This is a genomic window from Leptolyngbya sp. AS-A5 (genome assembly GCF_039962495.1).
In the GTDB taxonomy this organism is placed as follows: Bacteria; Cyanobacteriota; Cyanobacteriia; order Leptolyngbyales; family Leptolyngbyaceae; genus Leptolyngbya.
This window is the reverse complement of the sequence record NZ_JAMPLL010000002.1, coordinates 1-113,864: the sequence shown is the minus strand read 5'-3', so window position 1 is coordinate 113,864 and position 113,864 is coordinate 1. Positions and strand designations below refer to the sequence as shown.

At 48.3% G+C, this 113,864-nt stretch carries 111 protein-coding genes, 1 tRNA gene and 2 pseudogenes (1 of these 114 running past the window's edge); 50 read left to right on the top strand and 64 right to left on the bottom strand.

Annotated features, from left to right (window positions below):
- Together NC980_RS03020 and NC980_RS03015 are read left to right on the top strand one after the other, a co-directional pair.
- Positions 1-72 carry the final stretch of a response regulator gene (locus NC980_RS03020; protein ID WP_190379650.1) on the top strand. Its footprint begins 372 nt before the window's first position, so 72 of the gene's 444 nt are visible here — the last part of the coding sequence; its start codon lies beyond the left edge, outside the window; the stop codon is at positions 70-72.
- Between the two features lie 2 nt (positions 73-74).
- Entirely contained in the window at positions 75-1,970 is a 1,896-nt protein-coding gene (locus NC980_RS03015; RefSeq protein WP_190379649.1) for a response regulator, read from the top strand.
- Between the two features lie 116 nt (positions 1,971-2,086).
- Here NC980_RS03015 and hpnH read toward each other — a convergent pair whose 3' ends face one another.
- On the bottom strand, positions 2,087-3,100 hold the full coding sequence (gene hpnH / locus NC980_RS03010) for an adenosyl-hopene transferase HpnH (RefSeq protein WP_190379648.1): 1,014 nt from the start codon (positions 3,098-3,100) through the stop codon (positions 2,087-2,089).
- Between the two features lie 10 nt (positions 3,101-3,110).
- The gene (gene hpnA / locus NC980_RS03005; protein WP_190379647.1) at positions 3,111-4,094 is read right to left on the bottom strand and encodes a hopanoid-associated sugar epimerase; all 984 of its coding nucleotides are present in this window, start codon (positions 4,092-4,094) and stop codon (positions 3,111-3,113) included.
- A gap of 133 nt (positions 4,095-4,227) precedes the next feature.
- Here hpnA and NC980_RS03000 point away from each other — a divergent pair, with 133 nt between their 5' ends.
- Positions 4,228-4,719: a hypothetical protein gene (locus tag NC980_RS03000; protein WP_190379646.1), complete on the top strand. Its 492-nt coding sequence runs from the start codon at positions 4,228-4,230 to the stop codon at positions 4,717-4,719.
- Positions 4,720-4,739: 20 nt separating this feature from the next.
- Here NC980_RS03000 and NC980_RS02995 read toward each other — a convergent pair whose 3' ends face one another.
- The gene (locus NC980_RS02995) at positions 4,740-7,202 is read right to left on the bottom strand and encodes a CHASE2 domain-containing protein (protein ID WP_190379645.1); all 2,463 of its coding nucleotides are present in this window, start codon (positions 7,200-7,202) and stop codon (positions 4,740-4,742) included.
- A 560-nt stretch (positions 7,203-7,762) separates the two neighbouring features.
- Here NC980_RS02995 and NC980_RS02990 point away from each other — a divergent pair.
- A complete protein-coding gene (locus NC980_RS02990; RefSeq protein WP_190379644.1) occupies positions 7,763-8,281 on the top strand; it encodes an NYN domain-containing protein in 519 nt (172 codons plus the stop codon).
- A 148-nt stretch (positions 8,282-8,429) separates the two neighbouring features.
- Positions 8,430-10,040 (top strand): 2-isopropylmalate synthase, encoded by a 1,611-nt coding sequence (locus NC980_RS02985; RefSeq protein WP_190379643.1) that lies wholly within the window; start codon positions 8,430-8,432, stop codon positions 10,038-10,040.
- A 288-nt stretch (positions 10,041-10,328) separates the two neighbouring features.
- Here the strand turns inward: NC980_RS02985 and NC980_RS02980 are convergent, their stop codons facing one another.
- Complete coding sequence (locus NC980_RS02980; protein WP_190379642.1) at positions 10,329-10,883, bottom strand: hypothetical protein; 555 nt, start codon at positions 10,881-10,883, stop codon at positions 10,329-10,331.
- Positions 10,884-11,231: 348 nt separating this feature from the next.
- On the bottom strand, positions 11,232-11,762 hold the full coding sequence (scpB, locus tag NC980_RS02975) for an SMC-Scp complex subunit ScpB (protein WP_190379641.1): 531 nt from the start codon (positions 11,760-11,762) through the stop codon (positions 11,232-11,234).
- 97 nt (positions 11,763-11,859) lie between these two features.
- Here scpB and NC980_RS02970 point away from each other — a divergent pair, with 97 nt between their 5' ends.
- The 5 genes from NC980_RS02970 to NC980_RS02950 all read left to right on the top strand — a co-directional run bounded on the left by NC980_RS02970 (position 11,860) and on the right by NC980_RS02950 (position 14,556).
- A complete protein-coding gene (locus NC980_RS02970) occupies positions 11,860-12,036 on the top strand; it encodes a DUF3285 domain-containing protein (protein ID WP_190379640.1) in 177 nt (58 codons plus the stop codon).
- The gene (gene ybeY, locus NC980_RS02965) at positions 12,036-12,530 is read left to right on the top strand and encodes an rRNA maturation RNase YbeY (protein WP_190379639.1); all 495 of its coding nucleotides are present in this window, start codon (positions 12,036-12,038) and stop codon (positions 12,528-12,530) included. The genes NC980_RS02970 and ybeY overlap by 1 nt, the downstream gene beginning before the upstream one ends.
- 167 nt (positions 12,531-12,697) lie before the next feature.
- Complete coding sequence (locus tag NC980_RS02960) at positions 12,698-13,156, top strand: diacylglycerol kinase family protein (RefSeq protein WP_190379638.1); 459 nt, start codon at positions 12,698-12,700, stop codon at positions 13,154-13,156.
- A 33-nt stretch (positions 13,157-13,189) separates the two neighbouring features.
- The gene (locus tag NC980_RS02955; RefSeq protein ID WP_190379637.1) at positions 13,190-13,786 is read left to right on the top strand and encodes an aminodeoxychorismate/anthranilate synthase component II; all 597 of its coding nucleotides are present in this window, start codon (positions 13,190-13,192) and stop codon (positions 13,784-13,786) included.
- Positions 13,787-13,809: 23 nt separating this feature from the next.
- Positions 13,810-14,556 carry an MBL fold metallo-hydrolase gene (locus NC980_RS02950; RefSeq protein ID WP_190379636.1) on the top strand — a complete coding sequence of 249 codons (747 nt, stop codon included), beginning with the start codon at positions 13,810-13,812 and terminating at the stop codon, positions 14,554-14,556.
- 105 nt (positions 14,557-14,661) lie between these two features.
- On the opposite strand, the gene NC980_RS02945 is transcribed toward NC980_RS02950, so the two are convergent.
- Together NC980_RS02945 and NC980_RS02940 are read right to left on the bottom strand one after the other, a co-directional pair.
- The gene (locus NC980_RS02945) at positions 14,662-17,982 is read right to left on the bottom strand and encodes an efflux RND transporter permease subunit (protein WP_190379635.1); all 3,321 of its coding nucleotides are present in this window, start codon (positions 17,980-17,982) and stop codon (positions 14,662-14,664) included.
- A gap of 4 nt (positions 17,983-17,986) precedes the next feature.
- Entirely contained in the window at positions 17,987-19,288 is a 1,302-nt protein-coding gene (locus NC980_RS02940; protein WP_242027231.1) for an efflux RND transporter periplasmic adaptor subunit, read from the bottom strand.
- A gap of 214 nt (positions 19,289-19,502) precedes the next feature.
- On the opposite strand from NC980_RS02940, the gene NC980_RS02935 reads away from it, so the two are divergent.
- From NC980_RS02935 to NC980_RS02925, 3 genes are all read left to right on the top strand, one after another.
- Positions 19,503-19,820, top strand: a complete 318-nt coding sequence (locus NC980_RS02935) for a hypothetical protein (RefSeq protein WP_190379634.1) — start codon at positions 19,503-19,505, stop codon at positions 19,818-19,820.
- Between the two features lie 33 nt (positions 19,821-19,853).
- Positions 19,854-20,594, top strand: a complete 741-nt coding sequence (locus tag NC980_RS02930) for a hypothetical protein (protein ID WP_242027230.1) — start codon at positions 19,854-19,856, stop codon at positions 20,592-20,594.
- Between the two features lie 72 nt (positions 20,595-20,666).
- The gene (locus tag NC980_RS02925; RefSeq protein ID WP_190379633.1) at positions 20,667-21,866 is read left to right on the top strand and encodes a sensor histidine kinase; all 1,200 of its coding nucleotides are present in this window, start codon (positions 20,667-20,669) and stop codon (positions 21,864-21,866) included.
- Between the two features lie 240 nt (positions 21,867-22,106).
- On the opposite strand, the gene NC980_RS02920 is transcribed toward NC980_RS02925, so the two are convergent.
- Genes NC980_RS02920 through NC980_RS02910 form a run of 3 tightly spaced genes read right to left on the bottom strand, consistent with a single transcriptional unit; the run spans position 22,107 to position 23,540 of the window.
- The gene (locus NC980_RS02920) at positions 22,107-22,598 is read right to left on the bottom strand and encodes a YajQ family cyclic di-GMP-binding protein (protein ID WP_190379632.1); all 492 of its coding nucleotides are present in this window, start codon (positions 22,596-22,598) and stop codon (positions 22,107-22,109) included.
- Positions 22,599-22,607: 9 nt separating this feature from the next.
- Positions 22,608-23,030 carry an MAPEG family protein gene (locus NC980_RS02915; RefSeq protein WP_190379631.1) on the bottom strand — a complete coding sequence of 141 codons (423 nt, stop codon included), beginning with the start codon at positions 23,028-23,030 and terminating at the stop codon, positions 22,608-22,610.
- 3 nt (positions 23,031-23,033) lie between these two features.
- Complete coding sequence (locus NC980_RS02910) at positions 23,034-23,540, bottom strand: hypothetical protein (RefSeq protein WP_017291091.1); 507 nt, start codon at positions 23,538-23,540, stop codon at positions 23,034-23,036.
- A gap of 176 nt (positions 23,541-23,716) precedes the next feature.
- Between NC980_RS02910 and NC980_RS02905 the strand changes: the two genes are divergently transcribed.
- Entirely contained in the window at positions 23,717-25,168 is a 1,452-nt protein-coding gene (locus NC980_RS02905; protein WP_190379630.1) for a carotenoid oxygenase family protein, read from the top strand.
- Positions 25,169-25,306: 138 nt separating this feature from the next.
- Here NC980_RS02905 and NC980_RS02900 read toward each other — a convergent pair whose 3' ends face one another.
- The gene (locus tag NC980_RS02900; protein ID WP_190379629.1) at positions 25,307-27,355 is read right to left on the bottom strand and encodes a BamA/TamA family outer membrane protein; all 2,049 of its coding nucleotides are present in this window, start codon (positions 27,353-27,355) and stop codon (positions 25,307-25,309) included.
- 196 nt (positions 27,356-27,551) lie between these two features.
- Between NC980_RS02900 and NC980_RS02895 the strand changes: the two genes are divergently transcribed.
- From NC980_RS02895 to NC980_RS02880, 4 genes are all read left to right on the top strand, one after another.
- Entirely contained in the window at positions 27,552-28,325 is a 774-nt protein-coding gene (locus NC980_RS02895) for an isochorismatase family cysteine hydrolase (protein ID WP_190379628.1), read from the top strand.
- A 120-nt stretch (positions 28,326-28,445) separates the two neighbouring features.
- Positions 28,446-29,453: a VCBS repeat-containing protein gene (locus tag NC980_RS02890; RefSeq protein WP_190379627.1), complete on the top strand. Its 1,008-nt coding sequence runs from the start codon at positions 28,446-28,448 to the stop codon at positions 29,451-29,453.
- Positions 29,454-29,544: 91 nt separating this feature from the next.
- Positions 29,545-30,003, top strand: coding sequence for a cupin domain-containing protein (locus NC980_RS02885; RefSeq protein ID WP_190379626.1), 459 nt, complete (start codon positions 29,545-29,547; stop codon positions 30,001-30,003).
- Positions 30,004-30,024: 21 nt separating this feature from the next.
- Positions 30,025-31,647, top strand: a complete 1,623-nt coding sequence (locus NC980_RS02880) for a CocE/NonD family hydrolase (protein WP_190379625.1) — start codon at positions 30,025-30,027, stop codon at positions 31,645-31,647.
- Here the strand turns inward: NC980_RS02880 and NC980_RS02875 are convergent.
- The 8 genes from NC980_RS02875 to NC980_RS02840 all read right to left on the bottom strand — a co-directional run bounded on the left by NC980_RS02875 (position 31,639) and on the right by NC980_RS02840 (position 39,834).
- A complete protein-coding gene (locus NC980_RS02875) occupies positions 31,639-32,946 on the bottom strand; it encodes a monooxygenase (RefSeq protein ID WP_190379624.1) in 1,308 nt (435 codons plus the stop codon). The two genes, NC980_RS02880 and NC980_RS02875, sit on opposite strands and share 9 nt — an antisense overlap.
- Before the next feature lie 82 nt (positions 32,947-33,028).
- Positions 33,029-33,256 carry a hypothetical protein gene (locus tag NC980_RS02870; RefSeq protein WP_190379623.1) on the bottom strand — a complete coding sequence of 76 codons (228 nt, stop codon included), beginning with the start codon at positions 33,254-33,256 and terminating at the stop codon, positions 33,029-33,031.
- A 4-nt stretch (positions 33,257-33,260) separates the two neighbouring features.
- Complete coding sequence (locus tag NC980_RS02865; RefSeq protein ID WP_190379622.1) at positions 33,261-33,494, bottom strand: hypothetical protein; 234 nt, start codon at positions 33,492-33,494, stop codon at positions 33,261-33,263.
- Positions 33,491-34,837: a 3-phosphoshikimate 1-carboxyvinyltransferase gene (aroA, locus tag NC980_RS02860; protein ID WP_190379621.1), complete on the bottom strand. Its 1,347-nt coding sequence runs from the start codon at positions 34,835-34,837 to the stop codon at positions 33,491-33,493. Before aroA ends, NC980_RS02865 begins: the two co-directional genes overlap by 4 nt.
- Positions 34,838-34,888: 51 nt before the next feature.
- Positions 34,889-36,025: a GNAT family N-acetyltransferase gene (locus tag NC980_RS02855; RefSeq protein WP_190379620.1), complete on the bottom strand. Its 1,137-nt coding sequence runs from the start codon at positions 36,023-36,025 to the stop codon at positions 34,889-34,891.
- A gap of 2 nt (positions 36,026-36,027) precedes the next feature.
- Complete coding sequence (locus NC980_RS02850; RefSeq protein WP_190379619.1) at positions 36,028-36,699, bottom strand: tetratricopeptide repeat protein; 672 nt, start codon at positions 36,697-36,699, stop codon at positions 36,028-36,030.
- Positions 36,700-36,702: 3 nt separating this feature from the next.
- The gene (locus tag NC980_RS02845) at positions 36,703-38,031 is read right to left on the bottom strand and encodes a hypothetical protein (RefSeq protein ID WP_242027229.1); all 1,329 of its coding nucleotides are present in this window, start codon (positions 38,029-38,031) and stop codon (positions 36,703-36,705) included.
- A gap of 168 nt (positions 38,032-38,199) precedes the next feature.
- The gene (locus NC980_RS02840; RefSeq protein ID WP_190379618.1) at positions 38,200-39,834 is read right to left on the bottom strand and encodes an alpha-D-glucose phosphate-specific phosphoglucomutase; all 1,635 of its coding nucleotides are present in this window, start codon (positions 39,832-39,834) and stop codon (positions 38,200-38,202) included.
- Between the two features lie 294 nt (positions 39,835-40,128).
- Between NC980_RS02840 and NC980_RS02835 the strand changes: the two genes are divergently transcribed.
- On the top strand, positions 40,129-42,669 hold the full coding sequence (locus NC980_RS02835) for a glycogen/starch/alpha-glucan phosphorylase (protein ID WP_190379617.1): 2,541 nt from the start codon (positions 40,129-40,131) through the stop codon (positions 42,667-42,669).
- 61 nt (positions 42,670-42,730) lie between these two features.
- The gene (locus NC980_RS02830) at positions 42,731-43,369 is read left to right on the top strand and encodes a histidine phosphatase family protein (protein ID WP_190379616.1); all 639 of its coding nucleotides are present in this window, start codon (positions 42,731-42,733) and stop codon (positions 43,367-43,369) included.
- A 17-nt stretch (positions 43,370-43,386) separates the two neighbouring features.
- Here the strand turns inward: NC980_RS02830 and NC980_RS02825 are convergent, their stop codons facing one another.
- From NC980_RS02825 to NC980_RS02805, 5 genes are all read right to left on the bottom strand, one after another.
- Positions 43,387-43,653: a hypothetical protein gene (locus NC980_RS02825; protein ID WP_190379615.1), complete on the bottom strand. Its 267-nt coding sequence runs from the start codon at positions 43,651-43,653 to the stop codon at positions 43,387-43,389.
- A 196-nt stretch (positions 43,654-43,849) separates the two neighbouring features.
- Positions 43,850-44,944, bottom strand: a complete 1,095-nt coding sequence (locus NC980_RS02820; protein ID WP_190379614.1) for a spermidine/putrescine ABC transporter substrate-binding protein — start codon at positions 44,942-44,944, stop codon at positions 43,850-43,852.
- A 9-nt stretch (positions 44,945-44,953) separates the two neighbouring features.
- Complete coding sequence (locus NC980_RS02815) at positions 44,954-46,066, bottom strand: ABC transporter ATP-binding protein (protein ID WP_190379949.1); 1,113 nt, start codon at positions 46,064-46,066, stop codon at positions 44,954-44,956.
- Positions 46,067-46,249: 183 nt separating this feature from the next.
- On the bottom strand, positions 46,250-46,855 hold the full coding sequence (locus NC980_RS02810) for a DUF3318 domain-containing protein (RefSeq protein WP_190379613.1): 606 nt from the start codon (positions 46,853-46,855) through the stop codon (positions 46,250-46,252).
- A 304-nt stretch (positions 46,856-47,159) separates the two neighbouring features.
- Entirely contained in the window at positions 47,160-47,699 is a 540-nt protein-coding gene (locus NC980_RS02805; protein WP_190379612.1) for a Photosystem I reaction center subunit III, read from the bottom strand.
- A gap of 157 nt (positions 47,700-47,856) precedes the next feature.
- On the opposite strand from NC980_RS02805, the gene tsaD reads away from it, so the two are divergent.
- On the top strand, positions 47,857-48,900 hold the full coding sequence (gene tsaD, locus NC980_RS02800; RefSeq protein WP_190379611.1) for a tRNA (adenosine(37)-N6)-threonylcarbamoyltransferase complex transferase subunit TsaD: 1,044 nt from the start codon (positions 47,857-47,859) through the stop codon (positions 48,898-48,900).
- Here the strand turns inward: tsaD and NC980_RS02795 are convergent.
- Positions 48,897-49,460, bottom strand: coding sequence for a hypothetical protein (locus tag NC980_RS02795; protein WP_190379610.1), 564 nt, complete (start codon positions 49,458-49,460; stop codon positions 48,897-48,899). The genes tsaD and NC980_RS02795 overlap by 4 nt on opposite strands.
- A 183-nt stretch (positions 49,461-49,643) precedes the next feature.
- On the opposite strand from NC980_RS02795, the gene NC980_RS02790 reads away from it, so the two are divergent.
- A tRNA-Asp gene (locus NC980_RS02790) sits at positions 49,644-49,717 on the top strand.
- Positions 49,718-49,811: 94 nt separating this feature from the next.
- Entirely contained in the window at positions 49,812-50,378 is a 567-nt protein-coding gene (locus NC980_RS02785) for a chromophore lyase CpcT/CpeT (protein ID WP_347273312.1), read from the top strand.
- Here NC980_RS02785 and NC980_RS02780 read toward each other — a convergent pair.
- The 6 genes from NC980_RS02780 to NC980_RS02755 all read right to left on the bottom strand — a co-directional run bounded on the left by NC980_RS02780 (position 50,375) and on the right by NC980_RS02755 (position 56,302).
- Positions 50,375-50,776 (bottom strand): MarR family transcriptional regulator, encoded by a 402-nt coding sequence (locus NC980_RS02780; RefSeq protein ID WP_190379947.1) that lies wholly within the window; start codon positions 50,774-50,776, stop codon positions 50,375-50,377. The genes NC980_RS02785 and NC980_RS02780 overlap by 4 nt on opposite strands.
- Positions 50,777-50,897: 121 nt before the next feature.
- Complete coding sequence (locus NC980_RS02775; protein ID WP_190379609.1) at positions 50,898-51,725, bottom strand: carbohydrate ABC transporter permease; 828 nt, start codon at positions 51,723-51,725, stop codon at positions 50,898-50,900.
- A gap of 48 nt (positions 51,726-51,773) precedes the next feature.
- Positions 51,774-52,574, bottom strand: coding sequence for a class I SAM-dependent methyltransferase (locus NC980_RS02770; protein ID WP_190379608.1), 801 nt, complete (start codon positions 52,572-52,574; stop codon positions 51,774-51,776).
- Positions 52,575-52,637: 63 nt separating this feature from the next.
- Positions 52,638-53,366 carry a PspA/IM30 family protein gene (locus NC980_RS02765; RefSeq protein WP_190379607.1) on the bottom strand — a complete coding sequence of 243 codons (729 nt, stop codon included), beginning with the start codon at positions 53,364-53,366 and terminating at the stop codon, positions 52,638-52,640.
- A 177-nt stretch (positions 53,367-53,543) separates the two neighbouring features.
- Positions 53,544-55,379: an ATP-binding protein gene (locus NC980_RS02760; RefSeq protein ID WP_199298782.1), complete on the bottom strand. Its 1,836-nt coding sequence runs from the start codon at positions 55,377-55,379 to the stop codon at positions 53,544-53,546.
- A gap of 26 nt (positions 55,380-55,405) precedes the next feature.
- On the bottom strand, positions 55,406-56,302 hold the full coding sequence (locus NC980_RS02755; protein ID WP_190379606.1) for a transporter substrate-binding domain-containing protein: 897 nt from the start codon (positions 56,300-56,302) through the stop codon (positions 55,406-55,408).
- Between the two features lie 88 nt (positions 56,303-56,390).
- On the opposite strand from NC980_RS02755, the gene ybaK reads away from it, so the two are divergent.
- Positions 56,391-56,870 carry a Cys-tRNA(Pro) deacylase gene (ybaK, locus tag NC980_RS02750; RefSeq protein WP_190379605.1) on the top strand — a complete coding sequence of 160 codons (480 nt, stop codon included), beginning with the start codon at positions 56,391-56,393 and terminating at the stop codon, positions 56,868-56,870.
- A 101-nt stretch (positions 56,871-56,971) separates the two neighbouring features.
- Complete coding sequence (locus NC980_RS02745) at positions 56,972-57,973, top strand: glycosyltransferase family 2 protein (RefSeq protein ID WP_190379604.1); 1,002 nt, start codon at positions 56,972-56,974, stop codon at positions 57,971-57,973.
- Between the two features lie 417 nt (positions 57,974-58,390).
- On the opposite strand, the gene NC980_RS02740 is transcribed toward NC980_RS02745, so the two are convergent.
- From NC980_RS02740 to NC980_RS02725, 4 genes are all read right to left on the bottom strand, one after another.
- The gene (locus NC980_RS02740; RefSeq protein WP_190379603.1) at positions 58,391-58,882 is read right to left on the bottom strand and encodes a hypothetical protein; all 492 of its coding nucleotides are present in this window, start codon (positions 58,880-58,882) and stop codon (positions 58,391-58,393) included.
- 20 nt (positions 58,883-58,902) lie between these two features.
- Entirely contained in the window at positions 58,903-59,682 is a 780-nt protein-coding gene (locus tag NC980_RS02735) for a YoaK family protein (protein WP_190379602.1), read from the bottom strand.
- Positions 59,683-59,747: 65 nt separating this feature from the next.
- Complete coding sequence (locus NC980_RS02730) at positions 59,748-60,566, bottom strand: hypothetical protein (protein ID WP_190379601.1); 819 nt, start codon at positions 60,564-60,566, stop codon at positions 59,748-59,750.
- Between the two features lie 393 nt (positions 60,567-60,959).
- Entirely contained in the window at positions 60,960-62,060 is a 1,101-nt protein-coding gene (locus NC980_RS02725) for an MFS transporter (protein WP_242027228.1), read from the bottom strand.
- 323 nt (positions 62,061-62,383) lie between these two features.
- Here NC980_RS02725 and NC980_RS02720 point away from each other — a divergent pair, with 323 nt between their 5' ends.
- On the top strand, positions 62,384-62,857 hold the full coding sequence (locus NC980_RS02720) for an NAD(P)H-quinone oxidoreductase subunit N (RefSeq protein WP_190379600.1): 474 nt from the start codon (positions 62,384-62,386) through the stop codon (positions 62,855-62,857).
- Between the two features lie 66 nt (positions 62,858-62,923).
- Here the strand turns inward: NC980_RS02720 and NC980_RS02715 are convergent, their stop codons facing one another.
- The 3 genes from NC980_RS02715 to NC980_RS02705 form a co-directional block, all read right to left on the bottom strand.
- Positions 62,924-63,178, bottom strand: coding sequence for a hypothetical protein (locus NC980_RS02715; protein WP_190379599.1), 255 nt, complete (start codon positions 63,176-63,178; stop codon positions 62,924-62,926).
- 74 nt (positions 63,179-63,252) lie between these two features.
- Positions 63,253-64,425: a M20 family metallopeptidase gene (locus NC980_RS02710; protein WP_190379598.1), complete on the bottom strand. Its 1,173-nt coding sequence runs from the start codon at positions 64,423-64,425 to the stop codon at positions 63,253-63,255.
- A gap of 76 nt (positions 64,426-64,501) precedes the next feature.
- Entirely contained in the window at positions 64,502-66,070 is a 1,569-nt protein-coding gene (locus NC980_RS02705; protein ID WP_190379597.1) for a peptide ligase PGM1-related protein, read from the bottom strand.
- An 84-nt stretch (positions 66,071-66,154) separates the two neighbouring features.
- Between NC980_RS02705 and NC980_RS02700 the strand changes: the two genes are divergently transcribed.
- Positions 66,155-66,712, top strand: a complete 558-nt coding sequence (locus NC980_RS02700; RefSeq protein ID WP_190379596.1) for a 5-formyltetrahydrofolate cyclo-ligase — start codon at positions 66,155-66,157, stop codon at positions 66,710-66,712.
- A gap of 90 nt (positions 66,713-66,802) precedes the next feature.
- Positions 66,803-68,530: an ATP-binding protein gene (locus NC980_RS02695; RefSeq protein WP_190379595.1), complete on the top strand. Its 1,728-nt coding sequence runs from the start codon at positions 66,803-66,805 to the stop codon at positions 68,528-68,530.
- 56 nt (positions 68,531-68,586) lie between these two features.
- Here NC980_RS02695 and NC980_RS02690 read toward each other — a convergent pair whose 3' ends face one another.
- The 4 genes from NC980_RS02690 to NC980_RS02675 all read right to left on the bottom strand — a co-directional run bounded on the left by NC980_RS02690 (position 68,587) and on the right by NC980_RS02675 (position 76,193).
- The gene (locus tag NC980_RS02690) at positions 68,587-71,052 is read right to left on the bottom strand and encodes a response regulator (RefSeq protein WP_190379594.1); all 2,466 of its coding nucleotides are present in this window, start codon (positions 71,050-71,052) and stop codon (positions 68,587-68,589) included.
- Positions 71,042-73,648 carry an ATP-binding protein gene (locus NC980_RS02685; protein WP_190379593.1) on the bottom strand — a complete coding sequence of 869 codons (2,607 nt, stop codon included), beginning with the start codon at positions 73,646-73,648 and terminating at the stop codon, positions 71,042-71,044. The genes NC980_RS02690 and NC980_RS02685 overlap by 11 nt, the downstream gene beginning before the upstream one ends.
- Positions 73,633-74,439 (bottom strand): alpha/beta hydrolase, encoded by an 807-nt coding sequence (locus NC980_RS02680; RefSeq protein ID WP_190379592.1) that lies wholly within the window; start codon positions 74,437-74,439, stop codon positions 73,633-73,635. The genes NC980_RS02685 and NC980_RS02680 overlap by 16 nt, the downstream gene beginning before the upstream one ends.
- Positions 74,440-74,612: 173 nt before the next feature.
- Positions 74,613-76,193, bottom strand: coding sequence for a glycosyltransferase family 39 protein (locus NC980_RS02675; RefSeq protein WP_190379591.1), 1,581 nt, complete (start codon positions 76,191-76,193; stop codon positions 74,613-74,615).
- A gap of 493 nt (positions 76,194-76,686) precedes the next feature.
- On the opposite strand from NC980_RS02675, the gene NC980_RS02670 reads away from it, so the two are divergent.
- Positions 76,687-77,025: a cupin domain-containing protein gene (locus tag NC980_RS02670; protein WP_190379590.1), complete on the top strand. Its 339-nt coding sequence runs from the start codon at positions 76,687-76,689 to the stop codon at positions 77,023-77,025.
- 84 nt (positions 77,026-77,109) lie between these two features.
- Here the strand turns inward: NC980_RS02670 and NC980_RS02665 are convergent, their stop codons facing one another.
- Positions 77,110-77,871 (bottom strand): DUF5602 domain-containing protein, encoded by a 762-nt coding sequence (locus NC980_RS02665; RefSeq protein ID WP_190379589.1) that lies wholly within the window; start codon positions 77,869-77,871, stop codon positions 77,110-77,112.
- Positions 77,872-78,305: 434 nt separating this feature from the next.
- On the opposite strand from NC980_RS02665, the gene NC980_RS02660 reads away from it, so the two are divergent.
- On the top strand, positions 78,306-79,436 hold the full coding sequence (locus NC980_RS02660) for an amidinotransferase (protein WP_190379588.1): 1,131 nt from the start codon (positions 78,306-78,308) through the stop codon (positions 79,434-79,436).
- 94 nt (positions 79,437-79,530) lie between these two features.
- Here NC980_RS02660 and NC980_RS02655 read toward each other — a convergent pair whose 3' ends face one another.
- From NC980_RS02655 to NC980_RS02640, 4 genes are all read right to left on the bottom strand, one after another.
- Positions 79,531-80,247 (bottom strand): DnaJ domain-containing protein, encoded by a 717-nt coding sequence (locus NC980_RS02655; RefSeq protein ID WP_190379587.1) that lies wholly within the window; start codon positions 80,245-80,247, stop codon positions 79,531-79,533.
- Positions 80,248-80,350: 103 nt separating this feature from the next.
- Entirely contained in the window at positions 80,351-81,316 is a 966-nt protein-coding gene (gene cysK, locus NC980_RS02650; RefSeq protein ID WP_190379586.1) for a cysteine synthase A, read from the bottom strand.
- Between the two features lie 91 nt (positions 81,317-81,407).
- A complete protein-coding gene (locus tag NC980_RS02645) occupies positions 81,408-81,854 on the bottom strand; it encodes an Rrf2 family transcriptional regulator (RefSeq protein WP_190379585.1) in 447 nt (148 codons plus the stop codon).
- 156 nt (positions 81,855-82,010) lie between these two features.
- Entirely contained in the window at positions 82,011-83,732 is a 1,722-nt protein-coding gene (locus NC980_RS02640; RefSeq protein WP_190379584.1) for an iron uptake porin, read from the bottom strand.
- Positions 83,733-84,040: 308 nt separating this feature from the next.
- On the opposite strand from NC980_RS02640, the gene NC980_RS02635 reads away from it, so the two are divergent.
- The 4 genes from NC980_RS02635 to NC980_RS02620 all read left to right on the top strand — a co-directional run bounded on the left by NC980_RS02635 (position 84,041) and on the right by NC980_RS02620 (position 88,464).
- Positions 84,041-85,597, top strand: coding sequence for a metallophosphoesterase (locus tag NC980_RS02635; protein WP_190379944.1), 1,557 nt, complete (start codon positions 84,041-84,043; stop codon positions 85,595-85,597).
- Positions 85,594-86,307 carry a Nif3-like dinuclear metal center hexameric protein gene (locus tag NC980_RS02630; RefSeq protein WP_190379583.1) on the top strand — a complete coding sequence of 238 codons (714 nt, stop codon included), beginning with the start codon at positions 85,594-85,596 and terminating at the stop codon, positions 86,305-86,307. Before NC980_RS02635 ends, NC980_RS02630 begins: the two co-directional genes overlap by 4 nt.
- Positions 86,308-86,380: 73 nt before the next feature.
- A complete protein-coding gene (locus tag NC980_RS02625; protein ID WP_190379582.1) occupies positions 86,381-87,262 on the top strand; it encodes an MbnP family copper-binding protein in 882 nt (293 codons plus the stop codon).
- Positions 87,259-88,464, top strand: a complete 1,206-nt coding sequence (locus NC980_RS02620; RefSeq protein WP_190379581.1) for a methanobactin export MATE transporter MbnM — start codon at positions 87,259-87,261, stop codon at positions 88,462-88,464. Before NC980_RS02625 ends, NC980_RS02620 begins: the two co-directional genes overlap by 4 nt.
- Here NC980_RS02620 and NC980_RS02615 read toward each other — a convergent pair.
- The 5 genes from NC980_RS02615 to NC980_RS02595 all read right to left on the bottom strand — a co-directional run bounded on the left by NC980_RS02615 (position 88,389) and on the right by NC980_RS02595 (position 90,274).
- The gene (locus NC980_RS02615; RefSeq protein WP_190379580.1) at positions 88,389-88,649 is read right to left on the bottom strand and encodes a DUF2442 domain-containing protein; all 261 of its coding nucleotides are present in this window, start codon (positions 88,647-88,649) and stop codon (positions 88,389-88,391) included. The genes NC980_RS02620 and NC980_RS02615 overlap by 76 nt on opposite strands.
- Positions 88,621-88,866: a DUF4160 domain-containing protein gene (locus tag NC980_RS02610; protein ID WP_190379579.1), complete on the bottom strand. Its 246-nt coding sequence runs from the start codon at positions 88,864-88,866 to the stop codon at positions 88,621-88,623. The genes NC980_RS02615 and NC980_RS02610 overlap by 29 nt, the downstream gene beginning before the upstream one ends.
- A gap of 7 nt (positions 88,867-88,873) precedes the next feature.
- Positions 88,874-89,119 (bottom strand): hypothetical protein, encoded by a 246-nt coding sequence (locus NC980_RS02605; protein WP_190379578.1) that lies wholly within the window; start codon positions 89,117-89,119, stop codon positions 88,874-88,876.
- Between the two features lie 100 nt (positions 89,120-89,219).
- Positions 89,220-89,426: a hypothetical protein gene (locus tag NC980_RS02600; protein ID WP_190379577.1), complete on the bottom strand. Its 207-nt coding sequence runs from the start codon at positions 89,424-89,426 to the stop codon at positions 89,220-89,222.
- Positions 89,427-89,851: 425 nt separating this feature from the next.
- Positions 89,852-90,274, bottom strand: coding sequence for a hypothetical protein (locus NC980_RS02595; protein ID WP_190379576.1), 423 nt, complete (start codon positions 90,272-90,274; stop codon positions 89,852-89,854).
- 112 nt (positions 90,275-90,386) lie between these two features.
- On the opposite strand from NC980_RS02595, the gene NC980_RS02590 reads away from it, so the two are divergent.
- Positions 90,387-90,827: a hypothetical protein gene (locus NC980_RS02590; RefSeq protein ID WP_348253901.1), complete on the top strand. Its 441-nt coding sequence runs from the start codon at positions 90,387-90,389 to the stop codon at positions 90,825-90,827.
- Here NC980_RS02590 and rsmG read toward each other — a convergent pair.
- Together rsmG and NC980_RS02580 are read right to left on the bottom strand one after the other, a co-directional pair.
- Positions 90,824-91,546 (bottom strand): 16S rRNA (guanine(527)-N(7))-methyltransferase RsmG, encoded by a 723-nt coding sequence (gene rsmG, locus NC980_RS02585; RefSeq protein ID WP_190379574.1) that lies wholly within the window; start codon positions 91,544-91,546, stop codon positions 90,824-90,826. The two genes, NC980_RS02590 and rsmG, sit on opposite strands and share 4 nt — an antisense overlap.
- On the bottom strand, positions 91,540-92,205 hold the full coding sequence (locus tag NC980_RS02580; protein ID WP_190379573.1) for an energy-coupling factor ABC transporter ATP-binding protein: 666 nt from the start codon (positions 92,203-92,205) through the stop codon (positions 91,540-91,542). The genes rsmG and NC980_RS02580 overlap by 7 nt, the downstream gene beginning before the upstream one ends.
- Before the next feature lie 137 nt (positions 92,206-92,342).
- Between NC980_RS02580 and NC980_RS02575 the strand changes: the two genes are divergently transcribed.
- Genes NC980_RS02575 through NC980_RS02565 form a run of 3 tightly spaced genes read left to right on the top strand, consistent with a single transcriptional unit; the run spans position 92,343 to position 94,367 of the window.
- Positions 92,343-93,254 (top strand): Sll0314/Alr1548 family TPR repeat-containing protein, encoded by a 912-nt coding sequence (locus NC980_RS02575; protein ID WP_190379572.1) that lies wholly within the window; start codon positions 92,343-92,345, stop codon positions 93,252-93,254.
- A gap of 43 nt (positions 93,255-93,297) precedes the next feature.
- Entirely contained in the window at positions 93,298-93,756 is a 459-nt protein-coding gene (locus NC980_RS02570) for a DUF3531 family protein (protein WP_190379571.1), read from the top strand.
- Positions 93,757-93,764: 8 nt separating this feature from the next.
- Entirely contained in the window at positions 93,765-94,367 is a 603-nt protein-coding gene (locus NC980_RS02565; protein ID WP_190379570.1) for a transglutaminase family protein, read from the top strand.
- On the opposite strand, the gene NC980_RS02560 is transcribed toward NC980_RS02565, so the two are convergent.
- Positions 94,360-95,346, bottom strand: coding sequence for an ATP-binding cassette domain-containing protein (locus NC980_RS02560; RefSeq protein WP_190379569.1), 987 nt, complete (start codon positions 95,344-95,346; stop codon positions 94,360-94,362). The two genes, NC980_RS02565 and NC980_RS02560, sit on opposite strands and share 8 nt — an antisense overlap.
- Positions 95,347-95,511: 165 nt before the next feature.
- Between NC980_RS02560 and NC980_RS02555 the strand changes: the two genes are divergently transcribed.
- The 4 genes from NC980_RS02555 (at position 95,512) to NC980_RS02540 (ending at position 99,006) form a co-directional block, all read left to right on the top strand.
- On the top strand, positions 95,512-96,342 hold the full coding sequence (locus NC980_RS02555; protein WP_190379568.1) for a GDSL-type esterase/lipase family protein: 831 nt from the start codon (positions 95,512-95,514) through the stop codon (positions 96,340-96,342).
- A gap of 71 nt (positions 96,343-96,413) precedes the next feature.
- The gene (locus NC980_RS02550) at positions 96,414-97,619 is read left to right on the top strand and encodes a 4-hydroxy-3-methylbut-2-enyl diphosphate reductase (protein ID WP_190379567.1); all 1,206 of its coding nucleotides are present in this window, start codon (positions 96,414-96,416) and stop codon (positions 97,617-97,619) included.
- Positions 97,616-98,404: a DUF6816 family protein gene (locus NC980_RS02545; RefSeq protein WP_199298781.1), complete on the top strand. Its 789-nt coding sequence runs from the start codon at positions 97,616-97,618 to the stop codon at positions 98,402-98,404. Before NC980_RS02550 ends, NC980_RS02545 begins: the two co-directional genes overlap by 4 nt.
- 284 nt (positions 98,405-98,688) lie before the next feature.
- On the top strand, positions 98,689-99,006 hold the full coding sequence (locus NC980_RS02540) for a hypothetical protein (protein WP_190379566.1): 318 nt from the start codon (positions 98,689-98,691) through the stop codon (positions 99,004-99,006).
- 60 nt (positions 99,007-99,066) lie between these two features.
- Here NC980_RS02540 and NC980_RS02535 read toward each other — a convergent pair whose 3' ends face one another.
- Positions 99,067-99,744 carry a Crp/Fnr family transcriptional regulator gene (locus NC980_RS02535; RefSeq protein ID WP_190379565.1) on the bottom strand — a complete coding sequence of 226 codons (678 nt, stop codon included), beginning with the start codon at positions 99,742-99,744 and terminating at the stop codon, positions 99,067-99,069.
- Between the two features lie 161 nt (positions 99,745-99,905).
- On the opposite strand from NC980_RS02535, the pseudogene NC980_RS02530 reads away from it, so the two are divergent.
- Positions 99,906-100,259, top strand: a pseudogene (locus NC980_RS02530) (hypothetical protein).
- Positions 100,260-100,348: 89 nt separating this feature from the next.
- On the opposite strand, the gene NC980_RS02525 reads toward NC980_RS02530, so the two are convergent.
- On the bottom strand, positions 100,349-100,519 hold the full coding sequence (locus tag NC980_RS02525; protein ID WP_190379564.1) for a hypothetical protein: 171 nt from the start codon (positions 100,517-100,519) through the stop codon (positions 100,349-100,351).
- 73 nt (positions 100,520-100,592) lie between these two features.
- Positions 100,593-100,973 (bottom strand): hypothetical protein, encoded by a 381-nt coding sequence (locus tag NC980_RS02520; RefSeq protein ID WP_190379563.1) that lies wholly within the window; start codon positions 100,971-100,973, stop codon positions 100,593-100,595.
- A gap of 167 nt (positions 100,974-101,140) precedes the next feature.
- Between NC980_RS02520 and NC980_RS02515 the strand changes: the two genes are divergently transcribed.
- A complete protein-coding gene (locus NC980_RS02515; protein ID WP_190379562.1) occupies positions 101,141-101,827 on the top strand; it encodes an SDR family oxidoreductase in 687 nt (228 codons plus the stop codon).
- Here the strand turns inward: NC980_RS02515 and NC980_RS02510 are convergent.
- Positions 101,817-102,245 (bottom strand): hypothetical protein, encoded by a 429-nt coding sequence (locus NC980_RS02510; protein WP_190379561.1) that lies wholly within the window; start codon positions 102,243-102,245, stop codon positions 101,817-101,819. The genes NC980_RS02515 and NC980_RS02510 overlap by 11 nt on opposite strands.
- Positions 102,246-102,323: 78 nt before the next feature.
- Between NC980_RS02510 and petN the strand changes: the two genes are divergently transcribed.
- Together petN and NC980_RS02500 are read left to right on the top strand one after the other, a co-directional pair.
- Positions 102,324-102,413, top strand: a complete 90-nt coding sequence (gene petN, locus NC980_RS02505; RefSeq protein WP_071596148.1) for a cytochrome b6-f complex subunit PetN — start codon at positions 102,324-102,326, stop codon at positions 102,411-102,413.
- A 64-nt stretch (positions 102,414-102,477) separates the two neighbouring features.
- Positions 102,478-102,633, top strand: a complete 156-nt coding sequence (locus tag NC980_RS02500; protein ID WP_190379560.1) for a hypothetical protein — start codon at positions 102,478-102,480, stop codon at positions 102,631-102,633.
- A gap of 342 nt (positions 102,634-102,975) precedes the next feature.
- On the opposite strand, the gene NC980_RS02495 is transcribed toward NC980_RS02500, so the two are convergent.
- Positions 102,976-104,532, bottom strand: a complete 1,557-nt coding sequence (locus NC980_RS02495; RefSeq protein ID WP_347273457.1) for an ammonium transporter — start codon at positions 104,530-104,532, stop codon at positions 102,976-102,978.
- 573 nt (positions 104,533-105,105) lie between these two features.
- On the opposite strand from NC980_RS02495, the gene smpB reads away from it, so the two are divergent.
- The 3 genes from smpB (at position 105,106) to NC980_RS02480 (ending at position 109,512) form a co-directional block, all read left to right on the top strand.
- On the top strand, positions 105,106-105,573 hold the full coding sequence (gene smpB, locus NC980_RS02490) for an SsrA-binding protein SmpB (protein WP_190379558.1): 468 nt from the start codon (positions 105,106-105,108) through the stop codon (positions 105,571-105,573).
- Between the two features lie 133 nt (positions 105,574-105,706).
- A complete protein-coding gene (gene uvrA / locus NC980_RS02485) occupies positions 105,707-108,667 on the top strand; it encodes an excinuclease ABC subunit UvrA (RefSeq protein WP_190379557.1) in 2,961 nt (986 codons plus the stop codon).
- Complete coding sequence (locus NC980_RS02480; RefSeq protein WP_190379556.1) at positions 108,664-109,512, top strand: alpha/beta hydrolase; 849 nt, start codon at positions 108,664-108,666, stop codon at positions 109,510-109,512. Before uvrA ends, NC980_RS02480 begins: the two co-directional genes overlap by 4 nt.
- 55 nt (positions 109,513-109,567) lie before the next feature.
- Here the strand turns inward: NC980_RS02480 and NC980_RS02475 are convergent, their stop codons facing one another.
- Positions 109,568-109,897 (bottom strand): STAS domain-containing protein, encoded by a 330-nt coding sequence (locus NC980_RS02475; RefSeq protein ID WP_190379555.1) that lies wholly within the window; start codon positions 109,895-109,897, stop codon positions 109,568-109,570.
- A 503-nt stretch (positions 109,898-110,400) separates the two neighbouring features.
- On the opposite strand from NC980_RS02475, the gene NC980_RS02470 reads away from it, so the two are divergent.
- Positions 110,401-110,601 carry a chlorophyll a/b-binding protein gene (locus tag NC980_RS02470; protein ID WP_058998328.1) on the top strand — a complete coding sequence of 67 codons (201 nt, stop codon included), beginning with the start codon at positions 110,401-110,403 and terminating at the stop codon, positions 110,599-110,601.
- Between the two features lie 128 nt (positions 110,602-110,729).
- Here the strand turns inward: NC980_RS02470 and NC980_RS02465 are convergent, their stop codons facing one another.
- From NC980_RS02465 to NC980_RS02455, 3 genes and pseudogenes are all read right to left on the bottom strand, one after another.
- Positions 110,730-110,924: a DUF2795 domain-containing protein gene (locus tag NC980_RS02465; RefSeq protein ID WP_190379554.1), complete on the bottom strand. Its 195-nt coding sequence runs from the start codon at positions 110,922-110,924 to the stop codon at positions 110,730-110,732.
- A 219-nt stretch (positions 110,925-111,143) separates the two neighbouring features.
- Positions 111,144-112,994 carry an iron uptake porin gene (locus NC980_RS02460; RefSeq protein ID WP_190379553.1) on the bottom strand — a complete coding sequence of 617 codons (1,851 nt, stop codon included), beginning with the start codon at positions 112,992-112,994 and terminating at the stop codon, positions 111,144-111,146.
- Positions 112,995-113,723: 729 nt separating this feature from the next.
- Positions 113,724-113,864: pseudogene (locus tag NC980_RS02455) on the bottom strand (photosystem II protein D2); the annotation flags it as partial.

Here is a 113,864-nt window from a genome sequence, read left to right as displayed (position 1 = left end):
GAACAATTCATAAGAGTGGTTCGATCGATAGAGGCATTCTGGCTAACCACTGTGAAACTTCCACCAGAATAAAAATGATAGATATCCCTTTGATTAAAGTGTTGCTGATCGAAGACAATCCTGGCGATGCTCGGTTATTGCAGGAGCTGTTGGTTGAGGTGCGCTCAGCCCGATTTGAGTTGATTCAGGTTGAGCGATTAAGCCAGGGCTTACAACAGCTTCAGGCACAGAGCTTTGATGTCATTTTGCTCGATCTGTCTTTACCGGATGCCCAAGGACTAGAGACGTTTATTCAATTGCATCAGCGCGATCGCAACACTCCGATTGTAGTGATCACGGGGTTGAATGATGAGACTCTGGCGAGCCATGCGGTGCAAAGTGGCGCACAGGATTATCTAGTAAAAGATCAAGTCACGGGCGATGTGCTGGTGCGATCAATTCGATATGCGATCGAGCGTAAACGCGCCGAACAAAAGATTCGAGAGCAAGCAGCACTGCTGGATATTGCCACCGATGCGATTTTAGTTCAGGATTTAGACGGACGGATCTTATTCTGGAATAAGGGTGCAGAGCGGCTCTACGGCTGGTGTGCGGCGGAAATTGTTGGTCGCCCTTATGAATCGCTTTCTCCCAACTCCGAGTTTGCCCCTGAAGCGGCTCAGAGCATCCTCTTTGAGCAGGGAGAATGGTCAGGCGAGCTGCAACGTACCACTAAGAGCGGCAAAACTGTCACCGTCGAGAGCCGTTGGTCGCTGGTGCGCGGCGATGATGATCAGCCAAAATCAATCTTAGTCGTAAGTACCGATGTCACCGAGAAGAAGAAGCTAGAGGCGCAGTTTTTGCGAGTTCAGCGCATGGAAAGCATTGGAACTTTAGCGAGCGGTCTAGCGCATGACCTCAACAACATTCTCACACCGATCCTAGCAACCGCACAATTGTTACAGTTTAAGTTTCCGCATCTGGATGAACGTAATCAGCGATTGTTAAAGATGTTGGAGACGAACGCGAAGCGTGGAGCCGCTTTAGTGAAGCAGGTTCTATTGTTTGCCCGCGGAGTTGAGGGCGAACAAGCTGTACTGCAATTAGAACCTTTGATTCTTGAAACACAGCAGATTGCCCAGGAAACCTTTCCAAAGTCGATCACGATCGAAACCAAAATCGCCGGGAGCTTATGGTCGATCGGGGGTAACGCAACCCAGCTTCATCAGGTGCTTATGAACCTCTGTGTGAATGCCCGTGATGCGATGCCAGACGGCGGAACACTAACCATTTCGGCTGAAAATCAATTAGTTGATCAAGCGTATGCCCAAGCAAATCTGGATGCGCGAGTGGGTTCGTTTGTAAAACTCACGGTTGCCGACACCGGAACAGGCATTCCTCCGGAGGTCGTCGATCGCATCTTTGAGCCGTTTTTTACGACCAAAGAGATTGGTAAAGGAACAGGTCTTGGTCTTTCAACGGTGCTAGGAATTATCCAAGGTCACGGTGGGTTTGTGAGCGTCAACAGTAAGGTAGGGCAGGGAACGCAGTTCGATCTATTTTTGCCCGCAGTGATGGCAATGAATGTTCAGGAACCCCAAGCCGCAGAAATTTTGTCCGGACATGAAGAGTTGGTGCTGATTGTGGATGATGAAGCGGCAATTCGAGAAAGCAGCAAGGCTTTGTTAGAGGCGTATCATTATCAAGTGTTAACCGCAGCTAACGGTAGCGAAGCGATCGCTCTCTATCATCAGCATCAAAAGGATATCCAGGTCGTGCTGGTGGATATGATGATGCCGGTGATGGATGGTGCAACCACAATCGATCGACTGTATGAAATTAACTCACAGGTTAAAGTGATTGCAATCAGTGGCATTGTTTCGCGATCACAAACGGCGGCAACGAAAGAGGCGGATCGATTCTTGCAAAAGCCTTATACGGCTGAAGAGCTTCTAAGTACGATGCGTCAGGTGTGTGGGGCGATCGCTTAACTGAATCTATCTGATGTTTCAATCACGAGCAGATCAGCTTTAAAGACGCGAACACCGTAGGTGCAGCGAAGCTTCTAATCGCGTCTTCAAAGCTGATCATCGTAGAACGAAGTTCACTATCCGCCCAACACCGAAGTCACTGCCCGTCCAATATTCTGAGGCTGCATCGCATCCATCGCCGCAGTCGGCTCATATCCACAATGCACCATGCAATCCGCACACTTTGGATTTCCACTCTTACGCCCGTATTGGCTCCAATCGGTGTGATCCAGTAGCTCTTGGAAAGTCTTGTAATGTCCTTCGTTCAACAAATAACAAGGCTTTTGCCAGCCCAAAACGCTATAGCTCGGACTGCCCCAAGGCGTACACTCATAGTCTTTCTCACCAATGAGAAAATCAAGAAACAATGGATTATGGCTAAAGTTCCACTTCTTACCCAACTTCAGCGGTGCCAGAATCTGGCGGAACAATGCTTTCGTCTGTTCGCGCTTGAGGAAATGATCCTGATCCGGTGCCCATTCGTAAGAATATCCCGGAGAAAGTTGCATTCCATCCACACCAAGCTCAGTCAGAAAATCGAAGAATTCGTGCATCTCTTTGGGATTAGCACCGTCGAAAATCGTCGTGTTGGTGTTAACTTGGAAGCCTCTTGCCTTTGCTGCTTTAATGGCTTTCACAGCAGTATCGAACACCCCTTTACGATCGACACACTGATCATGCAACTCGCGCATTCCGTCTAAATGCACCATAAATGTGAAATAAGGCGAAGGCTTGAACTTATCAAGGCTTTTCTCTAGCAACAGTCCATTGGTGCAGAGATAGATAAATTTCTTGCGATCGACCAATCCCTGAACGATTTCTGCAATCTGCGGGTGCAGCAATGGTTCACCGCCTGGAATCGACACCACAGGAGCGCCACACTCTTCAGCGGCTGCAAAACATTGTTCAGGAGTTAAATTTTGCTTCAGCACTTCGACGGGATGCTGGATTTTACCGCAGCCCGTACACGCGAGATTGCAGCGAAAAAGCGGTTCAAGCATCAACACCAATGGAAAGCGCTTGCGACCCATTAGGCGCTGTTTGACTAAATAAGAACCCACTCCGACGACTTGCTGTAGGGGAACTCCCATCGCTATCTCCTCATGTATCCTGATGGATGTATTGAAACCAGTGTACGGCATCTTTTAAAGCGGCGCGAATTGGCGTTTGGGGCAGTCCCAATTCCCGGATGGCTTTTTCTGGGTTGTAATACATCGGTTGTTTGGACATTCTCACGCCGTCGATCGGGATGGATGGCGCTTTGCCAAATTTTGTCAACACCGCTTCATCAATCCACGCAACGGTCAGCGGCAACCATAGGGGCACTGATCGCGCTGGAGCGCTTAACCCTGTGATTTGACTGAGTTCCTCTAACATTTGCTTCAGGCTGAGATTCTGATTGCCTAAAATATAACGATCGCCTGTTTTGCCTTTTTGGAGTGCGAGCAAATGCCCCCAAGCGACATCGCGCACATGCACAAGGTTCAAGCCTGTTTCAACATAAGAAGGCATTCGACGCTGTAAAAACCGCAGCACAATATCCCCGGTTGGCGTAGGCTTGATGTCATACGCACCGATCGGCGTACTGGGATTAACAATCACCACATCTTGACCGGACTGTACCGCTTTGATCGCTTCTTGTTCTGCCCAGTATTTCGATTGTTTGTAGTGACCGATCAGCTTTTCCACCGGAGATTGATATTGTTCGGGCGTCGGCTGACCGCTGGGATCAACGCCGATCGCTGCCACTGAACTGGTGTAGACCGATCTCTCAATGCCTGCGGTTCTCGCTGCCGCTAACACATTCCGCGTTCCCAGCACATTGCTTTGGTAAAGAATTGCTCGATCGCGTTGCCACAAGGAGTAGTGCGCGGCAACATGAAACAGCACTTGACAACCTCGCATCAATTCGCTCAGATTCTCATCCAGGAGATCACCCTGCACGATCTCAACTTCTAAGCCTTTAAGATTGTCCAATCGGCTATTAAGGCGTACCAGCGATCGCACTTCAAACCCTTCTTCGAGCATCAGCCGAACGAGGTTTGCTCCGACAAAGCCTGTACTGCCTGTGACGAATGCTTTCATACGTTAAATAAAACCGTTGGTTGATTTGATACCAGAATCCTAAATCTATAATTCGGCTAAAGCTTGCTTGTGGAGTGAGAAAAATTGTTCGGTTTTGCTCTGCAACCGTCCTTTCAACATTGGAAGCTCTATCATGCACTCTCTACACTTTGGTTTTGATTGGGTTCGATCGACCGTTCTCGCTTCAACTTTAATTGCCGTCAGCAGTTTACCCAGTTTTGCAATTCCTCAGTCGTCTCTCACATCCTCGCAGGTTGGCAACTCTACTGCAACTCAGGTGATTGCTCCTTATCAAGCGCCGCCTCAATTGCTTGTGATTCAAAGACCGCCGCAATATACTTCGTCTTTTACTCAGGGAGCTGGCGTGACGATCGCTCAAACTGCCGGGAATGGCTTACCGCGATCGCTGGAAATTGGCTACGCTTTGACCGCACAATTGCCGCGAAGAATTGGGGGCGGTGGTACTGATTCCTTACCTCAGTTGGTGTTCGTTCCTCAGGGTGTTCAGAATGCGGGTGGCGAGATTCTTGCTCCGGTACGATCGTCGATCCAGACGTATCAGGTTCAGACGGATCAAGGGTTTCTGGAGCAGACGACTCAAAATGTGATTAACTTCTCGCTCTAGAAGGCTGAAGTCCGATCCTTCTACTTATGCTCTGGGGGTGGCTCTGTTGGCGGTAGTTCCTCTTCTCCAAAGGTCTGAGGCCAAGGGCGCGTTGTTGTGATATCGTCCTCAACCTCAATCTCTATGGCGGCAAAAAATTCCGGCGGCAGCGACAAGGTTGTTAGATTGGTTAATTGACTCAAATCTTCAAGCACCGCTTCTGCCGATTGATAGCGGTGCCGAAAATCACGATGGACTAACTTAGTGAGAATGGCAGCCAGCGAACCGCTGACGATCGCTCGATCACGCCAAATAATTTCACCGGTCTCTGGATCTTCTTTGAGGTGGCTCGGCGGTAATCCTGTCAGCGCTTGAATTCCAATCATTCCCACTGCATAGAGATCGCTATTAAAGCGTGGGTTTCCTGCACATTGTTCCGGAGGCATATAACCCTGCGTTCCAATGCCGATCGTCGCAGTGGCGATCGCGCTTTCGGTGAGTTGATGATGCAGTTCTTTCACCGCACCGAAATCAATTAAGACTAATTGCTGATCACTCGATCGCACAATCAGATTGCTTGGCTTGATGTCGCGGTGAATCACTTTGTGATCATGCACAAACTTGAGAATCTCGATTAGATCTTGCATCAGTTCGACGAGCCGTGCTTCCGGTAAATGTCGCCCGATCGGTAGATCCTCGCTCAAGAGTGTCCCCTCGATGAACTCTTGAATCAGATAAAACTCTCCGTCTTCTTCAAAATTTGCCAGCAGTTGAGGAATCTGATCATGCTTTCCTAAACGTTCTAGGCTGTCAGCTTCGGATTTGAACAAGCGACGGGCTAAGGGTAAATGCCTCGGATTGTTGCTTGTCGGTCGCAGATGTTTCACAACACAAGCCGGATTTCCGGGGCGCTGGGTATCCTCGGCTAGATAAGTTTGACCAAAACCGCCTGAACCGATGATTCGCGTAATTTTGTAGCGTCCACTCAGTTTTTTACCAATAATTTCCTGCTCGTGTTCTTGGAGCAAGTCTTTATACTCATCATGATCGCGAATAATCTCCTGCACCATCGGTGTTCTTGCAAACTGCTTTAGCGTCTTGCGAAATTGGCGCTTGCTGCGATAGTCATGCGCGAGTCCTGTTCCCAAGTACGAAACACCCGTCAATAGAATGGCTCCGACTGGAACCGCGATCGGCAGAATCATCAATCCTTGCGTAAACGCTGCATATCCCACCCCTGCCCAAAAGAACGCGATCGCACCTGCCCACCCCAATCTTGCTGTAGGGTGTTTGGCTTGGGTTTGAATCAATCCAGCAATCAGAACCAATCCGGCGATCGCCGCTCCTGCAATGACTGAATTCGGCAACGCATCGCGAATCGACTTATTTTCAAGCAGCGTGGCGATCGCGTTGGCGTGAATTTCAACGGCGGGCATCCTGCCCACAGGCGTATTTTCCTCACCACTAACATTAGAAGCCGTCGAACCGATTAAAACAATCTTGTCTTTAAAGATCTCGCCTCGTCTAAGAAAATCGCTGTTCCAATTCTCCTCAGACAACACAGTCCAAAACGGAATTGTTGTTCTACTAAAGGTTCCATCTCCCCCGTAAAAAAAGATCGTGTTGCCCTTTGGGGGCGCAGGTTGAAGCTTTGCCGATCGCAAGGTCGCGTCTGCAAATGAAATAATCCTTTCCTCATCAAACAAAGCTGCTATTTCAGGCGACGATCGCTCATACTCGACCGCTTCACTGCCCAACCGATGAATCTTCTCGTTTGGCTCTGTACGATATTCAATAAATCCGTAGGAAGCGTTCGGCGTTCGGAAGGGGCAAAAGGGTAACGCCAGCCGCATTTGCTCACCCTGACGGTTATCAAGCCGATCGCTGTTTACCGATAACGTAACCCGCCCATCGTAGCGCTGTAAAACTTGCTGTAAAGCGCGATCGTCCTCGGCAATTTGCTGCTTGGGATCGCTGCAATCGGTAGAAGTTTCAGTCTGACTAAAACTCGGTAAATCCAGCAGTAAATTGACACCGACTGTTTTCGCTCCTGCCTTCATCACGCGATCGATCGCCCGTGCATACGCACTCCGACGCAACAACCGACTCGATCCCGACAATTGCAGCAGCGTCTCATCGTCGATCGCCAAAATCACAATATTATCCGGAGTGGCCACCGCTCCCCGAACTTTAAACATCGCGCTTTGGGTCTGACGCTCCCAAGACTGGGCAAATTTCGGCTGAGTTGCGGTGATTAATCCCGCGACGATCGCACAGCCCAGCATTAGCCCATGCCCCCATTGCCCAAATTGAGGGTCGCGCTTGTTCCCAGCAGTTTCCGTCACGGCAATGGCGCGATCGCGTTTGTACTCGTCATACGCCTCGATCGGCATCGTCTCAGTGGTCGGATCCTCAGGTTGTTTAACAGTCGTTTGCCGAAATAGTCCAGAACGTAGTGTCAGCGATAAGGCTCGAAGAAGAGAAGGAGTTACTTTTTTTGACATGACTGAGAGATCCGGGCGTGTTTGATTAATCAAGCGCCTTCAGCACGATTCAGGACGATTTTGTCATTACGATCGTTTTATCGCAATCCTCTAATCCCGCAATCTTACAAGTCACGCAGGTCGGCTATAAAAAAGAGTCAGTACAACTATAAATTCTCTAAAAAATCCGCCTAATAGCTGAGGAACTGTTCTAACTGCTCTAATTAACTAATGTTAAGCACTATTTCTTACTACGATATAAAGCTGGTTCAAAATGTTAGGAAAACCCCTACAGTTTAACGATAATTGCGCTCGATCGCGTCGGTCAACACCTGCGCTCTGGTTCTATCTCACCTTAAAACAGAGCGGATTTGTGTGGGGGCATCACGATGGCAGAGCGGACTAAGAACAGCTAGCTTGTATTTCTAAACGGAAAAGAGTTAGTTCCTGCTAGCGGATCGATGGCAGGTGATGGAAGGGCTGAAAGAGATCCTGCGATTTTTCAGTCCGCTCTCAGTTTTCCGTTGTTAAAATTAATTATTCTCATTTTTGCTTCTACAAATTCTAGGTCTTTAGCTTCTATGCATTACTCGATGAACCGTCTTTCTATTTTTGTAGACGGAAACAATATGTTCTATGCACAGCAAAAGAATGGCTGGTTTTTTGATCCCAAGCGCGTATTAGAACACTTCACAGCAGAAAAAAACGTTGAATTGATCAACGCCTACTGGTATACCGGATTGAAAGATCCCCAAGACCAGCGCGGCTTTCGAGATGCTTTGATCAGTTTAGGCTACACGGTGCGAACTAAAATTCTCAAGGAATATTACGACGATTCTTCGGGGCGATATTCGCAAAAAGCGAATCTTGATATTGAAATTGTGGTCGATATGTTTAATACCGTGGAGCAGTACGATCGCGTGATCCTGTTTAGCGGCGACGGTGATTTTGAGCGAGCGATCGAGCAATTGCGCTCGAAAAACACGCATATTACAGTCGTCTCGACCGAGGGGATGATTGCGCGGGAATTACGGAATGTCACCGATCGCTATATCGATTTGAACGATATTCGTTCCTATATTGAAAAAGCCGATTATTAGTTAAGCTTCTCTGACTCGACAAGGCAGCGTACTACAATAAGGGTTACAATCACGACAGAAATTCTTTTGTCGCTGTGTTCCAACGGTTTGGAAAGCGCAATTGAATTGATTGTTTCTTGACGACACATACACTACACCTAGTCGAGCTATGAACGCATCTCATTCCGATCGCATTCTGATTTTCGATACCACTCTGCGCGATGGCGAACAATGCCCTGGCGCAACCCTGCATGTGGATGAAAAACTTACGATCGCGCGTCAGCTTGCTCGACTCGGTGTAGACATTATCGAAGCGGGGTTTGCTTTTGCCAGCCCTGGAGATTTTGAAGCGGTACAGAAAATCGCTCAAGCGGTTGGCACTCCAGGCGGCCCTACGATCTGTAGCTTAGCCCGTGCAATTCCCGCAGACATCAAAGCGGCGGCTGAAGCGCTCAAACCTGCGGCAAAACCGAGAATTCACACCTTTATCTCCACTTCTGATATTCACCTGGAATATCAACTGAAGAAATCCCGCGCGGAAGTATTGGCGATCGCTCAAGAAATGGTCGCCTATGCGAAATCCTTCGTCGATGATGTGGAATTTTCGCCGATGGATGCGGCTCGGTCTGATCCCGAATACCTGTATCAAGTGCTAGAAGCCGCGATCGCCGCTGGTGCTAAAACGATCAACATTCCCGATACGGTCGGCTACATGACACCGAGCGAATTTGGCGACATGATTCGCGGCATTAAACAAAACGTTCCCAACGTGGATCAAGCCATCATTTCCGTTCACGGTCACAATGATTTAGGATTAGCCGTCGCTTGCTTCCTCGAAGCTGTGAAAAACGGAGCGCGTCAACTCGAATGCACGATCAACGGCATTGGAGAACGGGCTGGAAATGCTTCACTTGAAGAACTGGTGATGGCGCTGCATGTGCGGCGATCGTACTTTAACCCTTACCTCGGTCGTCCGGCAGAATCCGAAGCGCCGCTCACCCACATCAACACCCAAGAGATCTACAAAACCTCGCGCATGGTGTCCAATCTGACAGGGATGTTGGTACAGCCGAATAAAGCGATCGTCGGTGCCAACGCTTTCGCCCACGAATCCGGCATTCACCAAGATGGAATGCTGAAGAATCGGCAAACCTACGAAATCATGGACGCGAAAACGATCGGTCTGACCGATACGCTTTTAGTTTTGGGTAAACACTCTGGTCGTAACGCTTTCCGCTCTCGTCTGAACGAACTCGGATTTGAGCTAACCGACCAGGAAATCAACAAAGCCTTTGTCCGGTTCAAAGAACTTGCCGATAAGAAAAAAGAAGTCACTGATCGCGATCTAGAGTCGATCGTCAACGACGAAGTTCAACAAGTCCCCGACCTCTTCCGCTTGGAACTGGTTCAAGTCTCTTGTGGGAACACCACTTGCCCGACTGCAACCGTTCGCTTGATCAATCCTGACGGTCAAGAGCTGACTGATGCCGCAACCGGAACAGGCCCAGTTGATGCCGTTTACAAAGCGATTAACCGCGTCGTCAACGTCCCAAACCAACTGATCGAATTCTCGGTGCAGTCGGTGACAGCCGGAATTGACGCGATCGGCGAAGTCACGATTCGGTTGAAGTATGGCGATCGGATTTTCTCTGGGCATTCTGCCAACACCGATATCATCGTCGCGTCGGCACAAGCATACGTGAATGCGCTTAATCGCCTGTATGCGTCGTTGCAGATCACAGAGAACAAGCAAGCTGTCGCATCTCAAACCGCAAATTAGTGCATTTAGGCTAGAGTTTGGCGGCGCAACCTTTCAGGTTGCGCCGCCTTTTTTAACGTCAGTTCGACAGACCGTATTCGCTTCGATTGGAGAGTTGGGTTGCCCCCTAAATCCCCCACCAGTGGGGGACTTTGAAGGTTAAGAAACCGCTTCAATTTGGAGAATTGCTGTTTTCTAAGTCCCCCAGAATGGGGGATTTAGGGGGCAAGAAGCCGATTAAAACGAAGCAAGAAATTTCGTCGAACTCACGTTTTCTTAATCGTTTGAAGTTGGATGTATTGCAATGACTTAGCCGCGAATTACGCGATAGCGAACCGCATACCTCCAGCTTGAATACCAACCGCCGCCTCCTTTGAAGCCCCAAATTTGTAGAGATTCGCCATTCGGGATAGCCCACACCGGAAACTCGCGCAAGTGTTGACTGAGTTCATCATCTTGGTCGAGCGACATGATCCCGCCGATCGCGCTGATAGCAAAGGGCAAGATTGCACCCGCCGCCACTGTGTAGGGATTGGGGATTGTTGCTAAACCGGAGGAAACTGCTTGACCAATCTTAGTAACGACTTCACCATGCTTCGACCAGTCTTTATTAGAATCCTCGTCAAAGGCGATTAGCGCAACTTTCAGGATTCGGTTTTCGGGTACATCCGCATCAAAGATTGTTCCACCGCCGATTCCGAATGCTTTAGTTTGTCTATCGTTGACCGAAATCGGGCGAGTGAGAACCCCAGCAGAATTACCTCCATCAGAAATAGCTCCGGTGAGATAAAACTCGTCTGCACCCGTTACATCTTCGGTGTCGTAGCAGGTTACGTCTTGTAAGACCACACGAATTCTAGGCATAGTGTCTTTCTCCTAATCAAGGGTGTAATGAATGTTGTGAGTGAATGCGATCGCTCAAAGGTCAAGCAGAATCAATGGTTGAAACCTTTGCAGTGGGACGATCGCCGATTCCGAAACGTGAGCGAGAAACCAAGCTAGAACAATCACTGTCTCTGCGTTGTGTTTGTTGCTCACAGAAAATACTTCATACCCGAAGTATTGCATTCCAGGAGAAAGTGTCTAAATTTACAGATCTAAATATTGAACTGGATACGAAAACGCCGTTGACGTTCAAAAATCGGGTTTGAAGCAGGAAACCGCGATCGCACTCTAGACCGCACTCACGCCAAGCGCTTTGAAGCTTAACGACTAAGACTCCGCTAAAACAGGCTCTTCTGGCAGTTCTTCCGGTTTTGGCTTCTTCTGAATCAACTGCCCAATATTTTGATTGATTTGAAAATACTGATGAAACTTATCCGTCACCTGCACCAGCGACGATCGCCCGTCTGAATTCTTTCGCTTCCGGACAAATCCCATTTCAACAAGTTCTGGAATATGCTGATACACGCCAGAGCCACGAATCTCCACCAGTTCCGTTTGGCTAAGCGGCCCTTTCAGCGCCACAACTGCCAAGGTTCTCAGCGCTCCCACTCCCAGATCCGCGGGGATCAGCGCATTGATCAAATTCTGATAAGTCTCTCTTAGCTGCAAACTGTAACCCGACTCGGTTTCAGCAATTTCTAACGCACCGTCACGATGGGCATACTCCGACATCAGTTCCATCAGCGCTTCTTCGGTGGTTCGACGATCGCACCCCGCCAACTCGCACAACTGCGCGATCGTCAACGGTTGCGCTTTGAGATAGAGAATTGCTTCTAGAGTAGTCGTCAAACGAGACATGGGCAAAAAGAGCGCACAAGAATGACTAATAGAGTACCAAACTTCAGTCGAGGCGCTTCACTTGTTAAAGTGGAATTACCCTAAATTTCGTCAAATTATGAGCGATTCACCCCAAACTCCCACCACAGAAGCGCCCCAAGAACCAAAGCCAAGCTACGTGAAATTGGCAATGCGAAACATGGTGCGCAAGCGCGGCAAATCGATCTTTCACTTTGCGCTGACCACGATCGGGCTACTCGGTACGCTAGTTGTTCTTTCGTACTTAACGCGGTAATGCAAATCGAAGTTAGCGTTCAAGATTGCTTTAATCAGGAACTCCCCATTCAGGCAGAAACCTGGGAAATTTGGTTCCGCAAGTGGCTGGAATTGCTCAAACCGACGCAAGAGGGACAACCTTTGCATCCACAGGAGCAGTATGAATTGAGCTTGCGATTGACCGACGATCGCGAAATTCAGTCGCTCAATCAGAATTATCGCTCCAAAGATCAGCCAACGGATGTATTGGCGTTCGCGTCATTGGAGGTAGACTATCCGCAGTTCGATGAGTTAGACGCAGAACCGCTCTATTTAGGAGATATTGTCATTTCGGTAGAAACTGCCGATCGACAAGCCTCGCCTCACACCTTAGAGACGGAACTCGCTTGGCTTGCTGCTCACGGACTGCTTCACCTGTTGGGCTGGGATCATCCCGACGAGTCAAGTTTGCTGCGAATGTTAGATCAGCAACAGATTCTACTGAATGCAGTGGGATTAGAAGCAAAGCGTTGACTGTTATCGAGAAACTCTTTACGTTTGTCGTTTGAACGTTTATTTTTCAAAGTTACGCTTTACGTTTGCTAACAGAGTTGTAATACTGTGTTGTGTAATCTGATGTGATCGTCGCGCCATCAGGGTACTGATATCGTATCTCTACTGGTGGTTCACCTGGTTTGCGTATGTCCCAAGAACTTCCCACTCAGTCTCCCAAGCGTTCAAAAGTTGTCCCGCTCGTCAAGCCAGAACGGGATCTTGCTTGGCAGGTGGCTCCAACTCTGCTGACCAGTTTTCGCTATGCCTGGATGGGCATTAGCTATGCGCTCAGAACGCAGCGAAATTTTAGAATTCACGTTTGTCTTGGGTCGATCGCGATCGGGTTAGGACTTCTACTCAAAGCAACGGTCGTCGAACTTGCGGTGATCGGCTTGACGATCGGACTCGTCTTGGCGATGGAATTGCTCAATACGGCGATCGAATCGGTGGTCGATCTTACAGTGAAGCAGACCTATCACGAATTAGCGAAAGTCGCGAAGGATTGCGCGGCGGCAGCGGTTCTTGTGGCAGCGATCGCAGCCGTTCTCGTCGCGGGCTGCATTCTGTTTCCCAAACTTTGGCTGGTGCTACAAGTGATTCTCTGAGAAACTGAGAAAGCGCACCTCAAGGCATTTCTCATGATTTTAGTGATCGATAACTATGACAGCTTTACTTACAATCTGGTGCAATATTTGGGCGAATTGGGTGCAGAATTCACGATCGCCTCAGATATTCAGGTGTACCGCAACGATCAAATTACGCTTGACCAGGTTCGAGAATTAAAACCGGATGCGATCGTCATTTCCCCTGGCCCTGGACGACCCGAAGATGCCGGAATTTCGATGGAGTTGATTCGGCAGTTAGGCACAACCACCCCAATTTTAGGCGTATGTCTCGGACATCAAAGCATCGGGCAGGTTTTTGGCGGTGATATTGTTTCGGCTCCAGAATTGATGCACGGAAAAATCTCAGCCGTAAAGCATACAAATGTGGGCGTATTTGAGGGACTCGACAATCCGATGACCGCGACTCGGTATCATAGTCTGGTGATCGATCGAGCAAGTTGCCCAGCAGTGCTAGAGATTACCGCCTGGGTCGAGGATCAAACGATCATGGGCGTTCGGCATCGTGAGTATCCGCACATTCAGGGCGTACAGTTCCACCCCGAAAGCGTTCTCACGACTTCTGGAAAACAACTGCTGCGGAACTTTTTGCGATCGATTGGCGATCAATAATGCAAATTCTGGTGTGAGGAAGTATGAAACGCAGGCAGTTTATTCAATTTGCGGGCGCGGGATTGGCAGCAAGTTTGACCGCCACGCCCCTACGGGCGCAGTCTGGCGGACTGTCAGTGCGCTATCTCGGTCATATGTGCTTTCTGTTCACCGGAAGCGGACAACGAATTTTAGTCAATCCATTTCGCGCGCAGGGCTGTACAGCCGGGTATCGTCTGCCGAACGTGGCTACAGATTTGGTGATGATTAGCAGCCAGATTTTAGACGAAGGCGCGATCGATGTTGTCCCTGGTAATCCGAAGCTGTTGTTTGAAGCAGGCGCGTATAACGTCGGTGGGTTGAAGATTCAGGGGGTGGCGACGGAGCACGATCGCGTCGGCGGCAGACGCTTCGGACGCAATATTGCATGGCGCTGGTCGCAGAGCGGCTTAAATTTGGTGCATTTAGGCGGAACTGCCGCACCGATCACATTAGAGCAGAAGATTTTGATCGGTTCGCCAGATGTACTATTTATCCCAGTTGGCGGCGGTGCGAAGGCTTACGATCCGCAAGAGGCAAAGCAAGCCATTCAAATGCTCAATCCCAAAATAATTGTGCCGATGTATTATCGAACGGCGGCGGCGAAGGGTGAGTGTGATATCGGCGGGCTGGATGCGTTCTTGAGCGCAATGGGCGGAACTCCTGTGCGAAGAGGTGGAAATTCACTGTCGTTGAGTAGAGCGAATCTGCCGAAGCAAGGCTCAGCGCTTCAAGTGATGACGTACAGCTAGAGGGGTGCTTTTGTCCGATTGGTTTTGCCCCTAGTTCCGGCGATCGTCCTGAATGACAAGCCGTAGAATAAGGACACATAATCGATCGGACATCTTAACGGTGAGCTAAGACACGCCATCCTGAGAGACTTTGGAAATAGACGAAACAGGCTCTTCAACTCTGGGCAACGATCGCTGCCGTCGAGATTTGAAGTGGAATCCGCCATCTGTCCATCGATGCAGCAGCACATAGAAGCACGGAATGATGAACAGTGTGAGCAATGTCGATAAAGATAGTCCAGAGAACACCACAACACCCAAAGGCTGAAGAAATTCGCTACCTTCTCCCAATCCCAGCGCCAACGGGAAGATCCCTAAAACAGTGGTGACAGTCGTCATTAGAATTGGGCGTAACCGTTCGGGTGCGGCTCTAAGAATGGCCGATCGGCGATCGAGTCCTTCATCTTTGTAAATTTCATTCGCAGTTTCTACCATGATGATCGCATTGTTCACCACAATGCCCACGAGTAGGACTGCACCGACAATCACCGTTGCACCGATCGCAGTATTGGTTACGAATAGCCCAATAATACCACCGGATAATGCAAGCGGGATCGTGAACATAATCACCAGTGGATCAATCAGTGAGTTGTATTGCACTGCCATTACCACAAACACGAGAAACGCCGCTAAACCACCCAACACCGGTAAAGCACTTTGAAGCTGTTGATTGCTTGCAGCCGCACTACTGGGTAAGCGAGAAATTCCGTCCGGAAGTTGAACCCCTTGAAGAATGCGATCGACTTCCGCCAAAGCATCTCCCAAATTTGCACCCTCATTCAAGGTGCCAGCAATTTGGAACACTTGCCGTTGATTGATGCGCTGGATTTGCCCCGGTGCGCGTCCGGTGCGAATAGTTGCCACATCACCGAGGCGAACTAATTGATTGTCGTCAGTAAACAATGGAATCTGCTCAACTTGTGACGCATTTTGAATCGCTGCTTCATTCAGTTCGACCCGAACATCCACCAGGCGATTCCCGCGCTGAATCTGAGTTGGGATGGAACCTTCGATCGCAGTCTGAATGGTTTCTCCGACTGCTAGTGTGTTGAGTCCGAGTTCTGCGGAACGTTCGCGATCGCGCTCAATCTGAATTTCTGGCTGACGCTGATCCGCATCTGGGCGATATCGGGCGAGTGTTGACTGAGATAATGCCCCTAAAACTTGCCGTCCTGCTGCTTCTAATTGATCAAGATTCTGTCCCTGCAAAATCACATCAATTTCTGCACCTCGAACCGGGGAGTTGTTCAAAATCAAGCCCCGCACCTGTCCTGGACTGACACGGAGAAGAATGTCTACTAAATTGAGCCTGCGAAATTCACTATTGATCTTTTCAACAAACTTCTCTACATCTGTACCGGACTTTAGGGTGATGTTGCTCGAAGCACGGAGAGGGTTCTCAGACGTATTGTTGCCAAACAAAAAGCCACCCACCGTCGTAAACACATATTCAGTTTCCGGTTGAGCTTGCAGAATTTTATCAACTTCCTGCATAACTTTTTGGCTGGTTGCGATCGGCGTTCCCGGTGGAAATTGAGCGAATAAATTTGCTTGTCCGGTACTAATTCGCGGCAAGATTTCTTGTGGGATTCGTCCCGCCATCCACAAACCGCTACCGCCGAGAAGCAGAAATGCCAGCACGATCACCAAGAGCGGTTTGCGGGTCGCTTTAGCAAGCAACCCTGCATAGCGTCGGGTTCCACCTGTTAAACGTTGATCAAACTGACGAAACACCCAAAAGCGATTCACCCGACTCGACCAGCGAATCGCTAACAATCGCGATGCTAACATCGGCACGACAGTCACTGCGACCAGCAGCGAAGCCGCAACCGCAAAGCAAATCGTTAAGATCAACTCGTTAAACAATAGGGAAATAAAGCCGCCAACTAAGATAAACGGCAAGACTGAAACTAAGTTTGCACCGGTTGCCGCAACGAGCGAGGACTCGACCTCACGACTACTCTCTTCAACTAAATCGATCGCTGCTCCAGTTCCTTGCGTCGCTAACCCTGCTGTGCCTCCCTGCCCTTCAGCCTTTTTATCGATATTTTCCAGAATGACAACCGAAGTATCCACAGCTTGACCGATACTAATCGCTAACCCTGCCATGCTAAAGATATTCAGCGAGAAACCGCTTAGTCTCATTACCGCGATCGCAATTAATGTACAGAGTGGAATCGTTAGCGAAATGATAAAAGTTTGCCTGAGTGATCCTAAAAATAATAGAACCGAAAACGCGGCGAGTGCTGCTCCTGATAACGCTGCTTCGGTGACGCTGTTGAGCGATGCTTGAATAAAGGTCGATTCGTCTAAGGTTGAAAGAAGCTGCATCTCTTGCGGAATCACACCCGATCGACGTAATTCCTCAATCCGCCGCTTCACGCCCTCAACAACTTGAATGGTGTTCGCATCCGGTTGTTTCTGAATACTCACTTTTACCGCAGGCTGACCATTCAAATTTACAAAAACGCGCTGTTTCTGAGTGCCGTCGTTAACCTCGGCAAAATCGCGCAGATTGACACGATTAGAGAGTGATGGCGTTGTCGGCTGCGTTGGAGATGATGTTGTATTTTGTGTTTCAGATTGTGTTGTCGATGATGTTGTTGATTGATTTGCAGCCTGAAAGGACAAATCCTGAATTTCCGCTGCGGTTTTGAATCGCCCGATCGTTCGCGTCAGCGGTTCAGAATTTCTGCCTAAAATTCGACCCCCGGAAACATCCTGGTTCGTTTCTTCTAGCTCTTGTAAAACGCTATTCAAACCTACGCCAAGTGCCTGCAATCGATCGAGATCCACGATTACCCGAACTTCTTCCTCTACGCCTCCAGAGACATCAACTGCGGCAACTCCTTCAACGACTCCTAATTCCCGCGCCAATTCTTCATCGGCAAACACGCGCAAATCAACCGGCTTAGAAGAAGGAGCAGTCACCGCAAACTCGTAAACCGGAAGCTGAGATGGATCAACTTTGAAGAGCGTGGGTTCCTCGATCGTATCCGGCAAGTTCCCCCGCGCTCGGTTAAACGCTGCCGTCGCATCATTCAGCCCCTGGTCAATATTTCCCCCCGGTTGAAAGAACAGATCTACGCTGACTTGTCCTTCGCGAGTTTGTGAATAAACCTGAATGACACCTTCTGTTGCAGACAGCGCTTCTTCAAGCGGACGAGCCACCTCATCGACTGCCACATCCGGCGAAATTCCGGGCGATTGTACCCGCACCCCAATTCGAGGATAGGTAATCGAAGGCAGCAGATCGACTTGTAGACTCGATAGAAAATAAACGCCAAGTACGACCGCAGTGAGCGTCAGCATCAAGGTCGCAATGTGTCGCCGAATCGCGATCGAGCTAATACTAAAGCCACGCGACGGAGGATTCTGCACTGTCATGTTTCTATCCTTGCGATAAAATGCTCAACCGAACTGGCGCACCCGCCTCTAACTTGCCACTGCTGCGAACCACAAACGATTCACCCGCATTCAAGCCTGATAAAACCTCGACTTGCCCGTTTACCCGTTTGCCAAGCTGCACTTGTCGGGGGCTGACTGTGGCTTGCTCCCCCGATCGAGTCACCACATAGATCGTGGCGGACTTGGGTGGCTCTTGATTTTGATCAGATGATTGCTGCGGTCTTTGTCCGATTTGCGTGGCTGTCTCTGGAACCACTACTTGCCGAGCGTTTCCGGTTTGGAAACTGACTCGCGCTAACAATCCACTGCCAATTCTGCCATTGGGATTTGGAATGGTAACTTCAACTGGAATCAATCGCGCTCGTGTTTCTGCGGCAGGTGAAATTCGCGTGACTTCTCCGGTGATCGTCTGATTCGGTAGCGCGTCTAACCGAACTTGCGCTCTCTGCCCCACTCGAATATTCGCAAACTCTCGCTCTGAAACCTGCACCTCTACTTTCACTTGATTAAAATCACCCAGTCGTAGCACTTCAGTTCCCGGTTGAGCTAAGTTTCCGGGTTCCGTTGGACGCGCTAGCACTGCGCCATTCACCGGAGAGGTGAGAACGCTGTAAGACTGACGTTCACGCTCTTGACTGACGATCGCTTGCTGTGCCGTAATTCGCCTAGCCGAAGCGGTAACGGCTTGCTGCCGATTTCCGACTTGTTTTTCCGCCGATCGTAATGCCTGTTCTGCGGTTCCGACACGGGTTCTAGCCGTTTCCGTTTGTTGCTCTGAAATTGCACCCTGACGAAACAATTGCGCTTGTCTCTGATAATCCGAGCTCGCTTGCTGCAATTCTAATCGTGCTCGTTCGACCTGAGTTCGAGCTTCTTCAACTTCTGCTTGTAAGCTCGCAACTTCCGATTCTCGCGCTGCAACTTCGGCTTCGGCTTGAGCAACAGATGAGTTGGCGATCGTGCCGTCTAACTGAGCCACAACCTGACCTGCCCGCACCGAATCCCCCACATTCACCGTAATATCTGTAATTCTGCCTTCGGCTTGCGATCGTAGCGAAACCTCACGAAAGGGGCGAGTCGTTCCCGTATAGCTGCGGTCTTCTGTTAAAGCACTCAGTTCCGCCACCGCAGCATCCACTGCAACCGCTCCTCCTTGCTGATTCTGGCGATTGGGCTGTTGCTGAGCGTCGCTAGATGGAATCAGATTACAGCCACTTAGAAACAGCACACCAGCGAGTCCGAGATGGCTGAGCGTCAATCGGGCAGAAGTCGGAAGTCGCATCATTACAGATCAACGCAGGGCAGGTAACCGTTTCACTGTATAAAGATTTGTGTGCGAAATGTATCAATCCAAAGACTGAGTTAGATGAAATTGCTAGGAATTCAGGCGATCGCCTATCTCCCTCATAAGGAAGACGAATTCTAAGGACAGATTGCAAGAATCGAGACAGGTGTGAGGCAATTGTGAAAATTTTTTACAAAACCTAGGATGATCAATTATGGCAGACTCGATTAAAACGATTGATGTCGATACCACGATTTCGGCACTTCAGGGCGGACTGACCTCGATTCCGATCGAGCAAGCGATTGCAGCGATCGAAAGTTGGCAACAGCAGCTTCAAGGCACTGATCTATCAGAAGATCTCGGCGCTCTCAAAGCAGCCTTGGCAGATGGCGATGTTGCTGCAATTTCAGAGATTCTGATGGATTTGGGTGAAGATACTTCGGAAGCCGCAGCCGATGCGACTGGAGACATCGCAGTTAAAGTCGAGCAGTTGGGCGAATTATTGATGCAAGCGGGCGAATCCTTAGCATAAAAGCGCCTGCGGGTCAGGCATCTCGCTCGGAGCTTGAGTAATTTTGAGAACGAGCAAGATGCCTATCCCACCGTCATTCGAGGTAACTTAGAAGCTCACAAGCAAATGGATAAGGAGCAGGGAATGCTACGAAAACTAGGCTTATGGATGATATGGTTTGGATTTATTATCTACGTGCTGTGGTTTGCTCCACCTCTGCGCTCTAACTTGCTACAGCCCATTCAAACGTTGTTATCAGGACAGATTCCGCTACTCAATCCGGTGGTCGTGTCGATATTCAGCATGGTTGGAATCTGGCTACTCATCTATAGCTGTCTAATCTTTGCTGATGGTAGAACGCAGCGAATTCCAGCTTGGGCGTTTGTGCTAGGGTCGATCGCATCAGGTGTGCTTGCGTTGATTCCTTATCTTGCACTGCGCGAACCGAATGAACAGTTCTTGGGCGAAAAAGATCCTCTACTCTCGGTGTTGGATGCTCGATCGACAGGTATCGTTCTGACCATCAGTACCCTGGTATTGCTATTGTTCGCGATTCTATTTGGTGACTGGGGCGCTTTTATTCAATCATTTCTAACTGATAAATTTATTCACGGCATGACGCTGGCAGTTTTACTATTTACGCTATTGTTTCCCTATCCAACCTTGCTGAGTGATGATATGGCGCGACGGGGATTAATGCAGCAATCTCAGTTCTTTTGGGTCGTTGCGCTTGTTCCGCTATTTGGTCCCCTTGCATATCTGTGCCTACGCCCAAACATTCCTGCTTTGAAGTAGCTTTCACTCGCATGATAGATTAATTTCGATAACCTTTTTGGTGATAATCCTCAAAGCTTTCTAACCGTTGCTATGCAGGATTTTAGCCAACTGCTGAAAGATAACATCGATCGCATCAAGCAAAACTGGGCAGATGCGGTAGGAAATGATCGCCACATTCGCAGTGCAGCGACTATAGATCGAACTGCGATCGAGGATCACATCGAGGATGTGTTGATAGCAATGGCGATCACAATGTCGCAAACAGCAGCCGATGATGATGAGACAGTTGCAAAAGCAAGTATTTCTCATGGTGTCCTGCGTGCGGCACAAGGCTTTGACCCCAGCGAAATCGCCCAAGAGTACCATCTCTTACGCAAAACGATTTTCGACTGTCTTCGCACCGAGCTACTCACAGGCACGTCTGAAGAAATTTTTCGTGCAGTCATGGTGATTGATACGGTGATCGACCTTGCGATTTCAAAATGCTTCAAAAGCTATGTTGCTGAACGGTTAGATGAATTGGAACAAGTGCGAAGCCAACTCAGCATGACCGTTACCGAGCTGAAGCGATTAGCACGATCGAGTGAAGATAATCTCTCTATTCTCGCTCACGAACTGAAAACACCGCTCACTTCGATCATTGGCTATGCAGATTTGTTCTTACGGCAATCCCGACAAGAACAAGCACGAGATTCTATCGCTAGCTTAGAACATGTCGAGAAAGTATTACGGGGTGGACGACGGTTGCTGCGTCTGATCAATGATGCACTCGATCTCTCGCGCTACGAAGCTGGAAAAATGCAGGTGATCCCCGAAGTGATTGACCTGCCTGCTTTGATTCAAGCTGTTCTAGAAGTCATCCAACCTTTGGCGAACGATCGTGGCTTGCAATTGATCACTGAACTGGATCAGGCTCCAGCCGAAGTCATCACTGACCCTTATCGGTTGCAGCAAGTCATTGTCAATCTAGTCAGTAATGCGGTGCGCTATACCGAATTTGGCAGCGTCACGATCACCAGTCGCACTTTAGCCAACGATCGCTGGGCGATCTCTGTGACGGATACGGGAATCGGGATTGATCCAGAAGATCAGATCAGACTGTTTGCTCCGTTTGAGCGCGTTGGTACGATGCGATCACCTGATAGTACCGGATTGGGGTTGGCGATCGTGGCTCGTCTCGTGGAACTCTTGAAAGGCAATATCTATCTTTCTTCCCAACCTCAAGAAGGATCAACCTTTACAGTGATTTTCCCGCTAGAAATTCAAGACGTAATCGAATCCAATGACTAATATTCAACATCCCCCAGAATTGGCGATCTTTAGCTTGTACAAATAGGTCGATCGATCTGTGATGGCTGAGATCTTTCGCCCCCTAAATCCCCCATTCTGGGGAACTTTGAAGAAAAAAGAGTGTTCTAATGCAATGATTTCTTCAAGTTCAAAGTCCCCCAAATTGGGGGATTTAGGGGGCTGAAGCCGATGGCAACGAAGCGGGAAAAAGATGGATGTATACGGCAGAAACTCCACAACCTATCGGTAGTTTGTAAACTGCAACGCCACCGGAAAATCTTCTTGCTTCATCCGTTGCATCACCACTTGCAAATCATCTTTCGATTTTGCCGAAACGCGCACTGCATCGCCTTGAATCGAGCCTTGAACCTTCTTGTATTCATCGCGAATAATTTTGGTAATTTGCTTTGCGATGTCCTGGCTAATTCCTTTTTTCAGCTTAATTTCCTGCCGAACGCGATTTCCACTCGCGGACTCAATCTTACCGTAATCAAAAATTTTCAGCGATAAATTGCGCTTTGCTGCTCGCTGCTGCATTAGAGTATGCACCGCATCCAGCGTAAATTCACTATCGGTATTAATTGTGATCGTATCCGCACCGAGTTCGATCTCCGTTTTCGTGTCTTTGAGATCGTAGCGACTCTGGACATCGCGCTTGGTCGTATCGATCGCGTTGACCAATTCTTGGCGATCGAAGTCGCTAACAATATCAAACGAAAAAGTAGAAGCCATAAGCAATAATTAAAGCGTGCTGATCAAGCTTAATCCGATTAGCGTAAAGCTGCAAATCGAACCAATTCCGAACATCAGTGATCGCAAAGTTGGAATGTTCAAAATATAAAAAACCGGAAACAAAAATCGCGCAGTAATCCACACGATCGCCGCCCATCCTGCGATTTCAGAAGTCTGATTGGTAACATACGCCATCAGTGCAGCCGCGGCAAAAATCGGGAAGGCTTCGAGGGCGTTTTGGTGTGCCCAGGTTGCGCGTTTTGCATAGTCTGGAAGCTTGTCAAACGCAGCGCGAGGAGCCGCCATGATCTCTTTGCTGTAGCCGATTTGCACTCGTCCGTATGCCACGACCAAAAACGGTAAGTAAATCCACACGACCGCAACGGCGATCGCAATCAACAGCAGACTTGGAACAGAGAGTCCAAACAGCATAAGTTAATCAAAATAGAACAGTGTCACAACTTTACGCTGATCTTCGGCATCGCGGCAGGTTTGCAGCAAGGTATGGCTGTCATGGAACGCAAACGAAATCAATTGCTGACAGCGCGAAATAATTTCCTGATTACACAGCGCACTCGCTTCACCCAGCGATAAAGAATTATTTTCTGGGCATTCAACCAAGTGCATCACCGTTTCAAGCTGCTCACGCGATTCGCGCGGCTGGCGATCGAGTCCTTGCGGCAAAATCACCGTCAGCATCGATGGATCAGCCCGTAGCGCTCCCCGAATCGCGGCGAAATTGGTTCCCGTAGAACCGGAAGTGATAATCCGATTCCCTTCTAGCACTAGGGCATAGGTCATCAGTTCGATCAAGGTTTGATGCGTAATCGGAACGTGACGCGATCCTAAAATCGCGATCCGCTTCGACCCTGTTTGCTGAATCGTGGCAAGTTCTTGTAGAAAATCGTCTACCTTGGGTAGATCATCGATCGATTGGCTCAAAGGATGTACATCTAGTTGACAACGCCGTTCATTGTATCAGACAGTCCCGACATCGGAGTGATTTGCATACAGTTCTAGAACTTGATTTTGCTAAAGAACAAGGCTGTACGATTGTATTAGTGACACACGACATTCTGTCGAACTCAAAGACAGAAGATCGTTAAATTGAGAGAATTATGGTAGCTGCAACACGAACAGGTTTTTCTGCGCCAGAGGCATCGTACACCTGGAATCAATCAGTCTTACATACAGCAGAAGGATTTGCGCCAACAACACTTCCGCTCCTTTCTGGTGCAATTCCCCCAGGATTACGCGGTTCTTTGTATCGCAATGGCCCAGCTCGATTAGAGCGGGGTAACACTCGCGTTGGACATTGGTTTGATGGCGATGGTGCAATCTTGAGAGTGCATTTTGATCAAACAGGCGCAACAGGTGTGTATCGCTATGTTGAAACGCCAGAATTTCTCGACGAAGAACGCGCTGGGCGATTGCTGTACACCGGATATGGAATGTTGCCACCCGGAGGACTGATCGATCGCTTCACTAAAGGCTTGAAGAATGCGGCAAATACGTCGGTGTTAGCGTTGAACGATCGACTCCTCGCGCTTTGGGAAGGCGGACATCCCTATGCGCTCGATCTCGAAACCCTCCAAACCCGCAGCCTTGATAATTTGGGAGGCTTATCCGATTCGCTGCCATTTTCCGCACATCCAAAACGCGATCCGCAGACAGGCGATTTTTATAATTTCGGAGTCAGCTTCGGGAAAGATACGATTCTCAATCTGTACCGCATAGATGCCAGCGGCAAGCTACAACAACAGGACAGTCACAAACTAGATGGAGTTCCGCTGATTCATGATTTTGTCATGGCAGGACAGTATCTCTTGTTCTTCATTCCGCCTGTGCGATTAAATCCGTTGCTGTTGTTAACTAGGCTGAAGAGTTTTAGCGACTCGTTTGACTGGAAACCAGAGAAAGGAACTCAGGTACTGGTATTCGATCGTCAAACTCTAAAACTGATTAGCCAAGGCGAAACCGACCCCTGGTATCAATGGCACTTTGGCAACGCTTGCGTCGATCGGGATGGAAACGCTGTGGTTGATGTGATTCGTTACGCTGACTTCAACACAAACGAATATTTCAGACAAGTGGCAACCGGAAAAACTCAGACATCAGCACGATCGACACTCTGGCAAATTCGAGTTAATCCACTCACTGGAAAGGTGTTGGAGCAGCAGGAATTGCTCGATCGACATTGTGAATTTCCAGTTGTCAAACCCGTAGAGGTTGGGCAATCCTGGCAACAGACCTATCTTTCGCTGCATCGTCGGAATGCCGATCCAGCGAAAGAAATCTTGGGCGTGATCGCTCGATTTGATCAAAAAACCGGAGCATTGGTTGAAGCAGATTGCGGTGAGAATTGCTACCCGATGGAGCCGATTTACGCACCGGACGCGATCGATGCCAATCAAGGTTGGATTATCACCGTTGTTTACGATGGCAATCGCGATCAGAGTGAAGTTTGGGTTTTCGATAGCGATCGTTTAAACGATCAGCCTGTGTGTCGATTAGGCTTACCCGAAGTGATCCCGATCGGCTTTCATGGAACGTGGAAGTCCGCAACTTAAGGCTTGCTTCAGGTTCGTACCTCATTCAACCACCCAACAAATGTGGCAAATCTCAATTTTCTCAAAGTCCCCCACTCGCGGGGGATTTAGGGGGCAATCGATCGAACCGAAGCAAAACTCTCGCCAACCCTAAGCCTCTTAAAACTTCTCCCCAAACCCAAACTGAAGTCGGCTTTCACCCTGGTTATTAATTCCATACCCCGCTCGAATTGTCCCCAAAGGCGACTTCAGCCGAAGCCCAACCCCGAATCCAAATCCCGTTCCCGGCAATCCCCGCACTTCCCCTGGCGCTCCTAACACCGAATTCGCTGACCCCAAATCCGACCCAAAATCCGCAAAAACCGCCCCGCCGATGATGCTGTAAATCGGAAAACGGTATTCCGCAGAAGCCAACACGAAACTGCGACCAATCCCCAGTTTGGAAATATCATATCCCCGCACCGAATTTGCACCTCCCAGCGAAAACGCATTGTACGGCGGCAGATCCCCGATCGTCGTTCCCGCCTGCACATTAAACGCCAACACTTCCGGCTGGTTCTGCGTTTTCTCCAGATTAAAGAAATTCACCGGAATATACTGCGAATAGTTCGCTTGCAGACGATTGGAAAGAATGCTGCCCCGCCCGATCGGGATCGATTGCTCGGTCGTCAGCGATAAGATCGAGCCGCTTGACGGATCGACGGGGTTATTTCGCTGATCGCGCACCGCCGTAAAATTCACCGTCGTCAAATCATCAATTCCCGTGCCACTAAATGACAGCGGCGCACCATTGCGATCGCGCCTCACCACATTTCCACCCTGATCCCGCAAACTCACCCGCGTATAGTTCACCCCTAAGGTTCCGTTCCAACCCTCCCCGATCGGACGATTCACCGCCACGGTTCCACCGAAGCGACCTTCCCGGACGCGATCGCCGTTCGCCAATCGGCTGGTGTCATCGTCAAACACCCGCGAAATTCCGCGTCGCCGAAAACCACTGGCGCTGTAGCCTAATTTGTCCGGTTCAGTCTCACGATAGGGACTAACAAATCGCCCATCAAACTGAACATCACGAGTTCCAACCGAGACATTGCTGCCGAGTTGCTGTCCGACTCCGTTAAAGTTGTTGTCGTTGTAGCTGAAACTGCCAAATACGCCTAAGTCGTCGTTAATTCCACCACTAACGTTTAGGGCGCGGCTACGGGCTTCGGTGAGGTTATAGACAACCGTTGTGCGACGGGCATCGCCTTCAAGAGAAATGCGCCCGTTGGTAAATAATCCGGTTTGAAAAATGCGCTGCAGATCTTGACGAGCAACAGACTCCTGGAAGATTTGCCCCGGCTTTAGTTGAATTTGAGTTTGCAAAAAGCTTTCTCTGGTTCTGCCGCGAATCGGTTCGCCTTTGTCGTTGGTCGGTCTGCCTTGTTCGTCGGTAAAGCGAATTTGAATGTTTGAGACTGTACCTTCTGCCACTTCTACGGTCAACACCCCTTCACGATTGGGCACCACACCAATCACTCGCGCCAAGCTAAATCCGTTTTGGCGATACCAAGTATTAACTTGACGAATGCTTTCATTGATGGCGGTTGGACTAACGGGTGCGCCAAACTGAGCCTGAAAGAATTGATTGGCGATCGTCGGGGTCAGCGCCTGAGCATTCACCAGATTTAGAGCGCGAACGATCGCGGGTTGCACCTGAAAGACGACGCTTAATCCATTGGGATTGGTGCGAGTAGTAAAGGTGGCAGTGCTAAACAAGCCTGTTTCCAGGATTGTGGCGATGTCGCGCTGAAGTTGGGCGGTGCTGACGTTGCCTCCAGGCTGCGTTTGGAGCTGAGCGCGGACAAGTTGCTGGAGTTCGGCAGAGGCACCGACAATTTGCACATCGGTTGCAGTCAGCACGACATCCGGTGGCGTTGGGGATGCCGGACTAGGCGATCGAGGCGGCGTTTGCTGCGATCGCGGAGTTTGGGCTTGAGGGGGCACAATCGACTGAGCGGCCTGGCTCGATTTGCGAGAAAATTCTGGAGTCGGGCGAGGGGCTTCAACAACGGCAGAGGGAACCGCTTGAGAAGAGGCGACTGAAGGCTGAGTTGCGATCGGGGTAATTGCTTCTGGCACAACGACATCTTGAGCCACTGTTTTTTGCACCGAATTTGAGGCAGAAATTAACCCGATCGTGCAGGCTGTTAATGTAGAAAAACGCATTGCTAAATCCACAGAATTAGAGTTTTGATTTAATTGAACAAGCCCAAGAATTAAGAATAGTTGTATCAGAAAATTCAGCCAATCGAACCTACAGCAAATGATGTTGCTCTTTAAATTCGTGCTCTGATAAACAGCTTGATATAAAACTGTTGTAGTACCTATAGAAGAACGATTTGTAATCAGAGTTCCCCACCTTATGAACCCATCCCTGCACCCGCTTGGTGTCCCTCCGAATGCCTGGTATGTCGATGAATCGATCGCGGATCTGACGCGACCTCCGCTTCCCCCTCAACCGATTACACTTCAAACCGCAACGAAAACACTACGGCTTGATCTGACAAAATCCGCATTGTTGATCGTTGATATGCAAAACGATTTTTGTCACCCGGATGGCTGGCTCTCGCATATCGGAGTCGATGTCACTCCGGCCCGATCGCCCATTGTGCCGATTCAACAACTGCTTCCAATTTTGCGCCAAGTTGGGATGTCGATCGTTTGGATCAATTGGGGAAATCGCCCGGATTTGCTCAACATTAGTCCCGCGACTCGTCATGTGTACAATCCTACTGGAACTGGAGTCGGACTCGGTGATCCCCTGCCGAACAATCAGGCTCCGGTGCTGGAAAAAGATAGCTGGGCAGCCGCGATCGTCGATGACCTCAATCCGATCGACGCGGACATCAAAATCGACAAATATCGCATGAGTGGATTTTGGGATACTCCTCTGGATAGTATTCTGCGAAATTCGGGGAAAACGACACTGTTTTTCGCTGGTGTAAATGCGGATCAGTGTGTGATGGCAACTCTACAAGATGCGAATTTTCTCGGATATGACTGCATCTTGCTCGAGGACTGCACCGCTACCACCTCTCCAGAGTTCTGCCTGCAAGCAACGCTGTATAACGTAAAGCAATGTTTCGGATTCGTGAGTAATTCGATCCAGCTTTTGAACGGGATTAAGATAGCCTAACCTCGGTATCGACAGGTTAATCGCCATAGTGCTATATGTCTATGAAACCACTCTCTTGTTGCAGAAATTTTAGAATGCAGACATATTGAGGTGTCGCAGTTTCCTATAAGAGAATGCAGTATGGCGATTCCTAATACTTTAAATCCTCTAAAAATTCCTGATTTTAATGCTGATGGTCGCACAGACCTCTTTAGTTTCAATCCGAATACGGGTGTCTCACAAATTACATTGATTGATGGGCTACGATCGCTCGGCTCAAGCTCTCTCCCTGGCAAGTCCAGGGATTGGCAACCCTCGAATTTTGGTGATTTTAACGGCGATCGCAAAACAGATTTAGTTTGGCGCAACACAAAAACCGGAGGCACCGAAGTTTGGTTAATCAATGGCACTTCGATTCAAGCCAAATCCTGTCTCGAAACCTTACAAGGCAATTGGACGGAAACGATCGGAGATTTTGATGCCAACGGCAAAAGCGATTTCTTTTGGTACAACTCCACCACCGGAGACTACAACATTTGGCTGATGAATGGCACTCAGCGCGTTAAGCTATCCAGCGGTGAGATTGGTGCAGGTTGGGAAATCGCGATCGCAGATTTTAACAACGATCAGCAAACCGATTTGTTTCTGCGTAATCCTCTAACCGGAGAGAATGCCGTTGCCACGATTGATCTGGAAACTTTAGCAATTAAAGTCGAAAGCACTCGCTCCAAGTCTCCCACTTCGAGCGCAGAAATTATCGATTTTAATGGTGACGGGCGCAGCGATGTATTTTGGCGCGATCGCCTGACTGGACAAAATCAGCTCTGGGTCTGGTCAACTGACTTGCAGCCACTGTCGTTTCAGTTTTCGCTTCCCGGTCGCAGTCGCGATTTTGTCATCAAGACGGCTGATTTTGATGGCAATGGCAAAACTGATTTTCTCGTTCGCAATCCCAGCAGCGGAGTCAATCAGGTGTGGCTCTCTGGAACAGCGCTAAAGATATCGCCGATCGCCACTCAGCCGCCCGGATTTCAACCGGCGATCGGCGACTACAACGGCGATGGTTTCTCTGATATTCGCTGGACAAGTACCGATGGAACTCAGAGTGCCGTCTGGTTTAGCAATGGCAACCTTCCTCAAGTGCCGTAGCGATTTATAGTTCGCAATCCGTAATAAATAAACAGAAATTACGGATTGCGAACTATAAATTACAAATAACCTTCACGCTGAGGATGATTCGATGGAAGAGTCTTGTGTTATTCCAGTCGTCAAATCCCCGACCGAGTATCAGGCATATCGGATCAGTCCCAACGATACCAATCGTCTCGCGATCGTGTTTGATCCGACGATCGCGAATTTTTCTCTAACGCTTTGTGTTGAAATCTTTGATGTGGGTGGAAAAACTCCGCCGAACCGTCATCAACTGGCGGTCGAGATGTTCTTTGTGCTTAAAGGCGAAGGGATCGCGATTTGTGACGGGAAAGAAGTGCCAATTCGAGCGGGAGATAGTTTGCTTGTGCCTCCGACCGGAATTCACGAAGTTTGCAATACGGGATCTGAGCGCCTGTACGCCTTGTGCATCATGATTCCGAACGAGGACTTTGCAGAACTGATTCGCAGCGGCATACCTGCTGAACTGGATGAAGAAGATCTAGCGGTGTTGCGGCGTTCACCTGTTCCCCAATTATCGTATGGATAGAGTAATCAACAGGTTCGATTGATGAAGGTTTTGCCGAAGCAATCCGTTTCGATGTACACCCGCGGTAGCTCTGCTTCACAAAGTGTTCGCGTCCGCCTTGATGCTGATGTGTACTATCCGGATGCAGAAGGAACATTTCCGGTGTTGTTGATGCGGCAACCGTATGGACGAGCGATCGCATCTACGGTCGTTTATGCACATCCCGTTTGGTACGCCTCCCAAGGGTATATTGTAGTGATTCAAGATGTGCGGGGGAGAGGCACGTCAGAAGGCGAGTTTAAGCTGTTTGAGAACGAAATTGAGGACGGTTTCGAGACGGTAAATTGGGCGGCAAGTTTGCCCCGCAGTAACGGCAAGGTTGGAATGTACGGCTTCTCTTATCAGGGAATGACACAACTCTATGCCGCAGTAAACCGCCCGGAAGCACTGAAAGCTATTTGTCCAGCAATGTTAGCTCCAGATGTGTATCAGGACTGGGCATATGAGAATGGCGCATTTTGTCTGTTTGCGAACTTAGGTTGGGCAATTCAACTCGCAGCAGAAACAGCGCGATTAAAGAGAGATGAATCCGCATTTTTAGAACTATCTAGAGCCGCGAAAAATCTGCCGTTGAGCGATCGTATTCCCGCCCGTCCAGAGTTGATTCAGAAGTTTGCTCACTATGATGCTTACTATCAAACTTGGCTCGATCGTTCTGAGCCAACTGATTCTTATTGGCAGAAATTAACCGTTGATGTGAGCACAATTGATATTCCAATGCTCTACATCGGAGGTTGGTTTGATACTTACATGCGGGGAACCTTGCGATCGTACCTATCCTCGAAGCAAGCACATTTGATTGTTGGAGGGTGGGCGCACCTACCTTGGGGTCGCAAAGTTGGCGCGATCGACTATGGCGCGAATGCCGTGAGTTTTTGCGATCGCGCTCAGATTCGCTGGTTTGATCATTGGCTCAAAGATAAAGAGCTAAACGATTCACCTGTGCAATTGTTTGAAATGGGGAGCAATACGTGGCGATCGTTCCCTGAATTTCCGCAGGGCAATAGAACAACATTGCATCTTTGTAGCACTGGACTAGCAGGAATGGACGATCGCGACGGACAGTTAAAGGATCAAGTTTCCGAAGCTGCGATCGATGTGATCGTGCATGATCCTTGGCGACCTGTTCCGGCTTTGGGCGGTCATGTGGCTTATCCTTGTGGATCGTTCGATCGTTCTAGCATTGATGCTCGCAGCGATGTTCTTACCTACACGACAACCCCTTTAGAAGCTGATTTGCATTTAGCCGGTGAGAGTATTGTTGAGGTTTATGCAAGTTCTAATTCACCCAGCTTTGATCTGTGTGCTGTATTGTCTGAAGTCAAACCGAATGGTAGTGTAATGAACTTTACACAAGGATATTTGAGCAGCGATCGTCCTGAACTTTCCCTATGTCAAATCCCATTGCAGCCCACCTGTATTTGCATTCCGAAAGGGAGTGCAATTCGCTTGAGTTTAAGCGGGGCTTGCTTTCCAGCTTATCCGGTGAATGCGGGAACTGGGGCAAAACCAGGAGAAGCAAGCGCGATCGACTTTCAGATTATTACAATTATGGTTCATACCGGAGAAGCTTATTCTTCTAAGCTGCATCTAAACCTACAATAATGCTTTCAGTATCAATTGAGGATGAAACAACAGACCGGGAGACTTTAACATATGCCCGATTTGCAGAAATTGTAGGTGCAGGTCAACATCGTTTTGAGCGCGAACAGCAAGTCGATCGGCATAAGCTTGAAACAATTCTCCTGCCCAACTTGGAGGAATCGCGCCCTTCGTCGTCGAGAACTTAGAATCGGAACCCGTCGCAATTGACCAAGGAAACGCATTACTCCGGGCGAGTTGCTTCTGAAAACTCATGCCTTTGAGCGTTGAGTTTCGCGATCGCTGAAGCCAGCGACGCAATACCAGCGACGACATCGCACTAACTGTCATTCCTTGACCATAAATCGGACAGAGCGCACACACAGCATCTCCAAGCGCGATTAAACCATCCGGTAGTTTAGTGTTCTCGTAGTGATACAGCCGATTAACCGTGGCTCGATGTGCCTGAATTTCAGAAAGCGGCTCTGCATGAACGATCGCTTGATAAAACGCAGAGTCAGACAAAGTTTGAGCAAATTTCACAAAGCCTTGATCGTTCAGAGGTGGGTAGTCCCGCCCATAACCACCCAAAGTTGCAATCCATTGATCCGCTTCTACCTGTGCTAAGTATCCCAAACGCGGTTGATCTGGAGGTTCTTGACTAATCAAGACAATTTTTGCATCTGGTAGAGCCTCAGCAGGAATGCGGTAACGACGAGTTGCATAGCCCAATCCAGGATCAACGACGGTCATCGGCGGCGGAGTCAAACCCAGATTTTGCAACCACTCCGGCAAGTGGGTACTCCGACCACTCGCATCTACCACTAGCTGAGCCGATAGACCTCCTTGTTGCAGTTTGATGCCCTGAATCGAAGTCGCATTGCCCCACAATCCAATCACTCGCTGATTTTGTAAAAGCTCAACATTCGGAAGACTGCTGACTCGTTGTCGAACTGTACTTTCAAGCAGTGGGCGAGTACAAGTGTAAGATTTTAGCCCGATCGGTGTCTCAGTTGTGGGTGTCCAGTTGCCTTTTTGAAAGTACAGAAAATCCTTGCCCCAATCAAATTCAACTGCACCACGAGCCGCAAGTGTTTCTCCAATGCCCGGAAACAATTCTTCTAGAATTTGGTAGCCTTTGGAAAATAGCACATGAGGCTGAACGGATTGTGGAACACCCCGACGCGGTTCTGCGCTGAGAGGAAGCTGATCGCGATCGACGATCGTCACCCGCTCAAACTGTTCCGATAAAACACGAGCCGCAAGCAGTCCAGCCATACTGCCACCGATCACGATCGCGTGTTGATGCCGTTGAGTAGACATGAGGTTCACCAAGGTTGCGCTACTCAGACGATAATCAAACAACGATTGGAATTGCAAGCCGAGTGCAAAAAATTACCGTTTCTTAGACCATCTTCAGAAGGATATCTTTTGTTGTGCTTGGCAAATCAATCTCTAAAAAATAGCTTGCAGGATACAAATAGTCTTCTCCGCTCTCGTCAATAATCCGAATATCATCGTCTCTGGTCGCACTCGCGTCCGGAACAATGCGATACAGCTTATGAAGCTCTAAAGAGGCTGGATAACCTTCGTTTTTAATGCAAATTGCAAATTTTGGTGTTTCTTCTTGCATGGTTCTAATCCAAGTAGCGTTTACGTTTTATTTCCTTGCGCCCAATTCCATGCGCTTCATACCAATGTAGCTCAGCTAGACGAACATCTCCGCTCTCTAACCTAATCATCGCTGTTCCTTTTAATTTTCGCCACTTCGCCTTGCCATACTGTTTCCGCAGTCGAGCAAGGTCTCGAATTCCTTTTCCGTTTGCAATGGTTTCAATGTCATCAATTTCGCCAATAATTTCAAAATTCATCGTGCGATCGCTCGTTGCAGCGTTGCCGTGAAGTCAGGATAAGAAATCGCCGCCGCTTCTGCTCGGTGAATCGTGGTTGTACCAGCAGCATTCAAAGCCGCGATCGCTAAACTCATCGCAATTCGATGATCAGTATGACTATCGACTTCGGTTCCTTTCAGCGCGGTTCCTCCAGTGATTTCCATGCCATCGGGAAGTTCGCGAACCGATGCACCCATTTGATTCAGTTGAGTTGCCATGACGGTGATGCGATCGCTTTCTTTTACCCGCAGTTCTTCAGCATCTTTGACGATCGTGGTTCCTTCAGCAAACACCGCAGCGACCGCAAGAATGGGAATTTCATCAATCAATCTCGGAATCACGTCGCCAGAGATTTCACAAGCTTTCAATTTGCTATGACGCACCCGCAGATCTGCCACAGGTTCGCCTGCGACTTCGCGCTGGTTTTCGATCGTAACATCTGCTCCCATGCGTTCCAGAATTTCCAGAACTCCGGTGCGGGTGGGATTGATGCCCACATTCTCGATCGTCAAATCAGAACCGGGCACGATCGCACCCGCGACCAGCCAAAACGCAGCCGAACTAATATCACCCGGAACAATCACAGTTTGTCCAGTCAGCTTTGCTTGTCCGGTCACAGTCACGCTGTTTGTTTCAGGATTAACCGTGAGATCGGCTCCAAATGCCCGTAACATTCGCTCACTGTGATCCCGCGATAAAGCTGGCTCTGTCACTGTGGTTTGTCCGTCGGTCATGAGTCCTGCTAAAAGAATGCAGGATTTCACCTGAGCAGACGCGATCGGCGAATGATAGTGAAGCGGTTTTAAGGCTTGTCCCTGAATTGCTAACGGTGCAAGCGAATTTTGTTTGCGTCCCCAAATTTGTGCGCCCATTTGCTGAAGGGGTTTGACCACGCGGGACATCGGGCGCGATCGTAGTGAACTATCTCCGGTGACAGTGAAGAAGCGATCGGGATGAGATGCCAGAATTCCGAGCATTAATCGTAAAGTTGTCCCAGAATTTCCTGCATTCAGAACATCTACGGGTTCAATCAGATTGCCCAATCCAATCCCTTTCACCCGGACTTCTTCGGTGTTCAACTCCGAAATTTCCGCTCCCATTGCGCGAAAACATTCGGCTGTACTGCGCGGATCTTCGCCTAACAACAAGCCTCGAATGATAGTTTCTCCTTGCGCCAATGCTCCCAACATCAAGGCACGATGCGAAATCGATTTGTCTCCGGGAATGCGAATTCGACCTTGCAGCGAGACACCTCCAGCCGGACGCTGAATCACTAAATCATGGTGGGTATCGGTGACACGAAGCTCGATCGCAGAAGACATAACAGGCGCAAAGACAAACTACGTGGTTCATCGTACCACTGCATGGGTCTGCTAAAAGAAATCTGGCATCCACGGGGTAGGGCTGGCAAAGATTTGAGCCGCAGTTTGAATGGCTTCGGGTGTTCCAGTGAGGAGTGATGCGAGTACTAATTGTTCTGCGGTGAATAGTCCAGTGTAGAGGGGTGAAAGCGATCGAATCTCAAGGTGTAACTCTCCACGTCCACCGGATGTTACAGTACCACGACCATTCTCCACGCTCAGAATGAACTTACCTTGATTGTTGGGCAACATCGCATCTTGAATGTCTAAATGAAGTTCAGCGTTGATGTTTGGATAGTTTCGCAGTTCTAGCGCTCTTTGTAGATGAACAATTCGGAGCATCCAGGGCTTTATCCATTTAACTTTAGCAGTTTGATCCGGTAAACATAAGCTCAAAGCATCAACTGGGGCACTCTTCCATTCAATGCGATCGATCTGGGATAGATGATTTGCTAGGAATGTCCAGAACTGTTTGACAGCCGCAGGGGTTAATAACACCCAATCTCTGATGATCAAACAATCCTGTTGCTGTTGAAAAATGATATACCCTTCGTTCTCAAACTGATAAGCATACATCGGGGACTCAGAATGCTTGAGCATCTGCCAGATCACAGCATTGCGATCGAGAAATCCTTGATTCAAGCAAGCTTGCTGATTGTACAGTTCAGCAAACATCTCAGAGTCTAAGCTAAGCGATCGTACCTCTAATGTATGTTGTTTGCTCTGAATACTCGCCGTTGAAACTTCCCAATGACAAAGCGTTCCCGCCTGTTCATAGCCTGCTTTGCGATACAAAGGTTGAGCCGCCGAGAATAAAACTGAGATTGGCGTTTCTTTGCTATAAAGTTCTTGCAGAACAGATTGCAGGAGCGCGATCGCAGTTCCTTTACCACGATATTCTGGTGCAATGCCAACCGCAGCCACTCCGACCATTGGAATGTTCGCACCGTTGTACCACTGTCCTAGATGCAGTAAGCCCAATCCTCCGACAATCTGATCATTGGTGCGTAAGATGCGAGTGTTCTCGATGCCAATTCGATTGAGGTAAACAGGTTCATCGAGTGCAGGCGCATTAAAACATTGCGTTAGAATCTTGCCTAATTGCTTGATCTCATCGGGATGTTGTGGAGTGTGGTAGGTGAATTGCATAGTTACCTGGCGGCAAGAAGTTGCTGGGCAGTTTTAATTTGCTCTGAGCTAAAGCCTGCTCTGGCAAGATAGGTGAGAGAGCTACGATCGGCATATCTCGGATCAACAGTAATGGCTTGCTGAAAAATCTGTTGAGCAGAGACTTTATCGCCCTGACCTTGATAAGCAATAGCGAGTGCAATCCAAGGGTGCGGATTGTTTGGTTCTAGTTCAGCAGCGCGTTTCGCACATTCGATCGACCAATCATACATTGCTAATCGCTCATAAGATAAGCTCAGATTGTAGTAAGGGATTTCATTGTTTGGATTGAGCATGGTTGCCCAAGTGTGTGTTGCTACAGCCTGAGAAAGATCGCCATTTACCAGATAGGCAATCCCCAACGCATTAAAGGTCTCAATGTTGAATGGATTGTAGGGAATTGCGCTTTGTAGCATACCAATTGCTTCTGGGCGACGATTCGCCAAGTGCAATGTCCAACCTAGACCAATTCGACCTGCAAGGTTTTTGGGATCGAGTTCAACGGCTTTTTCAAAGGCTGCGATCGCGCTCTCGAATTGTTCTTGATTGCGGTACTGAATTCCTCGTTGGCGATAGTCTGCGGCAGATTGAGCAACTGACAATTCCGCCGTTCCGACAACAACCGCAAGCGAGAGTAGAACACTAAAGATACGCATAAGCTAACGGGAAAGGGCTTCAATCTGAGCAGAAATCGCAGCAGGGGTGTTGGGTGATTCTACAACAATTAGATATCCGGTTGGCTTTGCTCCGAGCTTATTTAACAATCCGGGCATATGAGCCGATCGCAGTCGTCCGTTGCTGTCGTAGAGTTCCAGTGCAGAAAGACAGCCGATCGCAGGATTCCAGCCGCGACTTTGCAGGTAGCGCTGATTGTTGGTAAAGAAGCTTGGATTTTCTCCGCTTCCGTGAATTCTGAACAAGTTGCGTCCAGCCATTCCCGCCCAGTAACTTGCTTGAATTGGAAAATAGCTGCGCCAGCTTGGAGGCAGTAATGCGTTATATCCATCCAGCTTTCCAGCTAGTGTTCCTTTGCGCCCGGGAATGAATTCTTTGACTCCGGGTTCAAGCGGTGCGAATAGCTGGACTAAGGAATAAAAGCCATAGGCACGAAAGAAATCTGTATCAGGTTGTGGAATCGTTCCTTCGATGCGGTAAATACCTTGCGGTGTGTAACCGCGTGAGAAATTCCAGGAGAGATTATGCAGCGATCGCGTTAACAATGGCATCGTCCACAGTCGCCCATTTTCCCGCACAAATCGCCCTCGCTGATCTTTGAGAAAAGCGGAACACAATTGAGAACGATCGCGATTACAAAAAACATAAAGCTGCTGTTGATTCGGAACGATCGTCCAGACGAGTAAATCTCTAATCGGTGGGATGCGCGTCGGTGCTGTGAGTTCTGTAATTGTTGTGTAAAGGCTTACATTCTCAGACCAGCGTGGAAAGCGTTGTGCAATGAAGTTAATTAACTGTTGTTGTTCTGTTACACTCGTGCCTGATTTTGCCAGTGCAGACAGAGACATCGCAACCCATCGGGGATTAGAACTTTGGGCGATCGTTTGAATGAATTGTTGCTGTAAGTTCGGAGTCGGCTTGCTGAGATAAAGCTGTGTCCCGACCTGTAGCGCCATTTCGACGGTACGGGCTTGAGCAGGTGTGAGATTTTGTGGCGTGAGGGTGAGAATTTGGGCGATCGTCTCTCGGATGTAAGTATCTTGCGGCTCAATCACTGCCGTTGCCCAGAGCAGTTTGCGCCAGTGAGTTTCGTTAGAGTCTACAACTGGGTAGCGCGTCAAATCGTAAGCTGCGGGTGTGATGAGGTTTAATTGTTCCTGTCGCTGGCGAATTCGAGCTTCAGAGGTGGCAATCGGAACTGTGAGGCTTTGTGCAGGTGCGATCGCAGTTGTAAGCGTGAGAAGCAGGCTTGCAAGGGGGGCGAGAATGCGACGAGTCATATTGGGTAGAGAAGAATTGCGTTTGGGCGACATTAGGGTTTTGTCGCTGCGTTTGGGTTCTTTCTAGTCCCCTAAATCCCCCACTCGTGGGGGACTTGGAGAACCAGGAATTTCCCAAACTGAATGAATTCTCCGGCCCCCTAAATCCCCCATGAATGGGGGATTTAGGGGGCGAAGCTCCATCGGGTAATCGACTAACCCTCAAGTAATCACCGTCGGTTTGTCCATTCCGGTCAACGACTTAATCTGAGCCACCGAATCCGCAATCTGGATCAAATCCGCCAGCGCATCTTGTGGATCAGCATTGTGTTTTGCTGGATCAGCCTCATACCGTTCTACATACAGTCGCAAGGTCGCGCCCTGAGTTCCTGTTCCCGACAATCGGAACACAATCCGTGAACCATCCGTAAAGCCAATGCGAACCCCTTGTTTCTGGCTCACACTGCCATCGATCGGGTCAGTATAGCTAAAGTCATCGCTGTAGGCGACTTCATAACTACCAAACTTTTGACCTTTTAGCGTTGGCAACTTGTCTCGCAGTTGAGTAATTAAGGTGTTTGCCCGATCGCTGTCGATCGCTTCATAATCATGACGAGAATAGTAGTTCCGTCCATAAGTCCGCCAGTGTTCACGCATCAATTCTTCAACCGATTGCTGCTTCACTGCCAAAATATTTAACCAGAACAATACCGCCCACAATCCGTCTTTTTCACGAATGTGATTCGATCCGGTGCCAAAACTTTCTTCGCCGCAGAGTGTAACTTTACCCGCATCGAGCAAATTCCCGAAAAACTTCCATCCAGTCGGCGTTTCATAGCAATCGACTCCGAGTTTTTCCGCCACGCGATCGGGTGCTTGCGAAGTTGGCATTGATCGCGCAATTCCCGCAATTCCATTCCGATATCCCGGAACTAAGGTGGCATTTGCCGCTAGAACCGCCAAACTATCGCTCGGTGTGACAAAAAAGCGACGACCCAAAATCATATTGCGATCGCCATCTCCATCCGAAGCCGCCCCGAAATCCGGTGCATTCTCTCCGAACATCACTTCGACTAAATCATGCGCGTACACCAAGTTTGGATCAGGATGTCCGCCGCCAAAATCTTCAAGCGGCATGCCATTCTGCACTGTTCCCCTGGGTGCGCCCAATCGCTGTTCAAAAATCGCGTGGGCATAAGATCCCGTCACTGCATGAAGCGAATCCATGCACATCCGAAACTTGCCGCCTGTGAATAATTGGCGGATACGATCGAAATCAAACAGCGATTCCATCAGTGCTGCATAATCAATCACTGAATCAATCACTTCAACGGTCATTTTTTCCAGTTGAGTGGTTCCAAGGATATCTAAATTGACATCCGGAGCGTCGAAGATTTTGTATTCGGTGATGGTTTTACTGCGATCGTAAATTGCTTCAGTAACTTTCTCTGGAGCAGGGCCGCCATTTCCAATGTTGTACTTAATTCCAAAATCGCCATCCGCTCCGCCGGGATTGTGACTGGCTGAAAGAATGATGCCGCCGAACGCATTGTATTTACGAATCACAGCAGAAGTCGCAGGCGTTGAAAGAATCCCGCCCTGACCCACTTTCACCCGTCCAAAGCCATTGGCAGCCGCCATTTTTAAGATAATTTGAATCGCTTGACGGTTATAAAAGCGACCATCGCCCCCTAAGACCAGTGTTTGTCCGGCAAAATCACCAATGCTATCGAAGATCGCCTGAACGAAATTCTCAAGATAGTGGGGTTGTTGAAAGACCGTTACGAGTTTCCGCAAGCCAGAAGTTCCAGGCTTTTGATCGGAAAACGGCTGTGTTGTCACGGTGTTAAGGGTCATTCCAGTAGCTCTCTTTTCTCACGTCAAAGTTTTAGCTGGCAAGTTCATTGTCCACTACTTTCGCAACCGTGGAATAAATCTCTAAGTTCAAACCTTTGCTGATTGTGAATTGGGACTGATTATGAATTGGGACTGATTGTGAACTGGGGTTGATTGTGGATTGGGCGGCTTACCTAACTGCTCCGACTTAAGGATGATTTATGGTTTGAACAATAGCTTTTTTTGCTACCGTATCGGCAGTCTGTCATTTCTAACTAATTTTTTATCCGATCGTTCTATTACCGCGCCAAACTTATGCAAGCCGAAGAGATTCAACTTCCAACCACAGACGAGCTACTTCGCGACGATCGTACCGGACTCGATGTGGACACGCTCAAACGATCAGTTCTGAATAACTTGTTTTATGTCCAAGGGAAGTTTCCAGAAATCGCGGCGCTGAATGATTACTACATGGCGTTAGCCTATACGGTACGCGATCGCTTACTCCGAAGTTGGCTAATCACCACGCAAACCTACACAAAAGTACAGCCGCGCCAAGTGTGCTATCTCTCGGCAGAATTCTTGTTGGGGCCGCACCTGGGCAACAATTTGATCAACTTAGATATCTATGATCAAATGCGGCAAGCAACGCAAGAGTTGGGATTGAATTTTGATGAACTGCTGGCGCAAGAAGAAGAACCGGGATTAGGCAATGGCGGTTTGGGACGATTAGCGGCGTGTTATCTCGATTCGATGGCGACATTAGAAATTCCCGCGATCGGCTACGGAATTCGCTATGAGTTTGGCATTTTTGATCAGGATATCCGCGACGGTTGGCAAGTTGAAATTACCGACAAATGGCTCAAAAACGGCAATCCCTGGGAACTAGCGCGACCAGAATGGGCAGTCGAAATTCAACTCGGCGGATGGACTGAGCGCTACACCGATGAGCAGGGGCGCAACCGTGTCAGATGGATTCCCAATCGTGTCTTAAAGGGAGTTCCCTACGATACACCGATTCTCGGCTACAAAACCGACACTGCAAACACCTTACGGCTCTGGTCAGCCCAAGCGGTCGAGTCTTTTGACTTCGCAGCGTTTAACTCCGGGAACTACTACGGTGCAGTGGGCAGCAAAATGGCTTCCGAGAACTTGTCAAAGGTGCTTTATCCAAACGATGAGCAAGTCCAAGGAAAACAATTGCGGTTAGAGCAACAGTTCTTTTTCGTGTCTTGTTCGCTGCAAGATGTGATCCGGACTCATCATGAACAAAGGAGAATGCCGATCGAAAAGCTGCACGAATACTTCACGTTTCAGTTGAACGACACACATCCAGCGATCGCGGTTGCTGAATTAATGCGATTGTTGATTGATGTGCATGGCTTGGAGTGGGATGTTGCTTGGCACGTTACCCGCAATACGTTTGCCTACACGAATCATACGCTGTTGCCTGAAGCCTTGGAGCGCTGGTCGATCGGTCTATTTGGGTCATTGCTGCCGCGACATCTAGAAATTATTTATGACATCAATGCGCGATTCTTAGATGAAGTACGGCAGAAATTCCCGAATGATCTCGATCGCATTCGGCGGATGTCTTTGATTGATGAATCGGGGGAGCGATATGTGCGAATGGCAAATTTGGCAACCGTTGGCAGTTATTCGATCAATGGGGTGGCTGAATTGCATACTCAGCTTCTCAAGCAAGATGTGCTGCGCGACTTTGCTGAGATGTATCCGGAGCGATTCAACAATAAAACGAATGGAGTTACGCCCAGACGATTTATGGTGCTGAGCAATCCCAGGCTCTCACACTTGATTACCAGTAAAATTGGTGAAAACTGGATTAAGAATCTCAACGAACTCCGCAAGCTAGAACAGTTTGTTGATGATCCGCAGTTCCGCGATGAATGGAAGCAAATTAAGCAAGCGATTAAGCAGGATCTTGCAAACTATATTCAGCGTGAGAATGAGATTGAAGTCGATGTAAACTCAATTTTTGACATTCAATCGAAGCGTTTCCATGAATACAAACGCCAGCATTTGAATGTATTGCACATTATTACTTTATATAATCGCATCAAAGCAAATCCTGATCTAGACGTGACTCCACGCACCTTTATTTTTGGCGGTAAAGCTGCACCTGGCTACAAGATGGCGAAGTTGATTATTAAATTAATTAACTCGATCGCCGATGTAATCAACACCGATCCAGACGTGCGAGGACGAATCAAAGTCGTTTTTCTCAAGGACTACAACGTCAAATTCGCTCAACGCGTCTATCCGGCTGCCGATTTGTCTGAGCAGATTTCAACCGCCGGAAAAGAAGCATCGGGAACCGGAAATATGAAATTCTCGATGAACGGGGCGCTGACGATCGGAACGCTCGACGGCGCAAACATCGAAATCCGGGAAGAAGTCGGTGCAGAAAATTTCTTCCTATTCGGGCTAACCGCCTCAGAAGTAGCAGTTCTCAAAGCAGAAGGCTATCAACCGATGAAGTATTACAACGAGAACCCGGAATTGAAGCAGGCGATCGATCAAATTGCGTCGGGCTTTTTCTCGAAGGGCGATTCTACACTGTTCAAGCCGCTCATTGACTCACTATGGTCACCAGATCCCTTTATGCTTCTGGCAGACTACCGATCGTATGTCGAAGCTCAAGAGCGAGTGGGCGAAGCATTTCGCAATCAAGACCACTGGGTACGGATGTCGATCTTGAACACAGCGCGGATGGGTAAATTCTCATCCGATCGCGCTATTCACGAATACACCCAAACCATTTGGAACGTTCCGCCGCTCAAAGTCTGTCCGCCGGGAGAGCCTTGTTCAATTCATTGCCCCGAATCACTGATGTAAGTTCTGTTCAATTGTTGCAACCTGAAAAAGTTCAACGCTCTCCTAAACTTCTTCGATTCCTATGGCTTTAACGCTTTATTTTCTGCGTCATGGAGAAACCACCTACAGTCAAACCGGGGGCTTCTGTGGCTCACTTGATCCTGATCTCACCGACGAAGGCTTACAGATGGCGATCGCCTTCGGCAAAGCTTACTCCAAACTCGATTGGAAAGCTGCGTATGTCAGCCCGATGAAACGCACGATCGCAACGGCGAAACCGCTCTGTGAAGCTGTTGGATTAGAAATGCAATTGCGAGATGGATTACGAGAGATTGAATACGGTGAATGGGAAGGAAAAACGCAAGATTATGTCAAAGAACATGATCAAGAAACCTATATTCACTGGATGACGGAACCTGCTTGGAATGCTCCGCCAGGAGGAGAAACCGCCGTTCAAATCGTCAGCCGCTCTGAATTGGTGATTGCTGAAATTGAAGCAAAATATTCAGATGGCAATGTGCTAGTCGTCTCACATAAAGCAACGATACGGATCATGCTTTGTGGATTGCTAGGAATTGATTTAGGACGATACCGCGATCGTATTGATACCCCTGCTGCGTCGATCAGCGTCGTCGAGTTTGGCAAGTACGGGCCAAAATTAAAGATTTTGGGCGATCGATCATTTATGGATGAGGAACTGCGATCGCGCCCCGGAACCTAACTTGCTGATACGCCTGATCACCCGCCGCTAACATCTTCTCGAACCTGACTAACCATTTCTAGACAGTCGGATGCAACGGGATTATTGTTAGCTGGCTGACGCTGAGCAACTTGCATCAATAACCGCAACGCTTCATTTACAGCATCTTTAGTCGGGAATGCTTGAGCGACATCAGGATCAAGAAGAACTAAATTTGTCCCTGCTCGATAACGCTCAACATACTTACCTCTTACACCCCCTTCGAATTGAGAAAAGTCGTATTCAGGGCGTAGTTCATCTTCCATCACGGTAGCAGCTTCCTCAAAAGAAACATTGTGCTTTTCGTAGTTTGGCTTTGCTCTATCTGGATTCCACCCGTCAGCATAATATTCCGACTCCGGGTATTAGATCGACTGTCTCGGTCTAATTCTAGGATTTAGAACAGTAGATTGACTAGCTGTTCACATATTACTTCGGCTCGAACAACCCTACAGCAAATGACTAACTGCTGGTTAACTTTGTCCAATAGCGATCGTATGCCTCTAAAACCGTCCGCTCCATTGGCAAAATTGACTCTGATTTATCAATAATCTCGGTTGACGGAAACATACCTGGATTAGATCGAAGTGCTTCCGGTAATTTTGCGATCGCAGCTTGGTTTGTGGTCGCAAAAGACAATCGTTCTGTCACCTTCGCGGCTACTTCGGGTCTTAACATAAACTCAATCCAAGCATAAGCTGCATCAGGATTTGGAGCCGTTTTCGGAATCACCATCGTATCGCTCCAGATCGAAGTGCCACTGGCAGGAATTACATATCTCAGCTTGGGTTCTTGACTAATCGCAAGCAGGGCATCCGATGAATATGCCATTGCGATTGACAAGTCACCTGCAATCAATTGATCGCGCCAGCCATTCGTTGTGAATGTTGCGATCGCAGGCTTTAGTTCTTGAAGACGATCGTAGGCTTTTTGCAGTTCTGCTGGATTCTTGGAATTGTAGGAATAAGCGAGCGATCGTAGAGTTGCACCCAAAACTTCTCGCACATCATTGATCAAAGTAATTCGCCGCTTTAGCTTGTCTTTGTTCTCCCAAAGATAGTTCCAATCGGTTAGAGAGTTGGTAATCTTCTCGCTGTTGTAGAGTAAGCCCGTGGTTCCCCAACTCATTGGAACACTGTAGCGATTTCCCAGATCATGTGTTGTTCTCTGGAATCGAGGTAATAGATTGTTTAGGCTCTCTAACCGGAGATGATCCAACTCAGCAAGATAGCCGAGTCGAATCATCTCCGTCACTTTGTAGTCAGAAGGATAAATCACGCTGTAAATTCCCGCTTTTCCCGCCTGGAACGTTGCCAGCATCATCTCATTAGAGTCAAACACATCGAAGGTGACTTTGATTCCCGTTTTGGCACGAAAGGCATCAATCAATTCCTGATCGATGTAGTTTGCCCAAGTGTAGATGTGTAGCTCATCGGAGGCAGTCGCCATTACTCGATCGGTCTGCACCTTTGCCAGCGTCCAACCGCAGCTAGACAGTGCAACCCCAGAGAATCCTGCTGCGGCAGTTTTCAAAAATCGACGGCGAGAATACGACATTTGCGCCTCCTACGATTCGGATAACGCTAAACTGTCGGCGGCATCCCAATGCACATAGATGGGAGCATCAGCGCTCGGAAGGCTGAATGACGTAGGCTGGCGAACAATGATACGATCGCCCGACTTTAGCTGCACAAAACAATGGACATGCGTTCCCAAGTACATCACATCCTGTAATCGACCTGCAAAACAATTCGCTGTATCGCCCACCGGAGCTAAAGCAATCTGAATTTTTTCAGGGCGTACACTCACCATCACCCATCCCGATGTAAGCCGATTGGCGCTCTGCTGCACCGTGAGCTTGATTCCAGTTTCGGTTCTGATCCAGAGTGTTTGAGGATGTGCGCCTTCGATTTTGCCGCGCAATAGATTGGTATCACCAATGAAGTTTGCAACGAAAGCGGTTTGAGGTCGATCGTAAACCTGCTCTGGTGTACCAACCTGCTCGACTTTGCCCAGATTCATGATGGCAATGCGATCGGACAAGGAAAGCGCTTCTTCTTGGTCGTGCGTTACCATCACAAAGGTAATACCTAGCTCTCGGTGTAAGGTTGAGAGTTCGACCTGCATCTCCTTGCGTAATTTCAGATCCAAGGCTCCGAGCGGTTCATCGAGCAGCAATACGGCAGGACGATTGATTAATGCCCGCGCTACGGCAACCCGTTGCTGTTGTCCGCCAGAAAGCTGTGCTGGAAATCGATTTGCAAGCGATTCGAGCTTGACTAATTTGAGCGCGTCTCGGACTCGATCTTGAATCTCCGATCGCGAACAGCGCTGAATCTTTAACCCGAATGCAATGTTCTCCCAGACGGTCATGTGTCCGAATAGTGCATAGCTCTGGAACACTGTATTTGCAGGACGATTGTACGGGGGAACATTCACCATCGAGCGATCGCGAATTAAGATATCTCCGGCTGAAGGCTGTTCAAATCCCGCAATCATTCGCAGGGTTGTAGTTTTGCCGCAACCAGAAGGCCCCAAGATGCTAAAAAACTCACCGCGTCGAATGCTCAAATCGATTCCGCGCACTGCGGGTTCGCCGTTGTACACCTTGGTGACTTTTTGCAGTTCGACATCAAATTTGACATCGACACTCCGAGTTGGGGAAGTTTGGGTTGCCATTTCAGCCATAAAGGGACACATCGAGTGCGATCGTGGGTCATGAACGGCGCAGTTGTCTGCTATCTCTGCGACAAACTCATCGTATGCGGAAAACCCAAAATCAGAGCAAATGCCTGATTAAAAGAAATCGCGTGAGTTTGTATTGATAGATTTCCCGGCAACTGGGTAAAACGCTCACGCAATCTACTCGCGCCGCAGTTCGTCTGGAATGCCAACCGGAGAGAGTCCGCCGATCGCTCTCAAGGCTTGACATCGAAGTAATTCCACAAAGTTCAACATCCGCCGTTCATTTTGCGCCACCGACTCGATCGCGCTACATAACGCTTGTGCTGCCTCTGTTTCTGCATATCCGCGTCGCTGAGCAATTTTGATTGCTTTCTCATCTGCATCAAGCTCAACGCGCGAGCTTTTACTGTCGCGCCAGATTTGAAATAGAGCGATCGCACTTAATCCACTGGCAGCGGCAACTCCGACAAAATCTTGCTGAGCGAATTCGATTCCCAGCCCGATCGCGCCTAATACAGTTAAGCCTAACATCGGGGAAGGTTGGAGCCATCGAATCCCAAGACTCCAATTCACGGTTCGTAAAATTAACAAATCTCGCTGCGATCGCGACAATCGACTCCACAGATCGAAATTGATGTAAATCGGTCGATCGCTCGTCCACGGAAGCGGTGCGGGAGCGTCGATCACGGCTCTTTGATCGGGTTTACTCACAATTTTGGCGAACATCCGACCGGATGCAGGCATCACGTCGAGCAGTCGCCGGATTTCGGCTTCAGGATTCATCACACAAGAATGGGCAGTTGGCTACACCTACTAGAGTACAAGGTACTTGCTCTAGCAACGAGCTAACTGCCCATTTCAAGTCACTTGGGGCTTACTGGAACAAGAACAGCAAGTCCGGTGCAACCCAGTTAATCAAGATAAATGCGGTTAGGAGAACACTGAGGGTTACAACCCCTAACAGAGCATTCAAGGAAAGATATCTTGCCATAGATAATCTCCAAACAGAAGTGGATAGTTGACGACCTGTTTCGATCGCACTCGCGGCGGATAGTGCAAAATTTGCTTTCACCGCGAGGCGCAGAAATTAGCGTGCCTGTGAGGGCATTTTCCGCTTGTCAGTTCGATTCAGCAGCAGCGAGTCAGCACCTACAGGAATACGATCGTCACGCTCAATCAGGGTACCCGCAAGGAGTTCCTGGATCGAGAGAAGCGGCCACAGCAATGCAGGCAAAACGCAGCTAATTGCCAAAGGCACATCGATGATGATTTCTTTTTCTTCAGGATTGCCTGCTTTCTTTGCGGCATTCAGGTAAGACCGACCAGAGTAGCCGATCCAGCCTGCGATGTACAGAAAGAGCAGACCCGGAAGCGTGAATTCTCCGACGTGCTTGAGGTTGCCATCGGTGATCAAGTGGGGCAGTCCATCGTCTTTACCGCAGAGCAGGCCATGTTCTGCGTAAAGCTCTAGGCGACGACGAGCGGTTGCGTTTTGCGAATCTTGGATTCGTTGGGCAAACACTTCGTTTTCGCTGCAAGGAGTCAGATTATAAGCGTGGGCGGGCTGGACGTTGACAAAGCCAAGCCCAAGGAAAATGGCAAGCACTAGAGCAAACAATCGTTGCATGGAATTGTTTCCCTTTATTGACGGATTACAAAGGAGGATTGTGTCAAAAAGTTGATTTTTTGCACAAGATGAGTGGAGCGCTAAACTAGAAAACCAGCCTAGCTCATTCTCGTTGAGCGACTGTAAACAGTCACCTACTCCCAAAACCTACCAGCAAATGGCAACGGTCTTAGCAATTGAAACAAGTTGTGACGAAACTGCGGTGGCGATCGTAAAAAATCGTCACATTTTGAGTAGCGTTGTTTCGTCACAGATCGCAATTCACCAGCAATACGGCGGCGTTGTGCCCGAAGTCGCCTCGCGTCAGCACGTCGAAATCGTGAATCAAGCGATCGACCAGTGCTTCACGGAATCGGGTCTTGATTGGTCGGAAATTGACGGAATTGCGGGGACTTGCACCCCTGGATTAGTTGGGGCGCTTTTGGTCGGATTGACGGCGGCGAAAACTTTGTCGATCGTGCATGACAAGCCGTTTATCGGGGTGCATCACTTGGAGGGACATATTTACGCCTCGTATTTGAGCGATCCTGACTTGGAGCCGCCGTTTCTTTGCTTGCTAGTATCTGGGGGGCATACCAGCTTAATTTACGTCAAAGATTGCGGCCGGTATGAGGTGCTAGGTCAAACCCGTGATGATGCGGCTGGAGAAGCCTTTGATAAAGTAGCTCGATTATTGAAGCTAGGGTATCCGGGAGGCCCGATCATTGATCGGCTTGCAGCCGAAGGTAATCCAAAAGCATTCGCGCTTCCTGAAGGCCAGATTTCGCGACCGGAAGGAGGATTTCATCCCTATGATTCGAGTTTTAGCGGGTTGAAAACGGCAGTGTTGCGGTTAACTCAGCGGCTTGAAGCACCTGGGGAACCCTTGCCGATCGCAGATCTCGCCGCAAGTTTTCAAGCAACGGTCGTTCGTGCCCTGACGAAACGGGCGATCGCTTGTGCACGAGATTATGGACTAAATACGATCGCGGTTGGGGGCGGTGTGGCGGCAAATCGCGGGTTACGAGAGCAACTTCAAGCCGCAGCAGCACCGTACAACATCAAAGTGATGTTTCCACCGATGAAATTTTGTACGGATAATGCCGCGATGATCGGCTGTGCAGCATCGGAGCATTTAGATCGGGGTCATATTTCAGACTTAGCGATCGCGGCTCAGTCCCGGTTGCCCTTGTCGGAAGTGATGAGCCTGTACCGTGTCTAATTATCCAAGGCTAGCTCCCATTCGCCTGCTTGAGCGTTCCAATCCGGTTGATCTGTCTCTCCCACCACAAACGGCCCCCAATAGCGCTGTGAGCCATCCTGAGCGAAGGCAACCAGCACGTCGCCGCGTTTGAGTTGGATCGATCGGCTCGGTAACGCGACTAGCAATCCCGACTCACTGCCTTCTTGGGGCGCGAAATCCCAATGCGCCGGAAGCGCGAATCCTTTTTGGGGGTCGCTAGACTTCGCGCTTGGTTCTTTCGGCTGACGGGCTAGAAGCGCAACCCGAACAGCGTGATCGGATTGATTTCGAATCCGCAAATTGCCCTGTCTTGCAGCGAGGGCGGTAGGATCAGGCTTTTCGGCTTTAGGCGGGGTCACAGAGTCGGCAGGGGGTGAATTTGCAGTCTTGATCACCGGAACCGTGTTCGGGGTTCCAGAGGAGATCGAAATCTCGATCGGAAACACCTTAAGCAAAATAGTTCCTACGATCGCTGTCAAAGCCGTCGAAAAGAGTGCAACTTTAACTGCTGGATGCAACCCACCTTTCCCTTGTTTCATAGCTCCGCCTAGCACCTGCCAATCTTCCTACTTCAGTGATAACAAGGGAATTCAGGATTGGGCAGAAGTTTGTGTGGGGATCAAACTTCTTCTTTGGAAAAAATCTTCATGATTTATTTGACAAATTCGGTAAAACCCTGCATTATAGAGATCGTGCTGAAGAAACAGCGCGAAAGCAAATCTGGGACTGTAGTTCAATTGGTTAGAGCACCGCCCTGTCACGGCGGAAGTTGCGGGTTCGAGCCCCGTCAGTCCCGTAAAAATCACAAAAATTTAGAAATGAGTTCACTTGAACAGTTTTTCAATTGAAAGGTATCTGAACTTTTTATATGACGCCATCGAGTCATCAAAGTGCTTCAAACTCTGGCGGCATACCTAGCAGGAGAATTTGATAACCAAGATCAGGCAAGAGAAAGTCCGGCTTGGTTTGTACATCTGCGCCTGTGGCAGCGTCCCGTTCACTTGTTTGAAGATAGCTTGGCGATTTTTGCTGAGCAATCTAATGTTTTGAAGCTTGATCAACCCTACCGACAGCGCTTATTGCGACTGCAAGAGGACGATCGAGGGCTGAAGGTGCAGTATTACCAGTTCAAAGATCCGAGTTCTGTCCGGGGAGCCGGACAACAACCGGAATTGCTCGATCGTTTGACCGAGGATGCGATCGAACTACTTCCGAGCTGTACGCTACAGGTTGCCGTCAATTCGACCGATCAAGGACTTCACTTCGTCGCTTCACCGCCGCCCGATACGCAATGTGTGTTCTCGCTTGGGGGCAGTACGATTCAAGTTGCGCTGGGATTTGAGGCAATGCGCGATCGCTTCTTGAGCTACGACAAGGGGATTGATCCAGAAACTCGACGACCGATTTGGGGCGCGTTGCTGGGGGCATATGAATTTCAGAAAGTGCGATCGTATTAATCGGCAAAAACCGATTTCAAGCGCTGTAATGCAGTTTTGATTGCGTTCAATTCGTCGGGAGTGAGGCGATCGAACCGCTCTTTGAGATGGGCGATATGAACCGGAAAGATTTTCTCAAATAGCGCTTCCCCTTCGGGTGTCAGAACGATGAGAAAACAGCGACGGTTTTCTGGGGGAACTTCTCGACGGACTAAGTTTTTCTGCTCTAGGCGATCAATGATCCCCGTTAGTGTTCCTTTCGTGACCAGCGTTTTCTCTGCAAGCTGATTCATGAACATGCCAGAGGTATTACCGAGCGTGCAAATTACATCGAATTGCGGCGATGTTAAGCCAGTTTCGCGGATGTGGGCTTCGTCATAAGCGCAAAAAGCTTGATAGGTCGTGGCAAGTTCACGCATAACGGTTAGAAAGGGTTGCTTAGCAGCAGTTTTCGCATCAAAAGGGGCAGCGTTATCAAGTTTCACAGGCAAATTAGGGCTAGTGTTTTACTAATATATCAAACTGTTTCGGTTAGAACTATCATCCTTTTACACCGCTTCCGGCTTCGGTCGGAACGATGTAGCGCTGCATTACGAGGAAAAACAGCAAAATTGGCACGATCGAGATCACTGATCCCGCCGCAATCAAGCGCCAATCGAGCGTAAAGGTTCCCGCTAAATTAGCAACACCGAGCGGTAAGGTGAATAATTCAGGTCGATCGAGCACTAAAAGAGGCCAAAGGAAATCGCTCCATGACCCGATAAACACGAAAATTGCTAGCGTTACCAGTGCAGGACGAATCGACGGAAGCATCACATACCACCAGATTCCAAGCTCTGAGCAGCCATCCATCCGCGCTGCTTCTTCGAGTTCTTTCGGGACTCCTTGAAAGGCTTGTCTCAGTAAGAAGATTCCAAATGCAGACGCGATCGCCGGAAAGATAATTCCAATATAGCTATTTCGCAATCCTAACTGTACCGCTAATACATATAGCGGAATCATCACGATCTGGAATGGAATCAAGATAGTCGAGACGATGGCGCTAAAAATGATTTCTCGACCTGCAAAACTTAATCGCGCTAATGGATAAGCCGCAAGTGAGCAGAATATTAGATTCAATACAACCGTTAACGCTGACACCAACGTACTGTTGAACAGATATCGCCCAAACGGATTGCTCTGCCAAACGGTGACAAAATTCTCCAGAGTCGGTTGCTGTGGAATAAATTGCGGTGGAAATTGAAATAGGTCTTCAGTCGGCGACTTGAATGACGTGCTAACCAACCAGACGAGCGGAATCAGCATCAAAACCGCGATCGCGCTCAGCAAACTGTAAGTCAGAATTGATCGACGCATGTGAGCGCTCATGAGCTTCTCCACCCGTAAACTGATTGTCAATCTTATCTGAATTTGTCGTTACTTCGTTGCGACCACTGCCAAATTCCACGCCATTCGCTTCATGAGTGGAAGTTTTTTTAACACACGATCGAGCTTCTCAAGCCGCAAATAGGTTTTTTCTAATCGCGCTTGCTCCAGAATGATTTTTTTCCAGTAGCGCTCTTTGTTTGGATTAACTCGCTCGATTAGATAAAACTGCAAGAAAATCCACAGCGTTGCAATCCAAAAGGTATCGTAATTTGTTTGGGAATACAGCGATCGAATAAAATCCACAATTTCAATATCTAAAGGCGTTTCGTCTTCGGTTCGCACTTCTGTTGCCATGCGTCGATAGACATTAATCACCGGATTATGCCGCAACGGATCCCAAAAACAAGCCTTTCCACCGGGTTTAAGAATGCGGTGCATCTCTCGCAGCGTAATTTTCGGATCAGGAATGTGATGCAGTAAATTCGAGGCGTAAACAATATCGAACGTATTATCGGGAAGGTCGATCGCCATCGCATTCACCACCCGACCTTCGACCTGAACTCCATTTCGGGCTGCCAGTTGCAGCGCCACATCCACCATTCCAGGCGAATAATCTGCCGCAATACACTGTGCTCCCAGTCGAGCAAAATAGACGCTATTCTCACCTGCGCCACAACCGAGATCGAGCAGCAATTTTCCTCGGACATCTCCAAGCTGTCTCAAAATAAATCGATTCTCCGGAGCAGTGCAGGCTTCAAAATAATCGGATACCCGAATGCCATCGACATCGATCGTGCTTGCCCACTGATCATGGAATGCCTGCTCTCGGCGCAGTAAATCATCTTTCATAAGATTTCCAGGAATTTAACCCTCATTAAGCCATAAAAAGGCTGAAATCGTTGGGGGTTCCTGCTAAGAACCGCGAATTTCCGATCGCAATCGCTCAAGCTCCGGATCAACAGGTGGATGTGCAGGCGGCAGTGTTCCGCTGATTTGCTCTTTCATCGCGGCGAGTTCTGCATCGAGTTCGTCGCCTTGCCCCAACGCCTCAAACCGCTTTTCGAGATCATCGCTTCCCAGTTCTGCCACCGCTTCCGATCGCGCTTCGAGCTGCAAGACTTTCTCCTCCATCCGCTCAAACGCATTTATGGCGCTGCCAGTCCCGACACTATTCAGCATTTGATTCAGTTGCTCAGACGCTTTTGCCGATCGCGCCCGTGCAATGTACATATCTTTCTTGGTCTTAGCTTCAGCAATCTTGCTCTCAAGCTTCAGCATATTTTGCTTCAATTGCGTCACAACCGAAGCCTGCTGACTCAGTTGAGATTCCATCGCTTGGGCAGTCTCAACATAGCTTTTCCGTCGCGCCAAGGCTTCTCGCGCCAAATGCTCATCGCCTTTAGAAAGGGCTAACTGAGCGCGGCGATACCATTCTTCTGCGCTCGATCGGGCTTGAGCGGCTTGGCGTTCGGTGCGTTTTTGTGTGGCGATTGCCTGAGCGACGGCTTGACGCAATCGAATCAAGTCATCCTGCATATCAATCACCGTCTGTTCCAGAATCTTTTCTGGATCTTCCATCTGTGAGATTAGATGATTCAGGTTGGCGCGAATCGCACGCCAGATGCGGTCAAACAGTCCCATATCCACAACTCCCAGGAAGCCTCAAGCGCGTAATGTCTGCGATTTCGTTTCCCTAAATCCTATCGCACCTAGAGCGGAGCGATCCGCCTCACGGGTGAAGATAAGCGGCAACAAGCATGGCCGAGACGTAGAGGCAATAGACTGAACTCACCGCTCCATTGCATAGAGCGATCGACGCTACTGTATGGGAATTTCAACAAAGAATTCTGTGCCCTTCCCAAGCTGGGACACGCAGTACAATTTACCCTGATGCCGTTCCGTCACGATTTGATAGCTGATCGACATTCCCATGCCTGTGCCTTTGCCCGCGGGCTTTGTTGTAAAAAACGGATCAAAAATTCGCTGTTGCGCCTCCGGAGTCATACCTAAACCTTGATCAGCGATCGCAATTTGTACCATTCCTTGATTCAGCGTTTGAGTTCTAATCCGAATCGTGCAGCTTGTGGGTAACTTTGCGCTGCGCTGATCTTCCATCGCATCCAGAGCATTCACCAGAATATTCATAAAGACCTGATTGAGTTGGCTCACATAACAGGCGACTAAAGGTAGATCTCCATACTCTTTGATCACCTCAACCGCAGTGCGATCGGCAGTAGCCTTCAAACGATGTTGCAAAATCAGCAGCGTGTTATCAATTCCTTCATGGATATCAACGGGTTTGACCTCTGCTTCATCTAACCGCGAAAAGTTCCGCAGAGACAGAACAATCTGCCTGATACGATCCGTTCCCATCCGCATCGAAGTCAGCATTTTCGGTAAATCCCCGGCTAGAAACTCAAAATCAATTTCTTGTAGATAATGCTGAATCGGCTCTGATGAATCAGGAAGCTGTTCCTGATAAAGATGGATTAAATGCAAAAGATCCTCAGCGTACCTATTGACATAGGTAAGATTGCCATGAATAAAATTCACCGGGTTATTGATCTCATGCGCGACTCCCGCGACTAAATTTCCCAGCGCAGACATCTTTTCATTCTGGATCATCCAAATTTGGGATTGTTGAATTTGTTCGATTGCGCTAGATAGCTCTGCTGTCCGTTCTGTCACCCGCTTCTCCAGAAGTTCATTTGATTTTTTCAGATGCCCCTGCTCAATCAACTGAATTCGTCCGAGAATCACCAGTAGCGCGATCGCCAGTCCTGCAACAGTTAGAGCAATACTATCTAGGTACTGCAACTGAGATTCGATGTTCTCTCTTGGAATCAATAACGCTACAAACCAGTTTGCTTCTTGCAGCGGCAGATGAGCGAGATATTGAGTTTGGTTTCCGACTTTGATTAACTCAATGCCTTGTTTGTTCTTGGGAATGTGCTGAATGATTTCTAGCAATTGGGTATCTTGGGCTTGAGTCTTCCCAAAACCAAAGGCTGGATCGGCATGAGCCACAACCCGACCTTGGGAATCGATCGCAAAGGCATAGCTATTTTTGCCGTATTCCAAACTGCTAATGACCCGATTAATGCGCTCTAAGCTGACCAGGCTATGAATTTCTCCAATCGGTGGGCTATTCGTGTCAAAACCCTCACGAATCGGAGCCGCGATCGCCAAACTTGGAGTTTGATTGGCTCGGCTAATCAGCGGATCGCTGACATTCGTGATGCCTGTCATTGCTTTTTGAAAAAAGACGCGATCGGCAATATTTGCAGGTTTACCCCCGATCACATTGCGCCATCCATTGGGTCTAGCAATAGCGATGGCATAGACATCACTAAACCGCAGTGTTTCTGATTTGAGGTAGGGTTCTGTTTTAGCCCAATCCAGCGACCGCACCTGATCAGTATTGGCTAGGGTTTCTACATGAATTTTTTGACTGGAGAGCCAGCGATCGAGGCTTTCTCGACCTTGAGCAAGCTCTAAAAAAGCATTTTTCTTTAAGCTTTCTAACAGCGTGTTCCGGACTAACTGATAGCTATAGTAAGCACCACCACTGATCGACAGAATCAGGCTAACCGTCAATGATCGCATCAAAATATCACGGTGACACGACGCAAATTTTCGCGGAGTAAATTTCATGAGTCAGAACACAACGAAAAAGTAGTTCAGGATGGAATAGGACGATCGCCAGGTAAGCGCGGTTCTTTGGGGAGATGCTCGAACGTAATTCTGAGCCAGTCCTGCTGAAGCTTTTTCAGTTCCCCTTGCTCTCGCTGCTGCTGCAAAAATTGGTTTAACAGGTCTAATAGCTCCCGGTTGCCTTTTTTCACCGCCCAAGCTGCATAAGATTTACGGCTGACTCGCTCTCCCAGCGCAAAAATGGCAGGTTTTTCATCGACTAATACAGACAGAGACACAATATTGTGAAGAACTGCATCCAATTTTTTGTTGAGCAAGTCTTGATACGCTTCTGCAAATCCCCGGTACTGTTTGACCGTTCCGAGTCTGCCTCCTTGCTCTTTTAAAGTGGCTTCTAAGTCAGGGATAGCAGCCATCGATACGCCGCCCTGCTGTACGCCTAACACTTTCCCCGAAAGAGACTTGATTGCTTGAATCGAGTTGTCATCTTTGCGTTTGATATAAGCGATCGTCGATTCTGCAATCGGGCTTGTAAAGTCGAGAAATTTGGCGCGATCGTCGGTAATTCCGACAGCCGTGAGCGCGACATCATATTTGCCCTGCTCCACGCCAGAAAGGAGTCCCTGCCAAGGCATAATCTCCTGCTGAATCTCGAAAGGAACGGCTTGCTGTAGTCGTGTTAATAACTCATGATTAAAGCCTGTAGGCTTACCGTTAAGCAGAAATTCAAACGGCGGGTAGTCGTCTTCCGTCACTATCTTGAGATGTCCCCGCTTCTGAATTTGGTCTGCCAGAGTTTTGCTAACTTGGAGGGCGGATTGGTTCTGAGTCAAAATTTGGGAAGTTTGCAGACAGCCCTGAACTCCTGCCGTTACGAGAAAACCTGCTCCAGCTTGAAGAATAAAACGTCTACGAGCCACCATGATGGATCACACGAAAGGTCTTTTTGTAGACTTCCCATGACGTGTTGCCAATGTTACAAATTCATTGTTTCGCAACTCTAAACTACGTATGAAAACGAATGCGGTTCGCGTTTTAGACAATTTGGGCATCACTTATGAACTGAGAGAATACGAGGTCGATCCTGACAATCTAGCAGCGGAAGCGGTTGCAGAAAAAATTGGACTTCCACCCGAACAGGTGTTTAAAACGCTGGTGGCGCGGGGCGATCGCAATGGGATTTGCCTTGCGGTGATTGGGGGTAATATGCAGCTTGATCTCAAGGCGTTAGCAAAATTGTCAGGCAATCGCAAAGTTGAAACAGTACCCCTCAAGGAAGTTCAACCGCTCACCGGATACATTCGCGGCGGCGTAACGGCTCTCGCTTGCAAGAAAGATTACCCAGTTTATGTCGATGAACTGATTGAATTATTTGATGTGATTTCGATTTCTGCGGGAATGCGAGGGCTACAGATTCTACTCGCTCCAAGCGATTACCTTCGAGCCGTGAAAGGAACTGTGGGCGCGATCGCACAAGACAAAGAAATCTAAAACAAAAAATCTAAGACAAAGCAACATAATTCGAGCCAAAATCGTCCTCAAAGGATCAAGATGTCCTAAGCTGAGTCTTGGCTGTGTATTGTTTAGCCTTCATGAAGCCAGTAATTTCTAGTGAATTGTCGAGCGCGCTTGGTTCCACGGTTCAGCCCGATGTTTCGGTCGTGGTTCCGATTTACAACGAAGTGGAGAGTATTCCAAGGTTGATTAGTGCGATTTCCACGAGTTTAAGAGATGCGGCACTGAGCTATGAAATTATCTGTGTGGATGATGGTTCTCGCGATGGCTCAGACGCGCTACTCAAACAACAGGCACAGCTTCGAGATGATCTAAAAGCAGTCATTTTGCGCCGCAATTATGGACAGACTCCGGCAATGGCAGCCGGGTTTGGACAGGCGATCGGCAAGGTTATTGTGACGCTCGATGGCGATTTGCAGAACGATCCAAGCGACATTCCGAATCTGTTAGCCAAGCTGGACGAGGGATACGATCTCGTAAGCGGTTGGCGCAAAAATCGCCAGGACGCTTCGCTAACCCGTGTCTTGCCGTCGAAGATTGCAAACTGGCTGATTGGGCGCGTTACCGGAGTGCGATTGCATGATTATGGCTGCTCGCTAAAGGCGTATCGATCGGAACTCGTTGCCGATATGAACCTGTACGGGGAACTGCATCGGTTTTTACCTGCATTAGCATTCATCGAAGGTGCAAGAATCGCAGAAATTCCGGTAAAGCATCATGCGCGGCAGTTTGGCAAGAGCAAATACGGACTCGATCGCACCTTCCGCGTGGTGATGGATTTGCTGACGGTTTCGTTTATGCGGAAATTTCTCACGCGCCCGATGCACGTTTTTGGACTGTTTGGCTTATTGTCGCTTCTGTCGGGAGTCACGATCGGGCTTTACTTGGTGTTTTTGAAGCTGGGGTTGGGTGAGGATATCGGACAGCGCCCTTTGTTAATTCTTGCGGTTGTATTGTTTCTTGCGGGGTTGAATCTGTTTAGCTTTGGGCTTTTGGCAGAGATTTCGATGCGGACGTATCACGAATCGCAAGGTCGCCCGATTTATCGGGTGCGTGAGATTGTGGGTAAGAAGAACTAAGCGGCTACGAATCCGCTAGCGATTATAGATGCGGGAAGCCCCCTAAATTCCTTATGAGTGGGGGACTTCGAGCAGCGATCGCATCTCTGACTGAATGGGCAAGCTTGTAGAGACAACACCCTTAGTTAACTTTACGAATTGCCAAATTTAAGTCGTGTCCTCGAAGAAATCATCCACACGATTGAGAGGTAACTCCACTTCCTCAAAGTCCCTCACTCGTGGGGGATTTAGGGGGCAGAAGCCGCTTACAACGAAGCAAACCCCTAAACCCCGTGTGCAGCCCTTTGAGATCAAAGCAATTTTCAATACTTAAAGCTCTACACCTTAAAGCTCTACACCTTAAAGCTCTACACCATGGAAAATTGCAGTGAAAAGTTTAGGGGCGAACATCGATCGATGCGAAAACCTCAACTCATATCAATCCGCGCTCTTTTCGACTGCTTTTTCCGCCGATTCAATTGTGTCTGCAACTTTCGCGTCAGGAACTTTTGCGGCAGATGCCTTCATCGCTTTTTCTGCTTTCGCCTTACCGCTGGTCATGAAGAACTCTTTCTTCTGCATAAACAGTTCCCGCTTCTGCGCTGGAGTCAGCGATGTGAAATATTCTTTGGGAACTGACTTCATCATCATGCCTACTTGACTTTTCTGCGCTGGAGTCAGCGCCACCGACTTAAACGCTTTCTTCAAGCTCGTTCCATTGGCGATCGCCTCCTCAAGCTGAGTTTGCTGATCTGGAGTCAGAATCTTTTCCAGTTCAGGTACAATCTTCGCTTTCAGCTCAGTGTACGGATCAACGGTTGCAGCAGGCGCATCCGCAGACAACATGGGAGTCGCTTGAGCAACAGGCGTGATTGCAAAACTTGCAACTAGCATCACGCAGGCAAACATAGACACTAACATTCGTTTCATAGTTCCATTTCCTCGTTTTGTTAAACATTTTGAGTTTTTGCAGCCTGAATGTAAGCAGCGACTGCCAGCATACTCACAATCAGCAAGGGCATCGAGAGACACCAAAACTCTGCCGATGGCACAAAATAGGCTGCTCCGGTTCCTCCTAGAAAGAATCCAACCAGCAGGGGCGACGTGCGCCTCAGTTTTACGATCGCCTCTGCTGCCTCGGCTTTCGCTTCTTCGGTCTGTTTGGAAAGTTTTGCGCTGAAATATTGCACTAGATCGATCGTAAACTGCGTAAAGTTTCCGGTCATTACCGTGGTTGGAAAATAGCCCGTAAACGAAGAAGCTGCTTCTTTCATCAAGGCATTTTGAATTCCCATCGCCATCACGCCGGTCGCCGCGATCGGAAACAGCAAGTCATCCTGAGCATCAATAATCAGGGTACTAGAGTATTGCAATCCGACCATTATGAAGATAGCGAGGGCGATCGCTTCTGCGCTCAGTAACACTGGTAACACTGCCCATCCGCGCTTGCGACACAGTCGCCCTAGCAACGATGTCTCCATTACAGACAGCATAAAGATCGGCAACATCGAGAGCCGAAGCAGCGTCGTGAGAGGGCCAGAACTGGCGAAAGCGGAACCTGCTAAGGCAATATTTCCGGTGACGTGAGCGGTAAAGATGCCAAACAAGCTAATAAATGCAGCCGTATCGACGAATCCAGCTACCCAACTGAGTAAAAATCGGGCAGGCGCATCACTAATTAGAAAGGCGCTGAGGCTGAAGGATTCCTTTTCAGGTACACTGACAGTCATAGGGAAATCTCTTTGAGATGCAAGGGAAAATAAGGTGGGTACGCATACCGGTAGAAGTCAGCATCTTATGATGCTTCTGAATCCTTGCTAGGTTTTTTCACTTCTGCGGGCAAGATACTCACCACATTGTAGAGATGCTGCTCAACATCTACTAGCCCAGCGACTTCTGCGTCTAAGGTATCAAATTCAGCGGGCTTTTCTCCTTCTGCAAAATCAGCCGTACAGTTCCAGTTTGCAAGTAGTGCAACATCGGCACTGTCAGTGCTATTTAACAAGATGACAGACTGAGGATTAGGCTGTTTTAGCAGCGCAGCAGGGATTAGTTTTTCAGCGTTGGCGACCACTTTAGCCTGATCGGCTGAAGATTTCAGTTTGAATTCGCTAAACTCAACCACAGCTTCTTTCCCTTTGACCGTTGGCACAAGATTCTCGCGTGCAGTTTGAGCTTTGCCGACTTGAAAAATTACGGTGCGGAGCGGTGCGATCGCAGGCGTTTTCTCTTTTTTGGTGTCTTTGGCTGATTCTGCAGGGTCAGGCGGCGCGATCGCGGCTTGATAGCTCTCCGGATCTTTCCACTGAGACAGAGCAATGGTGCGGGTTCCGTCGTCGCTTTGCAGCAGAGCCGCACTATTAAAACCTGGTGTTTTTTTGTAGGTTTTGATGCTCTTAAGCGATTTGAGGGTGGATTTCTGAGTGGTCGGAGTGGTTTCGTAAATTGCGACGACGTTGATTGCAGTTGCACCGGGATCAAACGCGATCGCTTTGGCGACTTTTGAGGCTTCTGCACGAGTGGGAAATCCGAGTAGAACGCTAAAACTCAGCAGCAGCGCCAACACGATCGCGCTGAACTTACGATCGAACTTCGCCCTAAACAAACTGCTCATACCGCTATTTTTCTCCATTCTATGTAGCTGAAGGTAGGTTTCGATGAATACGATCGGACATGGCACACCTTTCAAGAACAACGCTTTCTCCATAAACATCGGTGAGCTTACGCTCGTAAGCCCGCAAAAAGGAGAATATATTAAGGTCGTCAAGCCTTATCTATATCTACGAATCGTTCACAAAAATGTAGCTCAAACTACTAATTTAAGTATCACTACGAGCAGTTCGATTCCATAGTTTTTCAGATTCAGCAATCTTTAAGAAAAAACGAATATTTCTGCTAATAAAATGCTCTTTTAGCGATTCTAGATCTACCTAAAACGGCAAGCACTATCATTATCTAAAGTAAAATTCAGCTATGTTCTATAAGATTAAAAAGTATTGCTGTTTCTTTAATTTGAATTTGTAAGTTGCCAGCCATAAACAAACAGCCAAGAGCCGATCGCGCCGCCCATGAAGAAAATCACCATGTAAATTGTGGTAAGGCGATTGTGAATCTCGACCGGTAAGCTGTAGATTCTGGCTTTATTGGAGATGTGTCCGGTCTGAGTCCCCAGATCGAGCAAAATTGCACCTAAAATTAGTCCCCATAGCGTCATGTAAAACTGACACAGAACCAGTAACGCAACAGCAAATAGTCCAATCGCAATTTTCAGAGTTAAGCGTGGACTGGTGCACTCGGTGATTTGTCCCAGCCAAGGGGATGCCGTTGCGCTAATCATGCCAACTAAGCCAAATAATCCAGCGACTTCGCTATGAAATTCAAACGGTGGACGCTCTAGCAAAAACGGTAACACTGCCCAAAACCCGCTGTACGACGCAAATAAAACACCACCTGCGATCGATCGCTGTCTTAATGCAGAATGTTCGGCAAACAGCAGCGGTAATGAGCGCAATAAACCCAGATAAGACACTTCGATCAGGGCAGGAATTACAGATGGCAACTGTTTGAGTAACACGACTCCTAACGTGACCATCAATGCGGCTGCAATCCAGAATATCGATCGCCAACCGAAGGTGCCACCCACTAATCCACCTGCCACCCGACCGAGAATGATGCCAACGAGTAAGCCGCTCATCACCGTTCCCACAATTCGCCCTCGTTGCTCTGCATCTGCTAACTGTGCGGCAAAGGGAATCAGCAACTGAGGCACAACCGCCGTTAGCCCGATCGCACAACTCGCTACAAGTAGCCCATTTAATCCCGGTGACAGTGCTGCCAGAACGAGCGCGATCGCATTTAGACCGCTTAATCCAACAATTAACTTACGTCGATCGCGTCGATCGACCAACGGCACAAACAACAGTAATCCAACCGCATAGCTAATCTGCGTCAAAGTTGGAACGCTACTTACCTCAGCAGACGAAATCTGCAAATCAGCGCTGATTAGTGCTAATAGCGGCTGATTGTAATAAAGGCTACCAATTGCAATGGTGCAAGCGATCGTCATCAGCCAGAGCGTGTTTTGCCGAAGAACGGTAGCTGAATTCATAAGCTTTTCCAGTAGAAGGCAATTTTATCGCTAGAGCATACTGTATACACTATTTTATAGCTGTGTATTCTAACACCGGACAACAAATCGAATACCGTATACAATCAATCAGTTTTCGAAAAGTTTCACCCATCTGAAGGTGGGGAATCGAACTTTTTGGAGCGCGATCGGAACGACACAATTCATCCCGCCACCCACAAACTTATGACAGGAATAGAGATTCTTGAAGGTTTGAGGGGAAATAACCCACTAAAATATCAATGGATGCTTTGCGTCTCTTAATATTGTTTGTAAATACCGTTGTTTAGGAAGGTTCGGGCGACATGGCACTTCTCACCACTGGCGGACAATTGATCAAAGACCTTGAAACCCACGGCGCGATCGCTGCCTATGTGCCGCTAGAAGGCGGATTTGAAGGTCGGTATCGCCGCAGAATTCGCGCATCGGGCTACAAGTCGCTCAGCATTAGCGCAAGAGGACTGGGCGATGTCGCTGCCTATTTGACCGGAGTGCATGGTGTTCGTCCGGCACACTTGGGTAAGAAAAGCACTGGCTCTGGGGCAGCAGTCGGAAATGTCTGGTTTGTTCCGCCGATCGTCACCACGCAAATTGCCCAACTGCCCCCAAAATCGAAGGGCTTGCTGCTCTGGATTATCGAAGGGCACATTTTATCGAGCCAAGAGCTTGAATATTTGGCAAATCTGCCCAAAATTGAACCGCGTGTGAAGGTTGTGGTCGAAGTGGGCGGAGAGCGCTATTTCCGTTGGACACCGCTCACTCAAGTCATTGCTGCATAGCGCGATCGCGATTGTCCCTATCCCCAAAAACCTCCAATTTCTTCAAGAGATTGGAGGTTTTATCTTTTAAAGTTCTCCCGGCGAATCCGGCTCTACAGTTACACCCTCTAAACTCACAGCGACCGGTTGATCTTTAACTAAGTCACTGAGTTCGTGAAACTCAATCCGCATATGGTTGCAGGCTTGTTTTAGCTGCGATCGAAATCCTTCTAAATCTGATCCATAACCACAGAGATCTGCGGCTGTTTCAATCCCTTGTTTTGCATTTGCTCTGGCGCAATCGACTAAATCTAATCCGGTTAAACGAGTGGGAGAAGCCATCAGACACTCCTAAAATCAATGTAATTAGTGTGCGAGATAAATGCTCGATCGAGACTCCCCCACGAGAAAGAATTTTAAGATTGCCAATAGCGATAAGCTGCACACGCCATTGTGACGACTCCAGTGACGATAGCGGTTTCATCCACTTCAAACTGCGGATGATGCAGCGGATAGTTTTTGCGATCGGGATATCCCACACCCAAGCGAAACATACTGCCCGGAGCGTGCTGCAAATAGCAAGAAAAGTCTTCTGCACCCAGGGAAGGTTCGGGGATGATTTGAACGCTTTCGTTTCCCCAAACTTCTCGCGCCGACGATTCGAGCAAGCTTGTCAGCTTCGCGTCATTCTGTACCGAGGGTGTCCCTCGCCGATAGCTCATTTCATACTTTGCGCTGTACATCTCGCAGACCTTCGAGACAATGTTTTCAATCCAGGTCGGTAGCACTTCGTTGGTTTCAGGATGCAGCGATCGTACCGTTCCCGACATCGTGACTTGATCAGCAATCACATTCGGGGCGCGTCCACCGCTGATTTTTCCGATCGTTAACACCACAGGACGTAGCGGATTTTGAGTCCGACTAATCGCTTGCTGCAAGCTGGTAATAACTTGAGACGCGATCCAGATGGCATCGATCGCTTCGTGCGGACGTGCGCCATGTCCAGATTCACCCATAATCGTGAGTTCTAAGTCATCCGCTGCTGCGGTCAAAGCGCCATATCGAATGCCAATTTTGCCCGCCGGAATGCTGGGAAATACATGCACGGACAGAATCGAATCGACATCATTCATCACCCCATCTTCGACCATCCACTGAGCGCCCTGGGCGATTTCTTCCGCAGGCTGGAACAAAAATCGGATTTTGCCCGGCAGCGGCACCCCCAGTTGAGAAAGTACCATCGCGGTTCCAAGCCCCACCGTGGTATGCACGTCATGACCGCAAGCGTGCATAATTCCAGACTGACGCGAGGCGAATTCCAGCCCAGTCCGCTCTTGAATTGGCAGCGCGTCCATATCTGTCCGAATTGCCAGTAATCTTGGATCGTCGCCGCCGTCGAGTTCTCCCACAACTCCGACTTTACCGATCGCTTCTTTAACGTGCAACCCACAGGACGAGAGCACCCCCGCAACATAGGCAGCAGTTTGATACTCTTGTCCACTCAGTTCAGGATGGCTGTGGATATGGCGACGAATTTCAATTAGGCGCGGAGCGAGCGAAACGGCTAAATCTTTGATGCGGTCTTTCATGATGAATGGTCGATCGTACTTTTCCCAATGATAAAACCTGTCCCTCAAAAGATCCGGCACATTCGATTTGATGCTGTTAATAGCCGCTATTCCAGCGCATTGCTGAGATGTTCTGCAAATCGATCGAAGGTTTTGTTTCATCGTCGATCGCTTTCACCACGCGGCGATACAGATCTTCGGCTTGCTGCGGTGAGTTGCCAATGCTAGTTAATCCCAATTTGCCAAACTCAGATAAGCATCCCATCAAGTGAAAGACTGTTCCCGTTTCTGTACTTGTATCGAAGTGCAAACCATAGTGCGCGATGATATCCATCAAATCATTGGGTAATAACCCACAGTATTGCGGTTTCTGTAAATTATCGGTTGCCATATAGTATTTGGGTCGTCCGTGCTGGCTATAAAACAAGCCGCTGGATAAGTCATAGCGTCCGTTGGTCAGGAATTTCAGCGTCATAAACGGATGCGTGGTTCCGCCCTTTCGCAAGTTGATTTCGATCGCATGAAATTCCCACTGATCCTCGCGCTTAACCGCAACAAAATCTACTCCAAATCGCTCTAGTGCGCCTTTTGCCGCTAAGGTTCGACCCACTTGTAAACTCATATCCTGAATCCGCATTCGGTAGGATTCATCGGCTGGGAACCGACAACCTAGATAGATTTGCCCACTAGGTCCACCAAGAATTTGATCGTGAGTTGAGAGAATTTCAACTTCGCCATCTGGAGTGACGCGACCCTGAACGCTGGGTGAAAGTTTATGCTCACCTTCGATAAAGGCTTCTGCGATCGCGCCCAACTCCGGAATGCGACCCCCGTAATTCTCCCAAGTTTCAGTTTTTGCTTCAAATTTGAGATGAGCAAAGCGATCGTAAATCTTACTGACGCGCTGTTCGTGCGAGATGACTCCGGGCTTGTATTCTCCCAAAGGTCGCAGGTCAAAGAGTGCGTTTCCTTCGCCGGAAAACCCTTCGTTTAACTTGATCACAATGCGTTGCAATTCGGGATTGCGCTCCCACAACTCGGCTGTCGCTACAGCAAGATCTTTTGCAGTCCAAACCAGTTCGCTGCCGTCTGGGTGTGGCACTCCACTTTCTGCAAAAATTTGCCGACTACCGCTTTTTGTGCCCCAGTTTAGTAATACGGGATCAAGTGCATATAGTGGAATGTTTAACTGAATCGATAAGTCGCGTTCAACAGTGGTTGAGTTATAGCAGATCATGTAAGCGCGATCGGGATTGACCGCTTGCCGGATGCGATCGAGCAATCGCGGTCGATCGAGAATTTTTTGGCTGAGGGGTTTGAGCGATGAATCATAAGCTGAAAGCAGCAGCAAGCGATCGCGAGCATGGGAAAATGGAATTCCCGGCAATAGCTGTAGATAATAATCAATCACGCTAGGGTGAATCGGTTGCGAGGTGACATAAACTAACCGAGTCCGAGGGTTTCGCAAGCGAATCAGCGAGAATAATAGCCGCTCTTCATAGTGTAAAAAGCCTTCGATCTTAGATAATTCTCGCTGATCGATACTGAGTGACGGAATCACAATAATATCGGCTTCACTGGTGTCAAACTCAACAACATTGCGCCAACGCTCGCGTAGTTGCGTTTGCAGGTGCTGAAACTGAATGGTCGGGTCAAGCACGTTCATAAAGAGAAGTTCCGCGATCGACGTATATCTGCAATCATATCTACTGAAATTACGACAAAGCCGAATTAGCAATGAACAGTAAAAATGTATAAATCAGAGTTGCGTAAAATCTATCTCCAGAAACGTCGATCGCTCTGTCTTCAGGAATGGGAAGCGAAAAGCAAACAGATTTGTGAACACCTCAAAGCCTGCGATAGCTTGCGTTCTGCAAAAACTGTTTTATCGTACTGCAGCGTTCGTCAAGAGCCAGATTTACAAGAACTGCTGACAATCCCGAAAGTGTGGGGATTGCCCCGCTGTGTGGAAAAAACATTACTGTGGCACGTTTGGACACCCGGAAGCCTACGATCGGGCAACTTCGGTATCCCAGAACCTGATCCAGACAGTCCAACGCTTGAGGCTGAGCAAGTAGATTTAATCTTAGTTCCCTGTGTAATGTGCGATCGACGGGGGTATCGCCTGGGTTATGGAGGCGGATTTTACGACCGAATGCTCAGCCAACTCCAATGGCAAGGCAAAGCGACGATCGGCGTTTTGTTTGATGTTGCCGTGATAGATAAATTGCCGATCGATCCCTGGGATCGACCATTAGATGCAATCTGTACAGAATCAGGATTGATTAACACTTGTAGAAGCAGTTAGCCTTGCAACCGCCATCAACTCTTAAGGAATTGCTAAATCCCTCCCAGTAGGAATGCCTTTCGGGGCGGCGCAAATCATAATGATCTTGAAGTGATTAAGTTAAAGGATCGCGTGAACGGAGATGAGTTTATCGAGCAGATTCAGGATGTGCAAAAGCAAGTTGCTGAACTGCAACAAGACGCTGAACAATTGCCCCTCAAGCAGAAAAGCAGGCTGACAGAATCTCTAGAGCGCTTAACCAGTGCTCTAAGAGATTTGCAAGTCGCTGAGGAAGCAATTCAGCTTTTGCTGTCTGCGGTACAACAATCGCGGGATTCGATCGTCATTACGACCGCCCATCTCGATCCCCCTGGCCCTGAAATGGTCTACGTGAATCCCGCCTTTACAGAAATGACAGGCTATACCGCAGAAGAAGTGTTAGGCAAAAATCCGCGGTTGCTGCAAGGAGCGCACACAGACCGAGCAGTGCTTGATGCCCTGCGGCGCGAAATTTCTCAAGGCAGACCCTTTCACGGTGAGGCGATTAACTATCACAAAGACGGCAGCGAATACTACGTCGAATGGAACATCACACCAATTCGCAATAGTCAGCAAGAAATCACGCACTTTGTCGCCATTCAGCGCGATATTACCGATCGTAAGCGCTACGAAAAAGAACGCGAACAGCTTTTAGCTCAAGAACAAGTCGCCCGCGATGCCGCAGAAGCCGCCAACCGGACGAAAGACGAGTTTCTGGCGACGCTTTCACACGAATTGAGAACGCCGCTGACTCCCATTCTTGGCTGGTCAAAAGTCCTGAGAACACAGCAACTTTCAGAAGCCAACACTCAACAAGCGCTCAAAACGATCGAAGAAAACGCCAAACGCCAAGCACAACTGGTCGATGATTTACTCGATTTAGCCCGGATTGTGCGCGGTAAGCTGACGCTGAACTTTACCTCGGTTCCCTTGATTGAAGCGATCGTCGCCGCACTCGAAACCGTTCGGCTGGCTACCGAGGCAAAATCGATTCAAATTAAAACAGATTTAGATGCAACGATCGCGCCGGTGATGGGCGATGCCGGACGGCTGCAACAAGTGATCTGGAATCTGTTGTCGAATGCAATTAAATTCACGCCGATCGGGGGTCAGATTAGAGTGACATTATCGCGGGTCGATCGCACCGCTCAAATCCAAATCAGTGATACCGGACAAGGGATTGATCCAGAATTTTTGCCGTTCGTGTTCGATCGCTTTCGCCAGGAGGATAGTTCAATTACTCGTCAGTTTGGCGGGCTAGGTTTGGGACTATCGCTCTGTCGTCAGTTGGTCGAAGCGCATGGCGGCATGATCCGGGCTGAGAGTGCAGGCATTGGACAGGGTGCAATCTTTACTGTTCAATTGCCGCTTGTGATCGATTCACACTCTGTGAAAACCGCTATGCTTGCATCGTCAAAGCCAAACTTGAAGGGGCTTCGGGTGTTAATTGTTGAGGATGATATTTCGACCCTGCAATTCCTTGCCTTTATCGTTCAGCAAGAAGGCGCGATCGTGACCGCAGTTCCCTCACCCCAAGCTGCACTTGATGAATTTGAGCGATCGTCGTTTGATCTGCTGATCAGCGATATCGGAATGCAGGGAATGGATGGATTGACCTTGCTGCGACAGATCCGCGCCTTTGCAGAGGATCTTCCAGCGATCGCGCTGACGGCTTATGCGACTGAGAGCCATCGCGAACAAGCGCTATCAGTCGGATACAACGAGCATTTATCGAAGCCGATCGAGCCAGAAAGACTGAGGCAAACGATCGCAACTGTTTTGGAACCCCAAGACCTTTAACGATCAACACTCCAAAAGATGCGAAGAACACTTCCCACATATCGCGTCTTTCACACCTATCTCTGAGAAGCTTTATCCAGCATTTTATGGAGTACCTTCAGCAATTCCTCCGCTGTATAAGGCTTTGATAGAAATGAATCGACACCGACACTGGCAACATCCGCTATGGTGTTACTTAACATCAAACCACTCGTAGCAATCACCCTGACATCAGGATTCATTTTTCTCAAGGTGCGAATCGCTGTTGCTCCATCCATTGCAGGCATCATTAGATCCATCAAGATCACGGCAATCTCTTGCTTGTGCTTCGCGTAGAGCGAGATTGCTTCAAAGCCATTGCTTGCCGTTAACACACGATAATTCTGCTCTTCTAAAATCGCTTTAGTAACATCTTGAATCGACGATTCATCATCCACGACTAAAATGACCTCACCCGATCCGGGAAGCAAATCTAGAGAAGCCATTGAGGAGATAGCCTTATCTCCAGTGGTCGGTAAGTAAACTCTAAAGCAGGTTCCTTGACCCATCTGGCTATCTATCTCAATGAATCCTGCATGACTTTTGATAATTCCTAACACGGTTGAAAGTCCTAAGCCAGTTCCTTTGCCGACTTCTTTGGTGGTGAAAAATGGGTCAAAGATGCGATCGATCACTTCCGGTGGAATTCCTGTTCCCGTATCCGAAACTGCAGTCATCACGTAGTTTCCCATTTTCGCATCAAGCTGGATGCGGGCATGAGATTCATCAATGAAAACATTGCTAGCAGCAATGGTGAGTACCCCACCATCAGGCATTGCATCACGAGCATTGATACAAAGATTCATCAACACCTGATGCAGTTGGGTGGCATCTGCATAAACGAGGTTGAGCATTGAGGAGGGCAGATCAACCTGAACGGTGATCGACTTCGGAAAGGTGCGGTTGGCGATTTGCTCAATCTCTCCCAGTAAATGCGCCACCTGAACGGGGGTGCGTCTTCCTTCTGTGCCTCGTGCAAATGACAGCACTTGTTTTACTAAGTCAGCCCCGCGTTTCGCGTTTGCTTCGACCGTTGTGAGCAGTTTCCGAGTGCGATCGTCGAGATTAGGAAACTTCAGCGGCAACAGTTGGGCTGAGGCTAAAATCGGGGTGAGAATGTTATTGAGATCATGGGCAACACCACTGGCGAGGGTTCCAATACTTTCTAAGCGCTGGGCCCGCAGAAATTGAGCTTCCAGCAGCTTTTTCTCGGTAATATCGGTATCAACTGTCAAAATCGATTTTGGTGTACCTGATTCGTCACGCACAAGCGTCATCCGGCTCAGCACCATGATTGCTTTGCCTGACTTGGTCGCTTTCTGAACTTCTCCTTGCCACGATCCCTGCTCAAACACCATTTTAAGCACAGTTTCAAACTCCTGGGGTTGAAGGTGGCTCAACAATTCAGGTGCCGTTTGTAGTTCTGCTTGTGACCAGCCGTAGAGTTGTTCTGCGGATTGATTCCAAAATAGAATGTGATTCTGTAAGTCGCGAGCATAGATCGCATCAGAGGCAACATTCAGCAGTGCCACTTGCTCTCGGATGATTTGCTCAGCGCGTCGCCGCTCGATTAGCTCATTCTGGGTGCGCTCATAGAGTTCCGATTGTTGAATTGCAATCCCTAACTGAGTTGCTAGTTGCTGAAGTAGCGTTGTCTCGATCGCTTGCCACTCTCGCGGACTGGAACAGTGATGCGCGATTAACAATCCCCACAAATAGTTATTTTGCAGAATTGGAACTATTAAGTTGGCTCGAACTTGAGCCTGTTCTAAAAGTTCAATGTGACAAGCACTTAAGCCTGCTTGATAGATATCGGGCTTCGCGCTGGTTTGACCGTGTTGATAATAAGCGACGTAATGTTCGCTAAAGCAAGAATCGCGAAAATCAGTCAAGAGGATAGATTTCCAGGCAGGATCAACCGATTCGGTCACAATTCGTCCACCCCAATCGGACTCAAAGCGAAGAATCACAACGCGATCGCTGTGCAAAAACTGCCGCACCTGCTCAACGGTCGTTTGCAACACTTCATCGAGCTTGAGCGATCGACGAATGCCCTGAGCAATTTCTCCGATTAAGCGCTCTTGGGCAATTTGATGTTGAAGTTGCTTGGTGAGATTTTGTAATCGCAGTTGAGTTTTGACGCGGGCTAACACTTCTTCGCACTGCAAAGGCTTGGTGATAAAGTCAACTGCCCCTAAATCAAACCCCCTAACCTTGTCTACGGAATCCGTTAGCGCGGTGAGAAAAATAATCGGAATGGTGCTGGTATCTGCGTTTGCTTTCAGACGGCGACAGGTTTCAAACCCATCCATTCCGGGCATGAGAATGTCGAGCAGAATCAAATCTGGATGAGCGTAGTTTGCTTTGTCGATCGCGCTTTCCCCATTCTCAGCAACTAACACCCGAAAACCGGAGTCTCCCAACAAATCAAACAACACCTCTAAATTGGTAGGGGTATCATCGACGACCAGTATTGTTCCTTGCTCAGTCATTTTAGAGTTCATGGCTACCCTTCTGATAGCGTTTAATCAATTCCAGAATTTGCCGTTCTTTAAATCCTTGCGCGAGGTGCCGAAGCTGCGCTGCAAACGGAACCCATTCAGGATTTTGCTGTTCTAAATGAGTGGCTTGCTCAAGGATTCCTTTGAGATCACCCATTCTGGCGAGATTGAGGAGCGCGTCGAGTTCGGTCTGAGGGGGGGCAGTCAGCGTTTTTGCTGGGTCTTGCGCGATTGCCACTTTCACAAGAGACTCTGTTTCCGCTTCGTACTGCCACTCTAGATTGAGATGAGTTTGAAGTTGAGTCAGCAGTTCTGCTTCTCGAACGGGCTTAGGAACAAAACCATTACAACCTGAAGCTTGGCTTGCTTGCTGGTTATAGCCAAAAACACTGGCAGATGTGGCAATCACGATCGTATCGCGGATCTCGGAAGATTGACGGATTTGTCGCACTGCCTCAAACCCATCCATCACGGGCATAACGAGATCGAGCAAAATGACATCCGGTTTGAACTGGTGCGCTTTTTGCAGCCCTTCTTGACCGTTTTCGGCTTCGATCAGGTTAAATCCGAGCGGTTCTAACAGGTGCACCAGAATCGATCGGTTTGCCCACTGATCGTCTACAACTAACACGGTGCGAGATCTGCCCGCATACCCCACAATGGCGCGTTGATTCGAGAGATACCGATTCGATTCAAGCGATCGGAGTTCTATTTTCGGCAAGTCTAACTCAAACCAGAACGTGCTGCCTTTGCCGGGTGTGCTTCTAACCTGCACTTCTGAACCCATAATTTTCACCAGTTGCCGACTAATCGAAAGTCCTAATCCGGTGCCTTCGGTTTTGCGATCGTTGTCTCCGACCTGCTGAAACGGCGAAAAAATCACTTCTAGCTGTTCTGGAGCAATTCCAATTCCGGTATCCTGAATCTCAAAGCGAACTTTTGCACTTTCAACTGAATTCTCAACAACACTGACCTCAAAAAGCACACCGCCAACTTCGGTAAACTTGACAGCATTGCCTAGAATATTGAGCAAAATTTGGCGCAGCCGCTTTTCATCGGCACAGACAAATTCGGGCAGCGGCGACAAAGTTTGATAGGTCAATGTAATTTTCTTTTGCTCAGCGCGAACTCGACAGATATCCGCGATCGCCTCCAAAAACGCAGGAAAATGCAGATCTGTCGGCGTAAGCTCCATTCTCTGAGCTTCGATTTTAGACAAGTCGAGTAAGTCGTTAATCAGAGTCAGCAAATGTTCTCCGCATTGTCGAATCGTGACGAGTCCCTTTTTCTGAAGGTCATTCAGGGCGCGGTCTTTTTCTAAAATTTGGGCATATCCCAGAATGCCGTTGAGCGGGGTGCGGATTTCGTGGCTCATATTGGCTAAAAATTCACTCTTAGCACGGGTTGCAGATTCCGCCAGTTCTCGTGCCGTCTGCATTGCCTGTTCTGCCTGCTGGCGCTCTGTAATGTTGTCGAGTACCCACAAGCGACCGGGCACATCGTGTACCTGAGTCGGCGTACTGGAAAGGCTCAGCACGAGCGCGTCCGGTTGACTAAACAGCCAGTGCCAATCGCGAATTTCGGCATCAGGATGGGCAAACAATCCAGCCGATTGCGCCGTAATTTCAGCTTGATTATCGGCATTTAGACGCAGTGCAATCATTGCTTGAGCAATCTCACTCGGCTCCACCGCACCAGGATTTAACTTCAGATAGCGCGCTGCGGTTTGGTTGATCCATCCCTGTTCGCCGCTTTCATCCATAAAGACAATTCCTTGAGGAATCGTTTCCAGCATCGCTTCAAATCGAGCTTGCAGCTTATCAAACCGCAGCGTTAGGTCTTGAAATCTCAGCAGATTACTCAATCCACCCCGCAGAGATTCAAGGAACTGCTTCAAGAATGCAGAAGGTTCAACGCGCCGATCCCACATCAGCAGAATGGCACCTTTGACGTTTTCAAGCTGCTGCAACGGTAACACCGCAATTGATCGCACTCCCTGTGCTAACAAAGCCGGAGAAGCTTGAGGCACCGAGGCATAATCTGGGTAGCAAAGGCATTGGTCTTGGACGATCGCTTCCGCAAATAAGGTCGGCGTTGTCAACTGAACAGGCAGCGCTGTAGCCGGTAATGCCACCAGCACCTCAGCCGTGACCTCATCCAACTGACGCAACGCGATCGCGCCTGTCGCTCCGACAAGCTCCTTCAGCCGAAACAGTGTGCCCGTCATCGCCTGTTCTGGGGTCATCGCCGCTTCATCTTGAATCAGCGATGCCAACATTGCCTCAGATGCCCATTGCCATTCTTGCCGCAAAAGGTACGATCGCACCCCCACCCCCAACACCCCCACCAATCCCAACGCCACGGCTTGCTGGGGCAACACTTCAGGGTTCAACAAAGCTCCAAAACCAAGTAAACCAATCCACTGAGATCGCGGTAACAACACGCAAAGCGCGAACCATATTGGGGCAGCAAGCAAAACAAAAGACGCTTGCACCAACAGTTCTAATCCCAATCCAGCCGCCATCATTGCCAAAATCAAAGGTGCAACCGTCGGAAGTCGTTCAGGAGAACGATCAAATCGGGTTAAACGGTAAAACATTCTGCCAGTGTTCTTGTCACCAAAGCGGGCGCACTGAGATGTGGAAGATGCCCCTCTGCATCAATGTGAATGAGTTCAGCTTGAGGAATTTTCTCTGCCATATATCTGCCAACTTGGGGCGGTACCGCAATGTCATTGTTTGCCTGAAGGATTATTGTTGGCACGTTGAGCTTGGGAAGTTCAGCGCGGTGATCCGACTGAAAAATGACCCGCGCTACGGATTGTGCAACATCGGGACGAATGGCAGAGAGCGATGTGGCAAACTCGATCGCTAGCTCTGGGCGCTCTGGGTTCCGCATTGCCAAGGGTGCAAAGCCACTCGCCCAAGCATAGTAATTGGTTGACATTGCCGCATACAGGGCATCGAGATCGAATTGCTCAAATCCCCCAATATAGTTGTCTGCTGGATCATTCAAATATCGAGGGGACGCACTAATCAACACCAATTGACGAAACCGTGCTGGATCAAGCAATGCCGCCAGCATTCCCACCATGCCGCTGACCGAATGCCCCACAAAAATCACATCGGTTAACCGCAGTTCTGCACAAAGTTCCAGCACATCTTCAGCGTAGCTGTACAAAGACCGATAGCGACGAGGGCTGTAGGCGTTCATATCCGATCGACCCGCACCAATATGATCAAACAAAACGATGCGATAGAACGGTTCAAATGCCGCAACCTGATTACGCCAAGCGGTCTGATCCGTGCCAAATCCATGAGCAAACACCAAGGTTTGTTCACCTTGACCAATCACCTGAGTATGATGGCGATCGAGAACCCGACTCATCATCTGCAACTTCCCTCCGGTTTTGGGGTCACGCCATTTCCATCATGACACCGCCCGCTAAACAGGTTGGGAGTCTTAGCATTACTCAATAAAGTGGCATGACGACTTAACGATCGTACAGTCACGGTATCAAAACAGTTACCAAGCACACTAATCGGTCATGGTATGAGGATATATTACTTGTCTGAAGCAATACGATAGATAGCATAGCTCTCACTTGTCTGAACCTGTGGAAAGGTGCGATCGATATATCCAGCCAGTTCTGGATTGTTTTTCCAAATCTTTTCTTTTTGAAAATGAACGACTCCCAAATATTTAGCGCCTTTGCTTTCAAGCTCCTTCAGCAGTGAAACTGACTTTCTGCCATCATTGAGGTCGTCTTCTGCCCACCACACCACCCCTTTCCACGCAGGCGGAAATGTCCATCCTTTTCGTTGACTGTAGTAAATAGCGATTGGATTACCAATTTGAGGTCCTACAGTCACAACCAGATCGTTTGGCTGCGTTACCTTGCGAAGTGCTAATCCCAACTCATATCCCTCTCTTAGATAGTTTGAAGAGTTGCTTCCTGTCCAATACTTTAGGCTGTAGTAGGAATTTCCAGCAACAATGAGAAATGTAATGAGTAGGAATGCGATCGACCCCTTGATTCCGACAGCTCGATGAATCGCAGCAGTTGTCACGACCAAAGCACGGGCGACCAAGGCTGCGGCGGCTGGATGAAGAATATTGAGATTGTGGGGATTATCAATTAACTGTTTAGCACCAATTAAGTAATAGAGGGCGATCGCAAAAATCCACCAGTGGAAAACCCAGGGCAATTTATTGCTGTTGGAGGCTTCGGAGCTTCCAGGAGGACGAAGAAATACCCCAACTGCAACAAGAGCCATCAAAGGATAGGTCCAGAATTCTTTTAGGCTGCCATAAAGTCGGCGAATGTAATAACCCTTCTCTAGCCATTGATTTAACCCGTCATTCCAAACAAAGTTACCAGCCGCCGCAATATGATAGGGAGGATAGGTTCGAGAAACATAACCTGCCCACAGATAGTAAGCAACGACAGGAATGAGTGCTATTACAGCAGCAATCCCAATATAAGAAGCTTGTTTAATCGGAAAAGGGCGCTTACGGCGTAAGATTGTTATTACTGCATAAAGTATTGGAATTCCAAGAAAAATCCCTGTTATTTTGGTTAGAATACCAAGCATTGCAACAAGGCTAGTGATGATCAAGTAGCGGATGCGTTCAGTTTGCAAAAATGCCACCAAAAGCCAAAAGCTTGTGACCATCAATGAAACCATCACCGGATCAGGCAAGAAAGCGCGATCCACATAGATACTTCCCGGAAAAATCGCCAAAATAGTCGCACTAATAATGGCGTGTTTTTGATCCCAGGCTCGATAAACTAACTGATAAAGCGCAAAGATGCTCAATAGTCCGAATGAGATTGCTACTACACGCGCAACCCAGTCATGCTGTCCAAAGATGCGGTATAACTGAGCTGAAATGTAAGTAACGGTCTGAAATTCATATCCAACAAAGCTGGGTTCAGAACCATTCCAGCTGATAGCGGGATAGAAAATGTTCCAGTTCCACCGATAAAAGTTATCAGCTATCGTTGCAGTATCAGTCTCTCGCCAACTAGCAGGGCTGATAAAAGGTAAATCAATGCGATAAAGACGAATGGCAGCAGCAGTAAATAGAATAGTTATGAGCGGATAAGAACTATTAGGCTTGGAAAGCAGTTTTTGAAGCATCAAAACTCCTATTCATCATAAATAGATAGATGGGTTAAGTAGAGCTTTAGCGTTAAGCAAAAGATAGAAAACCCAGCCACACAGCATTACAAAATTTACTAATGCTGCTGATCTCACGTCGATTCAAGCTTCTACTTTTTTCGCAATTTTGCCCTCTAGAGTATCACACCCAATCTAGTTTGGCATTCTGCGATCGACAGCACAGTCATGCAACCCTGAAAAACTCGCTTAATTATTGCTGCACTACTTGTATCAATGGCTGTCCGTACACTAATCCATGCTGATCAGGTAAGTTTTTTCGCCTTGCCTGGAATCGCAGAAACAGGTTCGGAAGTCACTGGCACATTGCAAGACAAGGAGGTCTAATCTTTGCAAGAGAGGGCACGTTTACCGGAACTGCTGCAGAAGCTGTCCTTGTAGAAACGATCGACCCAAAGCAAGAGGTATGTCTTCCTGATGCATTTTAGGCTGATCGCATCATTGAGGAATCCTTATGACAGACACTAGCGTTAAAAAAGTCGATGCTCAGTTCTCACCAACAGGCGAAATGGGGCAGAAGTACCTCGCCTCTGGTAAAAGCCTTTCAATGCGCTTGTGGGAGAACGAGCCACCTGCGGAAGCCAAGCCTGCGACTCAACGGGAGTATGAAACGGTTGGATATGTGATTCAGGGTAAAGCCGAGTTGCATCTTGAGGGACAAATGGTGCTTCTAGAGCCAGGAAATTCTTGGGTCGTGCCTAAAGGTGCAAGCCATAGCTACAAAATTTTGGAATCGTTTACCGCGATCGAGGCAACCAGTCCGCCTGCTCAAGTGCATGGGCGCGACGAGTAAAAACTGGCTGTTGTTGCACAGCACTACAGCCAAGCTGTGCAACAACAAAGTGCCACAACCAAGTAGATTACCCTGCATCATTTCTTACTGAACGAACTTACTAAGCGAAATGCGGAACTGATGAGCCTGAGAGTCGTAGCTCATACTATATTGGCGAGGATATCTTCCAGGTGTAGAGTAGCGAACAGGACGAGCGATCGTCTTCTGGAAGGATTGACGTTGGTCAAATGCCGCTTTGCTAATCATTGGCTCTAAGAAATTCATTTTTCCGTTGTAGAAGCCATAGATGAACGTGTGGTTAAACCCGTGCGGCGCACCCTGAAATTCATCCGATTTAGGATCAATCCAGTGCGATCCCTGTCCCGGTTCAGCACTGTCGGGAGCCATCACATAGCCCGCTGGAATGAACCGAGCATCTGGCTTGATGTAAGCCCGTTCCGCATCCTTCCCGATTGCAGTAATGCGCCGACGTGCAGCTTGTGAAATGGTATAGAAATGCACATCAAAGTGGGGAGTGCCATAGATGGGTGCTGGCGGATGTCCCTGGGGATTCCAGTTCAGCCCGATGTGAGTGAATGGAGTCGTGCGGCTTGCTTGACGTGGCAGGGCTAATTCAATCTCAGTCATGGTTGTGGGCAAGTCAGACAGTGCGGATTCTGAGAGAATTACACCTAATTCGGAAACGCGCCTCCGATTGTCTAATGCAACATAGGAACGAGCAGTTCCCTGCCCGATCGACTGAGGAGTCCCTTGCACTATGGTGTTTGCGTGAACGGCATTGATGCTCACGACGAGTAACATCAACAGCCCAGAGATAAAAATCCCAAGTTTATGTGATTTCCTCATTATCTTTCTCCAGTTTCAGATAAAAATGCTTCAACCCCCTGACAAGCCAATGAAATCTATTTTTCATCGCAACTGTCTCTTAGCGCTACTGATTTTCACAAAGCGTTAAGTATGCCGGGGCGTTGTATGAATTAATGCCCTAAGAATGCGGGCAAAAACAATCAAGCGATCGCTCGTTATCTAGAGATTCGACCTGATACAGTAAACAGAACTGATACAAAAAGTTGGGTTCAACAGTGGATGAAATGACAGAGAAAACAGAGAAGCGACTCGATTGAATCGTTAGCGGAGTTGGGTATTAGCGACAGACATACCGACAGATATACATACTGTCCTGCAAGTAGAAAAATTCTTGTTTTTTAGGTAAGTTTTTTTTAGGTAAGTTTCTGAAAGTAGAAAGAACTGTGCGTTCCTAAATCCTTAACGAAAAAAGCATGACCGAAATCACTTCCTCGCAAAGCATCAAGAACAATTCACACCAACAACCATCGACTTGTCCCGTTAATTCCTACAATTCCTGGGATCCACTAGAAGAAGTCATTGTGGGACGATTAGAAGGTGCAACGATTCCCCCTAGTCATCCCGCTGTTACCTTTAATATTCCAAAAAAATCCGCTAGATTGCTCAAAATTTTTGGCGGGATGCCTTATCCAAGGTTTTTGATTAAACGGGCACAAAAGCAGCTCGATGAATTCATTCACATTCTGCAAGCAGAAGGCGTTACCGTCCGTCGCCCTGACGTTCTCAATTTTTCTGCGACCTACAAAACGCCCTATTGGTCTTCACGGGGTCACTGTGTTGCCTGCCCTAGAGACGGCTTTATCGTCATCGGCAACGAAATTATCGAAACGCCAATGGCATGGCGATCGCGCTTCCTTGAAGGCTATGCGTATCGATCGTTGTTCCAGGAATACTTTGCAAAGGGAGCACGCTGGACTGCTGCGCCTAAGCCGATGTTGCTCGATGATCTCTACGATTACACCTACACAGTTCCCGAATCGGGTGAACCAATGCGGTATGTGATCAACGAATCTGAACCCGTCTTTGATGCTGCCGATTTTATTCGCTGTGGTAGAGATATCTTTGTGCAGCAAAGCAATGTGACAAACCTTGCAGGCATTACCTGGATGCAGCGACACCTAGGCGATCAGTACCGCATTCACATCATTCAAACTAAGTGTCGGACACCGATGCACATTGATAGTACCTTTATGCCTCTGGCTCCGGGTAAGCTACTGATCAATCCTAACTATATTGATCCTGAAACTCTGCCATCCATGTTTAAGTCGTGGGACATTATCATTGCACCCCCACCTGAACCAAATCCGGGACAGCTATCAAGTTATGTCTCCCTGACCAGTAATTGGATCAGCTTAAACATGCTGATGTTGGATGAGAAACGAGTCATTGTCGAAAAGAATCAAACCTCAATGATGAAGACGCTGAAAGAATACGGATTTGAGCCAATTCCCTGTCCATTTCATGAGTATCCAGCCTTCGGTGGTTCGTTCCACTGTGCGACTTTAGATGTGCGGCGACGAGGGACGCTACAGTCTTATTTCTAAACAAGATTTAGCGATGTCAATTCAAGGCTGTAGGAGATTGCCCTAGCTAAATTTCTTCTTAGCGTTTTTTATAAATTTACAGCTTTCCAGTTGACTAACGCGGAATCTCTCGAACCGCAGCTTGAGCTTCTCGGCGCAGTCCTTCTGCAATCCGAAACAGTTCCCGACCATTGCGAAGATGATGGTCATCGTAGTTATAGGTGAAGTAACTTAGTTCGTCGATGCCATCGCTTAGTTGATTCAGGCAGTAATAGAGATTTGCGGCTGCATTTGCGGCGCTGGGAGGGTTAGGGAGCGATCGAAAGGTTTGTTGCGCCTTTGCTAACAACTCTTGACACTCTTCTAAATACGTCTGAAAATTTTTCATCAATTCATCATCAAACGGATCAGCAGCGAGTTCGTTGATCTGCGATTTCAGTGGACGAATGATTTGATTCAAGAGACGATTGACAGACGTATGGAGTTTTAGCCAGAGTTTTAGCTGCTGATCTGCATGTTGTTCCGCTTCTCGCTGCTTACGGTACTGGGCTTGTGCCTCTTCCGTGCGTTGGCGGCGCGATCGTAGCTCTGCTTCAGACAATCCCGCCTCTAGATAGCGAAGCTGCTGATCATACGATCGCCGCCTCTGCGGATCGCCCAGCACCTCGTAAGCTGCGTTGATTCGAGAAATCTTCTCGTGACTTGAGGTAGCACGATTGCTATCGGGGTGAAACTCTTTCGCCAACCGTCGATAGGCTTGCTTGATCTCGGTTTGGGTCGCCGTCGGATCAAGGTCGAGAATTTGGTAGTGGGTGAGGGTGTGAGTTGCCATACGCTCATTCTAAAAGGCGTATGGGGTGAGGGACTAGGGACTAGAGAAACGCTTTTTTGTCAATCAATTTCTATCTTTATACAGTTTCTCTAGTCCCCAAACTTTAGCCATTTAGCATCGCAGGCATCGTTAACTCTGGATCTTGAAACAGTGCCGTACTGAGATATCGCTCACCAAAGCTCGGTTGAATCATCACGATCAGCTTGCCTGCATTTTCAGGACGTTTGCCAATCTCGATCGCTGCCTTTAGTGCCGCACCGCTGGAAATCCCAGACAGCAAGCCTTCTTCCCGCGCCATCCGTCGGCTATAGGCGATCGCATCATCATCCGACACTGAGATCACTTCGTCGATCAGCTCGACATTTAACACAGGCGGCACGAATCCGGCTCCAATTCCCTGAATTTTGTGCGGCCCCGGTCGTCCACCCGATAAAACCGGACTGTTTGCGGGTTCAACCGCGATCGCCCTGAAGCTCGGTTTGCGCTGTTTAATCACTTCTGCAACGCCCGTAATCGTTCCGCCCGTACCGATTCCCGCCACGATGAAATCGACCTCGCCTTCGGTATCTTCCCAAATTTCCGCAGCCGTCGTTTCTCGGTGAACTTGGGGATTGGCGGGATTGCGAAACTGTTGCAGCATATACGCATGAGGAGTCGTATCCACAATATGCTGCGCTCGCTGAATACAGCCTGCCATTCCTTCAATTCCCGGAGTCAGTTCTAATTCGGCTCCGTAAGCTCTCAGCATCGATCGACGTTCTGAACTCATGGTTTCTGGCATGGTTAGGATTAACCGATATCCCTTCGCCGCTGCTGCCATCGCTAGAGCAATTCCAGTGTTTCCAGAGGTTGGCTCAACTAAAACCGTTTTTCCAGGTGAGATCAAGCCCTCACGCTCAGCCGCTTGAATCATGCTGATGCCAATTCGATCCTTGACCGAGGCAGAGGGGTTCATGCCTTCGAGTTTTACCACAATTCGAGCGACGCATCCTTCGGCTTGAGGAATGCGATTGAGTTGAACCAGGGGCGTGTGTCCAATTAAAGCAGTGACATTCTGAGCAATACGCATAAGACAAGTAAGACAGGGGGGTGAAAAGTTCGGATAATAAACGAAGAGAGCAGGAGCGGGACAATCCAATCATCCGATCGACAACAGCAGATCAAATGTAATACATGAAATCGAGCTGGCGACGAGAATCCCGGCGCTCACGCAAATCCTTCAGCGTGTATTTCTGAAACACTGCGTTTGCCGCATCGTTCGCCTCTTGCCAGATCTCGCACACGATCGATCCTTCTAGCGTTTTGCCGGATTTGAGTGCGGTTTCCTGGTCGATCGGTTGGCTATCAAAGCCTTCAAGACAAGCTAACACTTCAAAGAGCGTAATTTTCCACGGTTCCCGCGCGAGTAGGTATCCGCCTTTTGCGCCCCGCTGCGATCGCACAATTCCACCGCGTCGCAGGGTTGCCAGCAGTTGTTCGAGATAGCGATCGGGAATATTTTGCTGGGCGGAAATCTGTCGAATTTGCAGAGGTTCGCCGCTGTCATAAGCGACAGATAGCTCAATCAGTGCAAGTAGCGCATACTCACTCTTACAGGAAATCTCCACGGGTACACTCTGGGATCAGGTTAACAGGCTCTTTCTAGTATACTCCGGTTTAACACTAGGGTTTTGCAGGTTTTCTAAATGTAATAAAAAAGCCCCGCAAGTTGCGGGGCTTTGCGGACGATAATACGCCGCGTGATCACTCAAGCTGGAATCCGATTAGAACGTGAAGGTCGTCCGAATCGTACCGACATAAACAGCGCGGTTCGCGTCATTATGTTCGGGATTGAGAATCACGATGATGCCCGGTGTAATTGAGAGATTCTGATTGAGGCGGAGGCGATACAATCCTTCCAGGTGGTAGGATACATCGCGGTCGTTGCGACCAGCAACGTTCAGCGATGAAGCTCTCGGCGGAACGCCAAAGATGACACCTGCGAGGTTGCCTTTACCGCCCAAGTCTGGGAATGCCAGAGAGACTGCCCAGTTCCAAGCCTCAGCACGACGACCGGTAGCCGAGGGAAGTGGGCTTTCTCTGAAAGCTTGAGTGTATCCACCCCAAGCCGCCAGCGTGAAGTTTGGCGTGATGCGGAATGCACCTTGAATGCCGAAGTTATTCGCGCTAGTTGCCACCGCGCCAAACGGAGCATTTGCCAAGGCGCTTCCGGTTGCACCCACTACACCCTGAGAGACGTTAATCGAACCAGCATCTCCAGCCGCAAAGTTGGTGTAGGAGCGGACATAGGTTAAGCCTAGGTCGATATTGCTAGCAGGTTTGAAGCCTAACTGAGCGATCGCAGCATTTGAGCCATTGAACAAGCCAAATCGATCGCCTGGGTTGTTGGCGTTGCTAGCCAGGTAGCCGAGAGAGACGGTGAGCGCGTTGCCCAACGGGTAGTTGAGCGTTATCCCTGTACCGCCAGCAGCAGCACGGTAGACCGGGTTGAATCGACCAAAGCGGGAGATCGATCCTTGTCCGTCGCTTGCCAACAAGGGGTTGAAGTTCGGCATGTTGTTGTAGAATTCACCGCCGAATGCGTCGAGCGTGATTTGTCCACCATTGCCGATCGGGAAGCGGTAGAACAATTTATCGATTCCAACCTGGTTGCCGGAAGGGCCGCCGCCTTCATAAGACAGACGTGCCATGTTCGTGCCGGTTACGGTTGCGCCCCCAAAGTTCGGAATGTTGCGACCTTGCAAACGAGTTAATAAGGTGTCTTTTCCGGTAAAGCTGGTCAACAGGCTCAGACGAACCCGATTGCTGAAGGTGGTATTGTCAGCAACTTCGGGCGTTGTCGCTGTGGGAGCGCCAGTGCCTGTAAAGCTAGAAACAGCGACTTGATCGCCCTGAGCACCTGAGATCGAGAAGATTGCTTCCCCTTGCAGTTTCGTCGTGGTTGAGAACTGCTGCTTCTCTAAGGTCGTGGTACGTGCTTCGAGCGCATCCACTCGTCCTCGCAGTGTGGCTAATTCTGCCGCAAACTGCTCTTGCAGCTTTTGCAGCGTTGCCAAGTCTTCTTTCTTCACCAAGTCTGCGGTCGATGCTGCAATTAGTTCGTTGATGCGGTTGAGGCAGGCGTTCAGGCCGGCAGCGAATTCAAACCGAGTGGTGGCGCGGTTGCCACGGAAGGTACGATCGGGATAACCCGCGATACAGCCGTAGCGTTCAACGAGGGATTGCAGGGCTTGGAATGCCCAGTCGGTGGGGCGCACATCCGAGAGCTGAGAAACCGAGGTGACTTGTCCAGCTTGATTTGCTGAAACAACACCCTCATTGCTATAGGCACTTAATTGATCGAGTGAGGAAACAGTTTGAGTCGTTGCATCAGCTTTGACTTCGTTCGCAGCAACGCCAGTTGCACCAAGAGCAGCGGAGACAGTCAGCGTAGCACCAAGCAGCACTGGATTAACCAGCAGCGATTTCCACAAGTTATTAGACATGATCACTTCCGTATTCACACCATCGAACAAAACACATTGGGATTCTGAATTAAAAGCAGAACGCAATGTTTACAACAGTATACCCTAGTACAATCTTGATTCTTAATGGATTCAGCATGGGGATCATAGAAGGTTTATCGATTTGATTGCGTTACGGGATTTAGGGTGATCCGGTATACATAGAAATTTTTGCAGAATCTTCATAGACTTAACTCAATCATCTTGAATGAAATCTTTCTGAAGAAGATGGCGTGAGCAAGTTTGCTCGTTAGGATAAGTTTTGGTGTCGCACAGATTAGTCATTCATGATGAGATTCGTTTCCGATCCGGCAACCTCGCTCAAGATTCAAAAGATGCAGGAGCGCGTGAAATGGCGTACACCCAGTTTGATCGATCGCGGGATTGATCAAACTCGATTAGTGATTGAGGACGATCGAGAGCAAGATGCTTTCTCGTTCTTAGTGATTGGGGATAGCGGATCTGGGCGGCATCCGGGACATTTTCCTCAGCGGAGAATCGCAGAACAAATGCTGCCGCACCGTGATGAATCTCGCTTTATTCTGCACACCGGAGATGTGATTTATCTGGTTGGCTCTAGCGAGTTTTATCCACATAATTTTATTGAGCCGTACCGAGAGTTTTTGGTTGGAGGAGAAACACCGAGCCAGATTGCATTTGATCAAATGGTGTTTAATCTGCCGTTTTTACCTGTACTTGGAAATCATGATTATTATGATCTTCCTTTGGTTTATGGAATTCTTTCACAGGTCTCTTATCCGATTAGAAAACTATTACGATCGCGGATTGATTTTGATATTCGATTTCATGGGTCTTATCAGGGAAAAGCGTTCGCGCAGGCGTTCATGGATTTGCTGTCGGTTGCAGAACAGCATGGGAAATTAGCGACGCATCTCGATCAACACTACACAGCTGAAACCTCGACCGGACGATGCTTGCGATATCAACCGGGATCATTTACGCGATTGCCGAATCGTTACTACACTTTTCGCTATGGTGGGATTGATTTCTTTGCGCTCGATTCTAATACGATTAATGAGCCGACCCCGCTTTCGGCAGGTCAAGCAGGACGAGCCGATCGACGACGGTTAACCGAACAACGTGCGGCGATCGAACAAGAGATGCAGCAGTTGATGGTCGATATTTCTCGGCTTGATATTAACGAACCTGAACAATCGGATCAAGCGGATGATATCCGGGTCAAATTGCAGCAGCTTGAGGAGATCCAGATTGATATTGAGAAACAATTGAATGCGGAAACGAGCGTTGAGAGCGATTATGAGCAGTTGGATTGGTTGCGCGATCGCTTGGTTCAGTCTTGGCGATCTCCAGAGGTGCGAGGGCGCGTCGTTTATTTTCATCATCCGCCTTATGTAACGGAGGCAACGAAATGGTATCAGGCGCAAACTTTAGCAGTGCGCTATCGATTGCGGCAGGTGTTCGATGATGTGGCAAGAGAGATTGATCTGAAAGGTCGCCCGATCGTGGATCTAGTTCTGAATGGTCATGCTCATTGTTTTGAGTATTTGCGGACTGGAGATACCGGACACGCAGACTCAAATATGAATTGGGTAGTCTGTGGGGGAAGCGGCTATAGTTTGCGGCGACAGCGAGAAGAGGGAGCTGAGATTACAGAGCGGATCGAGTCAGAGGAGCGAATTGTCGCGAAATCTCAACTGTTTGTGGGACGAACTGGACAAGGAGCTTACAAACAGCGCCCTTACTCATTTGTGAGGATTGATGTGACCGCAGATGATCCGGTGAAGTTTATTCTGCGTCCTTATGTTTCCGAGTGGTCAAGGCGACAGTGGCACGATCGCGCCCTTGATCCGATTGTGCTGACATGATTACTCAGCAGTTACTGGTTGAATTTCTCGATCGCTTCTTCAATGTGGATCGGTATCCTGAAGAGGAGCGAGGCGGAATTTATCAACTCAGCGATCGTCCGATTCGCCGCTTAGGACTGGCGCTTGAACCGATTCCGCAGATCGATTACTGGGTCACAAAAAATCAAATTGATGCACTCTTCTTACATCGTCCTTGGCAGTTTAATTCTGATCTTGATATTGGTATCGTTTTTTATCATTTAGCGTTCGATGAGCGGTTGACGTTAGGATTTAACTTGCAATTGGCAGATGTATTATCGCTTGTGAACGTGCAGCCGTTCGGATACAAAGCAGACCGAGCGATCGGTATGATTGGAGAGGTTCCATCTCAAAGTTTTGATCGCTACTGTTTTCAGGTGCGAGAGATTTTTGGGGGTTATGAGTCTGCGAACACGTACTCGTGTAGCGAAGCTAACGGACAGGCGGATACGACGGGGAAAGTGGCGATCGTGGGATCAATGAATGATGGTTTGATTCGATCGGCAGCAGAGCAAGGTGCAACCGTTTACATTACTGGACAGTTTCGTGTTTCCGCTAAACAAGCCGTGTTAGATACGGGAATGGGTGTGATTGAAGTGGGGCATCGACGCTGTGAACAGTGGGGATTAAGGACGTTGTCTGCGGTACTGCGGCAGCGTTGGTCAGCGCTCAGAACAATCGTTATAAGCTAAGTTTTACAGCGCGTCGTTTGAATCCGAGTGGTGCTTGTCCTAGAGTTGAGAAGTTTGTCCTAATTGCTGTGTTATGAGATTACGGCTCTCTTTATTTTTTGGTGCGATCGCGTCACTGGTTTCTATTCCAAGTGCGACCGCTCAATCGTCTCAACCTGTTTCGATCCAATTTCGCGGATTGGTTGGCGATCAATCGTTTCAGTGTAATTCAACTTACTTACTCGGTACACCTTCAACCTCTGTTGCTCCTGCTGATTTTCGCTTCTATGTCTCAGATGTAGCGTTGATCGATGCTCAAGGAAAAGCCGTTCCCGTAACATTAACGCAAGATAATCGCTGGCAATATCAGAATGTTGCACTGATTGATTTTGAAAATAAAACCGGAATGTGTTCAAACGGTACAACTGAGACAAACGATCGTATTGTTGGAACGATTCCAAAAGGCAATTACAAGGGAATTCGCTTCGCGTTGGGCGTTTCGTTTAAGCTCAATCACGAAGATGCAACGATCGCGCCTTCACCTTTAAACCTCACATCACTCTGGTGGAATTGGAGAGGCGGCTATAAGTTTGCTCGAATTGATTTTGCGCTACCGATGTCAGGCATGAAGCACGATCAACCTCACTCATCCAATAAACAGCAGGGATTTAATATTCACCTGGGTAGTACCGGATGCAATGCTACGAATAATCGCCAAAAACCAGAAAGTTGTTCAAATCCGAATATTGCAACGATTACATTTGAAAACTTTAATCCCGAAAACAGCGTTATTGTTGCCGATCTTAAATCTCTAGTGGAAGACTCAAATTTGACGAAGAACCAGCCTGACACTGGACTTGGCTGTATGTCTGATCCTAAAGACGGCGATTGTACTGCAATTCTCACGAATTTCGGATTGCCTCAAACTGGAAAATCTGCCCGTCAAATATTCTTTCGAGTTGCCCCGCGACCATGAAGGACTGGTTTAACCTTGCGATTCTTACCCTTCTCGCCTTCTGCTTGTCGATCGGCTTGAGTGCTGCATTTTCTAGAAGTGATGCAGCCTCTAGCTACGATTGGCAACTCCCCGCATGGACACCACCGCCGATCGTGGCTGCCAACAATCCGATGAGTGCTGCAAAAGTCGAACTCGGACGGCATCTCTTTTATGAAAAGCGTCTTTCGGTCACGGGTGAATTTTCTTGCGCCACCTGTCACGACCAATCCCGCGCCTTTACTGAGAAAAAATCGGTGTCGATCGGTGCCACCGGAGAGGCTCACCCCCGAAACGCAATGAGCTTAGCGAATGTTGCCTACAATTCGGTACTCACCTGGGCAAATCCGCTAATGACTGATCTAGAGACTCAGCTTCTTGTGCCGCTATTTGGGGAACATCCGATCGAGATGGGCATGGCAGGTAAAGAAACAGAAATTCTTGCGATGTTGCGCGACGATCCGCAGTACCGTCAATTGTTCGCTGCAGCAAATGAAGAAATTAATATCAATTCAATGGTAAAAGCGATCGCAGCATTTGAACGATCGCTGATTTCGTTTAATTCGCCCTACGATCAATACCGCTATGGAGGGAACGATCAGGCAATTTCCGAGGCTGCAAAACGGGGTGAAGCCTTGTTTGAAAGTGAGAAACTTGAATGCTTTCATTGTCACGGAGGGATTAACTTTTCTGATTCCACCGTTCATTCCCGTTCTGGTTTCAAGGAAATTGCATTTCACAACACTGGTCTATACAATCTCGATAACAAAGGTGCTTATCCCGCTAATAACACGGGTATTCACGAAATTACTCTCAAGCCGTCTGATATGGGGCGTTTCAAAGCACCCACCTTGCGAAATATTGCCTTAACTGCACCCTATATGCACGATGGCAGTATTGGCACACTAGAGCAAGTGATCGAGCATTATGCGGCGGGGGGTCGAACAATTCACGCAGGTCAGTTTGCGGGAGTGGGTAGCGAGAATCCACTTAAGAGTTCATTTGTGAAAGGGTTTAAGTTAAGCGATCGTGAAAAGCAGGATCTTCTCGCTTTTCTTCGCAGTCTCACCGATGAATCGTTTGTGAAGAATCCGGCATTTAGCAATCCTCAGATCGATCGTGGAGCAGGCGCACCCCGCAACATTCCTTCTGTACTGAGATCTTCATCAATCTCTTCCCAGTGAATACCGTACCCACCACCAGAGACGCGCCAGTTTGCTCTTTGCTCAGGAGTTGCATTCAATAACCTCGGATACCACACCAAAGGAACTGTGATTGTTCGTCCATCCATTAAATCAACTGCGATCGTGTCTCCTGTGAGATGCACATCTTTAACTCGCTCATCTGTCTGAATCCTCGAAATAGTCATTCCAAGCCTCCAACAGTGTTACTTGATGTTGTTCAACTAGAAATTGCAACCTTCGCAATTCTTTTGCGCTAAAGCCAATATTCTTTGCCAAACCCACAGGATCTAACCAAAATTTGGCGGACAACTCATCTCGATCAATATGAATATGAGCAGGTTCATTGGGTTCGTGACTGTAGAAGTAGAAGCGGTAAGCGTTAATCCTCAAAACAGTCGGCATCTTAGCTCTAATCAGTGGGACTCAGGCGCTTGATGATCCAACTGCTTGCCCCGCTAATGAGCGCACCCGCCATCAAAATGCCCAAAGCAGGCTGCATCACAGGTGTCCAAAGTGAAAGCCACAGGTTTAATCCGAGTGGCACTTTTGCAGCCTGACCGATTAGAGCGATCGCAAACCAGCCAAAACACAGCAGCACAAAAAACAAGTTCCACATCAGCACTGTATTCAGCCACTTAAAAAACGTTTCTTTCATAAACTCAATTCAGCCATTTATCTTCATTAACTTAGCAAAAAATGGGCTGCAACTGAATTCAGTGCAGCCCAAACGCCAATGATCCAGGGATAAACTGTTATTAGAGATCGTGAACCGATGGGAAATCTTTGTCGCGTGAATATTGCAGATTTTCAGGATCAACGTAGTGACAGACTGCATCATTCAAACAAATTACCGCCCAGCCCGATTGGTGCATCTCAACTAATTCATAGCCCGATGCCTGCTGCACAAAATAGCCTCTATGATTCCGTGTACCAGGTTTAACGCCAACTCGATCAATAGACATGATAATTTGCTCCTTAAGCTACAAAGAAATCGCCCGATCGACACTTGTGCAAATCAGAATCAAATCGCTATAAGCCGTGTTAGCACGGCGTGTTAAACGACAATAAACACACCATTGCGTAAACAATTAAATTTCACGCAAGCCGTTTTTTGCTTCTGTAAAGTGGCGAAAAGACTGTTAGAAATGAGGAATATATCCTGATTTTCAAATACTATCATCGACTTTCTAAGATGATGATTAAATTATTTGATTTTGTGTTGCAGTATATAAATTAATTGGATTGTTTTGTACAGCGAAATGCAACAATTTTGTAGCGTAGATTGTCGATCCCGTAACGCAAAATTCACATAGCAGCTTTCCACAATCTTCGAGAGCCAGAATTTCGTTCTGACTCTCGAAGATTGTAAACAAAAATGAAGGGATTCTTAGGATTCAAATAACCAAGCTTTCACTCTTTGCAAACTCTTCCAGTCAGGTTTTCTTGCCAATCCATCTTCGATATTTTGCTGCACTTCGTCGCGCAATTCTTCAACCGCAAAGGTTAATTGTTGTGCCATTTCAACGTGGGGTCTGACTCCTGGCTTAGACAGATCCAACATTGCCAAAATCAGATTGATGCGAGCTTGCGCATCTTGAGGAACCAGTTTCACCGCTTTTTGAGCGGCGGGAAATGCCAGCGCAGGCTTATCCGCCAGCAAATAGAGCCACGCTAAACAAGTCCAAGCTGCACCCGTTTTGCGAGAACGATCGCAGATTTCTTTAAACACTGGAATCAGATTTTCTGGGGCTTCTCCAGCTTTGTAGCGCTCCAGTCCCTCTTCAAAAAGGGCTTCAACCGTTTGAGTCATGACACCTAATCAAAATAATGTAGAGGTTAGTTGGGGTAACTAACCGATCGAACCGTTTCTTATTCTATCGAATCGCCTGACTTGGAATTGCAAGAGGACAATTTTAGGCTAAGTGACTGAAGCCAGAACATCAAAGCTTTACGCGCTCACTCGCACGCTAAAATATGGACGTTCTTTACAAGGATTCACTGTGGTAGAGCGACCCATTAAAAAGTCTGAGCGCCTCGCAAAAAGCGCCGAAGACGCAACTTCAGCATCACCCGATCAGTCCCCAACTGAGAGTTCCGCCGCTCTTCCAGACGGATTCAAGCCTTCGTCCGCGCCCCGTCCCGCGAAGAAAGGCGATGCCCCCAGAGATGATGCTAAACCCGCCGAAAGAGAAAAGCGCGGCAAACGCAACGATCGCGGCAAGAAATCCGACGACAAGAAGGATGCACCGCCGATCAATCCTGCCTTGATGCGAGGCCCAAGACCGCCAAAGCCCTCTGCGGCACAACCTGAGCCTGAGATTCCAGCCGATGCAGAGCCGTCTGAAGCTGAAACCGAGTCTTAGAGCGGATCTTGAGCCGGAATGCCGATCGCTCTTGGAAATTCGGACAGCGTAGGGGACGTTTTACGCAGATACAAGCAGTGTCGAACCCCATGCGTTAACGGAGTTTCAAAGCGATCGCATTCTTCCACCACTCCGCCTAATTTTTTTGCCGCTTGATCGAGGGCGATCGCTTCCTCTTCTGTCCATTGCCCCCGATATAGCACCGCTAATCCACCCACTTTTAGCAAGGGTAAAGCATATTCCGCGCAGACCGAAGCGGCAGCTACAGCGCGAATGGTTGCCACATCGTACTTCTCTCGATGTCCAGAAGATTGCCCAATTTGCTCAACGCGATCGACGATCGATCTCACATTGCTGAGTTGCAGGGCTTTCGTACTGTCTTGCAGAAAGGTCACTTTTTTGCGCGTCGAATCGAGCAGCGTGATTTGCCAGTCGGGACGAGCGATCGCCATTGGAATGCCCGGAAAGCCAGCCCCGGTGCCAATATCGATCGCGCTTAGATTTGCCCCTGTAGCTTTCGGAAATACGCCCCGCAGCGAATCCCACAAATGCTTCTCCCAAAAATCCTCCGGCTCGGTAATGCGGGTTAAATTCTGCTGCTGATTGCCTTTGATCACTAGCTCATAAAACTGCTGAAACTGCGATCGCTGGAATTCGCTCGGACTCCATTGGGTGGTCGATCGCCATAAATCCGTCATCTCTGGTAACGCTATTAACATCCAACCCGCTCCAATCTTCTAAGCTCTTCGGGTTTGACTTCTTTGAGTTCACCGTGGCGCAGCGACCAGCAACGATCGGCGATCTCCAGCATATCGCCCGCATCATGCGACACAACCAGCAAACTCCAGTGTGTTTTCAGTTTTGCCAGCAGTTTCACAAGCTGCCGCCGAATCGACCAATCTAGCCCTGCGGTCGGTTCATCGAGTAAAAGAATGCTGGGTTGCCGAATCAACTGAACGGCTAATGCCAATCGTCGCTGCTGCCCACCACTGAGCGCATGAGGAGCCATCGAAAGCGGCAGATGATCTAAACTGACTTCGCGTAAGGCTTCGTGAATGCGATCGGAACTTAACTCCGGGTGCCCCAACCGCAACTCCTCCAAAATCGTGCCGCCGCAGAAATGCCGCTCTGGAAACTGAAACACCAATCCGCACAACTGCTGCATATTCAGAAAGTTTAATTCTTGCTCGCGCCAGAAGATTTCTCCGCTTGTATGTTCTGCGAGTCCTGCCAAAATCTCCAGCAGCGTACTTTTTCCAGAACCGCTCGGGCCTACGATTAAACTCAACTGCTGAGGCGCAACCTCTAGATTGACTGATTTTAGAATCGGCTCCGGAGTCGCAGTCGGATGATAGGACAAATCGCGCAAATACAGCATGAAGTCAAACCGTTAGGGCAATCCTCAGTTTAACCTGTGTTCATTCGGTCAGGTTGCCCACGTAGAAAGATGAGCGCGGAACTTGCGATCGCGTAAAATCGTCTCTCGAATCTGATGCGTCAAAACAAATCAAAGTTATGGTGAAGTGGCTGTCTGGTCGGCTGGCTCAGCAAGCGAGTACCGTCGCGCTGATGATTGGAATGCTCGCGAGTCCGTCGCTAGCGAAAGATCCGTTTAGAACAAGCAATCCGCGTCCGATTAGTGATCGTACCGAAGCCGCGTTTCGCGCCATCTTCGAGAAAGGCAATTACACAGAAGCGCAGAAATTACTGAATCAGTCGGATCAAAATGAGCCGCTCTCTTTTGCGCTCAAGGGTTTCATCACCTACATCAATTTTCAAGGTGAAGCTGACCCACAGCGTAAACAAGCCTTGCTCAACGATTTCAAAACCTACGCGACTCAAACTCGTACCGTTGCAGAGCGATTATCTAAAACTGATCCGCTACGGGGTAATCTCTATCAAGCCGCAGGCACAATTTTAGAAGGCGGATACATCGCCGCGACACAAGGAACCGTTCGCGGCATTCCTCAGATTTTGGGCAATCTTCAGCAAGCGTTTCGCTATCTCGATGCCGCAGAACGCATTGACCCCAAAGATCCCGAAGTCAATTTAATTAAAGGCTTGATTGATCTAACGCTTTCAACCAACCTAAATTTACCGTTATCGAGTCCGACCGAGGCGATCGCGCGGCTCGAACAGAACGCCCAGCCGCGCTATGTTGCCGATCGTGGGTTAGCCCTTGGATATCGAGATTTAAAACAGTTCGATCGTGCCCTGCAAGCCGTCGATCGAGCATTGAGCAAAGCGCCGGATAACCCTGAGTTGAGCTACCTGAAGGCGCAAATTTTGGTGCGGAGTCAGCGACATAGCGACAGCATTCCTCTGTTTCAGAAAGCGCTGAGCAAGAAAGATCAACTCCCAGTCGCAACCGTTCAACAGATTCAAAGAGAATTGCGCGGCGCGCAACAGCGCACAAGCGGACGATAAAATAGAAGTCAGGCAACTTTTACCATCTGCCTGACTTTATTTTATGCGTATTGAGTTTCGAGAGTTTGATCCGTTTAACGTTTGGTTTTGGGTTGAGTTTAATACTGTGCCTTCTGAAATGGAGAAACAGTATGTCGAAGAAGTGTTTAGCTCCTGGTTTTTCCTCGGTAAGCTAGGCGGCTTTAATGCGGAAAATCTGCAAGTGCAAGACATGGGGCTAGAGATTAGCCATATGGAGTATGACGAAAGCATTGCAGGCGACAGCATGATGGCAGTGATGCATAATATGAGCGACTTCGAGTATGAAAGCAACTGGGGACGCTGCTGGTTTGATTTGGGAACCAGTGATGCGATCGCGATCGACATTCTGGTCAATTCACTGCGACAGTTGAGCAAGGATTTTGTGACGATCGATTCCCTAATCATCGGCGGGGAGAACGAAGATTGGCGCGTTCCGGGAAGCGCTGAACCCGGTTTCGTGATGGACAATCAGCGAAATTAGCGATCGATATGGAAGAATACCTCGCATCTACCGAGATTATTGACTGGCAACATCCAGAAATCCTGAGGCTGAGCAAGACGATCGCAGCACAGCATCAAACTCCCAGAGCCGTTGCAAAAGCTGGCTTTGAGTGGGTTCGAGATCAGATTCGGCACAGCTACGACTATCGGATGAATCCTGTCACCTGTCGAGCTTCTGATGTCCTGTTGCACAAAACCGGATATTGCTACGCCAAAAGCCATCTTTTAGCAGCATTGCTACGATCGCATGGCATTCCAGCCGGATTCTGCTATCAGCGATTGAGCATCGATGACAAAGGTGCGCCTTACTGCTTGCATGGATTCAATGCAGTTTATCTGTCAGGAGTTGGCTGGTATCGTGTGGATGCTAGGGGAAATCGAGAAGGCGTGAATGCCCAGTTCACACCCCCTCAAGAAAAATTAGCGTTCAAAACTCAGCTTGATGAGGAAGTAGACTTTCAAGCAATACTTCCAGAACCGTTGCAAGTTGTTGTAGACGCTCTGCAATCTCAAAGCACTTGGGACGAAATGCTGTGTTATCTTCCAGATATTTCTTTGGAAGATGCGGAAAAGTTCGGTTTACTTAAGTAGCAACCGATCCAGCTTGGAAAACGCGCCCGATCACTTCTTCGATCGGCGGATCAGTCACGGTTAAATCCGCGACTTGCAGCTCTGCGAGAATTTTCGCGATCGTCTGCGTCAAATCTTCCTGCTGCACCAAAAATCGAACCGATTGCTTCTCGACTTCCCGAACATACCCGTATGCCGAGAGTTCAGCCTCAGTGTAGGTGTGATTGAATTCGACTTTGACTTCACGGCAGGGAGAGAACCGATCCACCAGTCCAGCAAGACTGCCATCATAAATAAGTTGCCCATGGTGGATCATCAAAACTCGTTCACACAAAGCGGTAATGTCTGCCATGTAATGACTCGTAAGTAAGACAGTGGCACGATAGCGATCGTTATATTCCTTCAAAAATTCACGCACCGCAACTTGGGCATTCACATCTAGCCCTAAAGTCGGCTCATCGAGAAACAAAACTTGTGGCTGATGCAATAGTGCGGCGAGTAATTCTGCTTTCATTCGTTCACCCAGCGAGAGTTTACGAACAGGTTGATTTAATTTGCCATGCAGCGAGAGCATTTCTGACAATTCACCGATTCGGGTTTGCAAGGTGCGATCGCTAATTCCATAAACGGCTGCATTAATTTTGAGCGAGTCAGCCGCAGGCAGATCCCAAATCAACTGCTGCTTTTGTCCCATCACTAGCGTAATTTTTTTCAAGAAAGCCGATCGTCGCTCAAACGGAACGTGTCCCGCAACGGTAACTTTTCCTGAAGATGGATGAATCAATCCGGTTAGCATTTTTAGCGTTGTCGTCTTCCCGGCTCCATTCGCACCGAGAAATCCCACCACTTCACCGGGTTCGATTTGGAATGAAACATCTTGTACCGCCTTGACTTGGCGATAGGTGCGCTTGAAAAAATGCGTTACTGTTCCCTTGAACCCTGCTTCTTTGATAGCGACAGGATAAATTTTAGTGAGGCGATCGACGGTAATGGTAGACATGAGGGACGAAGAATGAAGAGTTGAATCTTAAGAGATTCTTGCTATTTCAATTCTAGAGATTAATTCAGCTCATCTCGATCACACATCTGCCCGAAGAAATTTTGCATTGTGTGGCTGATTCTGGAGTATAAGATCCCACAGTGTTTACGCAAATCGTCGCAGGCAATGTCTAAGTCAGTTCCGGGCTGGGTTTATCTCTCCGTCGTCACGAATATTGTTTTGGGTACAACGTTAGGATTGTGGTTTCTGGGCGATCGCTATTTCACCGAAACGCTGCTGAATCCTCCGTCTTCACGCACTTCAATGGCTGCCAAAGCCGTGGAAAAACCCGAAATCGTCGCGCAAGCTGCCTCTATGTCATCGGGTCGATCTCTGACTTATCAAGATTGGGTCGATTTACTGGAGAAAGAAGCCAAAGCGACGATTAAAAGAAAGCCCGATCGCTTAATCGTGCTGGCAGGCGATTCACTTACACTTTGGTTTCCTCAAGAGCTGCTTCCGACCGATTACACTTGGCTAAATCAAGGAATTTCTGGTGAGACTTCAACCGGATTGGCGAAGCGATTAGATCTATTTGCTCAAGCGAAACCCAAAACTATCTTTGTCATGGTCGGTGTCAATGATCTGCTCAGAGGTCGATCGGAGGAAGAGGTTTTAGAAGCTCAGGAAGACATTATTAAACAGTTAAAGAAATCGCACTCGAAATCGACGATCGTCATGCAGTCGCTCCTTCCTCGCGCCAAAGATTCGATCACCGCAGCCAACGCAACCCAAGTAGAAGCGCTCTCGAACGATCGCATTTATCAATTTAATCGTCGCCTTGCTCAGTTAGCGAAGCAAACTCGCGTGGAATTTCTCAATCTACAACCGCTTTTCTCTGACAATGAAGGATTCTTACGCTCAGAGCTAACAACCGATGGACTGCACCTAAGTACGCAGGGCTATTTGGTGTGGCGATCAGCAATTCAGACCTTTAATCAATTTGCATACCGTTAACGCGTTCTCACCTTCTTTTAAAGTCGCTAAGCAGTTTATGATCAAAAACGTAGGCGTATCGGAAGGCGGACATGGATACCAAGGCGTTTAAGCTATCGCTCAATCATTCTGAGAACTATCACCGCAAAGGATTCGGACATGGTGCGGAAGTCGCAACCGCGATGCAGTCTGAATATCAAAGCGATTTGATTCAGGAAATTCGCGATCGGGCTTATACGCTGAAACGGGGCGATGTCACGATTCGATTAGCGCAAGCATTCGGCTTTTGTTGGGGCGTTGAACGGGCAGTCGCGATGGCTTACGAAACCCGTCAGCATTTTCCAACTGAGCGAATTTGGATCACTAACGAGATCATTCACAATCCCTCGGTCAATCAGCGCTTGCGCGAGATGAATGTCCTGTTTATCCCGGTCATTAACGGGCAGAAGGATTTTTCCGAAATCGCAAAAGGCGATGTGGTAATTTTGCCTGCGTTTGGTGCGAGTGTTCAAGAAATGCAGCTTCTTAACGATCGCGGCTGTACGATCGTTGATACGACTTGCCCTTGGGTTTCAAAAGTCTGGAACACCGTTGAGAAGCACAAAAAGCGGGCTTACACCTCAATTATTCACGGCAAATACAATCACGAAGAAACTCTAGCAACGAGTTCGTTTGCAGGTAAGTATCTGATTGTGCTGAATCTGGCTGAAGCCCAATATGTTGCGGACTATATTCTGAACGGCGGCGATCGTGACGCATTCCTAGCAAAATTCAGCAAAGCTTGTTCGGCTGGATTTGACCCCGATCAGGATTTAGTTCAAATTGGCATTGCCAACCAAACCACGATGCTCAAAGGCGAAACTGAGCAAATTGGTAAATTGTTTGAACATACGATGCTGAAGAAATATCCGCCGAATGAATTGAACGAGCATTTTCTCAGCTTCAACACCATTTGCGATGCAACCCAAGAGCGCCAAGATGCAATGTTCGATCTAGTGAAAGAGAAGATCGACCTCATGATTGTGATTGGCGGGTATAACTCCTCGAATACAACGCATCTGCAAGAAATTGCGATCGATTACAAGATTCCCTCGTATCACATTGATAGTGTCGAGCGAATTAAATCTCGAACAGCAATCGAACACAAGCCATTGCATCAGGATTTGACGATCGCGGAAAATTGGCTCCCCAGTGGCGAGATTGTCGTCGGCATTACCTCTGGAGCCTCAACCCCCGATAAAGTGGTCGCAGACATTATCGAGCGAATCTTTGAACTCAAAGCGGCTGTGCCTGCATGAAGCGCTTGATCTGGGTCTTGATTTGGCTTTTAAGCTTCTGGTGGGCGAGTCCGGTCTGGGCGGGTGCCTTGTCCGATCGCGTTTCCGCATTTCCCGATTGGCACAATAAACCGCCCGTTGATCGTGCTACCGGAGATCTAATCTATCCCAGCTGGATTGCTGGAACTTGGCACGTTAAAAATACACTAATCGATCTCGTTGCGCCACTCGCTCCCGAAATTGTCACGCCTGGGTTTGAGAGTAATCGAACTTATATGAATCAGCCGATCGAGTTCGATGTCCGATTTACAAAACAAAAAGGAGTCATTGCCGATCGCGCTTTCAACGGGTTGAATATTGCAAAAGCCTATTTGGGCGATCACGCGGTTCTCTCGGTCAAAGTCGATCCTGATTCTCCCAACAAACAAATTACAATTCTGAGAGACGACCGCATTTTGACTTCCACCATTACAGGCAGAGCGATCGAAACCCCTGCACCCGATCAATTCATTACCAGCGAAATCTTCCAGCAAGTGTTTCGAGGAGCGGCGCAACCTTATCTTAATCGGGTTGAGACAACCACCGCGTATAGATACTTAGCTGCTCGCGATACTGTAATCGTCGCCGATCAAATCACCGCAATCTATCTTTCACCACAAGACCCTGACTACTTTAAAGCAGGAAATACGCCTGTTGCCTTATATCGCTATTGTTTAGAATTCACACCTTTGGGCGAAACGTCGTCAGTGCCTGACTCACTAAACTCAAAACAAGATAATTTTTGTCGCAATTATTACAGATCGTAATCACCCAATGTCAAAGTAAACTTTGATTTCTTAGACTAGAAAGACAAAAGAGACTTTGCTATTCTCACGATAGAGGCATGGATGAACTGTCAACCCGTGCAGCAATCGAAGTTTTCTGACCCTTTTACAACAAAAAGTCTGTTGTGCGATCGTGAGCGCTGTTGAGCGAATTGCGTCTCCCTCACTGATTTTAGAAACGCCTACTAAGCCAAGGTTGTTGGTGCTCAGAATCAACAACTCATTTTTTGACTTCTTTTGAACCCACTTGATTTTTTGCCTCACTTATGAATCACTATTGCGAACAATGGATTGCGGATTGGTGTCAGACCAACGGTTGGACAGATTGGTTTAAAGAGAGATCGAGTTACTGGGCATTTCCCCCGAATTCAGTGATGCCTGTGCCGATCCCGGCTCCTGTTCTGCACTCAATCAAAGCTGAAAAAGGGTTGAGCGATGCTGAGCGCGTTTGGAGCTTAGGCGCGATCGCGGGAACAGGAATTGCCGCGGCCTTGGGATTTGTGATCGCCTCTCCGATGCCTTTAGTGATGGCGTTCGTTGGCTGCGCAATTGTGTTTGCTCAATTAGACTCTGAAGAAGCTTAGAGTGTTCCTCAATTGAATCGAAAAAGGTGGAAGTTGAATGGCTTCCACCTTCTTACATATTTACCGACCCGCGAGTTGATTCAATCGGACACGATCGAGCAGTTTAACCTTGCTGCCCTCAATTTCGATCAAGCCTTCTCGACCGAGTTTGGCAAACATTCGGGAAAGCGTTTCGGGAATGGTGCCGAGTCTTGCCGCCAATTGTCCTTTGGGGAGATCAAGATCTACAAGCTCAGCCTTGTTCGCTTGCTCACTCAAATCAAGCAAATAACTGGCAAGTTGTGCTGGAACTTCTCGCAATGCCAAATTATCGACAAGATGCGAAAACATCCGCAGATGACGCGCAAAACTTTTCAATAGATTGATCGCCAGCGTCGGGCGCTGTTCTAGTAATTGCAGAAAAGCCTGACGTGGAAAGAATAAAACATCTGTCTTTTCAAGGGTTGCGGCTGAGGCAGGAAAACATTCCCCATCTAATGCTGGAACTTCAGCAAAATGATCCCCCTCACCGAAGATATGCAGGATTTGTTCTTTGCCCTCGGCAGATAGCTTAAACACTTTGACACGACCCGATCGCACAATAAAAAATCCGCTTCCTTCGTCTCCTTGATGAAACAGAATTTCACCTTTTTTATAGGATTGCGCGATCGAGCAACCTGCAAGTTCAGCTAATTGCTCTGCTGATAATCCCTGAAAAATCATCGTTTGACTCAGGAATTCAAGTAAGGAAGAGTTCATGAAATTGAGCTTTTCTCTTGAGTCTAACTGATGGTTCTTTTTGTCGAGAAAGTGGAAGAGAAGCTAAGGCAGCAAGCTTTAGCTTGATTTCTTGATCTAAGTCAAAGTGTTCGCCACTTAGCTTGCCTAAAGTACAGAAAGATTATTAGGAGAAGCGGACGATGTTTTGCGAACAATGCGAACAGACAGCAAGCAGCCAAGGATGTCATCGCTTGTTAGACATTGGACAATGTAATGATGCTTACTCTGCGATTCAAATCGCGATCGCGCTTGCGAACGCGTTTGAGGTCGATGTGAATCAATTACCGCTCTCGATGATTCTGTCCTGGTACGAGTAAAAGGCGGTAGCGGTGTTGCTCACCCTACTGCATTTAGGAATTCAAGATATTCGCTTAGGCCCAACTCTGCCAGTGTTTCTCTCTCCGAATGTGTTGAAGTTGCTTTCGGATACTTATCGTCTAAAAGCAATTACGACTCCGGATGCAGACTTAGCGGCTTGTCTGGGTCAAGGCTAGAGAACAGATGCGATCGTGCTTTAGATTGAAGGCACGATCTCGCCTCCCAAAGAAAATTAAACCCTGTCGATTTTCCCCGAAATCACGAATTAGAACTCGTTCGCTGTATCTGATAGCGCGATCGTCATATCTTCTAACCCCGAAACCGCGACAGGGATAGCTGTCGTGGCGAATGCCAACTCATTCTTCGTGAAAACCGCAGCATTTGTGACCACAACTACCCCTGTCGTCACAAATGAGGTTGTTGTCGCAACGAACAAGCTTATTTTTTCAGCAACAATACTGAGCTTTGTCAGAAGCTATATACCTTAGGAGAACGATCGCACTACAGCACTAATCATCTACCACTTGCGCTGCAACTTCCACCGCTTCCACATCGATCGTGCCCGAAGGAGTCATCCGCTTAAACTTGCCTTTTTCCGCCTGCAACGGTTCACCACAGTTAGAACACTGCATCTGCGCCTGATTAAATCCGGTCAACTCTGCACCACACACCGGACAATCCGCCTGCACAATATTTCTTCTCACCCACCACTGAAACACGAAGATCCCAACGATCGGCGCAACGATCAATAGCACCAACACAAATAGAAATGATTTCACCAACCAGCCCAGACCCACTGCACTCAATAGAAGTGCGAATCCAATGAACGTCAGCAGTCGTCCAAATCCGTTAATGCCGAGTTGTAGGTTATACAGTTGATTCTGATTCACAGCAGTGTCCTCTATTGGAGCGATCGATGCTTTCTCTATTGGAACAGATTTCGCCAAACCTTTAGGGCGGCTTCCTCGACTGTCAAAAGATCTGATTCCCGTATGTGTATGCCCCTGTATGCAGCTTATTCTTGAATCATAGATGATTCACCAAAAGGCTGATTAAAATGCTGCAAAGTGTAACGGGTGGGAACCTTCAGACAGTATTAGTTGCGGGTGCAAGTCGCGGTGTAGGGCGTGAAATTGCTCGACTGCTCCAGCCGAATTTTACCGTAATTGCCTTGTTACGTTCTGATGCCGCCGTGACTGAACTTGAAGCGTTGGGCATTGAAACTACGATCGGCGATGCGATGAATCCTGAGCAACTCGAAGCAGCCTTTGCAAATCGCCAAATCGATGCCGTGATTAGTACGATCGGCGGACTACCTGCAGAAGGAAAACGCGCTGATTTTGAAGGCAATCGAAATCTAGTTGATGCCGCACTCAAAGCAAGCGTGAAAAAGTTTGTGTTAGTGACTTCGATCGGTAGCGGTGAAAGTGTGGTTGCTTTACCGCCTCGCGCTCTTGAAGCATTGGGAGCCGTTTTAAAGGAAAAAGAGAAAGCAGAACAGCATTTAATCGAGAGTGGTTTAACTTATACGATCGTCCGTCCCGGTGGTTTGAAATCAGAACCGCCAACCGGAACCGGATTTCTAACCGAAGATCCGAAAATTTCTGGCTCAATTCATCGAGCAGATGTGGCTGAATTAGTATGCCGTTGTCTAATCAGCGATCGCGCCGATGGAAAAATTCTCTCCGCGCTCGACCGCAATCAGTTATTCACCCCAACCGAAATCACAGAATTCACCCCTTAAATCGACCAATCCAGCCGATCGCCATTCCGCCATCGAGAACCAACCGAGCGATCGCAAATAGAAAAATACTTTCACCGGCAAAGCTGACGATCGGAACCCAACTACTTTGAGTTGCAATCCCCAGTTCAACCTGCGCCAATCCCCGCACTAATCCAAAGGCTAGAACCGCGCCCGATTTGAGGTGTGAGTTTTGATCTTCCCGAATAATGTAGCGGTACGTCACTCCAAACAAAAATCCTGCAAACAGAACGATCGCCCCACTGACCCAATAATTCATCACTGGGCTGGCATATCGACTCGCTAAGAAATCATTAAACAGAGCAATTAGCGGAAAAATTAGCGTTACCGAACCCGCCGAAAGCACTCCCGCTTTAAGCGACTCCACCCGTTCTTCCCAACTCAATCTCAGGTGCTGCATAACTCCTCTAGATCCTAGCCCCTAACCCCTTTTGCCTTATTATTAGATGTATCACCCTTTGTACCGATCGCTTTCATTATGGATATTTTGTCACTAGGCTGGGTCGCGCTTTTATCCGTTTTCACCTTTTCGATCGCAATGGTCGTTTGGGGTCGAAACGGCTTCTAGCATTGAATTTTCGCCCGTAGCCTAACCGCTATGGGCAGTAATATTTTCATTTTCTGAAATCACCGTGGAATTCACAGTTTTTAACACACTGGTACTCGTCGCGTTTGGTCTTCTCCTTAGCGTGACTGGGGGAGTTATTTACTTAACGCTGGCAGACTGGCGCGATCGTCGTCGCCGCGAACAAGAAAAACTCTCTACCAAATCCACCAAACGCCGCTAATCAAAAGGCTCCAGGATATTGACCTTGGAGCCTTTTAGATAGATTCACCCTTCTAAACTTGTTACTCAACTCATCGTGAAGCCGGAAGCGAGTTCTTCACCCTAACCTTCTTCACCATGTTCGTTCACATCCACACTTTGATATTCATCTGAGAATTGCTGCTACGCCACCCTTCGCCCAAACCCTGTGAGCAAAAATCGGATAGAGAATGCTCGACAACACGTTAAAAGAATCTATGAGTTCTCAAATTTAAGATCTGCCAGTAACAGTCCGAAAAAAAGAACACTCCTGAAAATCTCAGGAGTGTTTTGTGAGTAATGAAATTAGAGGAAATCGATCAGCTTATTGATACTTCGTCGCTGCATCCGAGGCATTGCTAGGATAGCTGCTTGCTGCACCGAAAGAACTTTCTTTCGCGAATCCAGCATAAGCTTCCATGCCATGCTCACCGATATCCAATCCTTCAAGCTCTTCTTCAGCAGTTACACGAATTCCAAGTGTGGACTTCAGTAAAATCCAGAAAATACTGGAGATTAGAACTGTGAATCCACCAACCGAAATCGTTCCCAGGAACTGAATCCAAAGCTGATTCAATCCACCGCCGAACAGCAAACCTGCTGCTGGTCCTGCAGCATACAGTGCGCCAGGTTGATCGCTAGGCCCCACAGCAAATAGACCAAGTGCCAGAGTTCCCCAAACGCCATTGACCAAGTGAACTGCGATCGCGCCCACCGGATCATCAATCTTCAACTTATCGAGGTATCCAACCGCGAACACCACCAAAATTCCACCGATCGCACCGATAATCGCTGCCGAAGGAACGGTGATGAAGGCACAAGATGCAGTCACTGCAACCAAACCAGCCAGTAGACCGTTGATCACCATCGATAAATCAGGCTTACCGAGAACTGCCCAAGCGACGAGCGTGGCTGCGATCGCACCAAATGCACCGCCCGTATTTGTGGTCAATGCAATGTGACCAATCAGAGAGCCATTACCCACGCTCATGGTCGAACCAGGGTTAAATCCGAACCAACCGAGCCAGAGAATCAATGCGCCCAAGGTGGCAATACTCATGTTGTGAGGCGGGATTGCATTGGCAGAGCCATCAGCATTGTATTTGCCAATTCTTGCACCTAAGAATGCAGCCCCCATTAGAGCCGCCCAACCGCCAACGGCGTGAACCACAGTCGAACCTGCGAAATCGAAGAATCCAAGCTTGTACAGCCAGCCGCCGCCCCAGATCCAGTGACCTGTGATCGGGTAAGCGATTCCAACCAACAACAAGCTAAAGATCAAGAAGTCGACAAACTTAATCCGCTCAGCCACCGCACCAGAGACGATCGTTGCTGCGGTTCCAGCAAACACTAATTGGAAGAAGAATTTTGCTGCCAGAGGAACGCCTGCCCAGTTCAAGGCGGAGAAAATTCCTTTGTAATCAGCCGTCATCGCAGGGCTGTTGTCAGCACCCGTGAGGAAAAATCCGCCGCTTGTGCCGAGATAACCATTTCCGTCACTAAACATCAAGCCGAACCCGATCGCCCAAAATGCGACGGTCGAGAGGGCAAAGACGATTAGGTTCTTCGCCAAAACGTTGACTGCGTTCTTCTGGCGGCACATTCCAGTTTCCAACATACAGAAACCTGCGTTCATAAAGAACACCAGGAAGCCCGCAATCATCACCCACATCGTATCGAGACCAATTTTCAGCTCAGCGTTCGCAGCAGCAACGCTTTCAAGGGTGGGTGGGGTTTGGGCAACAGCCGCGTAGCTCCAGAGTCCAACGATCGCGACCGTGAGTGGAATTGACATTTGCCAACTTGGAGCAAGCTGGCTGACGGTGCGAACCAGTGCCTCCCAAGATTTCAACAACGCAGGCTTTTTCCTGCGAATTTGCATTTTTTGCTTCAACGATGCTCTTGACACCATGACAGAAGATTTCCTAGATGAATGCGACAAAGCCGAAATCGGCGACAACTAAACAAAGCGTGGAATGACCCATCTTGCTCAGCAGAAGAACCCCTAAAGTTGGAGATGTAATTCCCGAATCCCAGAACTCCTCAAATTCAGCACCGACAGACTTGCAATGAATGAGCCAGTTTTTCGATGTCTGTCTACAGCCGAAGTGAAGTTGGATTCGCAATTGTGTAGACCTGAGACAGACGGTATACCCAAAGGCGTAGATCCTTGAGATATTGTCAAATCTCGTTGATTAGGTACGTTCAATCTGTATCGGAAATCACAAAATGCTGCTGAAATTATTTGAATCGCACTCTAGCTAACGTTATTTTTGCTTTGGGCCAGAGCTGAACCCTACTTGAATTTGCTATTGTAAAGAATATGCGTGTATAGTATCTTTGTATTAAATTGCTTCGTCTCCTTGAGTAATTCGCCTGGCTCATCGTGCTTTTGCGCTTGAGTTAGGCGAATTTTTTAGCTTCAGACTGAATTAACTACGCTAGAGTAGAGATTATGAGTGAGAAGAATGAAGCCATTAAAATCGTTAGTGATAACCGTCAAGCGAGGTTTCAGTACGAAATTCTGGAAACCTACGAGACGGGAATTGAGCTTGCGGGAACTGAGGTGAAGTCGATCCGTGAAGGTCGAGTCAACTTACGAGATGGGTTCGCGCTCGTTCGTAATGGCGAAGTTTTTCTACATAACGTTCATATTTCACCGCACAAAACGGCGAGCCAGGTTTTCAACCATGATCCTGTTCGCACTCGCAAGCTATTATTGCGGCGCGACGAAATCCGTAAGCTGGTTGGAAAGGTAGAGCAGCAAGGGTTAACGCTGGTTCCACTGAAGATGTACTTGAAACGGGGCTGGGTCAAAGTGGATCTAGCACTGGTTCGGGGTAAGAAGCTGTATGACAAGCGGGAAGACTCTAAGCGGCGTGACGATCAGCGTGATATGCAGCGAGCGATGAAGAATCGATAGCCTAAGTTTCTACTTGCGATCGTGCCTCACCCGCAAAAAATTAACTAATTCACAGGGTCGATCCTGAGTACAAATCAACTCGATCGTGAATCAGAGCGATAGAATCGTTAAGGACTATTTCTGCGCCCTCCGAATGCCAAAGCGTGTTAGCCAATCTAAAAGCTCTGATTCTCCGGTATTAAGTCCTGATTCAGGAGCCGAAATCGAATCGAACGGATTGAAAAATCCTGCAAGAAAAATCGTTTCGCTGAACTCGATTCGGATTCGAGGTGCACGTCAGCATAATTTGAAGAACATCGATCTAGAACTACCCCGCGATCGCCTAATTGTCTTTACCGGAGTTTCGGGATCAGGGAAATCTTCTCTGGCGTTTGACACAATTTTTGCAGAAGGGCAGCGGCGCTATGTGGAATCATTAAGCGCTTACGCTCGGCAGTTTTTAGGACAAGTGGATAAACCGGATGTCGATGCGATCGAAGGCTTAAGTCCGGCAATTTCGATCGATCAAAAATCGACTTCGCATAATCCGCGATCGACCGTTGGAACGGTAACTGAAATCTACGATTACTTACGATTGCTCTACGGTCGCGCAGGTACGCCGCACTGCCCGATTTGCGATCGTTCCATTGCCCCTCAAACGATCGATCAAATGGTTGATCGAATCATGGAGCTACCGGATCGAACCCGCTTTCAAGTTCTCGCGCCTGTGGTTCGAGGGAAGAAAGGAACACATCGTAAGTTAATTTCAGGACTTGCAGCAGAAGGTTTTGTGCGAGTTCGGATCGATGGCGAAGTAAGAGAGTTAAGCGACTCGATCGAGCTAGATAAGAACCAGTTGCATACGATCGAAGTTGTGGTTGATCGCTTGGTAAAAAAAGACGATATTCAAGAACGCCTCAGCGATTCGTTAACCACCTGCTTGAAGCGATCGGGTGGAATTGCCGTAGTTGATTTGATGCGCGATGAAAACTCTGAAGATCAGCCTTCAGAACTTGTTTTTTCTGAGAATTTCGCCTGTCCAGAACACGGGGCAGTCATGGAGGAACTTTCTCCCCGCTTATTCTCGTTCAACTCACCCTATGGGGCGTGTCCGAACTGTCATGGGATTGGCAGCCATCGAACTTTCTCCCCTGAGCTGATCATTCCGAATCCGAATCTTCCGGTTTATGCGTCGATCGCACCCTGGTCTGACAAGGACAACACTTATTACTTGTCGTTGATTTGCAGCGTTGCCGAAGCTTACGGCTTTGATATTCAAACCCCCTGGAATCAACTCACTCCAGAGCAGCAGCACGTCATGCTGTATGGTTCCAAAGATCCGATTTGGATCGAAGTCGATTCGCGCTATCGAGAAAACAAAGGCTATCATCGTCGATATGAAGGCGCGATTCCGTTGCTTGATCGCCAATATCAAGAAGCCAATTCTGACCTGTACAAGCAGAAATTAGAGCAATACTTGATTGATCAGGCCTGTGATGTTTGTGGCGGAAAACGCTTAAAACCGGAATCTCTTGCCGTTCGTTTAGGGCAATATCGAATTCATCAGTTTACGGGCGTTTCGATTCGAGAATGCTTGGATCGAGTTGAGAACTTAGAACTGAGCGATCGTCAAGCTCAAATCGGCGATCTTGTCCTGCGAGAAATCAAAGCGAGATTGCAGTTTCTTCTGGATGTGGGATTGGACTATTTGACGCTCGATCGTACCGCGATGACGCTTTCTGGCGGTGAAGCTCAGCGCATTCGACTGGCAACCCAAATTGGCGCAGGTCTCACAGGCGTTCTGTACGTTCTAGATGAACCAAGCATCGGGCTACACCAGCGCGATAACACCCGATTGCTCAATACGTTGACTAAACTGCGGGATCTTGGAAATACGCTAATCGTGGTTGAACACGACGAAGAAACCATTCGTGCTGCTGATCATTTAGTCGATATTGGCCCAGGCGCGGGTGTGCATGGTGGGCGAATTGTTGCCCAAGGTGATTTTGAAACGCTCTTGAATTCAGAAGAATCGCTAACAGGTGCCTATCTGTCCGGTCGGCGATCAATCCAAACACCCGCCGAACGACGAGAAGGCAATGGTCGATCGCTCTTGATCCGCAGCGCCAACCGTAACAACCTCAAAAATGTCGATGTTGAAATCCCGCTCGGCAGACTGGTTTGCGTCACAGGCGTTTCGGGTTCTGGTAAATCTACGCTAATCAACGAATTGCTTTATCCCGCCATTCAGCATCACTTTGGGCAAAAGGTTCCTCAACCCAAAGAAATGCAGCCCGTCAAAGGACTCGATGCCCTGGATAAAGCGATCGTCATCGATCAATCCCCGATTGGACGCACTCCGAGATCGAACCCTGCGACCTATACGGGTGTTTTTGATGTGGTTCGCGATGTGTTTGCCGAAACGATCGAGGCGAAAGCTAGAGGCTATAAGCCTGGTCAATTCTCCTTTAATGTCAAAGGCGGACGCTGTGAAGCCTGCAGCGGTCAGGGCGTGAATGTGATCGAGATGAACTTTTTACCGGATGTGTATGTGCAATGTGACGTATGCAAAGGGGCACGGTACAACCGAGAAACCTTGCAGGTGAAATTCAAAGGAAAATCGATCGCCGATGTCCTGAGTATGACCGTTGAAGAAGGAGCGGAATTCTTCAAGAACATTCCCCAAGCCGCGAATCGCCTGCAAACTTTAGTCGATGTAGGCCTGGGCTATATGCGTTTGGGACAAACCGCTCCGACTTTATCGGGTGGAGAAGCGCAGCGCGTCAAACTTGCCACCGAGCTTTCTCGCCGCGCCACCGGAAAAACACTCTATCTAATTGATGAACCCACCACAGGTTTATCGTTCTACGATGTTCACAAACTTCTGGATGTGATTCAGCGATTAGTCGATAAGGGTAATTCGGTTTTGGTGATCGAACACAATTTAGATGTGATTCGGTGCTCAGATTGGATTGTTGATTTAGGACCTGAAGGCGGCGATCGTGGCGGCGAAATTGTCGCAGTTGGAACACCAGAAGAAATAGTCAAAAATCCCCGTTCTTACACGGGTCAGTACCTTCAACAAGTTCTACAACAATATCCTGCAGGATCATGATCGAAACTTGGACGCACGATCGCATTCACGTCAATGGAATTAACCTACATTACGTCACTCAAGGACAGGGGGATTTAATCTTATTTCTGCACGGTTTTCCTGAGTTTTGGTATTCGTGGCGGCATCAAATTCCAGAGTTCGCCAAAGATCATAAAGTAGTTGCAATTGATCTGCGAGGCTACAACGATAGCGATAAACCCACGGCAAAAGCAGCCTACAAAATGTCTGAATTCGTCGCAGACGTAAAAGGTGTAATCGAAGGATTGGGATACGATCGCTGCACGTTAGTTGGACATGACTGGGGAGGGGCGATCGCTTGGAATTTTGCTTACACTTATCCGAACTTGCTCAATCAGTTAATCATCTTGAATCTCCCCCACCCAGCTAAATTTGCTCAGGGATTAACAACGCCGCAACAGCTTCTAAAAAGCTCGTATATCTTCTTCTTTCAGCTCCCCATTTTGCCCGAACTTTTAATTCAGCTAGACGACTATAAAGCGTTAGAAAATGCGTTCCTAGGAATGGCAGTGAATAAGAATGCATTTAGTCAAGCAGATCTCGATCGCTATAAAGACGCAATGGCAAAACGAGGCGCTCTGACTTCAGCAATTAATTACTATCGCAACGCATTTCAGTCTGGAATCGTTGGAAAGAATTGGGGCATTCTAGACGTACCAACCCTAATGATTTGGGGAGAAAAAGATACAGCACTAGGCAAAGAGTTGACTTATGGAACCGAGCAATACGTGAGAGATTTTCAAATTCGCTATATTCCAAACTGTAGCCACTGGGTGCAACAGGAGCAGCCGGAGTTAGTCAATCAATATATCCGCGAATTTATTTAAACAAAAAACCGGATCTAAGAAGCTAGATCCGGTTTTTGTATTTTTAATAGGTTTCTTATCTAGAAGCAGTAAGGAGCGGTTCGCTTTCCTCAACTGAGCTTTCGATAATCTCAAACACTTCTTCCATTCCGGTAAGTTCCAGCAACATTCTGACGCGCTCGTTGATAGAGCGTAAGAGCATCGGTTTATTTGCTTCCCGCGATCGCTTAAACACAATCACTAAAGCCATTAAACCAGGACTGCTCATAAACTCAACGTTGGCAAAGTCAACAAGCACAACGGCTGCATCCGAACGGATCGCAAGCTCGGCATGTTCGTGAAACTGTGCAATCGCCGCATCATCTAGCGTTTCTGGGAACTGAATCGTTCTAGTTGATAATTCCATACCCCACAACCTGATTACTAACTAATTACTAAACGATGATAGAAAGGCAAATCCCAGCTAAATAGGCGCTAGGCGCAAGAGAATACTACAAAATGTAATTTACGGTCTCATTAATGTAGCGTTCGATTTCTGCTCTTACCTCTATCTCAGGATGTAGCTAAAAGTTACTAGCTCACGATCTAGATCGTCATCGCTCTTGCCACCTAACCTTACAGTGAGTTAGGGGAAACGATCGTAGTGATGAATACGATTTCCAAATTGATGGAAATTTTCCTATTTCTGTCTTATTGAAATCTACAACTCACTACTTTTGAATTGCGGCTTTTCTATCAAATTGCCTTCGATTTGACGTAATCTACGCAATTAAAATTACTCGAATTTGAATAAATTGAGAATGCTCTCCATCTCCACCCAAAGAAGGAAACGTTTTATCTCCATAGGCGGACAGCTAATAGCAAATCAACCACTACTATAAGAAATATGAAGCGTTTGGAATTTTAGATATGCAAACTCCTCCCAGTACAACTGATTTACCTATCTCGACTGCCTACAATGGAAAAGATCGCAACGCCTTTCTTTTCGGCTGGACACCCCAAGCCGAGCTATGGAATGGTCGGTTTGCAATGATTGGCTTTCTCGCATACCTTCTTTGGGATTTAGCTGGTTATAGTGTTGTGCGTGACTTGCTGCACCTGGTTGGCTGATAATAATCAGAATAAAAACCTGGGTGTGAAGGGCAACAGCCTTTACACCCATTTTTGTGTTTTCCAAACCTAAAGCGCTGCATCTTTGAGAATAAGGTACAGCGCTTTGTTGCCTTTAAAGCGATAGACTATCCAACCTGTCCGATCGCTTTGTTGACATCCGTTGGCTTTTCAAATTCCTCATCAGGCAGATCGTTTAGAAGCGCTTTTAACTCTTCATCTGCACCATTTTTCTCTGCGTGTTTGATCACATCTTCTTTAGTCGCTGGGTAGTCGAGTCCCTTGAGATGCTTCTGTACTTCGATCGGGTTCACCTTTGCCATAGCTATTCTCCAAATCCGCCTTGACCCTGAAAGGGTAGCGTTGATTTACTCATAAAACTTCGTTCTAGGGTTTCGTCTCAATCTCTACCTGCTGTATGACGCAAAACAAAAGCCCTGCCAAATTGACAGGGCTTAACATGAGGCTTACTAAACTGAGCCAAATATACGATTGAAGCAAAAGGCATCGCTTGTAATTCAAATCGATGCTCTCAGCCCAGACTAGAACGTGAAGGTCGTTCTAATGGTTCCGATCACAATGTCATCATTGTTTTCGTTTTGTCCTGGATTCACAATCCAGATCACACCCGGAGTAATCGAGATGTTGTCGTTCAGTTGGTACTTGTAGAATCCTTCAAAGTGCAGAGGAATATCATTCCGTAAACCGCCACCTGGATTACCCACGTAAGGCTCTACACCTGCCACAAATCCCAGCAGATTGCCTTTCTTACCGAAATCAGGGAATGCCAAGCCTGCTCCATATGTCCAGATGTCTTTCTCGCCCTGACCATCATCCACAAAATTTGCATTGATGTAGGAACCAAAAGCGTTCAGCACGATATTGGGGCTGAGCTTGAAGGCAATCGAAGCACCATAAGCGTTAACTTGCGAAGCGCCTGACCCCAGAATGTTGCGGTTGGCGAGCGAGGTACCAGAAGAAGCCAGTGCCGAACCGCCGTCAAAAATTGCACCTTGACGGTAAGCGTTAACATATGTTAACCCAACTTGCAGTGCATCACTCGCATTAAAGGTTAACTGAGCCAGAGCACTGTAGCTTCCATTGAAAAGACCAGCTCTTGATGCGGGATTATTTGCACCAAAGGTTACTTGGCTGCCAGTCGAGTTATCAGCTAGGTAACCTGCGCTGACTTGGAAGGTGTTGTTGAGGTTGAAGGTTGCACCGATACCACTACCACCACCAATCAAGTAGATTGGGTTGCGCTGAGCAAAGACGGAAAGCGGACCTGTACCACCGTCAGCCGCATCTAAAGCAGGGCTGATCGTCGGAGCGTAGTCATAGTGAAGACCGCTCACTGCCGGAACGTAGAATCTCAGGTTTTCGCCAACTGGGAAGTAGTAAGCAACCCAGTCAATGAATGCTTGGTTGCCGCCCGTGTTGCCAAAATTGAAGGTTTGAATACCTTCAGCGCCACTGCCTGCAGGCGCTGCAAATAAGTTCGCATTACCAGCCGCAATCCGGGTAACGAGCAAGTCTTTCCCGGTAAAGCTGGTGTTGAGCGCTAAACGGACTCGGTTTTGGAACACCGTATTGTTTCCACCCGTTCCACGAACGCCAAACTCATCGGTGATCGCGAAGATGCCTTCACCCGCAAGCTTGGTTGTGGTCGAGAACTGCTGCTTCTCTAAGGTCGTGGTACGTGCTTCGAGCGCATCCACTCGTCCTCGCAGTGTGGCTAATTCTGCCGCAAACTGCTCTTGCAGCTTTTGCAGCGTTGCCAAGTCTTCTTTCTTCACCAAGTCTGCGGTCGATGCTGCAATTAGTTCGTTGATGCGGTTGAGGCAGGCGTTCAGGCCGGCAGCGAATTCAAACCGAGTGGTGGCGCGGTTGCCACGGAAGGTACGATCGGGATAACCCGCGATACAGCCGTAGCGTTCAACGAGGGATTGCAGGGCTTGGAATGCCCAGTCGGTGGGGCGCACATCCGAGAGCTGAGAAACGGAAGTCACCTGATCGCTGGAAGCACTCGTCATGCTACGACCTTCGCGGCTGTAGCGATTAAGCTGATTCAGCGAGTCCGTGCTGGTTGTTGCAGGAGCTTCGGGTGCAGCTTGAGCAACTTTTACAGGCTCATTTACGACTACAGACTTAGCAGAGCTGAATTCAGCAGAAACTTGCGCCTGAGGCTTAACTGCTTCAAGCGACTTCACTTCTGCAAGTGGCGCGATAGCTGCACTTCCAGAAAAATTTGCTTCTGACTGAGTTCCTACTTCAACTGCGGGCAGTCCAGCCACCTCGGTCTTCTGAGCCGCGAATACGGACGAAGACATCAACAGTGCTGCCCCTAAGACAGCAGGACTTGTGAACAACGAGTTCAATAAAATCTTACGCATTGTGTTTTGTTCTCCTCACACCTTTTGATAGAACGACTAGCAGCGCCTTCCATATCAAAATCACCATAGTGGTACATTCGCTGAGCGACTCTTCCACTGCACCTTAGTTTACCCGTACGAGACGAAAGGTGACACCCTAACAATGTGACAATTATCTAATTGTCAGACTCTCATTACAGGATTGATACAAAGGTTGCTATTGACTACACCAACAGATTAACTCATATAATCCCAGATTGCCGTACTGAAATCCTAAGCTCTTCCCTCCAAAGACGTACCTCTTAGGCTACAACCTGGAAAAATTATGTTTAAAAAACTATCCGCTCTTGTTTAGAGAAAGGTGAATGAATCGACTTTCACAAACAAGAGCGGTGTAGCGGGCCTTCAGTTTAGAAACCAGACTGCCGGAAGGAACTCCGAGTTAGTCCAGTGATTGAAGAATTGTTCGGACAATTGCTTTCAAAAGGTCTGAAATAACTGTTAGAGAACAGCCCCGGCGCACAGCCGACTAACTCTAACCTGACGACCCAAGCGTTTACTACTATCTGGCATGGGCATCACCTCCTAATTCCTAAGTGGGCATATTTCAAAGGGTTTACAGACTCGGAACTCATCGAATTCCTTCATCTGTAATTCAATGTAGCATACCTTTTCGAGAATGTGTCAAGTCATCAAAAAAAGCTCCTGCCGAAGAGGCAGGAGCTAATTAAAGCAAAGCGACTTTGCTTCTTACAGAGCATTACCGCGAGGCAATACTTCTTCAGGGAATACAAAGTGTTCATGCGGCTGATCCTGAGAAGCCATCCAAGCACGGATGCCCTCGTTCAGCAAAATGTTCTTCGTGTAGAACGTTTCAAATTCCGGGTCTTC

What these genes read in the sequence shown, in the direction of transcription:
- NC980_RS03015 (WP_190379649.1), top strand. Translation starts at nt 75, where the DNA reads ATGATAGATATCCCTTTGATTAAAGTGTTGCTGATCGAAGACAATCCT.
- hpnH (WP_190379648.1), bottom strand. Translation starts at nt 3,100, where the DNA reads ATGGGAGTTCCCCTACAGCAAGTCGTCGGAGTGGGTTCTTATTTAGTC.
- hpnA (WP_190379647.1), bottom strand. Translation starts at nt 4,094, where the DNA reads ATGAAAGCATTCGTCACAGGCAGTACAGGCTTTGTCGGAGCAAACCTC.
- NC980_RS03000 (WP_190379646.1), top strand. Translation starts at nt 4,228, where the DNA reads ATGCACTCTCTACACTTTGGTTTTGATTGGGTTCGATCGACCGTTCTC.
- NC980_RS02995 (WP_190379645.1), bottom strand. Translation starts at nt 7,202, where the DNA reads ATGTCAAAAAAAGTAACTCCTTCTCTTCTTCGAGCCTTATCGCTGACA.
- NC980_RS02990 (WP_190379644.1), top strand. Translation starts at nt 7,763, where the DNA reads ATGCATTACTCGATGAACCGTCTTTCTATTTTTGTAGACGGAAACAAT.
- NC980_RS02985 (WP_190379643.1), top strand. Translation starts at nt 8,430, where the DNA reads ATGAACGCATCTCATTCCGATCGCATTCTGATTTTCGATACCACTCTG.
- NC980_RS02980 (WP_190379642.1), bottom strand. Translation starts at nt 10,883, where the DNA reads ATGCCTAGAATTCGTGTGGTCTTACAAGACGTAACCTGCTACGACACC.
- scpB (WP_190379641.1), bottom strand. Translation starts at nt 11,762, where the DNA reads ATGTCTCGTTTGACGACTACTCTAGAAGCAATTCTCTATCTCAAAGCG.
- NC980_RS02970 (WP_190379640.1), top strand. Translation starts at nt 11,860, where the DNA reads ATGAGCGATTCACCCCAAACTCCCACCACAGAAGCGCCCCAAGAACCA.
- ybeY (WP_190379639.1), top strand. Translation starts at nt 12,036, where the DNA reads ATGCAAATCGAAGTTAGCGTTCAAGATTGCTTTAATCAGGAACTCCCC.
- NC980_RS02960 (WP_190379638.1), top strand. Translation starts at nt 12,698, where the DNA reads ATGTCCCAAGAACTTCCCACTCAGTCTCCCAAGCGTTCAAAAGTTGTC.
- NC980_RS02955 (WP_190379637.1), top strand. Translation starts at nt 13,190, where the DNA reads ATGATTTTAGTGATCGATAACTATGACAGCTTTACTTACAATCTGGTG.
- NC980_RS02950 (WP_190379636.1), top strand. Translation starts at nt 13,810, where the DNA reads ATGAAACGCAGGCAGTTTATTCAATTTGCGGGCGCGGGATTGGCAGCA.
- NC980_RS02945 (WP_190379635.1), bottom strand. Translation starts at nt 17,982, where the DNA reads ATGACAGTGCAGAATCCTCCGTCGCGTGGCTTTAGTATTAGCTCGATC.
- NC980_RS02940 (WP_242027231.1), bottom strand. Translation starts at nt 19,288, where the DNA reads ATGATGCGACTTCCGACTTCTGCCCGATTGACGCTCAGCCATCTCGGA.
- NC980_RS02935 (WP_190379634.1), top strand. Translation starts at nt 19,503, where the DNA reads ATGGCAGACTCGATTAAAACGATTGATGTCGATACCACGATTTCGGCA.
- NC980_RS02925 (WP_190379633.1), top strand. Translation starts at nt 20,667, where the DNA reads ATGCAGGATTTTAGCCAACTGCTGAAAGATAACATCGATCGCATCAAG.
- NC980_RS02920 (WP_190379632.1), bottom strand. Translation starts at nt 22,598, where the DNA reads ATGGCTTCTACTTTTTCGTTTGATATTGTTAGCGACTTCGATCGCCAA.
- NC980_RS02915 (WP_190379631.1), bottom strand. Translation starts at nt 23,030, where the DNA reads ATGCTGTTTGGACTCTCTGTTCCAAGTCTGCTGTTGATTGCGATCGCC.
- NC980_RS02905 (WP_190379630.1), top strand. Translation starts at nt 23,717, where the DNA reads ATGGTAGCTGCAACACGAACAGGTTTTTCTGCGCCAGAGGCATCGTAC.
- NC980_RS02900 (WP_190379629.1), bottom strand. Translation starts at nt 27,355, where the DNA reads ATGCGTTTTTCTACATTAACAGCCTGCACGATCGGGTTAATTTCTGCC.
- NC980_RS02895 (WP_190379628.1), top strand. Translation starts at nt 27,552, where the DNA reads ATGAACCCATCCCTGCACCCGCTTGGTGTCCCTCCGAATGCCTGGTAT.
- NC980_RS02890 (WP_190379627.1), top strand. Translation starts at nt 28,446, where the DNA reads ATGGCGATTCCTAATACTTTAAATCCTCTAAAAATTCCTGATTTTAAT.
- NC980_RS02885 (WP_190379626.1), top strand. Translation starts at nt 29,545, where the DNA reads ATGGAAGAGTCTTGTGTTATTCCAGTCGTCAAATCCCCGACCGAGTAT.
- NC980_RS02880 (WP_190379625.1), top strand. Translation starts at nt 30,025, where the DNA reads ATGAAGGTTTTGCCGAAGCAATCCGTTTCGATGTACACCCGCGGTAGC.
- NC980_RS02875 (WP_190379624.1), bottom strand. Translation starts at nt 32,946, where the DNA reads ATGTCTACTCAACGGCATCAACACGCGATCGTGATCGGTGGCAGTATG.
- NC980_RS02870 (WP_190379623.1), bottom strand. Translation starts at nt 33,256, where the DNA reads ATGCAAGAAGAAACACCAAAATTTGCAATTTGCATTAAAAACGAAGGT.
- NC980_RS02865 (WP_190379622.1), bottom strand. Translation starts at nt 33,494, where the DNA reads ATGAATTTTGAAATTATTGGCGAAATTGATGACATTGAAACCATTGCA.
- aroA (WP_190379621.1), bottom strand. Translation starts at nt 34,837, where the DNA reads ATGTCTTCTGCGATCGAGCTTCGTGTCACCGATACCCACCATGATTTA.
- NC980_RS02855 (WP_190379620.1), bottom strand. Translation starts at nt 36,025, where the DNA reads ATGCAATTCACCTACCACACTCCACAACATCCCGATGAGATCAAGCAA.
- NC980_RS02850 (WP_190379619.1), bottom strand. Translation starts at nt 36,699, where the DNA reads ATGCGTATCTTTAGTGTTCTACTCTCGCTTGCGGTTGTTGTCGGAACG.
- NC980_RS02845 (WP_242027229.1), bottom strand. Translation starts at nt 38,031, where the DNA reads ATGTCGCCCAAACGCAATTCTTCTCTACCCAATATGACTCGTCGCATT.
- NC980_RS02840 (WP_190379618.1), bottom strand. Translation starts at nt 39,834, where the DNA reads ATGACCCTTAACACCGTGACAACACAGCCGTTTTCCGATCAAAAGCCT.
- NC980_RS02835 (WP_190379617.1), top strand. Translation starts at nt 40,129, where the DNA reads ATGCAAGCCGAAGAGATTCAACTTCCAACCACAGACGAGCTACTTCGC.
- NC980_RS02830 (WP_190379616.1), top strand. Translation starts at nt 42,731, where the DNA reads ATGGCTTTAACGCTTTATTTTCTGCGTCATGGAGAAACCACCTACAGT.
- NC980_RS02825 (WP_190379615.1), bottom strand. Translation starts at nt 43,653, where the DNA reads ATGGAAGATGAACTACGCCCTGAATACGACTTTTCTCAATTCGAAGGG.
- NC980_RS02820 (WP_190379614.1), bottom strand. Translation starts at nt 44,944, where the DNA reads ATGTCGTATTCTCGCCGTCGATTTTTGAAAACTGCCGCAGCAGGATTC.
- NC980_RS02815 (WP_190379949.1), bottom strand. Translation starts at nt 46,066, where the DNA reads ATGGCAACCCAAACTTCCCCAACTCGGAGTGTCGATGTCAAATTTGAT.
- NC980_RS02810 (WP_190379613.1), bottom strand. Translation starts at nt 46,855, where the DNA reads ATGAATCCTGAAGCCGAAATCCGGCGACTGCTCGACGTGATGCCTGCA.
- NC980_RS02805 (WP_190379612.1), bottom strand. Translation starts at nt 47,699, where the DNA reads ATGCAACGATTGTTTGCTCTAGTGCTTGCCATTTTCCTTGGGCTTGGC.
- tsaD (WP_190379611.1), top strand. Translation starts at nt 47,857, where the DNA reads ATGGCAACGGTCTTAGCAATTGAAACAAGTTGTGACGAAACTGCGGTG.
- NC980_RS02795 (WP_190379610.1), bottom strand. Translation starts at nt 49,460, where the DNA reads ATGAAACAAGGGAAAGGTGGGTTGCATCCAGCAGTTAAAGTTGCACTC.
- NC980_RS02780 (WP_190379947.1), bottom strand. Translation starts at nt 50,776, where the DNA reads ATGCGTGAACTTGCCACGACCTATCAAGCTTTTTGCGCTTATGACGAA.
- NC980_RS02775 (WP_190379609.1), bottom strand. Translation starts at nt 51,725, where the DNA reads ATGAGCGCTCACATGCGTCGATCAATTCTGACTTACAGTTTGCTGAGC.
- NC980_RS02770 (WP_190379608.1), bottom strand. Translation starts at nt 52,574, where the DNA reads ATGAAAGATGATTTACTGCGCCGAGAGCAGGCATTCCATGATCAGTGG.
- NC980_RS02765 (WP_190379607.1), bottom strand. Translation starts at nt 53,366, where the DNA reads ATGGGACTGTTTGACCGCATCTGGCGTGCGATTCGCGCCAACCTGAAT.
- NC980_RS02760 (WP_199298782.1), bottom strand. Translation starts at nt 55,379, where the DNA reads ATGAAATTTACTCCGCGAAAATTTGCGTCGTGTCACCGTGATATTTTG.
- NC980_RS02755 (WP_190379606.1), bottom strand. Translation starts at nt 56,302, where the DNA reads ATGGTGGCTCGTAGACGTTTTATTCTTCAAGCTGGAGCAGGTTTTCTC.
- ybaK (WP_190379605.1), top strand. Translation starts at nt 56,391, where the DNA reads ATGAAAACGAATGCGGTTCGCGTTTTAGACAATTTGGGCATCACTTAT.
- NC980_RS02745 (WP_190379604.1), top strand. Translation starts at nt 56,972, where the DNA reads ATGAAGCCAGTAATTTCTAGTGAATTGTCGAGCGCGCTTGGTTCCACG.
- NC980_RS02740 (WP_190379603.1), bottom strand. Translation starts at nt 58,882, where the DNA reads ATGAAACGAATGTTAGTGTCTATGTTTGCCTGCGTGATGCTAGTTGCA.
- NC980_RS02735 (WP_190379602.1), bottom strand. Translation starts at nt 59,682, where the DNA reads ATGACTGTCAGTGTACCTGAAAAGGAATCCTTCAGCCTCAGCGCCTTT.
- NC980_RS02730 (WP_190379601.1), bottom strand. Translation starts at nt 60,566, where the DNA reads ATGAGCAGTTTGTTTAGGGCGAAGTTCGATCGTAAGTTCAGCGCGATC.
- NC980_RS02725 (WP_242027228.1), bottom strand. Translation starts at nt 62,060, where the DNA reads ATGAATTCAGCTACCGTTCTTCGGCAAAACACGCTCTGGCTGATGACG.
- NC980_RS02720 (WP_190379600.1), top strand. Translation starts at nt 62,384, where the DNA reads ATGGCACTTCTCACCACTGGCGGACAATTGATCAAAGACCTTGAAACC.
- NC980_RS02715 (WP_190379599.1), bottom strand. Translation starts at nt 63,178, where the DNA reads ATGGCTTCTCCCACTCGTTTAACCGGATTAGATTTAGTCGATTGCGCC.
- NC980_RS02710 (WP_190379598.1), bottom strand. Translation starts at nt 64,425, where the DNA reads ATGAAAGACCGCATCAAAGATTTAGCCGTTTCGCTCGCTCCGCGCCTA.
- NC980_RS02705 (WP_190379597.1), bottom strand. Translation starts at nt 66,070, where the DNA reads ATGAACGTGCTTGACCCGACCATTCAGTTTCAGCACCTGCAAACGCAA.
- NC980_RS02700 (WP_190379596.1), top strand. Translation starts at nt 66,155, where the DNA reads ATGTATAAATCAGAGTTGCGTAAAATCTATCTCCAGAAACGTCGATCG.
- NC980_RS02690 (WP_190379594.1), bottom strand. Translation starts at nt 71,052, where the DNA reads ATGAACTCTAAAATGACTGAGCAAGGAACAATACTGGTCGTCGATGAT.
- NC980_RS02685 (WP_190379593.1), bottom strand. Translation starts at nt 73,648, where the DNA reads ATGTTTTACCGTTTAACCCGATTTGATCGTTCTCCTGAACGACTTCCG.
- NC980_RS02680 (WP_190379592.1), bottom strand. Translation starts at nt 74,439, where the DNA reads ATGATGAGTCGGGTTCTCGATCGCCATCATACTCAGGTGATTGGTCAA.
- NC980_RS02675 (WP_190379591.1), bottom strand. Translation starts at nt 76,193, where the DNA reads ATGCTTCAAAAACTGCTTTCCAAGCCTAATAGTTCTTATCCGCTCATA.
- NC980_RS02670 (WP_190379590.1), top strand. Translation starts at nt 76,687, where the DNA reads ATGACAGACACTAGCGTTAAAAAAGTCGATGCTCAGTTCTCACCAACA.
- NC980_RS02665 (WP_190379589.1), bottom strand. Translation starts at nt 77,871, where the DNA reads ATGAGGAAATCACATAAACTTGGGATTTTTATCTCTGGGCTGTTGATG.
- NC980_RS02660 (WP_190379588.1), top strand. Translation starts at nt 78,306, where the DNA reads ATGACCGAAATCACTTCCTCGCAAAGCATCAAGAACAATTCACACCAA.
- NC980_RS02655 (WP_190379587.1), bottom strand. Translation starts at nt 80,247, where the DNA reads ATGGCAACTCACACCCTCACCCACTACCAAATTCTCGACCTTGATCCG.
- cysK (WP_190379586.1), bottom strand. Translation starts at nt 81,316, where the DNA reads ATGCGTATTGCTCAGAATGTCACTGCTTTAATTGGACACACGCCCCTG.
- NC980_RS02640 (WP_190379584.1), bottom strand. Translation starts at nt 83,732, where the DNA reads ATGTCTAATAACTTGTGGAAATCGCTGCTGGTTAATCCAGTGCTGCTT.
- NC980_RS02635 (WP_190379944.1), top strand. Translation starts at nt 84,041, where the DNA reads ATGAGATTCGTTTCCGATCCGGCAACCTCGCTCAAGATTCAAAAGATG.
- NC980_RS02630 (WP_190379583.1), top strand. Translation starts at nt 85,594, where the DNA reads ATGATTACTCAGCAGTTACTGGTTGAATTTCTCGATCGCTTCTTCAAT.
- NC980_RS02625 (WP_190379582.1), top strand. Translation starts at nt 86,381, where the DNA reads ATGAGATTACGGCTCTCTTTATTTTTTGGTGCGATCGCGTCACTGGTT.
- NC980_RS02620 (WP_190379581.1), top strand. Translation starts at nt 87,259, where the DNA reads ATGAAGGACTGGTTTAACCTTGCGATTCTTACCCTTCTCGCCTTCTGC.
- NC980_RS02615 (WP_190379580.1), bottom strand. Translation starts at nt 88,649, where the DNA reads ATGACTATTTCGAGGATTCAGACAGATGAGCGAGTTAAAGATGTGCAT.
- NC980_RS02610 (WP_190379579.1), bottom strand. Translation starts at nt 88,866, where the DNA reads ATGCCGACTGTTTTGAGGATTAACGCTTACCGCTTCTACTTCTACAGT.
- NC980_RS02605 (WP_190379578.1), bottom strand. Translation starts at nt 89,119, where the DNA reads ATGAAAGAAACGTTTTTTAAGTGGCTGAATACAGTGCTGATGTGGAAC.
- NC980_RS02600 (WP_190379577.1), bottom strand. Translation starts at nt 89,426, where the DNA reads ATGTCTATTGATCGAGTTGGCGTTAAACCTGGTACACGGAATCATAGA.
- NC980_RS02595 (WP_190379576.1), bottom strand. Translation starts at nt 90,274, where the DNA reads ATGACTCAAACGGTTGAAGCCCTTTTTGAAGAGGGACTGGAGCGCTAC.
- rsmG (WP_190379574.1), bottom strand. Translation starts at nt 91,546, where the DNA reads ATGTTAATAGCGTTACCAGAGATGACGGATTTATGGCGATCGACCACC.
- NC980_RS02580 (WP_190379573.1), bottom strand. Translation starts at nt 92,205, where the DNA reads ATGCTGTATTTGCGCGATTTGTCCTATCATCCGACTGCGACTCCGGAG.
- NC980_RS02575 (WP_190379572.1), top strand. Translation starts at nt 92,343, where the DNA reads ATGGTGAAGTGGCTGTCTGGTCGGCTGGCTCAGCAAGCGAGTACCGTC.
- NC980_RS02570 (WP_190379571.1), top strand. Translation starts at nt 93,298, where the DNA reads ATGCGTATTGAGTTTCGAGAGTTTGATCCGTTTAACGTTTGGTTTTGG.
- NC980_RS02565 (WP_190379570.1), top strand. Translation starts at nt 93,765, where the DNA reads ATGGAAGAATACCTCGCATCTACCGAGATTATTGACTGGCAACATCCA.
- NC980_RS02560 (WP_190379569.1), bottom strand. Translation starts at nt 95,346, where the DNA reads ATGTCTACCATTACCGTCGATCGCCTCACTAAAATTTATCCTGTCGCT.
- NC980_RS02555 (WP_190379568.1), top strand. Translation starts at nt 95,512, where the DNA reads ATGTCTAAGTCAGTTCCGGGCTGGGTTTATCTCTCCGTCGTCACGAAT.
- NC980_RS02550 (WP_190379567.1), top strand. Translation starts at nt 96,414, where the DNA reads ATGGATACCAAGGCGTTTAAGCTATCGCTCAATCATTCTGAGAACTAT.
- NC980_RS02545 (WP_199298781.1), top strand. Translation starts at nt 97,616, where the DNA reads ATGAAGCGCTTGATCTGGGTCTTGATTTGGCTTTTAAGCTTCTGGTGG.
- NC980_RS02540 (WP_190379566.1), top strand. Translation starts at nt 98,689, where the DNA reads ATGAATCACTATTGCGAACAATGGATTGCGGATTGGTGTCAGACCAAC.
- NC980_RS02535 (WP_190379565.1), bottom strand. Translation starts at nt 99,744, where the DNA reads ATGAACTCTTCCTTACTTGAATTCCTGAGTCAAACGATGATTTTTCAG.
- NC980_RS02515 (WP_190379562.1), top strand. Translation starts at nt 101,141, where the DNA reads ATGCTGCAAAGTGTAACGGGTGGGAACCTTCAGACAGTATTAGTTGCG.
- NC980_RS02510 (WP_190379561.1), bottom strand. Translation starts at nt 102,245, where the DNA reads ATGCAGCACCTGAGATTGAGTTGGGAAGAACGGGTGGAGTCGCTTAAA.
- petN (WP_071596148.1), top strand. Translation starts at nt 102,324, where the DNA reads ATGGATATTTTGTCACTAGGCTGGGTCGCGCTTTTATCCGTTTTCACC.
- NC980_RS02495 (WP_347273457.1), bottom strand. Translation starts at nt 104,532, where the DNA reads ATGCAAATTCGCAGGAAAAAGCCTGCGTTGTTGAAATCTTGGGAGGCA.
- smpB (WP_190379558.1), top strand. Translation starts at nt 105,106, where the DNA reads ATGAGTGAGAAGAATGAAGCCATTAAAATCGTTAGTGATAACCGTCAA.
- uvrA (WP_190379557.1), top strand. Translation starts at nt 105,707, where the DNA reads ATGCCAAAGCGTGTTAGCCAATCTAAAAGCTCTGATTCTCCGGTATTA.
- NC980_RS02480 (WP_190379556.1), top strand. Translation starts at nt 108,664, where the DNA reads ATGATCGAAACTTGGACGCACGATCGCATTCACGTCAATGGAATTAAC.
- NC980_RS02475 (WP_190379555.1), bottom strand. Translation starts at nt 109,897, where the DNA reads ATGGAATTATCAACTAGAACGATTCAGTTCCCAGAAACGCTAGATGAT.
- NC980_RS02470 (WP_058998328.1), top strand. Translation starts at nt 110,401, where the DNA reads ATGCAAACTCCTCCCAGTACAACTGATTTACCTATCTCGACTGCCTAC.
- NC980_RS02465 (WP_190379554.1), bottom strand. Translation starts at nt 110,924, where the DNA reads ATGGCAAAGGTGAACCCGATCGAAGTACAGAAGCATCTCAAGGGACTC.
- NC980_RS02460 (WP_190379553.1), bottom strand. Translation starts at nt 112,994, where the DNA reads ATGCGTAAGATTTTATTGAACTCGTTGTTCACAAGTCCTGCTGTCTTA.